The organism is Bradyrhizobium sp. BRP20 (genome assembly GCF_020194215.1).
Classification (GTDB): Bacteria; Pseudomonadota; Alphaproteobacteria; order Rhizobiales; family Xanthobacteraceae; genus Bradyrhizobium; species Bradyrhizobium yuanmingense.
In genome coordinates, this window is the sequence record NZ_JADYVY010000001.1 from 1 (window position 1) to 113,804 (window position 113,804).

General features: G+C 64.4%; 102 protein-coding genes and 1 pseudogene (1 of these 103 running past the window's edge). 50 read left to right on the forward strand and 53 right to left on the reverse strand.

Annotated elements, in window-relative coordinates; translation table 11 throughout:
* On the reverse strand, positions 1–1,321 hold a 1,321-nt coding region (locus I6F33_RS00005), incomplete at its 3' end, for a DUF2235 domain-containing protein (protein ID WP_225140577.1).
* A 161-nt stretch (positions 1,322–1,482) separates the two neighbouring features.
* Here I6F33_RS00005 and I6F33_RS00010 point away from each other — a divergent pair.
* The gene (locus I6F33_RS00010; protein ID WP_225140579.1) at positions 1,483–2,160 is read left to right on the forward strand and encodes a hypothetical protein; all 678 of its coding nucleotides are present in this window, start codon (positions 1,483–1,485) and stop codon (positions 2,158–2,160) included.
* Positions 2,161–2,344: 184 nt separating this feature from the next.
* On the opposite strand, the gene ftsZ is transcribed toward I6F33_RS00010, so the two are convergent.
* From ftsZ to rpmB, 7 genes are all read right to left on the reverse strand, one after another.
* Entirely contained in the window at positions 2,345–3,601 is a 1,257-nt protein-coding gene (ftsZ, locus tag I6F33_RS00015) for a cell division protein FtsZ (RefSeq protein WP_225140582.1), read from the reverse strand.
* A 148-nt stretch (positions 3,602–3,749) separates the two neighbouring features.
* Positions 3,750–4,265: a hypothetical protein gene (locus I6F33_RS00020; RefSeq protein WP_225140584.1), complete on the reverse strand. Its 516-nt coding sequence runs from the start codon at positions 4,263–4,265 to the stop codon at positions 3,750–3,752.
* A 361-nt stretch (positions 4,266–4,626) separates the two neighbouring features.
* A complete protein-coding gene (locus I6F33_RS00025) occupies positions 4,627–5,694 on the reverse strand; it encodes a UvrD-helicase domain-containing protein (protein WP_225140586.1) in 1,068 nt (355 codons plus the stop codon).
* Positions 5,687–7,282 carry an AAA family ATPase gene (locus tag I6F33_RS00030; RefSeq protein ID WP_225140588.1) on the reverse strand — a complete coding sequence of 532 codons (1,596 nt, stop codon included), beginning with the start codon at positions 7,280–7,282 and terminating at the stop codon, positions 5,687–5,689. Before I6F33_RS00030 ends, I6F33_RS00025 begins: the two co-directional genes overlap by 8 nt.
* Before the next feature lie 35 nt (positions 7,283–7,317).
* Entirely contained in the window at positions 7,318–7,833 is a 516-nt protein-coding gene (locus tag I6F33_RS00035) for a hypothetical protein (protein ID WP_225140590.1), read from the reverse strand.
* Positions 7,833–8,894 carry a YaaC family protein gene (locus I6F33_RS00040; RefSeq protein WP_225140601.1) on the reverse strand — a complete coding sequence of 354 codons (1,062 nt, stop codon included), beginning with the start codon at positions 8,892–8,894 and terminating at the stop codon, positions 7,833–7,835. Before I6F33_RS00040 ends, I6F33_RS00035 begins: the two co-directional genes overlap by 1 nt.
* A gap of 176 nt (positions 8,895–9,070) precedes the next feature.
* On the reverse strand, positions 9,071–9,379 hold the full coding sequence (gene rpmB, locus I6F33_RS00045) for a 50S ribosomal protein L28 (protein ID WP_225140603.1): 309 nt from the start codon (positions 9,377–9,379) through the stop codon (positions 9,071–9,073).
* Positions 9,380–9,974: 595 nt separating this feature from the next.
* On the opposite strand from rpmB, the gene I6F33_RS00050 reads away from it, so the two are divergent.
* From I6F33_RS00050 to I6F33_RS00070, 5 genes are all read left to right on the forward strand, one after another.
* On the forward strand, positions 9,975–10,793 hold the full coding sequence (locus I6F33_RS00050) for a DUF3108 domain-containing protein (RefSeq protein ID WP_225141271.1): 819 nt from the start codon (positions 9,975–9,977) through the stop codon (positions 10,791–10,793).
* Between the two features lie 704 nt (positions 10,794–11,497).
* Positions 11,498–14,929, forward strand: coding sequence for a helicase-related protein (locus I6F33_RS00055; protein ID WP_225140605.1), 3,432 nt, complete (start codon positions 11,498–11,500; stop codon positions 14,927–14,929).
* A 28-nt stretch (positions 14,930–14,957) separates the two neighbouring features.
* A complete protein-coding gene (locus I6F33_RS00060) occupies positions 14,958–15,209 on the forward strand; it encodes an RNA-binding S4 domain-containing protein (RefSeq protein ID WP_074447665.1) in 252 nt (83 codons plus the stop codon).
* Positions 15,210–15,341: 132 nt separating this feature from the next.
* Positions 15,342–15,680 (forward strand): ferredoxin FdxA, encoded by a 339-nt coding sequence (gene fdxA / locus I6F33_RS00065; protein ID WP_018643465.1) that lies wholly within the window; start codon positions 15,342–15,344, stop codon positions 15,678–15,680.
* Between the two features lie 344 nt (positions 15,681–16,024).
* Complete coding sequence (locus tag I6F33_RS00070; RefSeq protein WP_074447640.1) at positions 16,025–16,849, forward strand: CarD family transcriptional regulator; 825 nt, start codon at positions 16,025–16,027, stop codon at positions 16,847–16,849.
* Between the two features lie 84 nt (positions 16,850–16,933).
* Here I6F33_RS00070 and I6F33_RS00075 read toward each other — a convergent pair whose 3' ends face one another.
* Both I6F33_RS00075 and I6F33_RS00080 read right to left on the reverse strand, forming a co-directional pair.
* Complete coding sequence (locus I6F33_RS00075; RefSeq protein ID WP_225141272.1) at positions 16,934–18,322, reverse strand: adenylate/guanylate cyclase domain-containing protein; 1,389 nt, start codon at positions 18,320–18,322, stop codon at positions 16,934–16,936.
* 28 nt (positions 18,323–18,350) lie between these two features.
* Positions 18,351–18,728: a helix-turn-helix domain-containing protein gene (locus I6F33_RS00080; RefSeq protein WP_057028499.1), complete on the reverse strand. Its 378-nt coding sequence runs from the start codon at positions 18,726–18,728 to the stop codon at positions 18,351–18,353.
* 108 nt (positions 18,729–18,836) lie between these two features.
* Here I6F33_RS00080 and I6F33_RS00085 point away from each other — a divergent pair, with 108 nt between their 5' ends.
* The gene (locus tag I6F33_RS00085; protein WP_225141274.1) at positions 18,837–19,541 is read left to right on the forward strand and encodes a glutathione S-transferase family protein; all 705 of its coding nucleotides are present in this window, start codon (positions 18,837–18,839) and stop codon (positions 19,539–19,541) included.
* Between the two features lie 185 nt (positions 19,542–19,726).
* Here I6F33_RS00085 and I6F33_RS00090 read toward each other — a convergent pair whose 3' ends face one another.
* Genes I6F33_RS00090 through cyoA form a run of 7 tightly spaced genes read right to left on the reverse strand, consistent with a single transcriptional unit; the run spans position 19,727 to position 26,663 of the window.
* Positions 19,727–20,260 carry a response regulator transcription factor gene (locus tag I6F33_RS00090; protein WP_057028497.1) on the reverse strand — a complete coding sequence of 178 codons (534 nt, stop codon included), beginning with the start codon at positions 20,258–20,260 and terminating at the stop codon, positions 19,727–19,729.
* Positions 20,250–21,653 carry an ATP-binding protein gene (locus I6F33_RS00095; RefSeq protein ID WP_225140607.1) on the reverse strand — a complete coding sequence of 468 codons (1,404 nt, stop codon included), beginning with the start codon at positions 21,651–21,653 and terminating at the stop codon, positions 20,250–20,252. Before I6F33_RS00095 ends, I6F33_RS00090 begins: the two co-directional genes overlap by 11 nt.
* Complete coding sequence (locus tag I6F33_RS00100) at positions 21,625–22,476, reverse strand: SURF1 family protein (protein WP_225140609.1); 852 nt, start codon at positions 22,474–22,476, stop codon at positions 21,625–21,627. Before I6F33_RS00100 ends, I6F33_RS00095 begins: the two co-directional genes overlap by 29 nt.
* Entirely contained in the window at positions 22,473–22,853 is a 381-nt protein-coding gene (gene cyoD / locus I6F33_RS00105; protein ID WP_036001948.1) for a cytochrome o ubiquinol oxidase subunit IV, read from the reverse strand. Before cyoD ends, I6F33_RS00100 begins: the two co-directional genes overlap by 4 nt.
* The gene (gene cyoC, locus I6F33_RS00110; protein ID WP_225140611.1) at positions 22,850–23,479 is read right to left on the reverse strand and encodes a cytochrome o ubiquinol oxidase subunit III; all 630 of its coding nucleotides are present in this window, start codon (positions 23,477–23,479) and stop codon (positions 22,850–22,852) included. Before cyoC ends, cyoD begins: the two co-directional genes overlap by 4 nt.
* Positions 23,480–25,477 carry a cytochrome o ubiquinol oxidase subunit I gene (gene cyoB / locus I6F33_RS00115; RefSeq protein WP_225140613.1) on the reverse strand — a complete coding sequence of 666 codons (1,998 nt, stop codon included), beginning with the start codon at positions 25,475–25,477 and terminating at the stop codon, positions 23,480–23,482.
* Positions 25,478–25,502: 25 nt separating this feature from the next.
* The gene (gene cyoA / locus I6F33_RS00120; RefSeq protein WP_225140616.1) at positions 25,503–26,663 is read right to left on the reverse strand and encodes a ubiquinol oxidase subunit II; all 1,161 of its coding nucleotides are present in this window, start codon (positions 26,661–26,663) and stop codon (positions 25,503–25,505) included.
* Positions 26,664–26,845: 182 nt separating this feature from the next.
* Here cyoA and I6F33_RS00125 point away from each other — a divergent pair, with 182 nt between their 5' ends.
* A complete protein-coding gene (locus tag I6F33_RS00125) occupies positions 26,846–28,174 on the forward strand; it encodes an MFS transporter (protein ID WP_225140617.1) in 1,329 nt (442 codons plus the stop codon).
* A 51-nt stretch (positions 28,175–28,225) separates the two neighbouring features.
* Here I6F33_RS00125 and I6F33_RS00130 read toward each other — a convergent pair whose 3' ends face one another.
* Positions 28,226–28,720: a VOC family protein gene (locus I6F33_RS00130; protein WP_225140618.1), complete on the reverse strand. Its 495-nt coding sequence runs from the start codon at positions 28,718–28,720 to the stop codon at positions 28,226–28,228.
* 88 nt (positions 28,721–28,808) lie between these two features.
* Positions 28,809–29,354: a carboxymuconolactone decarboxylase family protein gene (locus I6F33_RS00135; protein WP_036001930.1), complete on the reverse strand. Its 546-nt coding sequence runs from the start codon at positions 29,352–29,354 to the stop codon at positions 28,809–28,811.
* Positions 29,355–29,481: 127 nt separating this feature from the next.
* Between I6F33_RS00135 and I6F33_RS00140 the strand changes: the two genes are divergently transcribed.
* The gene (locus tag I6F33_RS00140; RefSeq protein WP_225140619.1) at positions 29,482–30,696 is read left to right on the forward strand and encodes an acyl-CoA dehydrogenase family protein; all 1,215 of its coding nucleotides are present in this window, start codon (positions 29,482–29,484) and stop codon (positions 30,694–30,696) included.
* Positions 30,697–30,841: 145 nt separating this feature from the next.
* The gene (locus tag I6F33_RS00145; protein ID WP_225140620.1) at positions 30,842–31,981 is read left to right on the forward strand and encodes an acyl-CoA dehydrogenase family protein; all 1,140 of its coding nucleotides are present in this window, start codon (positions 30,842–30,844) and stop codon (positions 31,979–31,981) included.
* A 169-nt stretch (positions 31,982–32,150) separates the two neighbouring features.
* Here the strand turns inward: I6F33_RS00145 and I6F33_RS00150 are convergent, their stop codons facing one another.
* The 10 genes from I6F33_RS00150 to I6F33_RS00195 all read right to left on the reverse strand — a co-directional run bounded on the left by I6F33_RS00150 (position 32,151) and on the right by I6F33_RS00195 (position 43,721).
* Positions 32,151–33,188 (reverse strand): amino acid ABC transporter substrate-binding protein, encoded by a 1,038-nt coding sequence (locus I6F33_RS00150; protein ID WP_036001959.1) that lies wholly within the window; start codon positions 33,186–33,188, stop codon positions 32,151–32,153.
* 130 nt (positions 33,189–33,318) lie between these two features.
* A complete protein-coding gene (locus I6F33_RS00155; RefSeq protein WP_109142148.1) occupies positions 33,319–33,912 on the reverse strand; it encodes a L,D-transpeptidase in 594 nt (197 codons plus the stop codon).
* Between the two features lie 357 nt (positions 33,913–34,269).
* On the reverse strand, positions 34,270–35,241 hold the full coding sequence (locus I6F33_RS00160) for a hypothetical protein (protein WP_225141276.1): 972 nt from the start codon (positions 35,239–35,241) through the stop codon (positions 34,270–34,272).
* A gap of 99 nt (positions 35,242–35,340) precedes the next feature.
* Entirely contained in the window at positions 35,341–35,904 is a 564-nt protein-coding gene (locus I6F33_RS00165) for a thioredoxin family protein (protein ID WP_225114906.1), read from the reverse strand.
* Between the two features lie 32 nt (positions 35,905–35,936).
* Complete coding sequence (locus tag I6F33_RS00170) at positions 35,937–36,635, reverse strand: cytochrome c biogenesis CcdA family protein (protein ID WP_225140621.1); 699 nt, start codon at positions 36,633–36,635, stop codon at positions 35,937–35,939.
* Positions 36,636–37,119: 484 nt separating this feature from the next.
* A complete protein-coding gene (locus I6F33_RS00175; protein WP_036020284.1) occupies positions 37,120–37,731 on the reverse strand; it encodes a sigma-70 family RNA polymerase sigma factor in 612 nt (203 codons plus the stop codon).
* 408 nt (positions 37,732–38,139) lie between these two features.
* Entirely contained in the window at positions 38,140–38,871 is a 732-nt protein-coding gene (locus tag I6F33_RS00180) for a response regulator (protein ID WP_036001902.1), read from the reverse strand.
* A 39-nt stretch (positions 38,872–38,910) separates the two neighbouring features.
* Positions 38,911–40,656 carry a DUF3369 domain-containing protein gene (locus I6F33_RS00185; RefSeq protein WP_225140622.1) on the reverse strand — a complete coding sequence of 582 codons (1,746 nt, stop codon included), beginning with the start codon at positions 40,654–40,656 and terminating at the stop codon, positions 38,911–38,913.
* Complete coding sequence (locus I6F33_RS00190; RefSeq protein ID WP_225141278.1) at positions 40,626–42,656, reverse strand: ATP-binding protein; 2,031 nt, start codon at positions 42,654–42,656, stop codon at positions 40,626–40,628. Before I6F33_RS00190 ends, I6F33_RS00185 begins: the two co-directional genes overlap by 31 nt.
* Before the next feature lie 54 nt (positions 42,657–42,710).
* Positions 42,711–43,721: a TRAP transporter substrate-binding protein gene (locus I6F33_RS00195; protein WP_346657196.1), complete on the reverse strand. Its 1,011-nt coding sequence runs from the start codon at positions 43,719–43,721 to the stop codon at positions 42,711–42,713.
* A gap of 296 nt (positions 43,722–44,017) precedes the next feature.
* Between I6F33_RS00195 and ugpB the strand changes: the two genes are divergently transcribed.
* The 11 genes from ugpB to I6F33_RS00250 all read left to right on the forward strand — a co-directional run bounded on the left by ugpB (position 44,018) and on the right by I6F33_RS00250 (position 55,418).
* Positions 44,018–45,340 carry a sn-glycerol-3-phosphate ABC transporter substrate-binding protein UgpB gene (ugpB, locus tag I6F33_RS00200; protein WP_225140624.1) on the forward strand — a complete coding sequence of 441 codons (1,323 nt, stop codon included), beginning with the start codon at positions 44,018–44,020 and terminating at the stop codon, positions 45,338–45,340.
* 251 nt (positions 45,341–45,591) lie between these two features.
* Complete coding sequence (locus I6F33_RS00205) at positions 45,592–46,548, forward strand: phosphotransferase (RefSeq protein WP_225141280.1); 957 nt, start codon at positions 45,592–45,594, stop codon at positions 46,546–46,548.
* 354 nt (positions 46,549–46,902) lie between these two features.
* Complete coding sequence (locus I6F33_RS00210) at positions 46,903–48,522, forward strand: ABC transporter substrate-binding protein (RefSeq protein WP_225140625.1); 1,620 nt, start codon at positions 46,903–46,905, stop codon at positions 48,520–48,522.
* A 111-nt stretch (positions 48,523–48,633) separates the two neighbouring features.
* Entirely contained in the window at positions 48,634–49,647 is a 1,014-nt protein-coding gene (locus tag I6F33_RS00215; protein WP_036042816.1) for an ABC transporter permease, read from the forward strand.
* Positions 49,648–49,650: 3 nt separating this feature from the next.
* Positions 49,651–50,550, forward strand: a complete 900-nt coding sequence (locus tag I6F33_RS00220; RefSeq protein ID WP_036001868.1) for an ABC transporter permease — start codon at positions 49,651–49,653, stop codon at positions 50,548–50,550.
* A 94-nt stretch (positions 50,551–50,644) separates the two neighbouring features.
* Positions 50,645–52,381, forward strand: a complete 1,737-nt coding sequence (locus I6F33_RS00225; RefSeq protein ID WP_225140628.1) for an ABC transporter ATP-binding protein — start codon at positions 50,645–50,647, stop codon at positions 52,379–52,381.
* A 26-nt stretch (positions 52,382–52,407) separates the two neighbouring features.
* Positions 52,408–52,587 carry a DUF4089 domain-containing protein gene (locus I6F33_RS00230; RefSeq protein WP_036001861.1) on the forward strand — a complete coding sequence of 60 codons (180 nt, stop codon included), beginning with the start codon at positions 52,408–52,410 and terminating at the stop codon, positions 52,585–52,587.
* Between the two features lie 4 nt (positions 52,588–52,591).
* Positions 52,592–53,986, forward strand: a complete 1,395-nt coding sequence (locus I6F33_RS00235) for an AtzE family amidohydrolase (RefSeq protein ID WP_225140630.1) — start codon at positions 52,592–52,594, stop codon at positions 53,984–53,986.
* Between the two features lies 1 nt (position 53,987).
* Positions 53,988–54,383 (forward strand): oxalurate catabolism protein HpxZ, encoded by a 396-nt coding sequence (gene hpxZ, locus I6F33_RS00240; protein ID WP_225113423.1) that lies wholly within the window; start codon positions 53,988–53,990, stop codon positions 54,381–54,383.
* Positions 54,380–55,102 (forward strand): GntR family transcriptional regulator, encoded by a 723-nt coding sequence (locus I6F33_RS00245; protein WP_036042811.1) that lies wholly within the window; start codon positions 54,380–54,382, stop codon positions 55,100–55,102. Before hpxZ ends, I6F33_RS00245 begins: the two co-directional genes overlap by 4 nt.
* A gap of 100 nt (positions 55,103–55,202) precedes the next feature.
* On the forward strand, positions 55,203–55,418 hold the full coding sequence (locus I6F33_RS00250; protein ID WP_029673845.1) for a hypothetical protein: 216 nt from the start codon (positions 55,203–55,205) through the stop codon (positions 55,416–55,418).
* A gap of 15 nt (positions 55,419–55,433) precedes the next feature.
* Here the strand turns inward: I6F33_RS00250 and atzF are convergent, their stop codons facing one another.
* A complete protein-coding gene (atzF, locus tag I6F33_RS00255) occupies positions 55,434–57,242 on the reverse strand; it encodes an allophanate hydrolase (RefSeq protein ID WP_225140632.1) in 1,809 nt (602 codons plus the stop codon).
* Between the two features lie 185 nt (positions 57,243–57,427).
* Positions 57,428–57,934: a MarR family winged helix-turn-helix transcriptional regulator gene (locus I6F33_RS00260; RefSeq protein ID WP_225140634.1), complete on the reverse strand. Its 507-nt coding sequence runs from the start codon at positions 57,932–57,934 to the stop codon at positions 57,428–57,430.
* Between the two features lie 152 nt (positions 57,935–58,086).
* On the opposite strand from I6F33_RS00260, the gene I6F33_RS00265 reads away from it, so the two are divergent.
* A complete protein-coding gene (locus I6F33_RS00265; protein WP_225140637.1) occupies positions 58,087–59,934 on the forward strand; it encodes a feruloyl-CoA synthase in 1,848 nt (615 codons plus the stop codon).
* Positions 59,935–60,279: 345 nt separating this feature from the next.
* Here I6F33_RS00265 and I6F33_RS00270 read toward each other — a convergent pair whose 3' ends face one another.
* On the reverse strand, positions 60,280–60,786 hold the full coding sequence (locus I6F33_RS00270; protein WP_036001836.1) for a MarR family winged helix-turn-helix transcriptional regulator: 507 nt from the start codon (positions 60,784–60,786) through the stop codon (positions 60,280–60,282).
* 83 nt (positions 60,787–60,869) lie between these two features.
* On the opposite strand from I6F33_RS00270, the pseudogene I6F33_RS00275 reads away from it, so the two are divergent.
* The 3 genes and pseudogenes from I6F33_RS00275 (at position 60,870) to I6F33_RS00285 (ending at position 63,664) form a co-directional block, all read left to right on the forward strand.
* Positions 60,870–62,071, forward strand: a pseudogene (locus tag I6F33_RS00275) (cytochrome P450).
* Between the two features lie 11 nt (positions 62,072–62,082).
* Complete coding sequence (locus I6F33_RS00280) at positions 62,083–62,406, forward strand: 2Fe-2S iron-sulfur cluster-binding protein (RefSeq protein ID WP_057028474.1); 324 nt, start codon at positions 62,083–62,085, stop codon at positions 62,404–62,406.
* Between the two features lie 46 nt (positions 62,407–62,452).
* Positions 62,453–63,664 (forward strand): ABC transporter substrate-binding protein, encoded by a 1,212-nt coding sequence (locus I6F33_RS00285; RefSeq protein WP_225141282.1) that lies wholly within the window; start codon positions 62,453–62,455, stop codon positions 63,662–63,664.
* 216 nt (positions 63,665–63,880) lie between these two features.
* On the opposite strand, the gene I6F33_RS00290 is transcribed toward I6F33_RS00285, so the two are convergent.
* Complete coding sequence (locus I6F33_RS00290) at positions 63,881–65,143, reverse strand: NAD(P)/FAD-dependent oxidoreductase (RefSeq protein WP_036001827.1); 1,263 nt, start codon at positions 65,141–65,143, stop codon at positions 63,881–63,883.
* A 322-nt stretch (positions 65,144–65,465) separates the two neighbouring features.
* On the opposite strand from I6F33_RS00290, the gene I6F33_RS00295 reads away from it, so the two are divergent.
* Positions 65,466–66,638 carry an ABC transporter substrate-binding protein gene (locus I6F33_RS00295; protein WP_036001824.1) on the forward strand — a complete coding sequence of 391 codons (1,173 nt, stop codon included), beginning with the start codon at positions 65,466–65,468 and terminating at the stop codon, positions 66,636–66,638.
* A 173-nt stretch (positions 66,639–66,811) separates the two neighbouring features.
* On the opposite strand, the gene I6F33_RS00300 is transcribed toward I6F33_RS00295, so the two are convergent.
* The 10 genes from I6F33_RS00300 to I6F33_RS00345 form a co-directional block, all read right to left on the reverse strand.
* Complete coding sequence (locus I6F33_RS00300) at positions 66,812–68,683, reverse strand: bifunctional sugar phosphate isomerase/epimerase/4-hydroxyphenylpyruvate dioxygenase family protein (RefSeq protein WP_225140639.1); 1,872 nt, start codon at positions 68,681–68,683, stop codon at positions 66,812–66,814.
* On the reverse strand, positions 68,680–69,738 hold the full coding sequence (locus I6F33_RS00305; RefSeq protein ID WP_225140641.1) for a Gfo/Idh/MocA family protein: 1,059 nt from the start codon (positions 69,736–69,738) through the stop codon (positions 68,680–68,682). Before I6F33_RS00305 ends, I6F33_RS00300 begins: the two co-directional genes overlap by 4 nt.
* Positions 69,735–70,472, reverse strand: coding sequence for an ABC transporter ATP-binding protein (locus tag I6F33_RS00310; RefSeq protein WP_225140643.1), 738 nt, complete (start codon positions 70,470–70,472; stop codon positions 69,735–69,737). Before I6F33_RS00310 ends, I6F33_RS00305 begins: the two co-directional genes overlap by 4 nt.
* Before the next feature lie 9 nt (positions 70,473–70,481).
* Positions 70,482–71,225: an ABC transporter ATP-binding protein gene (locus I6F33_RS00315; protein WP_225140645.1), complete on the reverse strand. Its 744-nt coding sequence runs from the start codon at positions 71,223–71,225 to the stop codon at positions 70,482–70,484.
* A complete protein-coding gene (locus I6F33_RS00320) occupies positions 71,222–72,220 on the reverse strand; it encodes a branched-chain amino acid ABC transporter permease (protein WP_036020342.1) in 999 nt (332 codons plus the stop codon). Before I6F33_RS00320 ends, I6F33_RS00315 begins: the two co-directional genes overlap by 4 nt.
* Positions 72,217–73,092 carry a branched-chain amino acid ABC transporter permease gene (locus I6F33_RS00325; RefSeq protein WP_225140647.1) on the reverse strand — a complete coding sequence of 292 codons (876 nt, stop codon included), beginning with the start codon at positions 73,090–73,092 and terminating at the stop codon, positions 72,217–72,219. Before I6F33_RS00325 ends, I6F33_RS00320 begins: the two co-directional genes overlap by 4 nt.
* 218 nt (positions 73,093–73,310) lie before the next feature.
* The gene (locus I6F33_RS00330) at positions 73,311–74,441 is read right to left on the reverse strand and encodes an ABC transporter substrate-binding protein (RefSeq protein WP_036001805.1); all 1,131 of its coding nucleotides are present in this window, start codon (positions 74,439–74,441) and stop codon (positions 73,311–73,313) included.
* A 56-nt stretch (positions 74,442–74,497) separates the two neighbouring features.
* The gene (locus I6F33_RS00335) at positions 74,498–75,373 is read right to left on the reverse strand and encodes a shikimate dehydrogenase (RefSeq protein ID WP_225140649.1); all 876 of its coding nucleotides are present in this window, start codon (positions 75,371–75,373) and stop codon (positions 74,498–74,500) included.
* Positions 75,374–75,504: 131 nt separating this feature from the next.
* Positions 75,505–76,443, reverse strand: a complete 939-nt coding sequence (locus I6F33_RS00340) for a LysR family transcriptional regulator (RefSeq protein ID WP_225140651.1) — start codon at positions 76,441–76,443, stop codon at positions 75,505–75,507.
* Between the two features lie 367 nt (positions 76,444–76,810).
* Positions 76,811–76,987, reverse strand: a complete 177-nt coding sequence (locus I6F33_RS00345) for a hypothetical protein (protein ID WP_036001797.1) — start codon at positions 76,985–76,987, stop codon at positions 76,811–76,813.
* 165 nt (positions 76,988–77,152) lie between these two features.
* Here I6F33_RS00345 and I6F33_RS00350 point away from each other — a divergent pair, with 165 nt between their 5' ends.
* From I6F33_RS00350 to I6F33_RS00380, 7 genes are all read left to right on the forward strand, one after another.
* Positions 77,153–77,881 carry a LuxR family transcriptional regulator gene (locus tag I6F33_RS00350; protein ID WP_057028468.1) on the forward strand — a complete coding sequence of 243 codons (729 nt, stop codon included), beginning with the start codon at positions 77,153–77,155 and terminating at the stop codon, positions 77,879–77,881.
* A gap of 82 nt (positions 77,882–77,963) precedes the next feature.
* On the forward strand, positions 77,964–78,623 hold the full coding sequence (locus I6F33_RS00355) for an acyl-homoserine-lactone synthase (RefSeq protein ID WP_225140653.1): 660 nt from the start codon (positions 77,964–77,966) through the stop codon (positions 78,621–78,623).
* A 1-nt stretch (position 78,624) separates the two neighbouring features.
* The gene (locus I6F33_RS00360) at positions 78,625–78,843 is read left to right on the forward strand and encodes a hypothetical protein (protein WP_036001783.1); all 219 of its coding nucleotides are present in this window, start codon (positions 78,625–78,627) and stop codon (positions 78,841–78,843) included.
* Positions 78,844–79,146: 303 nt separating this feature from the next.
* Positions 79,147–80,064: a branched-chain amino acid ABC transporter permease gene (locus I6F33_RS00365; RefSeq protein ID WP_036001780.1), complete on the forward strand. Its 918-nt coding sequence runs from the start codon at positions 79,147–79,149 to the stop codon at positions 80,062–80,064.
* Positions 80,061–81,005 (forward strand): branched-chain amino acid ABC transporter permease, encoded by a 945-nt coding sequence (locus I6F33_RS00370; protein WP_225140656.1) that lies wholly within the window; start codon positions 80,061–80,063, stop codon positions 81,003–81,005. Before I6F33_RS00365 ends, I6F33_RS00370 begins: the two co-directional genes overlap by 4 nt.
* On the forward strand, positions 80,998–81,765 hold the full coding sequence (locus tag I6F33_RS00375) for an ABC transporter ATP-binding protein (RefSeq protein ID WP_036001772.1): 768 nt from the start codon (positions 80,998–81,000) through the stop codon (positions 81,763–81,765). The genes I6F33_RS00370 and I6F33_RS00375 overlap by 8 nt, the downstream gene beginning before the upstream one ends.
* A complete protein-coding gene (locus I6F33_RS00380) occupies positions 81,758–82,471 on the forward strand; it encodes an ABC transporter ATP-binding protein (protein ID WP_225140658.1) in 714 nt (237 codons plus the stop codon). The genes I6F33_RS00375 and I6F33_RS00380 overlap by 8 nt, the downstream gene beginning before the upstream one ends.
* A gap of 117 nt (positions 82,472–82,588) precedes the next feature.
* On the opposite strand, the gene I6F33_RS00385 is transcribed toward I6F33_RS00380, so the two are convergent.
* On the reverse strand, positions 82,589–82,939 hold the full coding sequence (locus I6F33_RS00385; protein WP_225140659.1) for a hypothetical protein: 351 nt from the start codon (positions 82,937–82,939) through the stop codon (positions 82,589–82,591).
* Positions 82,940–83,607: 668 nt separating this feature from the next.
* Between I6F33_RS00385 and I6F33_RS00390 the strand changes: the two genes are divergently transcribed.
* Positions 83,608–83,940 (forward strand): PRC-barrel domain-containing protein, encoded by a 333-nt coding sequence (locus I6F33_RS00390; RefSeq protein WP_036001758.1) that lies wholly within the window; start codon positions 83,608–83,610, stop codon positions 83,938–83,940.
* A 47-nt stretch (positions 83,941–83,987) separates the two neighbouring features.
* Here I6F33_RS00390 and I6F33_RS00395 read toward each other — a convergent pair whose 3' ends face one another.
* From I6F33_RS00395 to I6F33_RS00410, 4 genes are all read right to left on the reverse strand, one after another.
* Complete coding sequence (locus I6F33_RS00395; protein WP_225140660.1) at positions 83,988–84,422, reverse strand: VOC family protein; 435 nt, start codon at positions 84,420–84,422, stop codon at positions 83,988–83,990.
* Positions 84,423–84,541: 119 nt separating this feature from the next.
* On the reverse strand, positions 84,542–85,369 hold the full coding sequence (locus tag I6F33_RS00400) for an AraC family transcriptional regulator (RefSeq protein WP_225141284.1): 828 nt from the start codon (positions 85,367–85,369) through the stop codon (positions 84,542–84,544).
* A 151-nt stretch (positions 85,370–85,520) separates the two neighbouring features.
* Positions 85,521–85,916 (reverse strand): group II truncated hemoglobin, encoded by a 396-nt coding sequence (locus tag I6F33_RS00405; RefSeq protein ID WP_057028463.1) that lies wholly within the window; start codon positions 85,914–85,916, stop codon positions 85,521–85,523.
* A 2-nt stretch (positions 85,917–85,918) separates the two neighbouring features.
* Positions 85,919–86,827, reverse strand: coding sequence for a helix-turn-helix transcriptional regulator (locus tag I6F33_RS00410; protein WP_036001723.1), 909 nt, complete (start codon positions 86,825–86,827; stop codon positions 85,919–85,921).
* 121 nt (positions 86,828–86,948) lie between these two features.
* Here I6F33_RS00410 and I6F33_RS00415 point away from each other — a divergent pair, with 121 nt between their 5' ends.
* The 4 genes from I6F33_RS00415 (at position 86,949) to boxB (ending at position 92,945) form a co-directional block, all read left to right on the forward strand.
* Positions 86,949–88,490: a benzoate-CoA ligase family protein gene (locus I6F33_RS00415; RefSeq protein WP_225140662.1), complete on the forward strand. Its 1,542-nt coding sequence runs from the start codon at positions 86,949–86,951 to the stop codon at positions 88,488–88,490.
* Positions 88,491–88,724: 234 nt separating this feature from the next.
* Positions 88,725–89,537, forward strand: a complete 813-nt coding sequence (locus I6F33_RS00420; protein ID WP_225140664.1) for an alpha/beta fold hydrolase — start codon at positions 88,725–88,727, stop codon at positions 89,535–89,537.
* A gap of 123 nt (positions 89,538–89,660) precedes the next feature.
* The gene (gene boxC, locus I6F33_RS00425) at positions 89,661–91,349 is read left to right on the forward strand and encodes a 2,3-epoxybenzoyl-CoA dihydrolase (protein ID WP_225140666.1); all 1,689 of its coding nucleotides are present in this window, start codon (positions 89,661–89,663) and stop codon (positions 91,347–91,349) included.
* Positions 91,350–91,493: 144 nt separating this feature from the next.
* Complete coding sequence (boxB, locus tag I6F33_RS00430; protein WP_057028459.1) at positions 91,494–92,945, forward strand: benzoyl-CoA 2,3-epoxidase subunit BoxB; 1,452 nt, start codon at positions 91,494–91,496, stop codon at positions 92,943–92,945.
* A gap of 271 nt (positions 92,946–93,216) precedes the next feature.
* Here boxB and I6F33_RS00435 read toward each other — a convergent pair whose 3' ends face one another.
* The 4 genes from I6F33_RS00435 to I6F33_RS00450 all read right to left on the reverse strand — a co-directional run bounded on the left by I6F33_RS00435 (position 93,217) and on the right by I6F33_RS00450 (position 100,617).
* Positions 93,217–94,602: an FAD-binding oxidoreductase gene (locus tag I6F33_RS00435; RefSeq protein WP_057028606.1), complete on the reverse strand. Its 1,386-nt coding sequence runs from the start codon at positions 94,600–94,602 to the stop codon at positions 93,217–93,219.
* A gap of 160 nt (positions 94,603–94,762) precedes the next feature.
* A complete protein-coding gene (locus I6F33_RS00440) occupies positions 94,763–98,095 on the reverse strand; it encodes an adenylate/guanylate cyclase domain-containing protein (RefSeq protein ID WP_225140668.1) in 3,333 nt (1,110 codons plus the stop codon).
* Positions 98,096–98,654: 559 nt separating this feature from the next.
* Positions 98,655–99,467, reverse strand: coding sequence for an SDR family oxidoreductase (locus I6F33_RS00445; protein ID WP_225140670.1), 813 nt, complete (start codon positions 99,465–99,467; stop codon positions 98,655–98,657).
* A 91-nt stretch (positions 99,468–99,558) separates the two neighbouring features.
* Complete coding sequence (locus I6F33_RS00450; RefSeq protein WP_225140672.1) at positions 99,559–100,617, reverse strand: polysaccharide deacetylase family protein; 1,059 nt, start codon at positions 100,615–100,617, stop codon at positions 99,559–99,561.
* 164 nt (positions 100,618–100,781) lie between these two features.
* Here I6F33_RS00450 and I6F33_RS00455 point away from each other — a divergent pair, with 164 nt between their 5' ends.
* From I6F33_RS00455 to phoB, 10 genes are all read left to right on the forward strand, one after another.
* Positions 100,782–102,176 carry an OmpA family protein gene (locus I6F33_RS00455; RefSeq protein WP_225140674.1) on the forward strand — a complete coding sequence of 465 codons (1,395 nt, stop codon included), beginning with the start codon at positions 100,782–100,784 and terminating at the stop codon, positions 102,174–102,176.
* Positions 102,177–102,178: 2 nt separating this feature from the next.
* On the forward strand, positions 102,179–102,481 hold the full coding sequence (locus tag I6F33_RS00460) for a hypothetical protein (protein WP_036001688.1): 303 nt from the start codon (positions 102,179–102,181) through the stop codon (positions 102,479–102,481).
* Between the two features lie 448 nt (positions 102,482–102,929).
* Positions 102,930–103,985: a lysylphosphatidylglycerol synthase domain-containing protein gene (locus tag I6F33_RS00465; protein ID WP_036001683.1), complete on the forward strand. Its 1,056-nt coding sequence runs from the start codon at positions 102,930–102,932 to the stop codon at positions 103,983–103,985.
* A 47-nt stretch (positions 103,986–104,032) separates the two neighbouring features.
* A complete protein-coding gene (locus I6F33_RS00470) occupies positions 104,033–105,325 on the forward strand; it encodes an ATP-binding protein (RefSeq protein WP_036001680.1) in 1,293 nt (430 codons plus the stop codon).
* Between the two features lie 149 nt (positions 105,326–105,474).
* Positions 105,475–106,488, forward strand: a complete 1,014-nt coding sequence (pstS, locus tag I6F33_RS00475) for a phosphate ABC transporter substrate-binding protein PstS (RefSeq protein WP_036042759.1) — start codon at positions 105,475–105,477, stop codon at positions 106,486–106,488.
* A gap of 135 nt (positions 106,489–106,623) precedes the next feature.
* A complete protein-coding gene (gene pstC, locus I6F33_RS00480; RefSeq protein ID WP_036001678.1) occupies positions 106,624–107,613 on the forward strand; it encodes a phosphate ABC transporter permease subunit PstC in 990 nt (329 codons plus the stop codon).
* Positions 107,614–107,617: 4 nt separating this feature from the next.
* Entirely contained in the window at positions 107,618–108,463 is an 846-nt protein-coding gene (gene pstA / locus I6F33_RS00485) for a phosphate ABC transporter permease PstA (RefSeq protein WP_225140676.1), read from the forward strand.
* Positions 108,460–109,281, forward strand: coding sequence for a phosphate ABC transporter ATP-binding protein PstB (gene pstB / locus I6F33_RS00490; RefSeq protein ID WP_036001673.1), 822 nt, complete (start codon positions 108,460–108,462; stop codon positions 109,279–109,281). The genes pstA and pstB overlap by 4 nt, the downstream gene beginning before the upstream one ends.
* A gap of 11 nt (positions 109,282–109,292) precedes the next feature.
* Positions 109,293–110,009: a phosphate signaling complex protein PhoU gene (gene phoU, locus I6F33_RS00495; RefSeq protein WP_036001670.1), complete on the forward strand. Its 717-nt coding sequence runs from the start codon at positions 109,293–109,295 to the stop codon at positions 110,007–110,009.
* 22 nt (positions 110,010–110,031) lie between these two features.
* A complete protein-coding gene (phoB, locus tag I6F33_RS00500; RefSeq protein ID WP_008143479.1) occupies positions 110,032–110,739 on the forward strand; it encodes a phosphate regulon transcriptional regulator PhoB in 708 nt (235 codons plus the stop codon).
* A 299-nt stretch (positions 110,740–111,038) separates the two neighbouring features.
* Here the strand turns inward: phoB and I6F33_RS00505 are convergent, their stop codons facing one another.
* Positions 111,039–111,551 (reverse strand): GcrA family cell cycle regulator, encoded by a 513-nt coding sequence (locus I6F33_RS00505; RefSeq protein ID WP_036001664.1) that lies wholly within the window; start codon positions 111,549–111,551, stop codon positions 111,039–111,041.
* A gap of 459 nt (positions 111,552–112,010) precedes the next feature.
* On the opposite strand from I6F33_RS00505, the gene I6F33_RS00510 reads away from it, so the two are divergent.
* Both I6F33_RS00510 and argF read left to right on the forward strand, forming a co-directional pair.
* A complete protein-coding gene (locus I6F33_RS00510) occupies positions 112,011–113,219 on the forward strand; it encodes an aspartate aminotransferase family protein (RefSeq protein ID WP_057028453.1) in 1,209 nt (402 codons plus the stop codon).
* Positions 113,219–113,804, forward strand: partial view of an ornithine carbamoyltransferase gene (gene argF / locus I6F33_RS00515; protein WP_036042744.1) — the 5' portion only. Its footprint extends 350 nt past the window's final position; only the first 586 of its 936 coding nucleotides appear in the window; the start codon lies at positions 113,219–113,221; its stop codon lies off the right edge, out of view. Before I6F33_RS00510 ends, argF begins: the two co-directional genes overlap by 1 nt.

Consider the following 113,804-nt stretch of genomic DNA (forward strand, 5'->3'; position numbering starts at 1 on the left):
CCTCCACCTCCGCCCCCACATCCGCCCCCGGCGGCACCGGCATCGGCACGGTCACGTAATCCTTCGGCAGGTTCACCGGCCGGTAGCCCGGCTCCACCGCCATGCGCTTCAGCACGCTCTCGTGCACATGTGCGCCTTCGGGGATCAGGCGCGGCTCGCCATCGGGGATGTAGAAGCCGAAATAGACTTTCCGCGCCGGCCATTCCCGGTATTTCGCACTCTTCGGCAAGAACTCCAGCACGCGCCAGACCGCCGTCATGGAATCGTGCAACATGCCGGTCTTGCCGGTAAAAGCGGGCTCGACATATGTGAACGGCGAGTTCTTGCGCTGGACGCCCCAGGCGAGCTGGTTCACCGTGCGCGGGTTGAACTTCAGCCCGGCCTTCTCGGCCTCGTCGATCATCCAGAGCAGCGGATATTTGGACTGCCCGCTCTCGGCCTCCGGATAGCCGCCGCCGACGTCGCAATGCACGCCGGCGAACCACACCTGCATGATGTCCTGCGGCACCTTCTTCTCGTCGGGCACGTAGCGGTTGCTCCAGAACTCCTGCGGCTCCGCGTAGGGCTTCAGGCGGAACATGCGCCGCCGCTCGTCGATCGCGATCGCCTGCCGGAAGATCCTGATGCTGGGATCGCGCAGCGTGAAGGCGAGCTCCTCCAGGCTCGGCCAGTAGAAGCGATCGGCGCGCGGCACGATCACGCTCGCCACCGTGTCCCAGACGCCGACGAAATGGATGGTCGGCCAGCGCGTCGAGGTGATGCGCGCGAATTGCGCGGCGAGGTCGAATTCGTCCTTCGGCAGCGGCCCGCTCTCGTCGAACACGATGTTCTTGATGTCCTCGACGTCGTTGCCGCGCCCGCTGCCCGAATATTGCTTGTAGGCAATGAGGCCGCTGCCGGCGAGGTTCGCCTGCTCCGGCGAGATCAGACCGATCTTGTGGATCAGCCCCGCCAGCACGCGCACGGTGTAAGCCCCGCGCGAGAAACCGAACAGGTAGATCTTGTCGCCGGGCGCGTAATGCTGAACCAGGAAGCAATAGGACGACAGCACGTTGTCGTCGAGCCCGTAGCCGGTCGCGAGCCCCCACACCAGCTTGATGTTGGCCTTCCAGCGCCCCCAGGTCGACGGCTCCGTCATGGTGCCGACCCCGGGATCGTAAAACACCATCTGCCTGGGCTGCGTCTTGTCCGTCTTGCGCAGGCAGCGATAGAGCTTCAGGACGTTGGAGATGTTCTCGCTGATCTCGTTGCCGGTGCCGTCACAGCAGATGACGAGGTTCTTGCCGGCGGGCTTGTGGTCGGCGGGGTGGGCGGATTCCATGGGATGCGCCTCCGGGGGATGCTACCGGGGCGAGTATAGCGGAAAATGGATGGCAGAGAGGAGGCGACGTCGCCGGCACCCGGTCCCATGGCCGAAGGCTGTGTTGACATTAACCTCTTGTTAACCATGCGGTTGCCTAATGTTGACGATGGGGGATCACCATGTCGGCCCATGTGACGCGACGGAAGTTGATGCCTGTTTCGGCCGATCCGGCCATGCGGTCGATGGCGAGGCTGGCGGTTCGCGCCAAGGCCGTCCTACAGGGCAGAACGCCTGTCCTACGGAGCAAAGCCATGTTCGCAAGGGACGACTTAGTGGACAATCTCAGCCGCGATCTCGATCGCGCGCGTGGAAGACGTGATGCGCTCGCATCCGAAGCCACGACCCTGACGGCCCAGATCGCCGAAATTGAAGCCCGCCTTTCGGAGGAGAAGAAAAGGCGGGAGCGTGAGCGCGTCCTGAGCGAGATCGAACTGATCAAGACGCGAATCAAGCAAGCCGCCGGCGCGTTTGCACCTGTCGTCGACGGCCTCTCCAGGGCGGTCGAATCGGCTGCGGCCGTTGTGCCCGAGGCGCGCGAGCTCAATAGTTTCCTGGTGTCGGTGGCGACCGAGGTCGACAGCGTGCTCGATCCCCTGTTGCGTGAACTGGATCAGCGCGCGGATGCAGTGCGATCCGGCCACGCGGCGCTGGACTTGCCGAGTTCGGCCGTTGAAGCCCCGCCCATCGAGCTGCCGAAGGACACCAACGAACGCCTGCTTCGCTTTCCGGCCTGGCTGTCCCGCGACAAGGAAACGGACAAGGAAGCAGCGGAGAAGCCGCACAGCACGGCGGCCTGAAGCCTCGGCGGCTGCGCACGCTCTACGCCGTCATTCCGGGGCGCGCCTCTTGGCGCGAGCCCGGAATCCATACTCACGATGGTGGTTATGGATCCCGGGCTCGCGACTTCGTCGCGCCCCGGGATGACAAGTTGTCGTTGGGCTCGCTGGTTGCCGAGCAGGTAACTTCCCCGCTCGCCGCCGCTCAGTTCGCCGCGCGGCGCAAGAAGGCCGGAATATCGAGAACGGCCTCGTCGGGCGCATTGCGTGCAGGCGCGCGGCCGTAAGCATCGAGCGGCTGAAGCGCCGCCTGCCGCGCATGGTCCAGGCCCGGCCTTACCGGTGGTCCCACGGGGTGGTGCGGCTGCGGGCGCAGCGGCGGGCTTCCCACGTGCGGAAGGACGGCGCTGCGCTCGATGCGATCGGCGATGCGGCGGCCGTCGTTGCGCAGCCTGCCGGCGAGCTGGGTGAGGGCGGTTTCCACTGGTAGCGCCTGCGCCGGATCGAGATTATCGATCCCGGTCGCCACCACCGAGACGCGGACGATGCCCTCTAGGCTTTCGTCAAACGACGCACCGACGATGATGTTGGCGTCCGGGTCGGCCTCGTCGCGAATGCGGGTCGCCGCTTCGTCGACCTCGTACAGCATGAGATCCTTGCCGCCGGTGATGGAGATGATGAGGCCACTGGCGCGCTTGATCGAGGGATTCTCGATGAGCGGATTGGAAATAGCGGCCACGGCGGCGGCGAGCACGCGCTTCTCGCCGGAAGCCTCGCCCCGTCCCATCATGGCCTTGCCCTTCTCCTTCATGACGGAGAGGACGTCGGCGAAATCGAGATTGATCAGGCCTTCCTTGACGATGAGGTCGCTGATGCAGGCCACGCCCGAATAAAGCACCTGGTCGGCAAGGGCGAAGGCGTCGGCGAACGTGGTCTTCTCGCTGGCCACCCGGAACAGGTTCTGGTTCGGGATGATCAGGAGGGTGTCGACCGTCTTCAGCAGCTCCTCGATGCCGGCTTCGGCAAAGCGCATGCGGCGCTGGCCCTCGAAGTAGAACGGCTTGGTGACCACGCCGATGGTGAGAATGCCGAGCTCGCGCGCGATTCTGGCAACGACGGGTGCAGCCCCGGTGCCGGTGCCGCCGCCCATGCCGGCCGTCACGAACACCATGTGCGCGCCGGTCAATTGCTCGCGGATCGTGTCGATCGCCTCTTCGGCTGCGGCGCGTCCCAGTTCCGGCTGCGAGCCGGCGCCGAGCCCTGCGGTCACCTTCGTGCCGAGCTGGATGAGGCGCTTCGCCTTCGACATCGCCAGCGCCTGCGCGTCGGTGTTGGCGACCACGAACTCGACCCCCTGCAGCCCGGCCGCGATCATGTTGTTGACGGCATTGCCGCCGGCGCCGCCGACGCCGAACACGACGATGCGGGCCTTCATTTCATGGATATCGGTATTGCCAGTCATTCTTCCCTCGCGATTGCTCCGGCAAGCCGGGGATTAAAGAAAGTCTTGCGTGCTACCTGCAAGCATGATCCGGAAAAGTGCGAAGCGGTTTTCCGAAAAGATCATGCTCGAACAAAAACCTGGAGCGCGATGACGATTCGTCCCAATCTCATCGCGCTCTGGCCGCGCGGTCTGCTTGCACGATGAAGGCGGCCAGATGTCCCAACCGACGCGCCGCGTGTCCCGCGATCGAGCCGCCAGGGCGGCGATCGCTCCGCAGCGCCGTCACTTCGTCTTCCAGTCGTGCCGCCCATGCGTTGGCGGCCTTGGTCTCGGCGGCCGCCTGCGTCAGCTCGACGGCGAGGCGATCGGCGCGCTCGCGCTCGCGCTCGAACACGGCCCTGTAGGCGGTTGCGACGGATTCGAGCCGCGCGATCTCCGCCTTGAAGACCTCGGTCTTGACGGCCTCGATCCTGGCCAGGGAGGTCGCGATGGGATCTGCCCGGCGGGCTCGTCGCGGGCGCGGCGTGTAGCGGAGAGCGGCGAGATCGACGCTCACCACCGCCTTGCCGTCCCCCGACCGCGAGCGCGGCAGGCGGCGACGCCGCGCCAGTGCCCGCGCGGCCTCGCGCGAGACATTGAGGCGGGCACCGAGATCGGCATACGTCAACAACTCAACGCACATCGGCGCTTCTCCTGGAGCGAACCGGGAAGGCATTTCGAGCTAATGATGGCTGGACGATTACCGCAGGCTAGGGTGCGTTGGTTAATGGACGGTTAACGCGCGCGGGGGGTGTTTACGGGTGGCGCTGCGGTGCCGGCGGCCGGAGACGTAGGGCGCCATCTGCCGCGGCTGCGTCTTGCCGGCCTTGCGCAGGCGGCGATGTCCGGTGCCGTTGGAGCAGATCACGAGGTTTTCGGTGAGTGGTTGCGGTCGGTGTTGGCTGCGTGATGAACGGGATGCGCCTCCGGGTGACGCTACCGGCGGAACGTGGGGGAAAATTGGATAACAAATGCAACTGCGAGCTCGGTCGAGAACAATGAATCTAGACAACGTACCGCTCAATTCCAGTTACCCCTAGAGCACCATCATAGACGAACGCGACGCTGTGCCGGGCACGAGAAACCCCGACATACATTTTCGAAGCCGACTTTTCCACGTGTTTGATGTCGCCACTAGCTAGCCATGTTTTGGCGAGCTTGTGAGGAAATATCAGGACTCGTTCAAAGGTGAGTCCTTTTGATTCGCCAAAATTCATCGGCTCGTAGCCACGACAATCTGTCTTGACGTCTAGGCGGAGAACTTGCGGTCGGTATCTTTCAACGTAGGCTTCTATATCGCTGCTATTAACGGCAAAGACTCCGTCATGGCCGGTCAGCTCATCGTTGAGTGATTTTGTCTTGGGCTCTCGTGGAAAGAAACCATCCGCAATATTGGCAATGCGCTGATTGCAGCGATAGGTCTCAGCTTGGTAGATGGTCTTACATAGTTTGAGGTTTTCCCACTCTCGAATTTTCAAGATGACCTTGATGCCTGAATAGGCGCTGTTCCTGGCGGAGTTGTTTGTGCGAAATGTTGCTTGTCGGTGGTCGCCAACAAGGTTCACTTGTACGCGTGAGCGCAAAATCAACTCGATCAAATCGAGATCATAGCCGGCGAGGTCCTGAAATTCGTCGATGTAGATCAAATCAAAGCGCTCTTCGAGCCTGCGGATCACGGCGCCGGCGGACGCTTCGTTGCAGGCGAGTACAAACTGCGCAATTTTGTCGGAGTAGATAAAGCCTTGCTCTCCGAAGTAAAAACGTTTGATCTCAGTCTGCTTGGCGTACCTGTCAGATCGCCCTTGAGTCCAATGAATTCCTGGTATCCGAGAGCCGATTAGGGTTGACTGATAGGGTCGAGCAAGTTCGCGGAGCAGAAAAGAGTACCATGACCATACTTCTACGTGTACTGGGATGCAGCGGTTGATTTGGTAGATCTTCCCTTTGATCTCGGCGACATTATTCTGGGTATAAGTTACTAGAGCGCAGCGCTTTTTGGTCTCTCCAAGAGCTTCAGTGACAATTCTAGTGGTTTTTCCTCCGCCGGCAGCGGACACTACCACGTTATTCATAGACAACATTGTTGATGTACGTCGGAACGGTCCAAGAATGATCAGTCTCGAAGAATCTCAGAGCGCATTCAGTCTTGTTCTCGGCCATATAAGAGAGCAAATCCTCCGCAGTCTGAAATGACTTTCCAATAATGGAATTGACGATTTCCACGCCGTTGCTCTTGACCAATTGCGGCTCAAGCGTCTTCGCGGTCTCATCCTTGTCATATTCGAAGTCGACCGAAGGGAAATTGAAGTAGTCCTTGTACCTCGTTTCAAGTCTGCTGACGTCTCCGTCATTATCGGTCACTACATCTACGTCGATGGAGAGAAGCGCTGCGATATCTATGAAACGCTTAAAGGCGAGCGAGCTTACTGAGATCACGTCTATTCCCATCGCGAGAGGCATCTTGCCAAAGCGCATTAGAAATGCCTTTTGAACGATGAGTTCGTCGGAGGGGCCTTCAACTAAGATCGCTCGCTTTGCCAGGATGAGCCGAAGGGTGTCGTATCCTGGCAGTTTCATGAAGTAATTGTACGTGCCTTCGGGTAAATCCTTTAGGGGCCTTGCATTGCCTGCCCTGAACAGAAAGACAGAATCCATTCCAAGCTTGTTCAACACAAAGCTGCTGTGAGTTGTCAGTATTAGTTGCCGACCACTTAATCTGGTCGAGATGTGGCTGATAAGAATGTTTAAGTTCGAGAACGAGAGATGGTTTTCGGGTTCTTCAATCAGAAATACGTGCGACTGCGCTGAGGCTTCCATCGCGAGTTTGATTTTAACGCTGTTTTGTTCCCCCTTACCTACAAGTGGCATGGGAATGTCATCAAGGTGAGGAACAACGCTCAGCTCCCAGCTTGCTCGCGACGATGTATCCAAGGAAATCGAGAGTGTCTTCTGAGATACGATTCCTTTTTTTTGGTCGAGCGATCCATTTATTTCACGCACCCGCTCGTCTGCGAGAAATTCGTCCTTCATCAATCGATACGAGAGAGCGAGATCGACCTGCTCCTTTTTACTCAGGCCGTCTTTAACTAGATCAAGAACGTAGCGGCTTGCTGCAGCGTTGTTTCTGATCGTGCTGGCATCGATGAAGCTGGATTTGATCGGTATCGATCTCGCTGTAATGTCGTTGTCAGCAAAATCGCGCCATCGCACGATATAGTATTCGACAGGTATCGTTTTTATGATTGTCGGGTCTGCTACGTACTCGGCATATTCTTCCTGATACTCTTCGTTGAACTCGATCAATAACTTTACGCCGGCGGCGTCCTGCCGCACCGAATTGTTCTTTCCCTTAAATCTTGCGATCCCTGGGTCATCAGCAAAGTAGAGTTCGATTAGGATCGCCGGCGGAGCCTTGGGAAACATACTGCTAAGAGATCTGATATACTGCCTCACCGCTTCGGCGTTGAAGAGGTGTGGGTGGAGCTCGGCTTGAATAGGTCGACCGTTTAACTGTCCGGACAGTGCCAAGTGAATTGCTTCTAGGAACGTGGATTTCCCGCACTCGTTGTCGCCAACGATTATGTTCAGGTGCTCGTTCAGCCCCACTTGGCTATTGGATAAGCAGCGGTAGTTCTTGATGATGACCTTGGATATCTTCACGATGTCTGCCCTCAAAGTGGGCTTCGTCGAAACGACTATTGGCGCAAGGAATTCGTTGCCTCAACGATGCGCTCAATACCGTCGTTCTGCCCATAGTATTGAATAGTGCGAAAGATTGTTGGGATTCCCAAAGCCATCAACGTTACGAGACCTTGGCCGACCTGCAATTCGTGATGGCTGTGATCGGGATTCTCATAAGCGGCCGCTGCTACCTTGTTTGTTCCGATGTCGCGAAAGCAAAGGATAATTGGCGTTCCTTCGGACTCCGCCAACTGGAGTTCGATACCAAGGCCAGTGGAAGGAAAGCTGGCTTCAGCAATAACTAGATCAGCCTCCTCCACCATTGCTCGATCCCAAAGATAGCAAAGTCGGGCCCGCTCGGTTTCCGGCTTTGTGGCGAGCTGGGGGTCGCTGTTTACGAGAGCGTATTTGACCACTGCAGCCGGATCATTCTCCCGTAGGCTTTTAGCTAGTTCGTGAATGAAGGTGACATACTCGCCAAACAGAGAGCGCGGAACGTGGGTTAAAGCGCAGGCAATGTAGATATTCATCAGCTCGCTGCTCGAATATTTGGAACTAGGAATTGAACGCCTGTCAGCTCCGATGCAATCTCATCGATGAACTGTTCAGCGGACATCTGAATAAATTCACTTAGTAACCAGTTTTTCTGTCCTGCCAGAAGGGAGGCCATCTGCGGCGGATTATAGCGACTAATCTCGCTCAGCCGGTGCATTGCGCCTAAGATGAGCGTAGGCAGTTGGCGTTCGATTCGTTTTGGCCCGCGCGTTCGGGATCGTATGTACCAAAGTGGCTCGGTACCGTTTATGAAGAATAGCTCGCGGCGCAGTCGCCGGTTGAGGTCCGCGACGTTACCTAGAGCCGTCGAGCCCAACTTGCCAGGCCGTTGGCAGGTCACCGAGTCCACAGAACGAATAGCTCGAGGGCCAAACCGTTCGTCGGCGACAAAAAGAGCTGGGAGTCGCTTTACAGTAGTTCCGAAGGGAACATTCTTTGTAATGTCCGCACGGAAATACACTTGCTTCGTAGGTCTGTCCGCCACGAAGCCGCAGTTTGCGATCGGAATAAACATCTCGGATTGCGAGGTGTATGTTAGACAATAGGTGCGGTGTATGAACACCATATTGAAAAATAGCTCTTGAAGAGTGTGAGTCCTGTTGGCTTCGGTTTCTTGGTAGTAGCTTGATAAGCTTGGCAACACTCCGTGTTGCTGAATTCTAATGCCAAGATGATTGAGAGAAGAGCTGCCGCGTTGCGAGCCTGAAGTATGCTCTGAAACACCGTGGCGTTCGTTAAATACAATTGCTTTCGCTGATAGAAGCGCCTTCGTTGCGTTCAAGAAGGAATAATAAAGCAGCAGCGGCGCAGATTGAGGTGCGAGGCCAAGCGATACCTTGTGAAATTCTTGCGCTTGCTGCCAATAGAGTAGTGCCTTGTCCTTGCCTCCGCGCTTGAGCCACAAAGCGACATATGTCCAAGGACTGTTGGTCAGAACATTGGGGGCGCCAATGACCGGTGTGAGTATTGCCTTGTGAGGCGGAACTGCCCGCCCTCTAAACTTGACCTGAACTATATCCCTTGAAGTTGCTTCCATCGCTTTTTCTGATTCGAGGCGCAGCTAGCTTACGCCGCGCTCTATGGTTGTAGAAGAGCAAAGCCCGCACAAAACAAAAACGGCCGGATCTTCCGATCCGGCCGCTACTCGAACTCTACTCGGCTAAGCCTACGCCACGCGACGCAACTTAGCCCCCGCCCTAACGGTAAATCTTCTCAGCTCGCCTGCTTCGCCGGCTGGGCGTCGCCGACCTTCTTCTGGATGGCGCGCTTCAGCTCGACCGCGCGCGGGGAGAGCGCGTCGGTGTTGGCCTTGAGCAGGTAGGCGTCCAGGCCGCCATTGTGGTCGACGCTCTTGATCGCGTTGGTGGAGACGCGCAGGCGCACGTTGCGGCCCAAAGCTTCCGAGATGAACGTCACGTTGACGAGGTTCGGCAGGAAGCGGCGCTTGGTCTTGATGTTGGAGTGGCTGACCTTGTGGCCGACGAGGGGGCCCTTGGCCGTCAGTTCGCAGCGGCGAGACATGGCATAAATCCTTTAGTTCGAACCCCCAACGAGTGCGGCCGCCATTTCGGCGCCACGGGGGCAAATTCTTTCGTCCTTGCAGGGAGCGGGCGGACGTATAGGGGGGAAGGGGCCTTGCGTCAAGGCGACGGGCCGTTTTTGGCCCGTCGTCCCGGGGCGGGCAGAGCCCGAACCCGGGATCTCGTGCCCCGCGCTCGGTGTCATCGCCCGGCTTGACCGGGCGATCCAGTACGCCGCGGCGGCGCGGCTGACCAGAGGCGCTGCGGCGTACTGGATGCCCCGGTCAGGCCGGGGCATGACAGCGGAGGGTGGGGAGCGGTGGGAACGCCCCCCGTTACCGCTCGATCACCAAAACGGCAATGATTGTCGCGCCTTACCATCACATAAAGGGCGTATTCGCCGTCGAAGAGTCCGGTGGAGTTCCCGGGGCTGCACGCCCCGACACATTGTTTGTCGCCGGTTTTGGCTTAAGTAACAGCATATCGCGCTCTGATTGGATTGTTTCGTGCCGACAACGCTTCATTTCGCGCAAGTCCTGCGCTCAGCCTGTCTGTGTCGGGGCGTCCGCTTGGACGTCCCCTTGGCCGGCCGGCTGATGGCGCTTTGTGGCCTGGCGGTGGTGCTGGGCCTGGCGTCCGGCGCAGCGCCCGCGGCGGCGCAAGGCAAGCTCGAGGCGCAATATGAGGCGACGCTGGCGGGCATTCCCGTCGGCAAGGGCGCCTGGAACATTGATATCCAGGACGACGTGTTCTCGGCGGCGGCCGCCGGCGGCACCACCGGGCTTTTGAAGTCGTTCACGGGCGGGTCCGGCACCGGCGCCAGCCAGGGGCGCGTCGTTGGTGGCGCGCTGGTTGCGACCGGCTACCAGGCCTCCACCACCACCCAGAAAAAGACCGAAGAGATCCGCATCACCCTCGACAAGGGCAATGTGAAGGATTTTGCCATCCTGCCGGAGCCGCCGGTCGATCCCGATCGCATCGTCGTCACTGAGGCGCATCGCCGCGGCGTTTGGGACCCCATGACCGCTTCGCTCTTGCGCGTCCCGGGCACCGGTGATCCCGTCTCACAGGACGCCTGCCACAGCTCCGCGCCCGTGTTCGACGGCCGCATGCGCTACGAGCTCAAGCTCGATTTCAAGCGCATGGAGACCGTGAAGGCGGAGAAGGGCTACAAGGGCCCGGTCGTGGTCTGCGCGATCTATTTCGTGCCGATCGCCGGCTACATCCCCGACCGCCCGGTGATCAAATACCTCGCCGCCCAGCGCAACATGGAGATCGCGTTCGCCCCCATCGCCGGCACGCGCATCCTGGTCCCGTTCTGGCTGAAAGTGCCGACCCCGCTCGGCCCGGCCATGCTGGAAGCGACGAGCTTCATCACGTCGCCCCAGCCGCCACGGGTCGCCAAGACGCAGTAGGCAAGGAGACCGCGCCGCTCTCTCCGCCGTCATTCCGGGGCGCGCCACTTGGCGCGAACCCGGAATCCATCGGGCTCCAGGGATGGTTTCACGATGGATTCCGGGCTCGCGACTGCGTCGCGCCCCGGAATGACGAGCGTTCGGTGCAGGCTAAGCAAAATCAATCACTTACCTACTGTGCATGGGGTTGTTTTCGCACTCTTTGTTTGGCCAGCCCGCCTGCGCAGTAAATCCATTTGACTCCTCCCCGATTCTGATTCGACTCCACACCATCCCCAGCTTTAACCACCCCGGTCGCTTGTGCGCCCCCGCAAAACTCCATCTAGTGCGCAACCAAGACGAGTCCCGCGACATGTTGCGTGAACGGAACGGGACTCACAGGGGAGTCAGCGATTCGGCCGCGATTCGTTCTAGAGTCGTTCCGAAGCTTAAAGTGAACGGGAAAAGCGTCGCAAAGTGAGACAGTTGCGCGGGATTTGGGGCGGGCGTTTTCACGCCCGCGGTGTGCCCCTCACCCTGAGGAGGCCGCGCAAGCGGCCGTCTCGAAGGGCGAGGGGCTTGGCTTGCCCAGCAGCACCAGCCGGGCCTTCATCCTTCGAGACGCGCTGACGCGCTCCTCAGGATGAGGAACGAAGAGCCAGCCCCCTCACCGCCCCATCCAGCACTGACATTCGCCCAAATCGCCATTACCTAATCCGATAGACATGGCTTTTTCCTCCTCCCCCTTCGCCTCCGAGCGCGCCCCCGGCGCGGGCGTCACTGCGGTGCTCGGTCCGACCAACACCGGCAAGACCCATCTCGCCATCGAGCGGATGCTGGCGCATCCCTCGGGCATGATCGGCCTGCCGCTGCGCCTGCTCGCGCGCGAGGTCTACAACAAGATCGCCGCCAGAGCCGGCGAGGCCAGCGTCGCGCTCGTCACCGGCGAGGAGAAGATCAAGCCGAAGAATCCGCGCTATTGGGTCTCGACCGTCGAGGCGATGCCGCGCGATATCGACGTCTCCTTCCTGGCCGTCGACGAGGTCCAGATCGCCGCCGATCTCGAGCGCGGCCACGTCTTCACCGACCGCATCCTCAACCGCCGCGGCCGCGACGAGACGCTGCTGCTGGGCGCCGCCACCATGCGCCCGATCATCGAGCGCCTGTTGCCGGGCGTGTCCATGATCACGCGGCCCAGATTGTCGCAGCTCGAATTCGCCGGCGACCGCAAGATCACGCGCCAGCCGCGCCGCACCGCCATCGTCGCGTTCTCGGCCGATGAAGTCTATGCGATCGCCGAGCTGATCCGCCGCCAGCATGGCGGCGCCGCCGTGGTGCTGGGCTCGCTGTCGCCCCGCACACGAAACGCGCAAGTGGCGATGTTCCAGAACGGCGACGTCGATTATCTCGTCGCCACCGATGCCGTCGGCATGGGCCTCAATCTCGACGTCGACCACGTCGCTTTCGCCTCCGACCGCAAGTTCGACGGCTACCAGTTCCGCCGCCTCACGCCGTCCGAATTCGCGCAGATCGCAGGGCGCGCCGGCCGCGCCACCCGCAACGGCACCTTCGGCACCACGGGCCGCTGCGCGCCGTTCGAGCCCGAGCTCGTCAACGCGCTGCAGAACCACACCTTCGATGCCGTGAAGGTGCTGCAATGGCGCAATTCCAAGCTCGATTTCTCCTCGCTCGGCGCGCTCCAGGTCTCGCTGAACCTCGCCCCCGGCCACGAGACGCTGACGCGCGCGCCGATCGCCGAGGACATGCGCGTGCTCGATCACGCCGCCCGCGACGGCGAGGTGCGCGATATCGCGCATGGCAAGGCTGCCGTGGAGCGGCTCTGGGAAGCCTGCCAGGTCCCGGACTATAGAAAGCTGTCGCCGGCCGCCCATGCCGAGCTGGTGACGACGCTGTACGGCTTCCTCATGCGCAAGGGCTGCATTCCCGATGCCTGGTTCGAGTCCCAGGTCACCCAGGCCGACCGCATCGACGGCGACATCGACACGCTGTCGGCCCGAATCGCCCAGATCCGCACCTGGACCTTCGTCGCCAACCGCCCGGACTGGCTGAAAGACCCGGAACGCTGGCAGGGGATCGCGCGGGAGGTCGAAAATAAATTATCGGATGCGCTCCATGAACGCTTGACGGAGCGTTTCGTTGATCGCCGGACCAGTGTATTGATGCGCCGCCTGCGGGAGAACACGAGCTTGAATACTGAAATCGGCAAGACCGGCGAAGTCATCGTCGAAGGCCATGTCATCGGCCGCCTCGATGGCTTCACCTTTGCACCGGATGCGGCGGAAGCCGGCTCCGATGCGAAAGCCTTGCAGGCTGCAGCGCAAGCGGTGCTCGCCGGCGAGATCAACGCGCGCGCCGAAAAGCTGGGCAATGCGCCGGACGATCAGTTCGTGCTGACGTCCGAAGGCATCATCCGCTGGACCGGCGATGCCGTGGCCCGCCTTGCCGCCGCGGACGAGGCGCTGCATCCGCGCATCCGCATCATCTCCGACGAGCGCCTGACCGGCGCCCCCCGCGACAAGGTGCAGGCGCGGCTCGAGCTCTGGCTCAAGACGCACATCGAAAAGCTGCTCGGGCCGATGTTCGAGCTGTCGAAGGCCGAGGACGTCACCGGCATTGCCCGCGGCATCGCCTATCAGCTGGTCGAGGCGCTCGGCGTGCTCGAGCGTCCGAAGATCGCCAGCGAGCTGAAAGATCTCGACCAGCCCTCGCGCGCCGTGTTGCGCAAATACGGCGTCCGCTTCGGCGCCTATCACCTCTATTTCCCCGGCCTGCTCAAGCCCGCCGCGCGTGCGCTCGCCGCACTGCTCTGGGCGCTGAAGCAGGACAATGTCGATCTCTCCGCGCTGTCGGGCGCGCAGCATCTGGCCTCCTCGGGCCGTACCTCGTTCCCGGTCGACAAGGCGCTGCCGCGCGATGCCTATCGCGTGCTCGGCTACAAGCAGGCCGGCGAGCGCGCGGTGCGCGTCGACATCCTGGAACGCCTCGCCGACCTGATCCGCCCGGCGCTGGCCTGGCGCGAGAATTCGCCGGGCGAAAAGCCCGCCGGCGCGTTCGATGGCCGCAGCTTCGTGGTCACGCAGGCGATGACCTCGCTGACCGGATCTGCCGGCGAGGATTTTGCCTCCGTGCTGCGCGCGCTCGGCTATCGCATGGAGAAGCGCCCGCCGCTGCCGCCCAAGCCTGTGGTCGCCGAGCAGGTCGTGACCGAGCAGATCGTCACTGAGACCGTCGCGGCCGAGACGCCGCCCGCTGAAGGCAGCGCGGAGACCTCGACCGAGGCTGCAGCCGAGGCCGTTGCCGGCCTGCCGGCTGAGGCCACGGCCGCTGATGCTACGGCCGAATCCGTCACCGTCGAAGACGCCCCCGGCATGGAGCCGCACGACGAGCCCGCTCCTGAGGAGGCTCACAAGGAGCCGGCGCTGGAAGCCTCTCCGGAAGCGCCCGTCACGCCCGAGGACGCCCCCGGCATCGCTCCGCCCGCAGAAGAGGCTGCGACGCCCGCCGAGGCTGCCGGCCTCGAAGCCGCTGCGGCCGAGACCGCCGCGACGGAAGCTGCTGCATCCCCCGATGCTGCCGCGCCTGAGGCGGCAGTTGCACCGGTCGAGCCCGAGCTGGTCGAGGTCTGGCGCCCTGCCGGTCGTCACGAAGATCGCAAGCCGCGCCACGAGCGCCATCGCCATCAGCGTCACAACAACCAGCGTCCGCGGCCCGGCGCTGCACCCGATGCAGCGAGCGCCGCGCCCGGCGAAGCCGCCGACGGCGCGAAGCCGGGCCATCGTCATGGCGGCGGCCATCGCCGCGATGGCGGCCGCGACTTCCGCAAGCCGCGTGAAGGCGGCGAGGGCGGTGAACGTCGCGACGACCGCAATCGCAGCTTCCAGGGCAAGGGGGACCGCGACAAGGATCGCGATCGCAACCGCGACAACAAGAAGTTCGGCGGAGATCGCGACAAGGGCCGCGACAATCGCGGCCGCGACCGCGACAAGGGCCGCGACCGCCGTGATCGCGAGTCGGGTCCCTCGCTGCGTCCCTACGCCTCGAGCGCGAACCCGCGCGAGCGCGATCGTCCGATCGATCCGAACTCGCCCTTCGCCAAGCTCGCCGCGCTGAAAGAGCAGCTGGGGCGGAAGGAGTAATCCCACGACGACGACCGAGCGGCAGCGCATCGACAAATGGCTGTGGCACGCGCGCGTGGTGAAGGCGCGCACCTCCGCGGCCGAGCTCGTCGTCACCGGCCATGTCCGCGTCAACGGCGTGCGCGAGACATCGCCGGGCCATGCGATCAAGCTTGGCGACGTCCTCACCATCGCGCTCGATCGCACCGTGCGCGTGCTGAAGGTCACCGCCTTCAACGAGCGCCGTGGCGATGCCGCCTCGGCTCGCGTGCTCTATGAGGAGCTCGGGACGCGCAATTAATTGCGCTTTGCATTCATTTCTTGATCGATCAAACACACAAAGCCGTCATGATCGGGCTTTCCCGACCTTGCGGCGCCCGGCCATCCGCGCTAGGCAAGCCGCGACTTCTAAAAGAGCTTTTCGGAGCGTTGGATGACTTACGTCGTCACTGAAAACTGCATCAAGTGCAAGTACACCGACTGCGTCGAGGTCTGCCCGGTCGATTGCTTCTACGAGGGCGACAACATGCTCGTCATCCATCCCGACGAGTGCATCGATTGCGGCGTGTGCGAGCCGGAATGCCCCGCCGACGCCATCAAGCCGGACACGGAACCGGGCCTCGAAAAGTGGCTCCAGGTCAACGCCGACTACGCCAAGAGCTGGCCGAACATCACCCAGAAGAAAGAATCACCTGCCGACGCCAAGGAATTCGACGGCATGGAAGGCAAGTTCGAGAAATATTTTTCTCCGAACCCCGGCTCTGGGGACTAATTCGCGCCCAAACTTAACCCTAATAGCGGCGCTGCCGCCGAAAACCAGCCCTCAAGACCCCTAAATCATTGATTTTTGCGGGAAATGTGCTATATTGGGCACATTAAGCCGAACCCCGTCAGCCCCGTTGGCCCCTCTGGGTTCCCGTGAAACCAAATGTCGAACAGGGGCGTGGCAGTTTCCGCGCGCAGGCTGTGTCACAGAAAACGCGTAAAAAGAGTACTTCAGCGAGGGCTTCCCATAAGGAGGCCAAAAAAGTCGCCGCGGCCAGCCGTAGCGCATCCAAGGGTCGGACCGCGACGAAGGCGCCGGCTGCAAAGTCCTCGAAGAACAAAAGAAGCGCAATGCCTAACAAGACTGCCAAACCGGCCGCGAAAGCGACCGCTGCCAAGCCTGCTGCCGCCAAGCCTTTGAATGTCAAGCCTGTGACTGCCAAGGCCCCCGCTGCCAAGCCCGCCGCGACGAAGGCCCCTGTTGCCGTTGCGCCCGCCAAGGCTCCCGTCGCCGCCAAGCCGGCTGCCAAGCCCGCGGCTGCGCCGAAGGTCGAGGAAAAGAAGGTCGTGACCCAGCGTCAGGGCTTCAAGGCCAACGAGTTCGTGGTCTATCCCGCTCACGGCGTCGGCCAGATCCTGGCCATCGAGGAGCAGGAGATCGCCGGTGCGAAGCTCGAGCTGTTCGTCATCAACTTCATCAAGGACAAGATGACGCTGCGCGTGCCGACCGCCAAGGTCGCCAATGTCGGTATGCGCAAGCTGTCCGATCCGGCCCTGGTCAAGAAGGCGCTGGAGACGCTCAAGGGCCGCGCCCGCGTCAAGCGCACCATGTGGTCGCGCCGCGCCCAGGAATACGAAGCGAAGATCAATTCGGGCGATATCGTCGCGATCGCGGAAGTCGTGCGCGACCTCTATCGCTCGGAATCGCAGCCCGAGCAGTCCTACTCGGAACGCCAGCTCTATGAAGCGGCGCTCGACCGCCTGTCCCGCGAGATCGCGGTGGTGCAGCACTCGACCGAGACCGAAGCGGTCAAGGAGATCGAGGCGCAGCTCGCCAAGAGCCCGCGCCGCAATGCCAAGGCGGAAGCTGCCGAGGGCGAAGCTGACACGGATGCCGAGGGTGATACCGACGATACCGATGGCGACGACAGCACCGTCGCCGACGAGGCCGCGTAAGTCGGCACCGAACGCAAGCAATCAAAAGCCCGGCCGTTTGGCCGGGCTTTTTGTTTGGCTTCCTGAGGCCGCGGGAGCTCGGCTCTACGCGCCGCGCGGCTGGGTCCAGATCGCGATCGGCTGCTGAATGCCGCGGACCGCCCGCGCCTCTCGCGCTTCCAATGTCTGAAACGTTGTGGCTGCACCGCCCAGCTCGGCCTTCGCCTGGCTGACGAGATCGTCACTTGCCACTAGCGCGCAGCCCAAGGTGCGGGTCAAGGCCTCGAGACGGCTTGCCACGTTGACGGTCGCGCCGATCACGGCAAATTCCAGACAGGTCTGCCCGAGGTCGCCGAGCACCACCGGCCCATAATGCAAGCCAAAGCTCACATGCAGCTTTGGCTCGCCTGACGCTGCCCGCTGATCGTTCCAACTCTCCGCCGCCGCGATCATCGCCTGGGCACATCGCAACGCGTTGCTGGCGTCGTGCTCGCCGGCAAAGGGCGTTCCGAACGTTGCCATCAACCCGTCCCCGAGATATTTGTCGAGCGTGCCGCTATGGCGGAAAACCTCCTGCTCCATCAGTCCGTGGAATTCCCGCAACGTCCGCACAACCTCCTGCGGCGATCGTCCATCGGCAAAGGCCGTGAAGCCGACGATGTCGACGAACAGCACCGCGACGTGTTGCGTGCGCACCTGCTTCAACGGCTCGTCCTGTTTCGACAATTCCGCCACGACATTGGGCGAGAAGTAGCGCGCGAGGTTGCCGCGCTCGCGCTCCACCGCGGCATGCCGGATCAAGAGGACGTTGCTGCGGCGGACCGCGAGCGCCAAGGTCACGGCCACGATCATGAAGACGACGATCTCCTGGACGCGAACGTGGAACACGATCTCGCTCGGCGAGATCATCGCAAACAAGCGCTCATCGTTGCCTGTCGCGGCCGCGATGCGGGCCGTCAGCGCAGGATCGCGATCGGGTTGCCACCAGACCCAAGCGATGCCGATCAACCAGAGCGCAGCCGTCCACACGCCGACCGCAATCACGGTCCGCCAAGTATAGGCCAGTGTGGCGCCTGCAAGCAGGACGAAGAAATAGATGAAGTTGCCGGAATGGTAATGCATCGCGACCGGCCAGTGCGAGGCTCCGAACGGATTGGGAACCACGATGAGGCAGGTCAGCAGCGCCAGGTCGCAGAACAGGAGTGCCAATTCCGGCCGTGACAGGCCGACCCGCCCAACCCGGACCTGGGCCCAGCCGATCAGTGCGAACAAGCCGAGCAGCGCCACGTAGTAGAGCTGCTCCCAGGCCGGGTTGATCACCATGATCAGGCAGCCAATGACGACGAGGGCGACATAGCGCGCCCGCACCGCGAGTTGCAGGCCCTCCCGCTTGGCGGACGTCAGCGCGGCCTGTGCGAACTGAACTGTTTCGGCATCGCGCTCGCTCGGCGCGGGCGAATGCGCAGCCGGCAGGTTGAAGCGCTCGACGAGCATTGTCACGGCAGTCTCCTCGCTTGGGCCTTCAGCCGCTGGTTCGCTGCGCCCTTGCCGAGACGCTGATTTCGTTCCGGCGGCCTTCTCCGTCAGCCGCCGCCGCAACCGACGTCCACCAGTCCCCCAAGGCATCGATCAAGGGCACGAGCGCGTGACCGGCGGAGGTCAGATCGTACTCCACGCGCAGCGGATATCCGCCGAATTCGGTGCGGCTGACGATGCCGGCGTCCTCCAGCTTGCGAAGCTCGAGCGCGAGCATCCTGTGTGAGATGGTCGGATTATCGCGGCGCAGATCGCTGAAGCGCTTGGTGCCTTGCTTCAAATAATAGATCAGCAGAGTCGGCCAGCGACCGCTCAGAATCTGCATCACTTCCTCGATGGGACATCTCGACACGAGATCCTTCATCGGTGCCTCCAGGTTACAAAAAAGTTCGTAATTTACTTGATGCGGCGAGCGGCTAGGGTCGCATCACCGCTGCGCAGCGTGATCATCAGAAATCACGGAGAATGGATCATGGACCCAATTCTACTCTACGGCTTCCCGAAGGGAAGCTCCATGGGGCTCGTTGCGGCTCTCGAATGGCTGGGCAAGCCATATCGGCTGTGTCGGGTCGATATGTTGGGCGAGATGCGAAACCCGTCATACGCCCGTATCAATCCGCGACACGAGACGCCGGTCTTCATCACCGAGCAGGGCGAGGTGCTGACGGAAACGATGGCGATCGCGGCCTGGCTAGAGGCCAGGGATGTCGAACGGCGCATCAGCTTCGATCCGCTGTCACGGCAATCCGATCGCATGCATCAGCTCATGGCGTTCGTGAATACCGGTTTCACCGCCGCCTTCGCGCCGCTGTGGGCCGCATTGGAAGCCGAAGCCATGGAGCCTGCCGCGAAGTCGGTCCTGCGCGCCTTTGGTACAGCAAGGGTCATCGAGCGTCATGACAAGCTCGAAGCGATGATCGAAGCGCAACAATTCCTGCTCGGGGAGCGGCCGACCCTCGCCGACGCCGTGCTCGTCGGCGTCGCACGCTGGCTCGACTTCCACGCGGTCGCGGAGAGGAGCCGCTGGCCGAAGCTGGCGGCACTGCGCGCACGCCTCGAGTCCGATCCCGCGGTCCTCTACGCCACCGCTCTGGAGGACGGCGGGTCTGATCCGGGAACGGGATCGTGCACAGGCCACGTCGCGCTGGCCGAATTGATCGCGCAGTTCGGCAAATAGCGGCCGGTGCGCACGCCTCGTCCTTCGAGACGGCGTTGACGCGCCTCCTCAGGATGAGGCTCATCAGCATCAGTGCTCGTTGAAAACTGCTGCCGCGCACTCCGCACTCATCCTGAGGAGCCCGCTTAAAGCGGGCGTCTCGAAGGATGGGCCGCAGGGAATGCTCTCAAATGGCGATAGCGCTCCTACTTCACCGGCCGCTTCTCGAGCTTCCTCGCCAGCGTCCGCCGGTGCATGCCCAGCCGGCGGGCCGCTTCCGAGATGTTGAAGTCGGTCTCGATCAAGGTCTGGTGGATGCGTTCCCATTCCAACGTCTTGATCGAGGTCGGCCGCGAATCGAGCGCGACCTCGGCGTTGCCTTCGGCCTTGTGGAAGGCGGCCTCGATGTCGTCGGTGTTCGACGGCTTTGCCAGATAGTGGCAGGCCCCCAACTTGATCGCCTCGACCGCGGTGGAGATGCTGGCAAAGCCGGTCAGCACCACGATCAGCATGTCCGGGTCATGCGTGTGCAGGAGCTCGACGCAGGCAAGGCCCGAGGCGCCGCCGAGCTTGAGGTCGACCACGGCATGACCGAAAGAGCGTTCCTCCAGCACCTGGCGCACCTCCTCGATCGAGGCGGCGAGTACCACCTCGTAGCCGCGGCGCTCGAACGAGCGCTTCAGCGTGCGGGCAAAACCCGCATCGTCCTCGACGACGATCAGCGAACGGTCAGGCGTCAAAATTCCCTCCGATCGCCAATGTTGCGAGCGGCAGCGTGAGGCGCACCGTGGCGCCGCGCTTCCTGTGGTTCTTGGCGCTCACGGTGCCCCCCAATTTGCGCACGACGTTCACCACCAGGAACAGGCCGAGCCCGCCGCCGGCACGACCCTTGCTCGACTGGTAGGGCTTCCCCAGCTGCGCCAGCATCTCCGGCGCAAAGCCCGGGCCGCGGTCGGAGATCGACAGCACGAGATTGTCGCCTTCGCGCTCGGCGACGAGCTCGACCCACTCGCGCGAGACCTCATAGGCGTTGTCGAGCACGTTGAAGATCACCTGCTTCAGCGCGACGTCGGAGACGATTGCGACGTCCTCGCCGAAGGTGTTGACGAAGTAGAGCGTGCGGGCGGAGCGCGCATTGCGCCATTCGTCGACCAGCGCGGTGACGAAGGCCGTCACCGTCGTCGGTGAGGAGCCTTCACCGCGCGCTTCGCCCGCCGACACCAGGATGCCTGTCACGATCGACTTGCAGCGCTGCAACGAGGTTTCCATCTCCGCGAGGTCCTCGGCAAGCTCCTGATCGGCGGCAAGATCGGGCATGCGGCGCCAGTCGCTGAGGATTACCGAGAGCGAGGCGAGCGGCGTGCCGAGCTCATGCGCCGCACCGGAGGCGAGCAGGCCCATGCGCACGATATGGTCCTGTTCGGCGGCATGCTGGCGCAGCGCCGCCAGATGCGCGTCGCGCTCGCGCAAATTCCTGTTGATGCGGGTGACGAACACGACGAGCAGCACGGCGTTGAGCACGAAGCCCAGGAGCATGCCTGTTACGGTGAGCGTATAGGTCTCGCTCAACGGATTGGGCGGCAGATCGAGCGGCCGGTAGGCCAATGTCAGCCAGACGAAGCTGGCGCAGGTCAGCGCCACCAGCGACCAGGTCGATCGGGCATCGAGCAGCACCGCACCGAGCGTCACCTGGAGCAGGAACAGCGAGGTGAAGGGATTGGTGGCGCCGCCGGAGAGATAGAGCTGCGCGGTCAGCGCGGCGACGTCCAGTATCAAGGCGACCAACAGCTCGTTGTTGGTGATCGCAGCGCGATGGCGCACCCAGACCAGGCTGGAGACGTTGAGCAGCACCAGCGCGCCGATCACCGCGCCCATCCGCTCCAGCGGCAGGGGGATGCCGAGGCCGAAATGCACGGCACCGATGGTCACGATCTGGCCGACCACCGCGGTCCAGCGCAGCTGGATCAGCAGCGCCATGTTCTTGCGGTTGGTCTCGTCCTCGGTCGGCATGGTGCCGATCAGCTCGCTGCGCGCGTCGGCCTGCGATTGCAGCATGACGGCTTGCCCGTCACGCCCAAGCGTCTGGGAAAGCGTTTTCCCGTCGTCAGGTCGGCTCGACGATCGTTCCAGCATCTGATCCCGTCCTGCGGGCGTCGGCATCCGAGCCGCCGGCCTTGTCGTGGACGAAGCGCTTGCGACGGAACAGCCCGCCGCCGAATATGACGAAAAGTCTGCCGGCCAGCATGAAAACCAGGGCAAACCACGTCAGCGCGTAGATCAGGTGGTTATTGGGAAAGCGGATCACGGTCAATCCGCCGATTGGGCCGCCGGCGATTTGTGATCCGGCGTCGGCGTCCACGAAGAAGGGCGCGACCTCGCGAAGACCGCGCGCCGCCGCAATGGCGGCGACGTCCCGCGAGTACCAGCGGTTGTGCTGGGGCACGTTGGTCCGCAAGAAGCCGCCCTTCGGCTCGGTGATGCGCAGGAGGCCGGTGATCTCGACTCGACCTTGCGGATTGCCGTCCCGGCGCGTCGATGCGTCGCGGCGCTCGGACGGCACGAAGCCGCGATTGATCAGGACCAGCATGCCGTCGTCGCGCGCAAGCGGCGTCAGCACCCAATAGCCGGGGCCTTCCTCGGTGACGGCCTGAACCAGCGTCTCGCTCTCATGCAGGAAGCGCCCGCTGAGGCTGACGTGCCTGTATTCGTCATTTGCGGCGCTGACGGTGGACCACGCCGCGGGCGAGGGAATCGGCTGAGCCGGCGCGTGGACGCGCTGCTCGACCCGGTCGATCAGCGCCAGCTTCCAGGCGCGGCGCTCGATCTGCCAGACGCCGAGCGCGATCAGAAGCACGAAAGTAATGAGCGACAGGATCGTGAGCCACAAGGACGGCGACCGCGCAGCCTTGCTGCGCGCATCTCCGTCCTCACCCGTCACGGTCCCGGTTTCGCTCACTTCATGCCGCTCATCTGGTGCATCGGCATCATGTTGCTGTTGAGGTGGCTCATCACCCACAGCGAACCCGACAGTGCGATCACCACCATCACGATGGTGAAGATCAGCGCCATCATGGTCCAGCCGTTCTCGGAGGTCGTGTTCATGTGCAGGAAGTAGACCATGTGCACGACGATCTGCACGATTGCGAAGGCCATGATCACCAGCGCGGTGATCTGCTTGCTCGGCAGCGCGCCGCTCATCACCAGCCAGAACGGGATCGCGGTGAGCACGACCGAGAGCACGAAGCCGAGCATGTAGCCCGAGAACGTGCTGTGGGCGTGGCCGCCCTCGTGGTGATGGTCGTGCGCGCCGGCTGCGTGGGTATCGGTGCTCATCGCAGAACTCCCAGGAGATAGACGAAGGTGAAGACGCCGATCCAGACCAGGTCGAGGAAGTGCCAGAACATCGACAGACACATCAGGCGGCGGCGGTTGGCCTCGATCAGGCCGAACTTTCCGACCTGCACCATCAGCGTCACCAGCCAGATCAGGCCGCAGGTGACGTGCAGGCCGTGGGTGCCGACCAGGGTGAAGAAGGCGGAGAGGAAGGCGCTGCGCTGCGGCGTGGCGCCCTCGTGGATCATGTGGGCGAACTCGAAGAGCTCGATGCCGATGAAGGCGAGGCCGAACAGGCCGGTGATCGCGAGCCAGATTTGCGTCTGCGCGACCTTGTTCTGCTGCATCGTCAGCATCGCAAAGCCGTAGGTGATCGACGACAGCAGCAGCATCGAGGTGTTCACCGCGACCAGGGTGAGGTCGAACAGGTCCTTCGGCGCGGGGCCGGCGGCATAGTTGCCGCCGAGCACGCCGTAGGTGGCGAACAGGATCGCAAAGATGAGACAGTCGCTCATCAGATAGATCCAGAAGCCGAGCGAGGTGCTCCAGCCTTCCGGATGCGAATGCTCGTCGGCGAGGTAGAAGACCGGTTCGCCGGTCTGCGAGGGATGAACAGCGGCAGTCATTTACTTGGCTCCGGCGAGCAGCTTGGTGCGCGCGTCCTCGGTCCGGATGACGTCGTCAGCCGGAATGTCGAAGTCGCGGTGATAGTTGAAGGTGTGGCCGATCCCGACGGCGAGCATCGCGATGAAGCTCAGGGCGGCGAGCCACCACATGTACCAGACGAGAGCAAAGCCCATCGCGGTGGCGAAGCCGGCGAGGATGATGCCGGTGCCGGTGCTGCTGGGCATGTGGATCGGCTTGAACCCGGTGAGCGGACGCTGATAGCCGCGCCGCTTCATGTCCCACCACGCGTCATTGTCGTGAACGACCGGGGTGAAGGCGAAGTTGTAGTCCGGCGGCGGCGAGGACGTCGCCCATTCCAGCGTGCGCGCGTCCCAGGGATCGCCGGTGACGTCCTTGAGCTGCTCGCGCTTGAGCAGGCTGACCGCGAACTGCATCAGCATCGCGAGGATGCCGAGGAAGACGAACACGGCACCGATCGCGGCGATGATGAACCAGATCTGCAGGGACGGATCGTCGAACACGCGCAGGCGGCGGGTCACGCCCATCAGGCCGAGCACGTAGAGCGGCATGAAGGCCAGGTAGAAGCCCGTGACCCAGAACCAGAACGACATCTTGCCCCAGAACGGATCGAGCTTGAAGCCGAACGCCTTCGGAAACCAGTAGTTGATGCCGGCGAACGCGCCGAACACCACGCCGCCGATGATCACGTTGTGGAAGTGCGCGATCAGGAACAGGCTGTTGTGCAGTACGAAGTCGGCCGGCGGCACCGCGAGCAGCACGCCGGTCATGCCGCCGATCACGAAGGTCAGCATGAAGGCGATGGTCCACATCATCGGCAGCTCGTAGCGGATGCGGCCGCGATACATCGTGAACAGCCAGTTGAACATCTTCGCGCCCGTCGGGATCGAGATGATCATCGTGGTGATGCCGAAGAACGAGTTGACGCTGGCACCCGAGCCCATCGTGAAGAAGTGGTGCAGCCACACGAGGTAGGACAGGATGGTGATGACCACCGTGGCGTAGACCATCGAGGTGTAGCCGAACAGCCGCTTGCCCGAGAAGGTCGAGGTGACCTCGGAGAAGATGCCGAAGGCCGGGAGAACCAGGATGTAGACTTCGGGGTGGCCCCAGATCCAGATCAGGTTCACGTACATCATCGGGCTGCCGCCGAAATCGTTGGTGAAGAAGTTGGTGCCGACGTAGCGGTCGAGCGACAGCAGCGCGAGCACCACGGTCAGGACCGGGAAGGAGGCGACGATCAGCACGTTGGTGCAGAGCGAGGTCCAGGTGAACACCGGCATCTTCATCATGGTCATGCCGGGGCAGCGCAGCTTGACGATGGTGCAGATCAGGTTGATGCCGGATAGCGTCGTGCCGACGCCGGCGACCTGCAGCGCCCAGATGTAATAGTCGACGCCGACGTCGGGACTGTAGCCGATGTTCGACAGCGGCGGATAAGCCAGCCAGCCGGTGCGGGCGAATTCGCCGATGAACAGCGAGGCCATCACCAGCACCGCGCCGCCGACCGTCATCCAGAAGCTGAAATTGTTCAGGAACGGGAACGAGACGTCGCGCGCGCCGATCTGCAGCGGCACGACATAGTTCATCAGGCCGGTGACCAGCGGCATCGCCACGAAGAAGATCATGATCACGCCGTGGGCGGTGAAGATCTGGTCGTAGTGATGGGCGTTGAGATAGCCTTCGGAGCCGTTGAACGCGAGCATCTGCTGGCCGCGCATCATCAGCGCGTCGGCAAAGCCGCGCAGCAGCATCACGATGCCGAGGATCATGTACATGATGCCGATGCGCTTGTGGTCCACCGTGGTGAACCATTCGCGCCAGAGATAGCCCCAGAGGCGGAAATAGGTGAGGGCGCCGAGCAGCGCGGCGCCGCCGAGCGCGACCACCACGAACGTGCCGACGACGATCGGCTCGTGCAGCGGCAGCGATTCGAGGCCGAGCCGGCCGAAGATGAGCTTGAGAAGGTCAGGAGACATGCGCGTTCTCTTTAGGAATCTGACTTCAGGAATCGGACTTGGGACGCTGTCCGAGGAAGAAGGACGAGGACTTCAGCGGCGTGAACGACGGCCGCTTCAGGCCGGCACCCAGGAGCGGCGCGAAATCGGTCGGAGCCTTGATCGAGGCGGTGGTCTGCCCCTGCGGCGCATCCGGCGTGCAGGTGCCGGCGACGAAGGTCGGCTCGGGTCCGAGCACCGTGCCGCGGCGGGCATACTTGTCGTAGGCGAGCGGCAGGGTGTTGTTCAGGCCCTGATGGCCGTTGCCGCCCTTGGCGTCGATCGCCATCATCTCGCTTTGACACATCTTGCCGGTCTCGACGCACATGTTGAGGATCAGGCGGTAGAGATCGGCATCGACGGTGCCCCAGCGCCGCACCGGCTCGTTGTGGCTGGGCTTCTCCAGCTGGAGATATTCGGCGCGGCCGAGCGAGCCGCCGGCCGACTTGGCGCTGGCGATCCAGGCGTCAAAACCCTTGTCGTCGAGCCCCTTGAAGTTGAAGTGCATGCCGGAGAAGCCGGCGCCGCTATAGTTCGCCGAAAAACCCTTGTAGGTGCCGGCGTGGTTGACGACGGCGTGGAGCTTGGTCTCCATGCCCGGCATCGCATAGATCTGGCCGGCGAGCGCGGGGATGTAGAACGAGTTCATCACCGAGGACGCAGTGATGCGGAAGGTGATCGGGCGATCGACCGGAGCTGCGAGCTCGTTGACGGTGGCGATGCCGTAGTCCGGGTAGATGAAGAGCCACTTCCAGTCGAGCGCGACGACGTCGACCTCGAGCGGGGCCTTGGACTTGTCCACCGCGCGCTCGGCATGAATGCGGCCGAGGGTGCGATAGGGATCGAGCAGATGCGTGCCCATCCAGGTCAGCGCGCCCAGGCAAATGATGATGAGAAGCGGCGCCGACCAGATCACCAGCTCGAGCTTGGTCGAGTGATCCCAGTCCGGCTCGTAGCGGGCCTCGGTGTTGGACTGGCGGTAGCGCCAGGCGAACAGCACCGTCAGCGCCATCACGGGCACGACGATCAGCAGCATCAGGATGGTGGAGATGATGACGAGGTCGCGCTGTTGCGCTGCGATATCGCCGGCTGGCGCCAGCACGACATAGTCGCAGCCGCTGAGCGCAGCAGCCAGAGGTAGTAGCGCCAGGATCTTGAGACGAGACACGGGCCGAGCCTTATGAGAATGAGTTTCCTTTGCGGGGCCAAGCGGTAGCTGCGGCGCAACAATCCGGACATTGGACAATTTGTCCAATGTTGCAGTGCGGGAGCTTGCGCCAGACAGGGTCAGATTGCCTGGCGCCCCGCCGGGCGGTCAGCTTTGGTTTTCAGGACGTTAAGGGCGCACGAATGGCGACGGCACAGACCCCCGCAATGGCAAACCTCCACACGGGCGAGCACGGCCACGACCAGGCCAGTCCCGGCGAGATCGCCATCGGCGTCATCATCGGCCGTACCTCGGAATTCTTCGACTTCTTCGTCTTCGCGATCGCCTCGGTGATCGTGTTTCCGCGCCTGGTGTTTCCGTTCGCGAGCGAGCTGACCGGGACCCTCTATTCCTTCATGGTCTTCGCGCTGGCCTTCATGGCCCGTCCGATCGGCACCGTCATTTTCATGACGATCGACCGGGAATACGGCAAGACGGCCAAGCTGATCTCGGCGCTATTCCTGCTCGGCACCGCCACCGTCGCGCTCGCGTTCCTGCCCGGATATCAGGAGATCGGCGTCGCCGCGATCTGGCTGCTGGCGCTGGCGCGCATCGCGCAGGGTCTGGCCTGGGGCGGCGCCTGGGACGGCATGGCTTCGCTGCTGGCGCTGAATGCGCCGGCCTCGCAGCGCGGCTGGTACGCGATGGTGCCGCAGCTCGGCGCCCCGCTCGGGCTGATCGTGGCGAGCGCGCTGTTCGCCTATTTCGCCGGCCTCCTCTCGGCCGATGACTTCTTCGACTGGGGCTGGCGCTATCCGTTCTTCGTCGCCTTCGCCATCAATGTCGTCGCGCTGTTCGCGCGTCTGCGCATGGTGACGACGGAAGAATACGCTACGCTATTCGAGACCCGCGAACTCCAGCCGGCGCGGATCTCAGAGACGGTCGCGCGCGAAGGCCAGAACATCATGCTAGGGGCCTTCGCGCCGCTGGCGAGCTTCGCGCTGTTTCACATGGTCACGGTGTTCCCGCTGTCCTGGGTGTTCCTGTTCACCCACGAAAGCCCGGTGCGCTTTTTGATCATCGAGATCGTCGCCGCCGTGTTCGGCGTCGCCGCGATCGTGGCCTCCGGCATCATTGCCGACCGCGTCGGGCGCAAGTCGCTGCTGATGGGATCGGCGATCGCGATCGCAGTCTATAGCGGCTTCGCGCCGCAGCTGCTCGACGCCGGCGCGTTCGGCGAGACCATCTACATGGTGATCGGCTTCATCCTGCTCGGCCTGTCCTTCGGCCAATCCTCCGGTGCTATCGCCTCGAACTTCCGGCAGGCCTATCGCTATACGGCGTCGGCGCTGACCTCCGACATGGCCTGGCTGTTCGGCGCCGGCTTCGCCCCGCTGGTCGCACTGCTGCTCGCCACCAATCTTGGCGTCATCGCCTCGGGTGCGTATCTGCTGTCCGGCGCGTTCTGGACCCTGCTCGCGCTCTGGCTCAGCGGCCAGCGCGAGGCGGGGGACATGGACGCAGGGCGCTGATCACGCAGCGCATGCAGGGTGGGCAACGGCGCTGGTGGCGCCGGGCCCATCTCACCCCTGCCGCTGCCGCAACAGCGCTTCGACATCCAGCCGCTTGGTGAACATCGCGAGCTTCCCGTCAGGCCCGAACGGCCATTGCTCCCGCGGCTTGTCCCAATACAGCTCCACGCCGTTCTGGTCGGGATCACGCAGGTAAAGCGCCTCGCTGACGCCATGGTCGCTGGCGCCATCGAGCGCAATCCCGGCCGTGAGCACCCGATGCAGCGCATCCGCCAGCGCAGGGCGCGTCGGAAACAGGATCGCGGTGTGATAGAGCCCGGTCGCATCAGGCGGCGGCGGTGAGCCGCCCTTGCTCTCCCAAGTGTTGAGCCCGATGTGGTGGTGATAGCCGCCGGCCGCGATGAAGGCCGCCCCCGAGCCCATCCGCTGCATCAGCTCGAAGCCGAGCACGCCGCAATAGAAGCCGAGCGCACGATCGAGATCGGCGACCTTGAGGTGGACGTGGCCGATCCTGGTGCCGGCAGGAATGGTGGGGCTTTGCGACATGTGAATGCTCCCTCGAAAACATGCACGTAAGCCCCGCTGGAGCCAGTGCTACGGCCAAACTCGAAACCCATCGTTTCTGAATGGGAAACTAAGCCAGCTCCGACACCTCGCCCTCGGGCAGGCCGAACTCGAACGTGTTCAGCGTCATCGACACCAGCGTGTAGTAGCCGCACAGCCCGATGACCTCGACGACGCCGCGCTCGCCGAGCAGCTTGACCGCTTCGTCGTAGAGACCTTTCTCGACGCCGTGGCCCTCGTGCAGCGACTTCGCGAGATCGTAGATCATCTTCCCCATGGGATCGTCGAAATCGGGGGTGCGGCGGTCGCGGATCGCATCGATGATCTCGCCCTTCATGCCGCCGGCGAGCGCGAGGCGCTTGTGCGCGTACCATTCGTAATGCGCGGTCCAGTGCCGCGCCGTCACCAGGATCGCGATCTCCGACAGCTTGGCCGGGAAGATCGTGTCGAAGCGCATGACCTCGCCGAGCCGCGTGGCGTGCCGGGCCATCTCGGGACTATTGAGCCAAGCCATCATCGGAGGCGGCGGCTTGCCGCGCTTGCCGGCGATCGACTCGTCATAGGTCTGCCGCTGGCTCTCGTTCATTTCGCCAGGCGAAAGAAGTTTTAGGCGCATTGTCGTTTCCTCTTTGTTTTCAAAGCTCGCCGCAGCAATGACTATAACCGATAAGTGGTTGAATTCCGCGGGGGCTTGGCCCAGACTCGCTGGCAACAATTCGAATGTTGGGTGATGGAAACGACCAATGACCGATCTCAAAACCAGCGATTCCGAATCCGCCGATCTCGAAACATTCCGCAACGAGACCCGCGCCTGGCTAGAAGCCAATTGCCCGCCGGAGATGCGCAAGCCCGCAACGTCCGATGCCGACGTGTTCTGGGGCGGACGCAACGCGAAATTCTCGTCCGAGCCGCAGCGCATCTGGTTCGAGCGCATGCGCGACAAGGGCTGGACCGTGCCGGATTGGCCGCGGGAATATGGCGGTGGCGGCTTGAGCGCGGCCGAGCACAAGGTGCTGCGCGCCGAGATGGCGCGGATCGGCGCCCGGCCGCCGCTGTCGAGCTTCGGCATCTGGATGCTCGGGCCGGCGCTCTTGAAGTACGGCAACGAGGCTCAGAAGAAGGAGCATCTGCCGAAGATCGCCGCGGGCGAGATCCGTTGGTGCCAGGGCTATTCGGAGCCGAACGCCGGTTCCGACCTCGCTTCGCTCCAGACCCGCGCCGAGAGCGATGGCGACGACTTCATCATCAATGGCCAGAAGATATGGACGTCCTACGCCAATTACGCCGACTGGATCTTCTGCCTGGTCCGCACCGACCCGGCCGCGAAGAAGCATGACGGCATCAGCTTCATCCTGTTCGACATGGCCTCGAAGGGCGTCTCGACCAAGCCGATCCTGCTGATCTCGGGCTACTCGCCGTTCTGCGAGACCTTCTTCGACAATGTCCGCGTGCCGAAGTCGCATGTCGTCGGCACCATCAACCGCGGCTGGGACGTCGCGAAATATCTGCTCCAGCACGAGCGCGCGATGATCTCGGGGATGGGCGAGCGCGGCGTCGGCCGGCCGCTCGGCCAGATCGCGGCCGATTCAGTCGGCACCGATGGGCAGGGCAGGCTCGACGACGCCATGCTGCGCGGGAAGATCGCCAGCTTCGACGTCGATGAAGCCGCGCTGGCGGCCTGCGCCGAGCGCGCGGTCGATCTCGCCAAGGCCGGCCAGGCGCATCCGGCGTTCTCCTCGGCGATGAAATATTACGGCACCGAGCTCAACAAGCGCCGCCACGAGATCCTGATGTCGGCGGGCGGCGTCGATGCGCTGGAATGGGAGAGCGAGCGCTCCAGGCAGGGCGCCCGCCCGCGCGCCTGGCTGCGCACCAAGGCCAACTCGATCGAAGGCGGCACGTCCGAGGTCATGCTCGGCATCGTCGCCAAGCGCATCCTGGACCTGCCGGGGGCGTGAGGTTTCCGTCATTCCGGGGCGCGACGAAGTCGCGAGCCCGGAATCCATTCATCCTCCCCCTCTGCCGCCCGATGGATTCCGGGCCTGCGCCTGCGGCGCATCCCGGAATGACGAACCAGATAGATTTCGAATCGGAAACACGCACATGGCCCTCGTCCTCACCGAAGAACAATCCATGCTCCGCGACTCCGCGCGCGGGCTGATCAGCGACAAGGCGCCGGTGTCGCACCTGCGTCACTTGCGCGACAGCAAGGACCCCACCGGCTTCTCCAGGGAGCTCTGGCATGCCTTCGCCGAGCTGGGTTTTGCCGGCTTGCTCGTGCCGGAAGAGTTCGGCGGCAGCGGTCTCGGCTTTGTCGAGGCCGGAATCATCATGGAGGAGATCGGCCGCACCTTGATGCCATCGCCTTTCCTTGCGACGTCAGTGGTGGCGGCATCAGTGCTGACCCGTGCCGGCAATGCCGCGCAGAAATCGGAATATCTGTCGAAGATCGCAAACGGCTCGCTGCTCGCGACGCTCGCGATCGACGAGGGCGCCAAGCATCGCCCGCTGCAGACCAGCCTCAAGGCCGCGCGCGCCGGCAACGGCTTCAAGCTATCGGGCGCCAAGGCGTTGGTGGTCGACGGTCATGTCGCCGATCTCCTCATCGTCGCCGCGCGCACCGCGGGCTCTGCCGGCGAACGCGAGGGCCTGACGCTGTTCCTGGTCAACCCCAAGGCCAAGGGCATTGCGATCGAGCGGACCATCATGGTCGATGCGCACAATGCGGCGCGGATCGAGTTCGCCAATGTCGAGGTCACCGCCGACAGCGTGCTCGGCGAGGTCGACCAGGCGGCCGGCCTGCTCGATGGCGTGCTCGATATCGGCCGCGGCGCGGTCGCCGCCGAAATGGTCGGCCTCAGCGACGAGGTGTTTGGCCGCACCGTCGAGTATCTGAAGAGCCGCAAGCAATTCGGCAAGCTCATCGGCGAATTCCAGGCGCTGCAGCATCGCGCCGCCGAGCTCTACATCGACATCGAGATCACCCGTGCCGCCACCATGAAGGCGCTGCAGGCGCTCGATGCCGACCTTGCCAAGGCCGCACCCGCCGTCGCCGTCGCCAAGGCGCGCGCCGGCACCACCGCCACGCGGGCGGTGCAGGAAGGCGTGCAGATGCACGGCGGCATGGGCATGACCGACCAGTTCGACATCGGCTTCTTCATGAAGCGCGCCCGCGTCTGCGAGGAGCTGTTCGGCGATGCGAACTACCACACCGAGCAGCTGGCGCGCGCGCGGGGGTATTGAGATGCTCTCGTAGGGTGGGTTAGCACTGCAGAAGCGCGAAGCGCATCTGCAGTGCGTAACCCACCATCTTCGTCCGGCAAACGCGGAAGCATGGTGGGTTACGCCGAGCAATTGCGCTTAGCGCAATTGCAAGGCTAACCCACCCTACGACGTTCGCCGGAGACACCCCTTACCGCATCGGCGGTGCGTACTGCACGCCGCCTGCGTTCCACAGCTGGTTCATGCCGCGCGGGATCTTCAGCTTCGACTTCTCGCCGATGTTGCGATCGTACATCTCGCCGTAATTGCCGACGTGGCGGATGATGCGCGCGGCCCAGTCCTTGGTGAGGCCGAGCTGCTCGCCGTAGCGGCCTTCGGTGCCGACGAGGCGCATCACCTCCGGCTTCTTCGACTTCAAGGCCTCGTCGATGTTCTCCGAGGTCACGCCGAGCTCCTCGGCGTTGATCATCGCGTAAAGCGTCCACTTCACGATCATCATCCAGTCGTCGTCGCGCTGGCGCACCACGGGGGCGAGCGGCTCCTTGGAGATCATGTCCGGCAGGATCATGTGGTCGCCGGGCTTCGTCAGGTTCAGCCTGAGAGCATAGAGCTGAGAAACGTCGGCGGAGAACGTGTCGCACTTGCCGGTGTCGTACGCCTTCACCACGTCGTTGAGGTTATCGAACTTCACCTCTTCATACTTCATGTTGTTGATGCGGAAGTAATCGGCGACGTTGAGTGTCGTCGTGGTTCCGTTCTGCACGCAGACCTTGCTGTCTGCCAGGTCGAGCGAGGTCTCCTTGTTGCGCGTGCGCGGCACCATGAAGCCGACGCCGTCGTAATAGGCCACGGCCGGGAAATACAAATCGTAGTCGAGCTCGCGCGCCATGCTCCAGGTCGTGTTGCGCGAGAGGATGTCCACCTTGCGGCTCTGCAGCTCCTTGAAACGCTCGTTGGCGTCGAGCGGAACGAACTTCGCCTTGCCGGGGTCGTTGAAGATCGCAGCGGCCACCGCGCGGCAGAAATCGACGTCGAAGCCGGTCCAGTTGCCCTTGTCGTCGGGGATCGAGAAGCCCGGCAGGCCCTTGTTGACGCCGCACAGCACCTCGCCGCGGCGAACCGTGCGCCTCAGGGTGCGGGTGTCGTAAAACTCGTAAATGATCGCGCCGATGGCGACCAGCACGGCGATGGCGACCCCGATCAGCAGGCCGCCACGAAAAGTGCGCATCATGTTGCTCTCTCGAAAAATCGGGAAAAGGAATCAGGCGAGGACGGAGTGCATGATCCGGATCCGGACGACCGCGTTGGCGCAAGGCACGCTGCGGCCGTCCGAAGCAATCATGCCGGGATCATGAACCTTAGAGCTCGGGCTTCTGCCGGATGACCACCTTGGTGCCGACAGGGACGCGATCGTAGAGGTCGGCGACGTCGGCGTTGACCAGGCGGAAGCAGCCCGAGGACACCTTGGTGCCGATCGTGTCGGGTCGGTTGGTGCCGTGGATGCGGTAGACGGTGGTGCCGAGATACATGGCGCGGGCGCCCAGCGGATTGCCGGGTCCGCCGGCCATGAAGCGCGGCAGATAGGGCTGGCGCTGGATCATCTCCGGCGGCGGCGTCCAGTCCGGCCACTCCTTCTTGTTGGTGATGGTCACCAGCCCCTGCCACTGGAAACCGTCGCGGCCGACGCCGATGCCATAGCGGATGGCGCGCCCGCCGGGCTGCACCAAATAGAGGTGACGTTCGGCCGTCGAGACGATGATGGTGCCCGGCGGTTCGGTGGTGCGGAAGTAGACCACCTGCTTCTGCCATTCCGGCTCGAGCTGGTATCCGTCATCGGCGATCAGGCCCGGCTCGTCGCCGCGGTCCGGCTGCTGGGCGAAGGCGTGCGGTGTGGACAGCACCAGTCCCATCGCAGCCACGAAAATCCCGGTCAGGCGACGAAAATCCGTCATTCAAGCTCTCCCCGCTGCCACACAGCGCAAATCATTCGGAACCATCAAACCTGAGGGGCAAGTTCATGGCAAGTTGATGGCGCGCCCTCCTGGCATGTCACGAGAATGCTTTGGTTTTTTGACGGGCTCGGCGCAATGCCACGAACAGGGGATGGCGCGAAAAGCATAGGTGGTACCGCAGTGGTGGTCCGCTCCCTCCCCCGCTTGCGGGGGAGGGTTGGGGAGAGGGTGCTTCCGCAATGGGACACTCCCCCAGAGGATAGAACCCTCACCCGCCGCTACGCGGCGACCTCTCCCGCAAGCGGGAGAGGCTTAGATCGAACGCGTGGTGAGATCGAGGTCGACAATTTGCGCCAGCTAAATCTTGTCGCTCTCCGCCGGGATCCTGAGCCGCCGCACGATCTCCGCCGCGACGGCGCGGGCTTCGACGCGCGAGCCGATGCGGGGGCTGCGAAACCGCCGCCCCGAATGCAGCCGGATCACCACGATGCAATGCTCGTCCTCGGAGCGGCCGCGGCGCTCGACCGTGATCGTTTTCACGTCGGGTCCGGCGATGCGGTCGGCGCGCAGGCTGCCGTCGCCCCACAGGCGCTCGACGCGAATATCGTTCGGCCCGATGATCCAGAACGCGCCAGTCGCAAGGTTGGCATAGCGATAGACGGCGAATGCGGCGATCGCGCCCAGCGGCAGCAGCAGGATATCAACATGGCTCGGCGAGAGGCCGCGCCACAGCTTGTAAGCATAGGGGGCCGCGGACAAAGCCACCGCGATCAGTGCGACGATGCGGATCTCCCGTGCAGGAAACGCCTCGAGAGGCTCGCCGAGATGCATCTCGGGATTGCTGGCATCGAGCGGGTTCCTCGGCGCCTCGACATTGGGAACGTCGAAATGCGCCGCGATCCACTCCACGGTGTCGCGGACATGGGTGACATCGGAAATCGGCGGCGAGGTCAGCCGCTCGCCCGAGGCTAGGGTGAAGACGAGCTGGAAGCGGGCCTTCACCCGCTTGCTGCCGGGGACCTGTAGCGCGGCGATCTCGTCCTTGCCGACGAGGCGCGTCCGGAGCTTTCCGAACGGCCGCTGCCGGCCGATCAGGATCTCGTCCGGCGTGATGATCCACACCACCGCCGGCGCCATCATGATGCCGACGACGAACCCGGCCCCCACCAGCAGCGCCACGGACGATATCGCGATTTCCAGGACGTCCTTCGTGAACAGTCCCGGCGTGAAGCAGAGTGCGACGGCAGCCGCACAGCCGGCCACGACCAGCCGCTGCGCGATCGAGGAACCTTCACGAAGGCGGATGTCGGTGCTGGTGGTCGCGTCCATTGCGGGCGGCTGATTGCGTCGGTTGCGAAACTCCACGGACGGCTCCGTGGAGTCAAGCAACAAGGGCGACAACTGCCGCCGCGCGATGGCTGCGCGGCGTCAGCTGCTCGCGTTCAGCAGCTTGGCCACCGTGCGATCGATCTCGTCGTAGCTGCCTTCGCCGGCGTGCTGGAACACGATCTTGCCGCTCTGGTCGACGATGTATTGCGCCGGCCAATATTGATTGCGATAGGCGTTCCAGGTGTTGGACTCATTGTCCTGCGCCACCGGATAGGTGATGCCATGGCGCTTCAGCGCGGCCTGCACGTTGGCGGCGGAGCGCTCGAACGGGAATTCCGGCGTGTGCACGCCGACCACGACGAGGCCTCGATCCCGGTACTTGGCGTAGAGGCCGGTGACATGCGGCAACGTGTTGACGCAGTTGACGCAGCCATAGGTCCAGAAATTGACCAGCACGACCTTGCCGCGGAGATCGGCGATATGAAGCGGCTTCGAGTTGAACCAGTTGGTGATGCCGGTGAAGTCGGGCGCGGCCTGCTGGTTCGCGGCGGCGGTGACGACAGGCGCGGCGCGTGCGGCCTCGTCGCAGATGCCGGGGATGACGGCGCCGATCACTGTGATGCCGATCAGTGCAGCAGACATTGCGAGCAGCTTGAGAGTCATGGAAAGCGTCCTCCGGTGAAGATGAGGTGGGATCACAGGCCGATCTGGCCGGTGGGGTAGAAGCCGGTGAGCCACGCCACAATCAGCGTGTCGTATTGAAAATAGGCGGCGACCGCGAAGCCGATCACGACGACGCCAAAGCCCTGCTGCAGCCGCGGTGAGATCCGGGCCAGGCTGCGTACGCGCGTGGTCGCGGCCTGTCCGCCGTAGGCTATTCCCAGCATCGGGATCGCAGCGCCAATGGCATAGGCGACCAGCAGCGTGCCGGCCCAGGCAACGTTCTTCGACGTCGCCACCAGCGTCAGGATCGAGCCGAGCACGGGCCCTGCGCAGGGCGTCCAGACCAGTCCCAAGGTGGTGCCGAGGATCAGCCCACCGAGCGCGCCCTCGCGCTGCGTGGCGCCGATGTTGCCGAGATCGAGCCAGCCGTTGATCCGGAGCGACAGCCATTCGAACGGCGCCGGCCACAGCATCAACAGGCCGAAGCCGAGCAGCAGGACCGCTGCCGCCTCGCGCAGCACGTTCGGATCGAAATCGAAGGCCCGCGTGATCGCGCCGAGCGCCAGCGCGACCATCGAGAAGGAAAAGACGAAGCCGAGCGCGATCATCGCGGGTCGCAGATGCCCCGCGCGCCCGATCGAGGCGCCGAGCAGGATCGGCAACATTGGCAGCGTACAGGGCGCCGCGATGGTGAGGATGCCGGCGAGGAGAGCAAAGAGCAGGTCGAGCATGAGGCACTCGTGAGGGAGGTCACGAGGGCTGTTCGCGTGCGGTGGGACGGTCGTTACGCAGCGTCACGGCTTCGTGACGGGGGCTGTTGCTTTGCAGAGCACGGTGGCCGCGGGCTCCCGCCTCTCCCCCTTGCCGGAGAGGCCGGCGCACTCGCAGAGTGCGGCGGGTGAGGGTTCTTTCCTCTGGGGGGAGTGCCCCGTTGCGGAAACACCCTCTCCCCAGCCCTCCCCCGCAACCGGGGGAGGGAGCGCACCGACCGCGGAGCCGGCAACCACTCAGGCCCAAATAAAAACGACCCGGACGGGGCATCGTCCGGGTCGCTGGAGGTCTTGGGAGGTTTAACGAAACCGTATGGGAGCTTTATAGAAGGGAAGTTTTTCCGCCTGATGTTGTCGTTTGTTTCAATTGTTTCGTCGGTGGTAACGCTTCCGTGTCCGGGGAGAGGGCCAAAACGGAGGTCCTATCCCCTTGAAAAAATTGTTGTTAAGCGGCGAAACGGTCGACGCCGGCGCCCTTAAGCAAATCTGCGAGTTGCTTGCGCGCATAGAACATCCGCGTCTTCACCGTGCTCTGGGGGATGCCGATGATCTGGCCGACCTCCTCCACCGACTTCTCGTGGTAATAGACGAGGTTGATGATCTCCCGATGCGCCGGCGACAGCTTCTGCACGCAGGCGCGCAGGATGGCGCTGGTGTCGCTGCGGTCGAGCGAGGTCTCCGGCGTGTCGCAACCATCAGGGATCTGACGCACGTCCTCCTGATCGATGTCCTCGAAGCGGCGCTGGCGCATCGCGGTCAGCGCCTTGAAGCGGGCGATCGAGAGCAGCCAGGTGGACACCTGCGAGCGGCCCTGGAATTGGCCGGCGGTCCGCCACACGTCCAGAAACACCTGGCTGACCAGATCTTCCGCCGTGGTGGCGTCGCGCACGATGCGCAGGATGAATCGGTACACCCGCACATTGTGCCGGCAGTAAAGGATGTGCATGGCCGTCCGGTTGCCGTCGGCAATGCTTGCGAGGAGCATGTCGTCCGAGGTCGCCTGAGCGGCAATGATGCTCTGGCTGGCTTGGGCGTTGATGGCAATGACGTTCGGCATGGACTTGGCTCCCCGTAGCGCCGCAACCGAGCGGCGTTTCCTTGGGTCAAAGTGTTAATGAGCCAACGTTTCGGGACGTCTGCACGAAAAGCGGAAAATGGTTTCGTGCGCCGTCAAATTGTTTCGCCGGACAGGGTGCGACGAAACATTCGGGGCAAAAAACCTTGTGATTTCAACGTACGGAAAATACGGGGGTGGGGATTCGGGGCCGGACGGGCGCGCCGCGGAACGAATTTAGGAGGATTGCGTTTGGTCGCGCCGCACCTACCGCTGTCGTCCCGGGGGCGATAATCTCGTAGCCCGGATGAAGCGCAGCGAAATCCGGGGCAACTCCATCCGCGGCTACAGCACCCCCGGATTGCGCTGTGCTCCATCCGGGCTACGGCAGAGCGGGTTGTGCCGCTCGCCCTACGCCTTCTCGCCCTGCGGCGAGAACAGATAGCCGCCGCCGCGGATGGTGCGGATTACGGCAGGCTTGGCCGGGTCGGGCTCGATCTTGCGGCGGATGCGCATGATGCGCAGATCGACCGCGCGGTCGAAGGCTTCGGCGTCGCGGGCGTTGGCAAGCTCGAGCAGGCGCTCGCGCGACAGCACGCGCTTCGGATTGGCCGCGAACACCTTGAGCAGCCCGAACTCGGATGCGGTCAGCGGATGCTCGTTGCCCTCGTCGTCGCGCAAGGCCTGCGCTTCGAGGTCGAGCCATTTGGTGCCGAAGCGCACCAGCTGCTCCTTGTCCGACTTCGCCGCCGGCGCCTCTGCCGCCTTGGCCGGTCCGCTCCGCCGCAGCACCGAGCGGATGCGCGCCATCAGCTCGCGCAGCTCGCAGGGCTTCGCCACGTAATCGTCCGCGCCGAGCTCGAGGCCGACGACGCGGTCGATCGGGCTCGCGGTCGCCGTCAGCATGATGACGGGCACGTTGATGCGGCTCTTGAGGTCGCGGATGATCGAGAGCCCGTCTTCCTCGGGCATGTTGAGGTCGAGCACGACGAGATCGGGCATGCTGCCCTGGATCGCGGCGCGCAAGGACTTGCCGCCGTCGCACAGCGTCACGGTGAAGCCGTGCATCTTGAGGTAATCGCCGACCATCTCCCGGGCCGGAGCCTCATCGTCGACGATCATGATGTGCTGGCTTTGGGTCATGGGCTTTGCATCATGGGCTTTGCATCATGGGCTTTGACATCACGGCGCTTCAGTCGCAGGGAGGGTGATGGTGAAGGTCGAGCCCTTGCCGGGGCCCTCGCTCTCGGCGGTCACCTCGCCGCCGTGCATGTCGATGATACGCTTGACGATGGAGAGACCAAGTCCCGTCGAGCTCTCCCCGGCAGTCGGCTTGGCCGACAGCCGCTGGAACCGGCCGAACAGCCGGCCGAGGTCCTCCGGCGACAGCCCGGCGCCCTCGTCGCTGACGCTGACGATGGTGTCGCTGCCCTCGTGGACCACGGTGACGTCGATCTTGCCGCCGATCGGCGAGTATTTGATGGCGTTGCTGATGAGATTGTCGATCGCCTCGCGGATGCGGTCGGTGTCGCACATGGTGACGATGTTGGGCGGCGCGGTGACGCTGATCGCCTGCTGCTTGTTGACCGCGAGCGGCTGGTTGGCCTCGGCGACCTCCTTGACCAGGGCGGCGACGTCGACCGGCTCGCGGCGGATGGTGATGTCGAAGGCATCGGCCATCGCGTCCGAGATCAAATGATCGACCATCGTGGTCAGGCGCTTGGTGGCGTCGCGGATGTGGTCGACCTGGGCGACGATCCCGCTTTCCGAGGCGCCGGTCGAGATCAGCTCCTTGAGCATCTCGGTGCGGCCGAGAATGACGCCGAGCGGGTTCTTCAGGTCGTGCGCGACGGTGCCCAGGATCTCGTTCTTGAAGCCGTTGGCGCGCTGCAGCCGCAACCATTGCGCCGAGAGGCGGCGGTTGGCCTGCATCAGGGCGCGGGTGCGCTGGGCGACGCGGTCCTCCAGCTGGGTATTGGCGTCCTGCAGCTGCTGGTAGAGGATGACGTTGTCGAAGGCGATCGAGAGCCTGGAGGAGAAGATCTCGACCAGCGAACGGTCGGTCTCCGACAGCTCGCGCTCGGCCTGGAGGAGCACCACGACCTCGCGGCCCGATCCGGTGCGCAAATAGATCACGCTGCGATGGTCGGCGAACTCGTTCTTGCGGCGCTGGAACGCGGCCTCCACCATCTCGCGCAGCTCGGGGTCGAGCGCCTTCGACGAGGTGGTGCCGATGAAGCGGCTGTAGCAGCCGCTGCCGGCGAGCACCGAGAGCTCGGGATCGATGCCGCCATTGTCGCGCAGCACCAGGATGCCGGCGCAATCGACGTTGAGTAGCGAAGCGAGCTGGGTCAGGACGCCCTCGGCGAGCCGCTGCATCGACTTGAAGTCGTACAGCGTGGACGCCGCATCGATGATGATCTCCAGCCCGCGCCGCGTCTGCACCATGCGCTCGAGCTGCTGATAGGAGCGCAGCGCCGCGGTCAGCGAGGTGAACAGCTTGTCGGCGGTGAGCTCGGTCTTGGCCTTGTAGTCGTTGATGTCGTACTGAACGATGACGCGCCGCTCCGGCGCCTGGCCGGGCTGGCCGGTGCGCAGGATGATGCGCACGGTCTCGTTCCGGATCTCGTTGCGGATGAACTCGACCAGCTCGAGGCCGGCGACGTCGGTCTCCATGATGACGTCGAGCAGCACGGCGGCGACGTCGCGGTGCTCGGCCATCAGCTTGCGCCCTTCGGCCGCGGAATAGGCCGACAGGATCTCCAGGCTCTGGCCGTTCAGGCTGTAGTCCGACAGGGCGAAACGCGTGCCGTCATGCACGGCGGGATCGTCATCGATGACGGCGATCTTCCATTTCCGGGCGTTGCTGTCCTCCGACGCGGTACCGGTGTCGTCGATCAGGTGGAGGACATCGTCCTGTTCGGCCATTGCGAAGATCCGTCACTTTCTGTGCTTTGCGCGCCGCCCTTGGCGACGCGGGGCATGATAATGCGAAAAGTAGTGCCTTGTCCCAGCTTGGATTCCAGCATCATCCGGCCGCCGAGCTGCTGGGTGACGAGGTTATAGACGATATGAAGGCCAAGTCCCGTGCCGCCTTCATTGCGCCGGGTGGTAAAGAAAGGGTCAAAGGCCTGGCGCTGCACGTCCGGGGTCATGCCGGCCCCGTCGTCGGAGAAGCTGATCTCGATGTCCTCGGTGCCGCGCGGCCGCGCCGAAATCGCGATCCGGCCGGCGCGGCCGTCGGCGAAGGCGTGGTTGGCGGCGTTGAGGAAGAGGTTGGTCAGGATCTGGCCGTAGGAGCCGGGATAGCCGTCGAGCAGCAGCCCCTCGGGGACGTCGACCTCCAGCGTGATCGGCGAGCGCTTCAGCACGGGCTTGAGGCTGGCGATGATCTGGTCGGTGGCTTCGCTTAAGGAGAACTGCCGCCGCTCGGCATGGGAGCGGTCGACCGCGACCTGCTTGAACGACTGGATCAGCTCGCCGGCGCGCTGGAGATTGGCGACGAGCTGCTGCGAGGCGTCGCGCGAGGACTGCACGAATTCCTCCAGCTGTGAGCGGCGCAGGCCGCCCTCGCCCTTGAGCTGGGCTTCGAAAATCTCGGTGCGCCGGGCAAAGCTCGAAGCCACCGTCAGGCTGATGCCGATCGGGTTGTTGACCTCGTGCGCGACGCCGGCAACCAGGCCGCCGAGCGCGGCCAACCGCTCGGCGTCGATCAGGTTCTGCTGCGCGGTGTTGAGCTCGAGCAGGGCGCTCTCGGCCTTCTCCTTGGACGCGCGCAGCTCGTCCTCGGTCCGGCGCTTGGCGATCGCGTTCTCGCGGAATACCTCGACCGCGCGTGCCATGGCCCCGACCTCGTCGCGCGCTTTCGTGCCCTGCACCTCGCGGTCGAGGTCGCCGAGCGTGATCGCGCGCATCGCGGTCATGATTTGCTGCAGCGGCAGGCGGATCGACAGCGCGATCAGGACGCCCGCGGTGAGGATGATGCCGAGGAAGATCACCGCGATCGACAGCACCCGGCGTGAGATGTCCGCCAGCGTGCGGTCGAACACCTCCTGCGCCTTCTGCTCGCGCTGGCGCATCTTGGTCGAGAGGTCGTCGATGGCGCCGATCGCCTCGGCCTGGCTGGCGTCGATGGTGTTGCGGAGCAGCTCAGTGCGGCTCGCAAGCTGCTCGGAGAGTTTTGCAAAACCCTCGCGAAGTGCGGCGGTGCGGGCCGCGAGCCGCCGCAAGGCCATCTTCTGCAGGTCGTTGTCGGCGAGATCGATCATGACCGGGATGGTCCTCTCGATCGTCTCGGTATGGCGGCGCGCGTCGTCGGCGGCGCCCGACGACTGCGACAGGTAATAGGAATTGGCCGCGACCAGCATCGCGGTGAAGGCTTCGCGGGATTTGCCGAGCGAGGGCCAGATCAGCGCGTCGCGATGGCCGGTGGCACCCTCGATGATGGAGTAGAGGCCCGCCATGTCCCTGGCCGGGCCCTGCACCTGCTCCTCATAGGTCTTGGCGATGGTGGACTGCACGCTGCGCAGCTCGCCGAAGCCGTTGAGGAAGCGGTCGGTGGTGCGCTCCAGCTCCTCGACCGAGCCCGATAGCATCGGGTCCTTGGCGGCGCGATTGGTCAGCGTGCCCAGCACCGCCTCGCGCAGCAACAGGATCTCGGCGAACAGGTCCGGACTCGGCTGGTTGATGTAGCGGTGGATCAGGTTCTGCAGCCGCCCGGTCTCGCTTTCGAGCAGCGCCAGGATCCGGTCGGACTCGCGCACCTGGCGCACATCGTCCCAGGCCGAGCCAAGCACCTTGGCGCCGTTCCAGATCATCGCCACCAGCACCACGACCACGGCGGAGTTCAGCGCGGCAATCGACAGGATGCGCCAGCGGATCGGCACCGCCCGTAAGAGGCCGACGATGCGCGCGCGCAGCTGCCCGATCGGGCCGGGTGGCTTGTCCGCGTGATCGCTATGTCCAAGCGCAGCCAACAGGCCTCACTCCACCTTGCGAATCCGTTCGATCAGCGCGGCCGCCGCGGGGTCGCGCGCGGCCTTGGCGTAGATTGCGGCCATGGCGTCCTCGAACGGCTTGCGGTCGATGTCCCTGATGATGGTCACGCCGGCTTCCTGCGCCTTGCGCTGCGACTGTTCCTCGAGGTCGCGCCACTTCTCGCGCATGAACCGGCTGGAGCGCTGCGCGGCCTCCTTAAAGATCGTCTGCTCCTCCGCCGACAGGCTGTTCCAGGCCTTCAGAGAGATCACCAGCACCTCCGGGCTCATCGTGTGCTCGGTCAGCGTGTAATGGCCGGCATGCTTGTAATGGTTCGTGGTCACGAAGGATGGCCAGTTGTTTTCGGCGCCGTCGATCAGATGGTTGGCAAGCCCGGTGAGCACCTGCCCGTAGGGCAGCTCGACCGGTTCGGCGCCGAGCGCGCGCATCATCTGGCTCATCAACTCCGACTGCTGCACGCGGATCCGCAATCCCTTGAGGTCCGCGATGGTCTTCACCGGGCGGACCCCGTTATAGATCGAGCGCGCACCCGAATCGTAGAAGGCGAGCCCGACGAAGCCGTAGGGCTCGAAGCTACCGAGGATCTCGCTGCCGACAGGTCCGTCCAGCACCTTCTGCATGTGCTCGATGGACCGGAACAGGAACGGCATCGCCAGCACGTTCATCGCCGGGACGAAATTGCCGATCAGGGCGACATTGGTCCGGTTGAGGTCGATCGCACCGGCCCGGGTCTGCTCGATCGTCTCCTTTTCCTCCCCGAGCTGGCGGGAGTGGAACACCTTGATCTCGTGGCGGCCCTTGGTGCGCTCGGCGATCAGGGAGCCCATGTAGCGCAGCGCCTGGACGGTCGGGTAATCTTCGGCCTGGGTGTCGGCGGCGCGAAATTCGCGCGCAACCGCACTCGTCGCGCGCATGCTCGACGAGACCGCGGCAAGCAGAAGCGCGACGAAGATCACCCCGGTCCGCGAGAGTTCGGCACGGCTCAACACTGGCACACTCAACCCCTCAGTGGTGGAGTCTATGGCGGAAGGAAAAGGTTCAATGCAATCTAAAGCGTTTTCAAGCGAAGTGGATACCGGTTCGCGTAAAGAAAACCCGTCAAATTAATAATTTAGAACCCGTTCCGATCGGAACGGGGCTCCAGCAGAAGTTAAGGGAAGTCCCACCCCGCCCCCGGCCAGCGGGCTGATTGTGCGGCGCGGCCGGCGTTCATTCCCGGTTGAAACGGCCACTGCCGGGCCTTAAGCAGGACAGCCGCCACGTCGACCGCGGCCTGGGAAGAGCCATCCTGATGTCAGCCTTGCGCCTTTTGCAGCTCGTTGCCGCCTTTGCGGCCCTCGCATTGGCCGCCCCTGCGCGGGCTGCCACCGAGATCGCCTGGTGGCACGCCATGTCCGGCGAGCTCGGCCGGCAGCTGGAAAAGCTCGCCGCCGACTTCAATGCCTCGCAATCCGATTACCGCATCGTGCCCGTCTACAAGGGCAATTACACCGAGACGGTGACGGCGGCGATCTTCGCCTTCCGCTCGCGCACCCAGCCCGCCATCGTCCAGGTCAACGAGGTCGCCACCGCCACCATGACCGCGGCCAAGGGCGCGATCTATCCGGTGTTCAGCCTGATGCGGGACCAGGGCGAGCCGTTCTCGCTCAGTGATTATCTGCCCGCGGTCTCCGGCTATTACACCGATGCGGCCGGCAATCTGTTGTCCTTTCCGTTCAATTCCTCGACGCCGATCCTCTATTACAACAAGACCATGTTCCGCGACGCCGGCCTCGATCCGGAGGCGCCGCCGAAGACCTGGCCGGAACTGGGAGCGGTCGCCAAGCGCCTGCGCGACCGCGGCGCTGCTTGCGGCTTCACCACGTCCTGGCCGTCCTGGATCCATGTCGAGAATTTCGCCGCCTTCCACAATCTGCCGCTGGCCACCCGCACCAACGGCTTTGCAGGCCTCGATGCGGAATTGACCATCAACAATCCGATCGTGGTCAAGCACGTCGGCCAGCTTGCCGAGTGGCAAAAGACAAAACTGTTCGACTATAGCGGCCGCGGCCAGTCGGCCGAGCCGCGATTCCAGAAAGGCGAATGCGGCATCTTCATCGGCTCCTCGGCCACGCGGGCCGACATCAAGGCGAATTCGAAGTTCGAGATCGGCTACGGCATGATGCCCTATTGGCCCGACGTGAAGGGCGCGCCGCAGAACTCGATCATCGGCGGCGCCACGCTGTGGGTGCTGCGCGACCGTCCGCGCGAGGAATACAAGGGCGTGGCGCGCTTCTTCGCCTATCTGTCCCAGCCCGGCGTGCAGGCCGCCTGGCACCAGAACACCGGCTATCTCCCCGTGACCCGCGCCGCCTTCGAGCTGACGCGCTCGCAAGGCTTCTACGAGCGCAATCCGGGCTCGGCGATCTCGTTCGAGCAGATCACGCTCAATCCGCCGACCGAGAACTCCAAGGGCATCCGGCTCGGCTCCTTCATCCTGATCCGCGGCGTGATCGAGGACGAGCTCGAGCAGGCCTTCGCCGGCCACAAGAGCGCGCAATCAGCACTCGATTCCGCCGTCGAGCGCGGCAACAAGCTCTTGCGCCAGTTCGAGCGCGCCAGTCCCGAGCGGTAGGGTGTGTTGCGATTAGGTCTCGCCGCCGCTGCGAACGAGGTGCGCTCCCTCCCCCGCTTGCGGGGGAGGGTTGGGGAGAGGGCTCTCTCCACGTTGGGATTGTCTGAAGTCTGCGGAGAGTGTCCCCACGTGGAGAGAGCCCCCACCCGGCGCTTCGCGCCGACCTCCCCCGCAAGCGGGAGAGGTGCACCGTTTCCTTGGCTTGCACCGCGTCAACCAAAGTTGCCCCTGCATTCGATACGCGAGTGCAGATGACAATCACGCCGCAACAGCTGCCTCCCTTCACCGACGCCGCAAGCTTCTGCGCCTTCCGCTCCGCCTCCGCGCAATGGCTGCCGGTCGCTCTCGACATCGCACGCAGACATGGCCTCGATGCCGGCTCGCCGCATGTGTTTGCGACCGGCACCAATCTCGTGGTCGGCCTCGGCGACAGGCTGATCCTGAAAATCTTTCCGCCGCTGCTCGCAGCGCAGTTCGTCTCGGAGCGCGCCGCGCTGACGCAGCTCAAAGGCCGTCTGCACCTGCCGATCCCCGAGATCGTCGCGGAGGGGATGCGCGACGGCTGGCCCTATCTCGTCATCACGCGCCTCGCCGGCACGCTGGGTTCGGAGGTCTGGCCATCACTGCCGGAGCCGCAGAAGGAGCGCCTGCTGCTCCAGATCGGGGAGACCATCGCCGCCGTGCAGCGCGTTCCGCTCGGGGAGCTCGCGTCCATCGAGCCGCGCTGGGATGCGTTCATGCGCGCCCAGATGCAGGGCTGCCGCGCGCGGCACACGCGTCTCGGCCTCGCACCAAAATTCCTCGAAGGCCTCGACGATCTCCTACGTGACGCCCCGAAGCTGATCCCGATGGACGCGCCGCCCGTGATCCTGATCGGCGAATACATTCCCGAGAACTTCCTGCTCGCCTGCGATGACGGCCAATGGTCGCTCGCAGGTCTGTTCGATTTCGGCGACGTGCTCACAGGGTGGCGCGACTACGATCTGCTCGGCCCCAGCGCCTTCATGGCGGCGGGCCGTCCGGGCAGGGTGAAGAGCCTGCTCGAAGGCTTCGGCTATGCAAGGCTGGACGCGACGCTCAAGCGCCGCCTGATGGCCCTGATGCTGCTGCACCGCGCCAGTGACCTCAACGCGCACATCTGCATCGAGGGCTGGCAGGAGCGGGCGGATGATTTGATCGAGCTGCAGGAGTTGATCTGGCCCAACTGAGGGCCCCCTCCGTCATTCCGGGGCGCCGCGCAGCGGCGGGCCCGGAATCCATTGTGCCGCGCGTTCTGCCGCCCGATGGATTCCGGGTTCGATGCTGCGCATCGCCCCGGAATGACTCTGGGGGGCCGGGGCGAGCGCCGGCGGCTGCCTCCATAATGATCCCTCGAGTCGATCAGCCTAAGTTTTACGCAATTGTGCGTCTTTGTATGCAATTGCGCGTTGCGGTGCAGAGTGCTGAGAACAGGAATAATTTGTGATATTAGCGGCTTAGATGGACTTTAGTCCTCCGTTAAGCCTTGGCACAAACCTTGCGAATCCAGTTCCAGCCAAAAACCTTTGTGTTGGAGCGATTTCATGAAGCGCCGCGATTTCCTCAAATCCGTTTCCGGGTTGGCCGCTGGCGCGGCGCTTCCGGCCATGCCGTCCGTGATCTCCTCAGCCAAGGCCGATGCCCGCTCGGAGACCTTGCTGATCGTCTCGGAAGGCGGCCCCAACAATCTCGACATCCATGGCATCGGCACCAACGTGCCCGGCTATGAAGTCTCCTGGAATTGCTACGACCGCCTGATCAGCCATGAGATGAAGAGCGGTCCCGGCGGCGTGCCCTATTACGACCGTGACAAGTTCAAGGGCGAGCTCGCCGACGACATGAAGATCGACGACATGTCGGTCACCTTCAAGCTGAAGAAGAACGCCAAATTCCACGACGGCGCGCCTGTTACCGCGAAAGACGTGAAATGGTCGCTCGACCGCGCCGTCAGCGTCGGCGGCTTCCCGACCTTCCAGATGAGCGCGGGTTCGCTCACCAAGGCCGAGCAATTCGTCGTGGTCGACGATCACACTGTGCGCGTCGAGTTCCTGAAGAAGGACAAGCTGACGATCCCCGATCTAGCCGTGATCGTGCCCTGCATCGTCAATTCCGAGCTGGTGAAGAAGAATGCCAGCGAGAAGGATCCCTGGGGCCTCGAGTTTACAAAACAGCAGACCGCCGGCTCCGGCGCCTACAAGGTGACGAAGTGGACCGCGGGCACCGAGGTGATCATGGAGCGCAATGAGGATTGGGTCGGCGGTCCGCTTCCCAAGATCAAGCGCGTGATCTGGCGCATGGTGCCGCAGGCCGGCAACCGCCGTGCACTGCTCGAGCGCGGCGATGCCGACATCTCCTATGAACTGCCGTTCAAGGATTTCCAGGAGATGAAGGCGAACGGCAAGCTCAACGTGGTGTCGCTGCCGTTCTCCAACGGCATCCAGTATATCGGCATGAACGTCACCAAGCCGCCGTTCGATAACGTCAAGGTGCGACAGGCCATCGCCTATGCGCTGCCGTATCAGAAGATCATGGACGCCGTGCTGTTCGGCCTCGGCAATCCCATGTTCGGCGCAAAGGACAAGGCCACCGAAGTCGCCTGGCCGCAGCCGCACAAGTACAACACCGACATGGAGAAGGCGAAGGCGCTGCTGGCTGAGGCCGGTTACGCCAACGGCTTCGAGACTACGATCTCGTTCGATCTCAATTTCGCCGGCGTCAACGAGCCGCTCTGCGTGCTGGTGCAGGAGAGCCTCGCCCAGCTCGGCATCAAGACCACCATCAACAAGGTGCCCGGTGCCAACTGGCGCACCGAGCTCAACAAGAAGGAGATGCCGCTGTTCACCAACGTGTTCTCGGGCTGGCTCGATTACCCCGAATACTTCTTCTACTGGTGCTATCACGGCAACAATTCCGTCTTCAACACCATGAGCTACAAGTCGGCGGCGATGGACAAGTTCATCGACGGTGCGCGCACGGCGGCCGCCACCGGCGACAAGGCCGCTTACGATGCCGACGTGAAAGGCTTCGTCGATCTCGCCTTCGCCGACGTCCCGCGCATCCCGCTGTATCAGCCGTTCGTCAACGTCGCGATGCAGAAGAACATCAGCGGCTACCAATACTGGTTCCACCGCAGGCTCGATTATCGCGCGATGGCGAAGGGGTGAGGAAAGCGAATAGGGAGCGGCGAATAGCGAGTAGGGGGACGTGATGGTCGACAGGAGCGAATATCCATTCGCCACTCGCTATTCGCCATTCGCGCGAGCGGAGCGAGCACCATGCTGACCATGATCGGCAAGCGCCTGATGTTCGCGATCCCCTCGCTGATCGGCGTCGTCATCGTCACCTTCCTGCTGACGCGCGCGCTGCCGGGCGATCCCGCGGCCTACTTCGCCGGCCCTGCCGCGACCAAGGAAGCCGTCGAGCAGATCCGGAAAAAACTCGGCTTCGACAAGCCGCTGGTCGAACAGTTCTTCCGCTATGCCAACGATCTCGCGCATGGCGATTTCGGCAACTCGCTGACGACGGGCCAGCCGGTCGCGACCGAGATCCGCAACCGCCTGCCGGCCTCAGCCGAGCTGACGCTGCTCGGCCTCTTCGTGTCCGTTGCGATCGCCATTCCGCTCGGCGTGCTCGCGGCAACGCGGCCGGGATCATGGATCGACCATCTCTGTCGGATCACGACCACGGCCGGCGTGTCGCTGCCAGTGTTCTTCACCGGCCTCGTGCTGGTCTATGTCTTCTATTTCCGGCTCGGCTGGTCGCCGGCGCCGCTCGGCCGTCTCGACGTGTTCTACAGCGCGCCGCCGACGGTGACAGGCTTCTATCTGATCGACACCCTGATCGCGCGCGATCTCGAGGCGTTCCGTTCGGCGTTGAGCCAGCTCATTCTTCCCGCAACGACGCTCGCAATCTTCTCGCTGGCGCCGATCGCGCGCATGACCCGCGCCTCGATGCTCGCGGTGCTCGCGTCCGAATTCGTCCGCACCGCGCGCGCCAGCGGCCTGTCGCCGGCAACCGTGATCGTCACCTACGCGTTCCGCAACGCGATGCTGCCGGTCATCACCACGCTCAGCATGGTGTTCTCGTTCCTGCTGGGGGCCAACGTGCTGGTCGAGAAAGTGTTCGCATGGCCGGGCATCGGCTCCTACGCGGTGGAAGCGCTGATCTCCTCCGACTTCGCGCCGGTGCAGGGTTTCGTGCTGACCATGGCCGTCATGTACGTGCTGCTCAATCTGATCATCGACATTTTGTACGGCGTGATCGACCCGCGCGTCAGGCTGGAGGGGTAGGTTATGAGCTCCGTTGCGCCTGCTGTTGAACCTGTCGGTCCCGCCCGCACGTCAGGCCTCGTCGCGGTACTCGAGCAGACCCGCTATGTCCTCGGCGAGAACAAGGTCACGGGTTTTGCCTTTGCGCTGCTCCTGATCATCGTGTTCGCCGCGCTGTTCGGCCCTTACGTGGTGCCGTACGATCCGCTCGCCTCGGATACGGCCGCTGCGTTGAAACCGCCGTCGGCGGCGCACTGGTTCGGCACCGACCAGCTGGGCCGCGACATCTTCAGCCGTGTCATCGTCGCCACGCGCCTCGACTTCTTCATCGCGATCGCCTCGGTCGCGCTGGTGTTCCTGATGGGCGGCCTTGCCGGCATCGCGGCCGGCTATTTCGGCGGCTGGACCGACCGCATCGTCGGCCGCATCGCCGATACCATCATGGCCTTCCCGCTGTTCGTGCTGGCGATGGGCATCGTCGCCGCGCTCGGCAACACCGTGCAGAACATCATCCTGGCCACCGCGATCGTGAACTTCCCGCTCTATGCCCGCGTCGCGCGCGCGGAAGCCAATGTCCGCCGCAATGCCGGCTTCGTGCAGGCCGCGCGTCTGTCAGGCAACGGCGAGTTCCGCATCCTTCTGGTGCATATCCTGCCGAACATCATGCCGATCATGATCGTGCAGATGTCGCTGACCATGGGCTACGCCATCCTCAACGCCGCCGGCCTCTCCTTCATCGGCCTCGGCGTCCGTCCGCCGACCGCCGAATGGGGCATCATGGTCGCCGAAGGCGCGGGCTTCATGGTGTCGGGCGAATGGTGGATCGCGCTCTTCCCAGGCCTTGCCCTGATGATCGCCGTGTTCTGCTTCAACCTCCTCGGCGACGGCCTGCGCGATATCGTCGATCCCCAGCGGAGGACGTGATGGCAGACGTAGGTCAGAAATTCTCCAATGATTTCAGTCGCCATTCTACTGTGCATGGGGTTGTTTTCGACCGTTTAAGTGACGGGAGCCGTCCGTGACCGCCCAGCCGCTGCTCGACGTCCAGGATCTCACGGTCGAATTCACCACCCGACGCGGCATCGTCAAGGCGGTGCAGCACGTCAACATCTCCGTCGCCAAGGGCGAGACGCTCGCCATCGTCGGCGAATCCGGCTCCGGCAAGTCGGTGACCTCCTACGCGGTGATGCGCATCCTCGACCGCGCCGGCAAGATCGCCGAGGGCTCGGTGATGTTCTCCGGCATCGACGTCAAGGCGGCGACAGAAGACCAGATGCGGGACTTGCGCGGCCGCGAAGTCTCGATGATCTTCCAGAACCCGCGCGCCGCTCTGAACCCGATCCGCAAAGTCGGCGACCAGATCGAGGACGTGCTGCGCACCCATGTGCAGCAGGCCCAGGTCGCCGATCACGGCGAGAAGGCGATCGAGGCGCTGGAGCAGGTCAAGATCGCCCGCCCACGCGAGCGGTATCACGCCTATCCGTTCGAGCTCTCCGGCGGCATGTGCCAGCGCGTCGTCATTGCGCTGGCGCTCGCCTGCAATCCGCAGCTGCTCATCGCCGACGAGCCGACCACCGGATTGGACGTCACCACGCAGAAAGCGGTGATGGACCTGATCGTCGAGCTGACCAAACGCCGCGCGATGTCGACCATCCTGATCACGCACGATCTTGGCCTCGCTGCCGCCTATTGCGACCGCGTCGTCGTGATGGAGAAGGGCCGCGTCGTCGAGACCGCCACGGCTGCCGACATTTTTGCCAACCCTCAGCACCCCTACACCAAGAAGCTGATGCGCGCGACGCCGCGGCTCGGGGTGAGCTTGCGCGATCTGCTGCCGGACGAGGAGGGCGCAGCCACATCTGCATCCCTTGTCGCCGCGCCTGACCAGCACGCTTCTCAAAGCGAAGGGAAGAGCGATCAGCTCCTCCTCCGCGTTGAAAAGCTCGTCAAGGAATATCCCCGCCAGGGCGCGACCGCCGTGCTCGGCAAGCTGTTCGGCCGCAAGCCTCCCGTCGAGCCCGACGTGTTCCGCGCCGTCGACGGCATCAGCTTTGCGATCGGTCATGGCGAGAGCGTCGGTCTGGTCGGCGAATCCGGCTGCGGCAAATCGACCACGTCGATGATGGTGATGCGCCTGCTCGACCAGACCTCCGGCCTGATCCAGTTCGACGGCGAGGACATCGGCGGCATTCAGCCTGCCGCCTTCGCCCGGCTGCCGCAGCGCAGCCGCATCCAGATGGTGTTCCAGGACCCGACCGACAGCCTCAACCCGCGCTTCACCGCCGCGCGCGCGATCGCCGACCCGATCATGCAGCTTGGCGATATCAAGGGCCGCGACGCGCTCCGCGCCCGCTGCGAGGAACTCGCCACCATGGTCGGGCTGCCGCACAATCTGCTCGACCGCTTCCCGCATCAATTGTCCGGCGGCCAGAAGGCCCGCGTCGGTATCGCCCGGGCGATCGCGCTGCATCCCAAGCTCGTCATCCTCGACGAGCCGACCGCGGCGCTGGACGTCTCCGTGCAGGCTGTCGTCCTCAACCTGCTGCAGGACCTCAAGGCGAGGCTAGGTATGAGTTATCTGTTCGTCTCGCATGATTTGAACGTGGTGCGCTTGTTGTGCGATCGTGTCATTGTGATGCGGACCGGACGGATCGTCGAGGAGGGCTCTTCCGAGCAGGTTCTCGGCGATCCCAAGGACGACTACACCAAGGAGCTGCTGACGGCGATCCCGCATCCGCCGTTGCCGACACACTAAGACTGCACTGATTGCTTGAGAGCGTGATGGCCGAACCCCTGGACGACTATATCGACGCCGTATCGAAGGCGCTGGCGCTGCCGATCGAGGAGGCCTGGCGGCCTGCCGTGCGCGCCAACCTCGAGGTCTCGTTGCGGCTTGGCCGTCTGGTCGACGAATTCGCGCTGCCGGACGAGACCGAGCCGGCGCCGATCTTCACGGCCTGACGCCATGTCCGCCAAGCCAGAGATGACGGCCTCCGAGATCGCAAGTGCGGTTGCGGGGCGCAAGATGTCCGCGCTCGATGCCACTGAAGCTGCGCTCGCGCGCATCGAGCATCATGACGGCATCCTCAATTCCTTCACCGACGTCACCGCCGAACGAGCCCGGGCGAAAGCGCGCGCGATCGATGCCGACATCGCCGCGGGCAGGAAAGTCGGTCCGCTCGCCGGCGTCCCCTTCGCCGTCAAGAACCTGTTCGATGTCGCGGGCCTGCCAACGCGCGCCGGATCGAAGATCAACCGCGACCTCGCGCCCGCCAGACGCGATGCGATCTTGATCGAGCGGATGGAGGCGGCCGGCGCCGTTCTCGTCGGTGCGCTCAACATGGGCGAATACGCCTACGATTTCACGGGCGAGAACATCCACGACGGTCCCTCGCGCAATCCGCACGACACCACGCGGATGAGCGGCGGCTCCTCCGGCGGCTCGGGCAGCGCCGTCGGCGGCGCGCTGGTGCCGATCGCGCTCGGCTCCGACACCAACGGCTCGATACGCGTGCCGTCGTCCTTCTGCGGCATCTTCGGCCTGAAGCCGACCTATGGCCGGCTGTCACGTGCGCGCTCCTTCCCGTTCGTGGCGAGCCTCGATCATCTCGGCCCGTTCGCGCGCTCCGTCGCCGATCTCGCGCTCGCCTATGACGCGATGCAGGGTCCGGATGCCGACGACGGCGCCTGCACCACGCGCGGGTTGGAGCCCGTCACGCCGCGGCTCGATGAGTCCATCTCCGGCCTGCGCGTTGCGATCGCCGGCGGACACTTCCAGAAGAACGTGTTTCCGGAAGCGGTCGAAGCCGTCAGCCGCGTCGCCCAGGCGCTGGGCGCGACGCAAGTGGTGGATGTTCCCGAAGCATCGCGCGCCCGTGCGGCGGCTTACGTCATCACCACCACCGAAGGCGCTTCGCTCCATCTCGATCGCCTGCGCAAGCGCCCTGGCGATTTCGACCCGGCGGTGCGCGACCGGCTGATCGCGGGCGCCATGGTGCCGGCCTCGCTGGTCGACCGCGCGCAAAAATTCCGCCGCTGGTATCGCGCGCAGCTTGCCGAGATCTTTCGATCGGTCGACGTGCTGCTGGCGCCGGCGACGCCCTGCACCGCGCCGAAGCTCGGCCAGGTCAATTTCAATCTCGACGGCGTCGAGCTGCCGGTGCGCGCCAATATCGGCATCCACACCCAGCCGATCTCCTTCATCGGCCTGCCGGTGGTCGCGGTCCCCGTGCCGCTCGAGCCGCTGCCGATCGGCGTGCAGATCATTTGTGCGCCCTGGCGCGAGGACATCGCGCTGCGCGTCGCGCACGCATTGGAGAAGATGGGCGTCGTCGCTGCGCCCGCGCCGAGAGGGTTCTAAGATGCAGATCGATCTCCCCGAGGTGATCGCGGAAGTCAAAGCCGCGTTCGAGCGCTATGAGCAAGCCCTCGTCAGCAACGACGTCGCCGTGCTCGGCGAGCTCTTCCGCAACGATCCGCGCACCTTGCGCTACGGCATCGGCGAGAACCTCTATGGCTACGAGGCGATCAGCGGCTTCCGTGCCGCGCGCTCGCCGGCCGGGCTGAACCGCCGCACCGCCAAAACCGTGATCACCAGCTATGGCCGCGACACGGCCGTGGCGTCCACCTTGTTCTATCGCGATACGGCTCCCGGCAAGGTCGGCCGGCAGATGCAGACGTGGATACGTTTCCCGGAGGGCTGGCGCGTCGTCGCCGCTCATGTCAGCATCATCGACGAGCCGAAAGAGACCGTATGACGCTTGATGATCTTCCGCAGGGCGCATTGCCGGCCGAGCCGGTGGTGCCGCGCGTCGACCGTGCATCGCCGTCGCTGCTGAAGGTCACGCGCGCCGAGGAGCTGCGGCTGCAGCTTGCCGACGAGATCGTGCGGGGAACGCTGGCACCGGGCTCGCCGCTGGACGAGACCGACATCGCGCGGCGCTTCAACGTCTCGCGCACGCCGGTACGCGAGGCACTGCGCCAATTGGTGGCGAGCGGCCTCGTCGAGGCGCGGCCGCATCGCGGCGCCGTGGTGGCGCGGCCATCCGTCGAGCGGCTGAAAGGCATGTTCGAGGCGATGGCGGAGCTCGAGGCCTTGTGCGCCGGTCTTGCCGCCGAACGCATGTCGCCGGCGGAGCGTCACGGCCTGGAGGCCGTCCACGAGGAGCTGCGGGTGCTGAGCTACACCGGCAATCCCGAGCGCTTCCACGAGGTCAACGAGCGCTTCCACAACGCGATCTATGCCGGCTCGCAGAACGGTTACATCGCCGAGATCACGCTCGCGACCCGCGTGCGCGTGCAGCCGTTCCGCCGCGCCCAGTTCCGCAACCTCGGCCGCCTCGCCAAGTCGCAAGCCGAGCACGACCGCGTCGTCGTCGCCATCATGCGCGGCGACAAGCAGGGCGCCGCCGCCGCCATGCGCGCGCATATCGAGCTGGTGCGCGGGGAGTACGAGATCTACGCGGTGTCGGTGTGAGTTGCGTGTTCACCACGAGGTGAAGGAGAGGCGTCGGTTCTCAGGAACCCGGCTTTGCACCGATCGTTTCCTCCCATCGATCCGATAAGGAGAAAACACCATGGCCTCCTCCGAGAAAGATCCGCGCCATCACACCCAGAAGATGAAGCAGCGTCTACAGGAGACGGTGACGCATCTGCGCGAAGACATCCGCAAGGTCGACGAGCCCCAGCTCACCGCGATGTTCGAAACGTCCGCAGAGGTGCTGTCCGGCCTCGTCAAGGCGTTCGACGATTACGAGAAGAAGAACGAAGCCGCCTGGCGCAAGTCGGCGTGAGGCCGCGGTCGCTGTCTACGCCGTCGTAGCTTCAGCCATAAACTTGCGCCAGCCGCCATAGGCGGTGATGTCGCGAGCTTCGCCCAGCACTTCCGGCTCGACCAAAAATCCCTTCACGCTGCGGCCGTCGGCGAGCCTGATCGTGCCGATCGCCATGGGCGCGGGAATCGCGTTGACGAACTTGCCGAAGGCGGAGGACGACAGCGACCAGATCTCCAGCTCGATCGCAGCGCCTTGGCCGGCCTCGACGCGCAGCATGCCCGGCTTCGGCGGCGTGGTCTGGAGTGCATAGAGCTTGTAATCGGCGGCCGTCCTGGTGGCCTCGATCATGTGTGCGTTCAGCGCCGTCAGCTCGCCGTTCAGCGCCATGCCGGACAGATGTGCGCCGACCACCGCGATCGGAATCTCGTCGTCGCTGCTTGCGGGCAGGGGCGCGAGCGGGGCCTGCGCCACACCCTTCGCGCCGACCGTCAGTTTCGTGTCGCCATGGAACACCCGTCCGATGCTGGCCAGCAGCGCGTCGCGCCCTGCGGGCGCCAGCAGAGTGATGCCGAACGGAATTCCGTCGCTGCGCATCGCAGCCGGCACGGCGAGGCCGCAGAGGTCGAGCAGGTTGACGAAATTGGTGTAGGTGCCGAGCCGGCTGTTGAGCTCGATCGGATTGGCCAGCACCTGCGCGGTCGTATAGGCCGTCGGCGCCGTCGGCAGCACCAGCGCGTCGATGTTGGCGAACGTGCGCTCGGCGATCTTGCGCAGGCCCTGCAGGCGATAGAGCGCCGAGAAGGTTTCCGCCGCGGTCAGCCGCGCGCCGGCCGCGGTGATCTCCCGCGTGACGGGGTGGATCGTGTCTGGCGCGGACGCCAGCAGGTTCTTGATCACGAGGTAACGCTCGGCGACCCAGGGGCCCTCATAGAGCAGCCGCGCCGTCTCGTAGAACGGCTCGAGGTCGAACTCGACCAGCTTTGCCCCGAGCGCGGTCCATCGCTTCAGCGCATCGTTGTAGGCGGCTTCCGCTTTCTTGTCGCCGAAGAAGATCAGCTGGCCGTTGCGCGGCACACCCAAGCGCAGGTTTGCCGGCATCGGCGTGATCGCGCCGAACGGCCGGTCGCGCGAGAATGGATCGGCCTGGTCGGGGCCGGCCATCACCGACAGCGCGAGTGCGGCATCGTCCACGGTCAGTGCGAACACCGAGATGCAGTCGAGCGTGCGGCAGGCCGGCACCAGGCCTGCGGTCGAGATCATGCCGAGGCTCGGCTTCAACCCGACGATGTTATTGAGCATCGCCGGCACGCGGCCCGAGCCGGCGGTATCCGTGCCGAGCGACAACGGCACGAGCCCGGCGCCGACCGCGGTGGCCGAGCCCGAGCTCGAGCCGCCGGGAATCAGATCCTCGCGGATCGAATTCCGGGGAATGCCGTAGGGCGAGCGGACGCCGACGAGGCCGGTCGCGAACTGGTCGAGATTGGTCTTGCCGATGATGATCGCCCCCGCCCCGCGCAGCCGTTCCACCGCGGTCGAGTCGTGTGCCGGCGTGTAGGAGAAAGCCGGGCAGGCCGCGGTGGTAGGGAAGCCCAGCGCGTCGATATTGTCCTTCACCGCGACCGGCACGCCGTAAAGCGGCAGGCTGGCAGCATCCGCCTGGGCCGCGAGCTTCTCTGCTTCCGCGATCGCGTCCTTCTCGTCGCGCAGGCTGATGAACACGGCAGGATCGTCGTGATCGCGGATGCGCTGATAGGTCCGCGCGACCGTCTCTGCCGGCGTCAGCGTCCCCGCGCGGTGCGCGGCCACAATCGCGGCGATCGTTTCAGGCTGCTCGGCCCCCATGGCGGCAAAACTCCGGCAATTCGACTTCGCCCGGAGCGAAGCAAGCGATGTGCCATTGTGTACAGAATCGGGGCAGGATGATCGTGCCGGATCTTATCGTGCGATCAGTGGCTTGGGGGACATTTCGGCCGGCGCACGGCCAGTCGCCTCAGTGACCTATCTGCCCAAATCATAGGCAGCCGGGATCAGGTGAAGCCGGAGAGGATCCGGAGCAGCTGTGCCCGGTTCTCCTTGCCGATCTTCGCCTCGACGTGCCGCTCGTGCTCGGCCGCGAGCCGCTTGAATTTCGTCAGCGCCGTCTCGCCCTGCGCGGTGAGGTGCAGCGCATGCGAGCGCCGGTCCTGCTTCGACTTGATCCGCTTCACCAGCTTGCGCTGCTCGAGGCTGTCGAGCAGGTGCACCAGCCGGGCGCGCTCGATGCCGAGGCGTTTTGCCACCGCCATCTGCGACAGGCCCGGATTGGCGCCGATCACGGTCAGCACCGAATATTGCGTCGGCCTGATGTCGACCTCGCCGAGCGTCTTGATGAAGTCCTGAAAGATCCAGATCTGGAAGCGCCGCACTGCATAGCCGGCGTGGCCGGCCAGCGCGTCGAGGCCGACGTCGTCCGCACCATCGCGTGGTGCTGCGCCGTTGCCGGCGCGCTTGCGCGGGGCGTGGCGGCCGTCGGCCCGGGATGCTGTGGCTGTCACGTCGTGTCTCCTGTCGCGCAACCCTAGCGCCCTTGGACCCGGAGCGAAAGATTGTTGTTGACGACAACAATTGGCGTGCCCAACATTATAGGCCAAAGCAGCCCGGAACGAGGCCGCGGTCGATCCTGTAACCGGGATGGAGGAGGAAACACATGACAGTCGCCTCACATGGTGACGTTGCAGGCCTGTTCGCAACGCCAAGGACCGTCGCAGAGCATCGGCCCGACGGCAGCATCGTTCTGCGCTCGCCCGAGCCTCTCGGCGAGACTGCGCGCTGCACCGGCGATTGGCTGGAGCAATGGGCGCAGCAAAGGCCGGATGCGATCTTCCTGGCCGAGCGCGGCAACGTCGAAATGCCCTGGACCACCGTCACGTATGCGCAGGCGCTGCGGAAGGTGCGCGCCGCCGCGTCCTGGATCCTGGCGCAAGGGCTCAGCGCGGACCGCCCCGTCGCGATCCTCTCGGACAACAGCATCGATCATGCGCTGCTCGCGCTCGCCGCCCAGCATGTCGGCGTGCCCTTGGCGGCGATCTCGCCGGCCTATTCGCTGATGTCGAAAGATTTCGACAAGCTCAAGAGCATGATTGCGCTGCTCGATCCGGGCGCGATCTACGTCTCTGCGCTCCAGCCGTTCGCGCCAGCGCTGGCCGCCATCAAGCCGTTGCACAGCGCACACATCATCAGCGGCAATGCCGATGACGTCGACGCGCTCGCGTTCCACGCCATTGCGGCAACGCCCGAGACGCCTGACGTCGCAAGAGCCTTCGCCGCGGTGACGCCTGATACGATCGCAAAATTCCTGTTCACCTCGGGTTCGACCGGCACGCCGAAAGCCGTCATCAACACCCAGCGCATGCTGACGTCGAGCCAGCAGGCCAAGGCGCAGACCTGGACCTTCCTCGAACGGAGCCGCGATCTCGTCATTCTCGATTGGCTGCCCTGGAGCCACACCTTCGGCGCCAACCACAATTTCAACCTCGTGCTGCGCAACGGCGGCGCGCTCTACATCGACGGCGGCAAGCCCGCGCCCGGCCTGTTCGCGACCTCGCTCGCCAACCTTAGAAGCGTGATGCCGACGGTCTATTTCAACGTGCCGCGCGGCTTCGACATGCTGATCGCCGCGCTGCGCAGCGACGAGGAATTGCGCCGCCGCTTCTTCGGCGAGGTGAAATTCGCCTTCTATGCCGGGGCCGCGCTGCCGCAGAATCTGTGGGATGCTCTCGAAGAGCTCTCGCTCGAGACGGTCGGCCGCAAGCTGCCGATGGTCTCGGCCTGGGGCTCGACGGAAACCTCACCGCTCGCCACCGACTGTCATTTTCTCGCCGAGCGCTCCGGCAACATCGGCGTGCCCATTCCCGGCACCGAGCTGAAGCTCGTCACCTCCGGCGACAAGCTGGAGGTGCGGGTGCGTGGCCCCAACGTCACGCCCGGCTATTGGAAGGCACCCGAGCTGACCAGGCAAGCGTTCGACGAGGAGGGCTTTTACTTGATCGGAGATGCGGTGAAGCTTGCCGATAGCGCGCGCCCCGAGCGCGGCCTGTTCTTCGACGGCCGCGTTGCCGAAGACTTCAAGCTCAATTCCGGCACATGGGTCAGCGTCGGCGGCTTGCGCGTTGCCGGCATCGCCGCGCTGGCGCCGCTGGCTCAGGACATCGTCGTCGCCGGCCACGGCGGTGACGAGGTGCGTTTCCTCGTGTTTCCGAACATCGTGGCCTGCCGCGCCCATGCCGGTCTGCCCGAAACGGCGGCGGCCAGCGACGTGCTGGCACACGACAAGGTCCGCAGCGCCATCGCGCAGGGTCTGGCGAAGCTGAAACAGCAGAGCGCCAACTCGTCCGGACACGCCACCCGCGCGCTGCTGCTCGCCGAGCCACCGTCGGTCGACGGCGGCGAGATCACCGACAAGGGCTACATCAACCAGCGCGCCGTGCTGACGCGCCGCGCCGATGCGGTAGCGCGGCTGAACGATGATGCGTCGGGTGAGTGGATCGGATTGTAAAGGCCGAGTTAGCGACGCCACACTCCGCTGTCATTCCGGGGCGCGCCTCTTGGCGCGAGCCCGGAATCCATTTCACCGTAGGGGTGGTGCACGATGGATTCCGGGTTCGCGCTACGCGCGCCCCGGAATGACGAGTGGGATACGCCAACAACCCTGTCGCAATATCCTGCCGATTCTTTTGTTGCCTAAGCAACTAATCTGTGCGAACCGTTCCAGACAGAGATGACGGCGGGCGAACCGCCGCGTTCTTTTCTGGAGGAAGCAATGCGCGGCAGAAGGGGTGCCGTCGGCAAATGCCGGCGCATGATCGGGAGTGACGGGAGCTTGCGCGCCGCGCGCGACCCGTCAGGTGTCGACGCTGCCGGTGACTGCGCCGAGATTTTCGTGCAGCCGGCGCAAGAGATCGATCAGCACCTCGCGTTCGTCCTTGCTGAGGCAGGACAACAGCCGTCGCTCGCGTTCGAACGCAGCGACGATCACCTTGTCATGGGTGGCGCGGCCCCTTGCCGTCAACGAGATCGAGTGGGTGCGGCCGTCGTTCGGGTCGGTGCGGATCGACACCAGCCCGCGCTTTTCGAGGCCGGCAAGCGTCCGGCTCACCGGCCCCTTGTCGAAGCCGATGACGTGGCAGATGCGCGAGGCCGGGATGCCGGGTTCGATCGCCAACAGCGACATGATCCGCCATTCGGTGACGTTGACACCGAACTCGCGCTGATAGAACGCGGTCGCGCTGTTCGAGAGCTTGTTGGCGATGAAGGTGATGAACGCCGGGACGTAACGGTCGAGATCGAGCGTCGGCCCTGCATCATGGGGCGCGGGCTTGTGGCGGGCTTTGGTCGAGGACGGCGGCATATCGGGTTTCTGACTCGCGGCGGGCCCAAAGACCTAAGGGCATGCGTCGTCCTTTCACAAGATCAAAATGAGGGAGGTCTTCCATGACCGCATCCGGCTGCGCGGGATCGGGTGTCCCGCATCTCGACGTCGACCCCTTCGACATGAGCTTTTTTGCCGACCCCTATCCGGCGCATGAGCTGCTGCGGGAAGCCGGCCCCGTGGTCTATCTCGACAAGTGGAACGTCTATGGCGTGGCGCGCTATGCCGAGGTCCACGCTGTGCTGAACGATCCCGCAACCTTCTGCTCCAGCCGCGGCGTCGGCCTTTCCGACTTCAAGAAGGAGGCGCCGTGGCGACCGCCGAGCCTGATCCTCGAGGCCGATCCGCCGGCGCACACCCGCACCCGCGCCGTCCTGTCAAAAGTGTTGTCGCCGACCGTGATGAAGCAGGACGCTTTGCCGAGGCGGCCGAGGCGCGTGTCGATGCCCTGCTGCAGATGCGCAGCTTCGATGCGATCGCGGATCTCGCCGAGGCCTATCCTCTGTCGATCTTTCCGGATGCGCTGGGCCTGAAACCGGAAGGGCGCGAGCATCTGATTCCCTACGCAAGCGTGGTATTCAACGCGTTCGGCCCACCCAACCAGTTGCGCCAGCAGGCGATCGAACGATCGGCGCCGCATCAGGCCTATGTCGCCGAGCAGTGCCAGCGCGAGAATCTGGCGCCCGGCGGCTTCGGCGCCTGCATCCATGCACGGGTCGACGAGGGCGCCATCACGGCCGCCGAAGCGCCGCTGCTGGTGCGTTCGCTGCTGTCGGCCGGACTCGACACGACAGTCAACGGCATCGGCGCTGCGGTGTATTGCCTCGCGCGCTTTCCTGATCAATGGCAGCGGCTGCGCGACGACCTCACGCTCGCACGCGGTGCTTTCGAGGAGGCCGTGCGCTTCGAGAGCCCCGTGCAGACCTTCTTCCGCACCACCACCCGTGAGGTCGAGATCTCCGGTGCGCGAATCGGCGAGGGCGAGAAGGTGCTGATGTTCCTTGCCGCCGCCAACCGCGATCCGCGGCGCTGGGATGCCCCTGACAGGTACGACATCACCCGCCGCACCTCCGGCCATGTCGGCTTCGGCTCCGGCATCCACATGTGCGTCGGCCAGCTCGTCGCCCGCTTGGAAGGCGAAGTGATGCTGACCGCGCTGGCCCGGCGCATCGCAAGGCTCGAGATCACGGGCGAGCCGAAGCGCCGTTTCAACAACACGCTGCGCGGGCTCGACAGCCTGCCTGTGACGATCACCCCGGCCTGACGAGGAGCTTGATGCCTGCCATTACCTTCATCCATCCCGACGGCAAGTCCGATCGCGTCGAGACCGCAGGCGGCGAGAGCGCCATGCAGGCCGCGACCCGTCACGGCCTCGACGGCATTCTGGCCGAATGCGGCGGCAACGCGATGTGCGCGACCTGCCATGTCTATGTCGACGAGAGCTGGCTCGCGCGCCTGCCTGCGATGGCCGACGACGAGGATGCGCTGCTCGATGGCACCGCCGCTGAGCGGCGACCGACGAGCCGGCTGTCCTGCCAGATCACGATCACGCCCGATCTCGATGGGCTCGTCCTGAAGTTGCCAGAGCGGCAGGTCTGATCTGCCAAGCCGTCGGATCTTCAAAATATCAAACAGGGAGGGAATGATGAAACATCTGAAGTGGACGCTCGCGCTGGCTGCGAGCTTGGTGACCGGCGCGGCCAACGCCGAAATATCGGACAACGTCGTGCGCATCGGCGTGCTCAACGACATCTCCGGCATCTTCCAGGACACCAATGGCATGGGCTCGGTCGAGGCCGCGCGGATGGCGGCGGAGGATTTCAACGGCGGCGGCAAGGGCATCAAGGTCGAGATCGTCTATGCCGATCACCAGAACAAAGCCGATGTCGGCAACGCCATCGCGCGCAAATGGCTCGACGTCGAAGGCGTCGACGCCATCGTCGACGTGCCGAACTCGGCCGTCGGTCTTTCCATCAACGCGCTTCTGCGCGACAGCCGCATGACCTTCCTGGCATCATCGACGGCGAGCTCGGATCTGACCGGCAAGGCGTGCTCGCCCAACACCATCCAATGGGTCAACGATGCCTGGGCGACCGGCAACACCACCGCAGCCGCCATGGTGTCGCGCGGCGGCAAGGACTGGTATTTCCTCACGGTCGATTACGCGCTCGGCAAGGGCATCGAGGCGGAGGCGCAGAAATACATCGAGGGTCACGGCGGCAAGGTGCTCGGCTCGTCCAAGCATCCGCTCGGCACCTCCGATTTCGCGTCCTTCCTGCTGCAGGCGCAAAGCTCGAAGGCGCAGGTCATCGGGCTCGCCAATGCCGGCGGCGACACCATCAACGCGGTGAAACAGGCCGCCGAATTCGGCATCCAGCAGAGTGGGCAGAAGCTCGTCGCCTTCCTGCTCTTCATCAACGACGTTCACGGCATGGGCATCAAGGTCGCGCAGGGCCTCCAGCTCATGGAAGCCTTCTACTGGGACATGAACGATGATACCCGCGCGTTCGCCAAGCGTTTTGCTGCACGGCCCGGCATGAACGGCAAGATGCCGAGCGGCAATCAGGCCGGAGTCTATGCTTCCACGCTCGCTTATCTCAACGCCGTCGCCGCCACCGGCAGCGACAATGCCAAGCAGGTCGTGCCCGAGATGAAGAAGTTCAAGGGCAAGGACAAGCTGTTCGGCGACACCGCGATCCGTCAGGACGGTCGCGTCGTGCATCCGATGTACCTGTTTGAGGTGAAGAAGCCGGAGGAGTCGAAATATCCGTACGATTATTACAAGCTGGTCGCGACGATTCCCGCAGACCAGGCGTTCCGCCCGCTGGCGGAGGGCGGATGCGAGCTGGTGAAGTAGGAGCGGCGAGCGCGCAATTGCACCCTCTCCCCTTGTGGGAGAGGGTGGCTTCGCGAAGCGAAGCCGGGTGAGGGGTCTCTCTCCTCACGAACAATCGCGAGAGTTGAGAGAACCCCTCATCCGGCGCCGTAGCCGAAGCTCGCTTCGGCGTTCTTAAGAACGGCGGCCGAAGGCCGCCTATGCCACCTTCTCCCACAAGGGGAGAAGGAAGTAAGACTACACCACCTTGCTCGACCCCTGCGTGATCAACCGCGCTGCGCGCTGGTCTCGCGCGTAGATCCACAGCCAGCTCAGCGCGACGCTGAGGCGGTGGCGCAGGCCGATCAGGAAGTAGATGTGGGCGATGCCCCAGATCCACCACGCGATGGTGCCGCGCAGCTTGATCTTGCCGAAATCGATGATTGCGAGCCGCTTGCCGATCTGCGCGAGGTTACCGGAATGCTTATAGCGGAACGGACCCGCTGCAGCGCCGCGCAGGCGCGCTTTGATGGTCTCCGCGACGTGACGGCCCTGCTGCTTGGCGGCCGGCGCGATGCCGGGCACCGGCTTGCCGTCCCAGGCGTTGATGCTGACGGTATCCCCGATCGCGAAGATCTCGGGATGGCCTGATATGGTGAGGTCGGCCTCGACCAGCACGCGCCCGGCGCGATCGTGCGCTGCGCCGAGCCATTCGGCAGCGGGCGAGGCGCGCACGCCGGCGGCCCAGATCCGTGTCTTGGCCTCGAGCAGTTTGCCGCCGAACACGACGCCCTCGCGATTGATCTCGGTGACGGCCTGCCCGAGCACGACCTCGACGCCGATCTTTTCCAGCGAGGCCTGCGCATAGGCTGATAGCTCGTCGGGAAAGCCGGCGAGCACGCGCTGGCCGGCCTCGATCAGCACGACGCGGGCCTTGTGCGTGTCGATGTTGCGGAAATCGGCGGGCAGGGTGTGATGCGCCATCTCGGCGATGGTGCCGGCGAGCTCGACGCCGGTCGGGCCGGCGCCGACGATCACGAAGGTCAGCCGTGCTGCGCGCCGCTTCGGATCGATCTCGCGCTCGGCGCGCTCGAACGCCACCAGGATGTGCCGGCGCAAGGTGGTCGCATCCTCCAGCGTCTTCAGGCCGGGCGCGAACTGCTCCCATTCATCGTGGCCGAAATAGGCGTGCCGCGCGCCCGTGGCCAGCACCAGCGTGTCGTAGGGCACCTCGCTGCCGTCGTCGATCAGCACGCAGCGTCGTTCGGCATCGACGCCGCTCACGGTGGCGAACAGCGTCGTCACCTCGCGCCGGTCGCGCATGAGATGACGGATCGGCCAGGCGATCTCGCTGGTTGCGAGCGAGGCGGTCGCGACCTGGTAAAGCAGGGGCTGGAACAGATGATGATTGCGGCGGTCGATCAGCGTGATCTCGACGGGAGCGCCCGCAAGCCGGTAAGTCGCCTCCAGCCCGCCGAAGCCGGCGCCGACGATGACGACGCGATGGGGATTTGCGGCCATGATTTAACCCTCGAATCTCGCTGCTGCTCGCCTTCATTTAAGTGCGGATTGGGCGCCGCGGTCCAATAGAGGTCATCAATCGTCGCATAGGCCCGATGTATCGATCCGGCTCGAAAAAGCGCCGCGGCCTCCCGGACCGGCCCTGGGCCGGCCTCGGCCGAGGTGAGTAGAATTATAATTCTTGCCATCTCCGATCGGGGCGAAATATGGTGCAGGGCGGGCGCTGAGCCATTGGCGGCGCGACAGATTTTGCGTTCAATAGAGACAGGCCTGGAGCGGCGATCACCCCTCTTCCAGGACCGATAATTAAGGAGGGAGTGTTATGAGGACGGCATTCTGGCTGGCGGGCGCAGCGGCGCTGGTGCTGGCAAATCAGGCATTCGCCGGAGACACCATCAAGATCGGTTTCGTCTCGACCTTCAGCGGCCCGACCGCCGTGATCGGCAACGACATGCGCAATTCCTTCGAGCTCGCGCTCGATCATCTCGGCCGCAAGATGGCCGGCAAGCCGGTCGAGGTGCTCTACGAGGACGACGGGCAGAAGCCCGACGTCGGCAAGCAGAAGACCGAGAAGCTGGTGCAGTCCGACAAGGTCGACTTCATCGTCGGCTATATCTGGTCGAACGTGCTGCTCGCCTCGCTCAAGACCGCGGTCGATTCGAAGACCTTCCTGATCTCGGCCAATGCCGGGCCGTCGCAGCTCGCGGGCGAGCTGTGCTCGCCTTACGTGTTCTCGACCTCCTGGCAGAACGACCAGACCCCGCAGGCGGTCGGCACCTATATGAACCAGAAGGGTGTCAAGTCGGTGTTCCTGATCGGCCCGAACTATGCCGCCGGCAAGGACATGCTGGCCGGCGTCAAGAGCACCTTCAAGGGTCAGGTCGTGGGTGAGGAATATACGGTGTGGCCGAGCCAGCTCGACTTCTCCGCCGAGCTCTCCAAGGCGCGTGCCTCCGGCGCCGAGTCGATCTTCGTGTTCTACCCGGGTGCTGCTGGCGTGCAATTTCTGAATCAATATGCACAGGCCGGGCTGAAGAGCACGATGCCGCTCTACACCGCCTTCACCATCGACGAGCTCTCGCTGCCGCTCCAGAAGGAGAATGCGCTCGGGGTGCCCGGCGCGCAGCAATGGGTCAACGACCTCCCCAACGAGCAGAACAAGCGCTTCGTCGCCGACTACCGCAAGAAGTACCCCGGCCTGCGCCCGACCTTCTACGGCGCACAGTCCTATGACGCCGCGAACCTGATCAACAGCGCCGTCGTCGCCGTGAAGGGAGACACCTCCAAGAAGGACGAGATGAAGGCCGAGATGGAGAAGGCCAACTTCAAGTCGGTGCGCGGCGCGTTCAAGTTCGGCAACAACCACATCCCGATCCAGAACTTCTATCTGCAGGACGTGGTCAAGGATTCCGAAGGCCAGCTCGCCTTGAAGACCGTCGCCACCATCGTCGAGAACGATCAGGATCGCTTCCACGAGAAGTGCAAGATGAAGTGAGCCACAAGCGACGTAGCCCCCTTCTCCCCTTGTGGGAGAAGGTGGCGCGAAGCGCCGGATGAGGGGTTCTCTCCCCTTGCAAGATTGTCCGTGAGGAGAGAGACCCCTCACCCGTCTCGCCGCTTTGCGGCGAGCCACCCTCTCCCGCAAGGGGAGAGGGGAAGCAGAATTGCCTACACCCTCGGCATGCTTGCCGGGCGCACCTCGCGCGCTTGCGCTGCGAGCCTGATGCCGGCGTTGGCGGCGCCAAAACCCTGATAATTCCTGCGTTCGACGATCTCGAAGAAGAAGCGCTCGTCGAAGATGTGGGTGTAGACCTGGAAGAACTCGCCGTCGCCCTCGCGGTCGTAGAGGATGTGGTTGGCGCGCAGCTGCGCCATCAGTTCGGGCGAAAGATCGTATTTGGCTTCGATGTCGTCGTAGTAATTGTCGGGGATGTCCAGGAAGCCCGCGCCGCGCTGGCGCATCGCGGCGACGGTCGCAAAAATATCCTGACACGCGAAGGCGACATGCTGCACGCCCGAGCCGAAGAACTCCGAGATGAAGCGTGCCGGCAGGGTGCGGTTGGCGGAGGAGCCGTTGAGCACGAAGCGCAGGCTCTGGTCGGCGTTGATGACGGCCTGGCTCTGCACGAGGCCTCTGGGGTCGGCGATCTCCATCTGCGGCAGGCGTTTCAGATCGAGAATGCCGGTGTAGAACAACAGCCAGGTCAGCATCTCGTCATAGGGCATCGACTGCGCGATGTGGTCGACCGCGACCAGCGCATCGGCGCTTGAATCGCTTGCAAGAGGCTCGAAATCGGTGTCCCAGTTCTTGCCGGCCTGGTCGAGAAAATAGAGCAGGCTGCCGCCGACGCCATGGATCGCGGGAATCTCGAGTTCACCCGGTCCGACCGGCTGGTAGAAGGTGCGCGCTTTCAGCGTCTCGGCACGCTGCATGGCGCGGTCGGCGTCGTCGACGTCGAGCGCGATGGCGCAGACGCCGGGCCCGTGGGTGACATAGTGCGAATGCGCAAAGCCGTCGGTCTCGCAATTGATGACGAGCTCGACCTTGCCCTGCGACCAGCGCTCCACCGCCTTGCTGCGGTGCTGGCCGCTCTTGCGGAAGCCGAGCTGTGAGAACAGGCGGCCAAGCTCGGCGGCCTTGCTCTCGTTGACGGCAAATTCGATGAAGCCGGTGCCGCGGCTCTTCGCCTTCGGGGCCAGCGCCTTGCCGGCGAAATTCTGCCAGTCCGGTGCGAGCTGGTCCTCCAGCAGAATCAGCGAGCGCAGGCCGTCGACGGCGGTCTGTGCGGCTGAGCCGGCGCGGAACTGGTCGTTGAAGATTTCCAGCGACAGCGGTCCGGCATAGCCGGTCGCTGCGATCGCCGCCATGAACGCGCCGACCGGCAGGTCGCCCTGGCCGGGGAAAGAGCGGAAGTGCCGGCTCAATGACAGGATGTCGAGCTCGAGCCTTGGCGCGTCGGAGAGCTGCACCAGAAAGATCTTGTCGCCGGGGATCGAGGCCATGGCGCGGGTCGGAAAGCCAGGTGCCAGCGCATGGAAGCTGTCGAGGATGACGCCAATCGCGGGATGATCGGCGCGGCGCACGATCTCCCAGGCGTCGCGGTAATCGTTGACGTGGCGGCCCCAGGCCAGCGCCTCATAGCCGACGCGCAAACGACGTTTCGCGGCGCGATCGCCAAGCTCGCGAAAATCGTCAGCCGCGCGGTCGATGCCGCCGAGCGCGGCGGGTGAGACGTTGGAGCAGATCAGCAACAGATCGGTGCCGAGCTCCTGCATCAGATCGAACTTCCGCTCCGCGCGGGCGAAGTTGCGCGCACGCTGCGGCTCCGGCATGCCCTCGAAATCGCGGAACGGCTGGAACGCACAGATCTCGAGATTGAGGTCCGTGCACATCTTCGCGATATCGCGTGGGCCGGCGCCGAACGACAGCAGGTCGTTCTCGAAGATTTCGACCGCATCGAAGCCCGCGGCGGCGATGGCGCGGAGCTTTTCGTCGAGGCTGCCTGAGAGGGAGACGGTGGCGATCGAGCGCTTGTTCATGCGGCCTGCTCCATGATCTGCCCCGGCGAGATCGTTTGCCCGGTACGCGCGGCCGCGCTGACGGCTTCGACGACGGCGAGCGTTCCCATCGCGTCCTCGACCGACATCAGCGGCTGTTCACGGCCGGCAATCATTGCGCAGAAATGCCGGAGCTGCTCGACCAGCGGATCGAACGCGGGCGGCGCGATGGTCGCGCGCGACAGCGGCGCGTACCAGCCGGGCTGCTCTGTGTATGACCACAGCTCCATGTTCGGCACGGAGAGCGAACCCGCCGTCCCTGCGAAGATGTAGCAGGGCTGGTCCTGCCTGGGATAGGCCGGGTTCTCGCCTGAGGAGAGCTCCCAGCTCCACGGCGCCGGCGTCGCATCCGACACGGTTACCGTGCCCAGCGCGCCGTTGGCGAAGCGCAGCAGCAGCGCGGCGGTGTCCTCGACCGCGAAGTCGCGCACCTTGTTCGAGGTCAGCGCCTGCACCTCGACGATCTCGCCGCAGATGAAGCGGAGATTGTCGATGTCGTGGATGAGATTGATCAGCAGTGGCCCGCCGCCTGCCTCACGCCGCCAGGCGACCTCGAAATAATCGTCGGGCTTCTTGAGGAGCCACAGCCCGACCACGGCCGTGAGCTGGCCGAGCTTTCCGTTCGTCACGGCCTCGCGGGCCGACTTGATGATGGGATTGTGCCGCCGATGATGGCCGACCAGCATCGGCACGCCGGTGCGTCTCACCGCCGCGCACAGGCGCTGCGCGGTGGCAACCGTCTCGGTCACCGGCTTCTCGATCAATGCCGGCACGCCGGCTTCGGCGCAGTCGAGCGCCATCGGCAAGTGCAGCGTGTTGGGCGACGCAATGATGAGGCCGTCGGGCTTCTCTTCTGCGAGCAGGGCACGATGGTCCGCAAAGCAGGGCACGCCATGCGCCAGCGCATATTCCTTCGCGGCGGGCGAGGGGTCCGCGATGCCGGCGAGCACGCAATCCCGGGAGGACTCGATCAACTCGATATGGCGACGGCCGATCAGGCCGGCGCCGGCCACGGCGATCCGCATCTTCGCGCTCATGCCGCGCTCTCCTCCATGGCGCCGCCGAGGAAGAGCTGCCCGATGCGCGGATCGTTCAGAATGCGCCTGGCGTCATCGACCATGCGGGTCTGGCCAAGCTCGAGCACGATGCCGATGTCGGAGATCTCGAGCGCCGAGCGCGCGTTCTGCTCGATCATCAGGATGGTGACGCCGCGATCGCGCAAGCTCTTGAGGATGTCGAAGGTCTGCTGCACCATCAGCGGCGACAGACCGATCGAGGGCTCGTCGACCAGCACCAGCTTCGGCTCGAGCAGCAGCGAGCGGGCGATCTCGAGCTGCTTCTGCTCGCCGCCGGACAGCGTCGAGGCCTGCTGCGCGGACTTGCGCCGCAATGCGGGAAACAGGTCGAGCGCCGCCTCGATCCGCTTGGGCAGGTCGAGGCCCTTGTCGGCGGCGACGCCGCCGAGCTCGATATTGTGGCGCACCGACAGCTCGGGAAAGATGTTGCGGCCCTGCGGCACGTAGCAGATGCCGGCGTTGAGCAGCGCGCGCTGGCTCAAATTGGTGACGTCGCGGCCGGCGAAGCTGATCTTGCCTTCGCGCAGCTTGAGCAGGCCGAAGATGGCCTTGAACACCGTCGATTTGCCGGCGCCGTTCGGACCGATGATCGTCGTGATCGTGGCTGGAGGAACGGCAAACGTCGTGCCGTTCAAGATCGTCATCTTGCCGTAGCCGCCGACGAGATTGTGGACCGAGAGAATGGGATCGCTCATTAGGCGCTCCTAATGTCCGAGATAGGCTTCGATCACGGCGGGGTTCTTGCGGACCTCGTCGGGCCGGCCCATCGCCAGCACCTTGCCTTCCGCCATCACCATCACGCGCGAGCACAGCGACATCACGAACTCCATGTTGTGCTCGATCACGACGAAGGTGGCGTTCTTCTCGCGGTTGATCGCGACCAGGCGCTCCTTGAGGTCCGCCAGCATCGACGGGTTGACGCCGCCGGCTGGCTCGTCGAGCAGCACCAGGCGCGAGCCCCCCATGAAGGCCATGGCGGCATCGAGCAGTTTTTGCTGACCATAAGAGAGACCCCCAGCCGGCTCGTCGGCGAGATGGTCGAGCTTGAAGAAGCCGATCATCTGGTTCGCGGCCTCCGTCAGCCCGGCATCGGAGCGGCCGACCAGGCGCGAGGCCATGTTGCCCTGGTGCTCCTGTCCGGCGAGGATCAGGTTCTCGCGCACCGAGAGCTTTGGGAACACCTGCAACAGCTGGAAGGTGCGGCTGACCCCGAGCTTGTTGAGCTCGGAGGGACGCAGGCCCGTGACGACCTGTCCGTCGAGCTTGACTTCGCCGCCGGTCGGCGTGAGCTGGCCGAGGATGCAGTTGAACAGCGTGGACTTGCCGGAGCCGTTCGGCCCGATCAGGCCGAGGATCTCGCCCTCGCGCACGTCGAACGAGACCCCGTTGACGGCGTGGATGCCGCCAAAGCTCTTCTTGATGTCGGTGACTTCGAGGACCGCGCTCATTGCGCCGTCTCCAGGCGCGACTTTGCGACGGCGCGCAGCGCGGACGCCGCCTTGGTGCGGCGCTCGGCGAGATATCGGTCGAGGATTCCGAGAATCCCGGTCGGCGACCAGATCAGCAGCAGCATCACGGCGACGGCGTAGAGCATCAGGTAGTAGCCTTCCGTGAAGCGCAGCCATTCCGGCAGCAGCACCGCGATCATCGCTCCCAGGAACGGACCGAAATAGAAGCCGGCGCCGCCGACGATCACCATCAGCAGGAGGTCGAGCGAGAGCGACAGGTTGAACGGCACGGGATCGATATATTGCGTCAGCGGCGCATAGAGCGCTCCGGCGACGCCGCCGAGTGCCGAGCCGATCGCGAAGGCCATCAGCGTGTAGCGGCGGGTATCGACGCCGAGGGATTGCGCGCGCAACGGATTCTCGCGCAGCGCCATGAAGGCACGGCCCCAGGGCGAACGGATCAGCCACCACACCGCAAGCGAGACGATCGCGAGCGAGCCGAGGCAGACATAGTAGAACGGCAGCGGCTTGTTGGTCGCGATGCCGAAGATGTGCGGACGTGGGATGTTGGAGATGCCGTAGATGCCGCCGGTCAGCCAGCTCTCGTTGCGGAACACCAGGAAGGCCAGCGTGGAGAAGGCCAGCGTGACGAAGGCGAGGTAATGGTGCTGCACGCGCAGTGCGGGATAGCCGAGCACCCAGCCGATCGCAAAGCTCAAGACGATCGCCACCAGGATCGCCGCCGGCAGCGGCCAGCCATGTGTGGTCATGATCGCGGCGGCATAGGCGCCGATGCCGACGAAGGCGCCTTGCGCCAGCGAGACCTGGCCGGCATAGCCGAGCGTGAGATTGAGCCCCATGGCCGCGATGCTCATCACTGCCCATTGGCTCAGGATGAACAGGCCGTAGCGGTTGAAGTTCATGGGGACGATGATCAGCGCGGCGATGATGGCAAGGCCGAGCGCGATCTTCAGGGGTTTGGCGATGCCGCTCATACGGTGCGCTCCTCGGCACGGCCGAGCAAGCCCTGCGGCCGGAACAGGATGACGGCGATCAGGAACATCATCGGCACGGCGGCGCGATACTGCGTCGAGACATAGGCCGCCGCGAGATTGTCGAGTACGCCGATCAGCAGGCCGCCGGCGATGGCGCCGCGCACCTGGTTGAAGCCGCCGACGATCGCGGCGATGAAGGCGGCCTGGCCCAGCACCTCGCCGGACGAGAATTTTGCGAGGTAGATCGGTGTGATCAGCAGCGAGGCCAGCGCCACCAGGAAGGCGTTGATCAGGAAGGTCAGCAGGATCATGCGCTCGACCGGGACGCCGATGATGCGGGCCACCGTCGGGTTCTGCGCCGCCGCCTGCATCTGGTGGCCGAGCGAGGTACGGCTCAGCAGCGTGGTCAGGCCGAGAACGGCGAGGATGGCAACAGTGAGCACGCCGATGCTCTGCAGCGACACCGCATGGCCGAGGACGGAGATGTCGCCGGTCGGCATGATCGAGGGGAAGGGCGAAGCCTCCGCGCTGTAGAACTGCTTGACCGATTCCTTGATGCCGATCGCGAGCGCCATGGTCGCGATCGCCAGCGGTAGCACACCGTGACGCATCATCGGGTCCACCAGCAGCATCTTGAAGGCGAGCCCGAGCAGGATCAGCGAGAGCAGGATGCCGACGATGATCGCGAGCCAGAACGGCGCGCCCACATGCATCGCGGCCAGCATCAGGAACGCCGGCAGCATCACGAACTCGCCTTGCGCGAAATTGATAGTCTGCGAGGTCTGCCACAGCAGCGTGAAGCCGACCGCGACCAGCGCGTAGATGGCGCCGGTGGCGAGCCCCGCGACCAGTAGATCGAATAGGTTGGACATGTTCCCCTCTTTCCTCTCCCTCTCCCCGCTCTCTTTCTTCTCCCTCTCCCCGTACTTACGGGGAGAGGGTTGGGGTGAGGGGCTGTCTCCGCGTACTCGATTGTCACCGTCGTCGCGGAAGCAGCCCCTCACCCCGCCCTCTCCCCGCGAAGGGGCGGGGAGAGGGAGACGAAAGATCTCTCCCCGCGTAGAGCGGGGCGAGGGAGAAGGGCCACGCTTCACTTCACCTTGGGCAGCACCTGCTTCACCACCTGCTTGCCTTCGACCACCTCGACCAGGAAGCTCTGGCGGTCGATGTCGCCGGTGTCGCTGAAGGTGACGTCCATCAAAATGCCCGGCTCGTCCGCGGCCTTGATGGTGAGGCCGTGCAGCGTGTCGGCGAACTTCTTCGGGTCGACCTTGCCCATCTTTTCCGTGGTCGCCTTCACCATGTAGACGGCGAGGTAGCCCTTCAGGCCGTTATGATCGGGGACGTAATTGTACTTCTTGGAGAACTTCTCGCGGAACGCCTTGACCAGATCGACCGGCGCGTCGGTGGTGAGGCCGACATGGCCGCGCGCGCCGTTGGCGGCATCGCCCGCGAGCTCGATCACCTTCTGGCCGATCAGCGTGGTCTCGCCCATCAGCGGCGCGGTGACGCCCTGGCGCTTCAGCTCCTTCAGGATGCGCGCGCTCTCTTCCTCGTTCAGGTAGACGAACACGGCGTCGGGATTGGCGGCCTTGATCTTGCCGACGTCGGCGGCGAAGTCGGCCTGGCCCGCTTCGGTGGAGAGATCGGCGACGACCTTGGAGCCGAGCCGGTCGAGCTCCTTGACCACGACGTCGCGGCCACCGCGGCCGAAATCGTTGTTGACCCAGACCACCGCAACGGTCTTCGCCTTCATCTCGTCGTGGATGTACTTTGCGACCTTCGGCATTGAGGATTGCTGGCCGAAGGAGGTGCGGAACAGGAACTTGTTTCCTGTCTGCGTCAGCTCGGCGGCTTCGCCGCCCATGATCTGCGCGATGCCGGCTTCGGCCGCGAGCGGCGCGGTCACCTTCACCGAGCCGGAATAACCGGGCCCGAGCAGCACATAGGGCTCGGCGTCGAGCGCCTTCTGCACCTGGGCGCGCGCCACCCCGGGGTTGGACTGCGAGTCGGCGTGGCTGACCTCGAGCTTGCGGCCGAGCACGCCGCCCTTGGCGTTGATCTCCTCGATCGCGAGGTCGATGCCGTTCTTCCAGTTCGTGCCGACGGTGGCACCGCCGCCCGAGAGCTCCGCGACGTTGGCGAGCTTGATCGCCTGGGCAAAGGCGCCCGTTGCGGTCATGACGGTGAGCAATGCGCCCACCACTAGCGTTGATTTCATCGTCCTCTCCTCCCGTTTCAAATCTTGCAAGCGGCCTTGTATCCGGCCGCTTCGCCTCAAGCTGCCTGATAGGCGGCGCTGCGCGCTGCCATCACGGCGTCGAAAGCCTCTCCCATGATCTCGGTGGATGGGGCAAGGCCTGTGAACAATTCGAAGGCGTCGGCGGCCTGGTAGATCGCGAGGTCGCGGCCGGTCATGATCTTCGCGCCTTTCTCTCGCGCTGCGGCCAGCAGCGGCGTGATCAGCGGCGAATAGACGGCGTCGGCGACCCATAGGTCCGCCCTGAGCAGTCTCGCCGGCACCGGCGTGTCACGGTTCGGCAGCATGCCGACCGGCGTGCCGTTGACGAGACCGGTCGCACCCTCGAGCGCATCCTCGACGCTGGCGGCAACGCGGGCGCCGCGCGGGGCGAGCATGGCGGCCAGTTTCTCGGCGCGCGCCGGCTCGCTGTCGAAAATGCGGATGTCGGCCACGTTCAGGCTCGCCAGCGCAAACGCGATGGCCTTGCCGACGCCGCCGGCGCCGATCAGGGCGATGGCGTTGCCGGAGGGCGCCAGCAATGGCGTCACCGCCCGCGCAAAACCCGTGGTGTCGGTGTTGTGGCCGGTCAGCCGGCCATCCCTGACCACGACGGTGTTGACCGCGCCCATGCTGGCTGCGCCCGGCGCCAGCGCGTCGAGCAGCGGCACCACCGCTTCCTTGTAGGGGTAGGTGACATTGACGCCGGCAAAGCCGAGCCGCCGGACGCCCTCGAGCATCATGCGCAGCCCGGCCGCATCGGCCCCGGCGACCTCGACAAGCTGGTAATGGCCGCGCAGGCCGAGCGCTTCGGCGGCGCGCTCATGCATGGCGGGCGAGGCGGAATGCGCGATCGGGGTGCCGATCAGGCCGGTGAGGAGCTTCTTGCTGGCGGCGTATCCGCGTTTCGACATGGTTCGCTATCGTCTCAAGGGAGCGTCCGGCCCCGGCCATTAGCGGGGAAATCCGTGCAATTCCAGCTGCGACGATAGCCTTTCCCCCGCCTAACACAATTACCCTTTTATCTGGCAAACCTAACATCATGTTATTTCCTCCGCCCGCGGGCAGGGGCGGTCTTGCCACTGCCGCGGGAGGGCTCGACCGCGCGCATCTCGGCGCGCAGGGCCTCGATGAAATACTCGGCATGCAGCGACAGCGGCGTGCCGCGCTTGACTGCGATGTAGGTCTCGAACCGCGTCGGCTCGGCGATCTTCAGAAGCTCGATCCCGGGATAGCCGCCATGGGCGACGGTGAACTGGTCGATGATGGCGATGCCGAGTCCCGCCTTCACCAGCGCGCAGACGGTGGTGCCGAAGCGCGCGCGGATCGTGATGTTGTAGTCGAGCCGGTGGCGCGCGAAGATCCCGGCCATGATCCGGCCGTAGGGGTCGTTGGGATCGATGCCGATCAGCGGATAGCGCGTGATCTCGGCGGCGGAGACCTGCTTGCGGCCGGAGAGCTCGTGGCCGGGCGGCACGATGCAATAGAGCTCGCCCGAAGCGAGCGGCATGAAGTCGAGCCCGGAATGCTCGAGCCGATAGCTCATCGCCACGCATTCGCCGCGGCCGAGCATCAGGTAGTCGATGGCCTCCTCGAGCTTGAGGATGTTGATGTCGATGCCGAGATCGGGATAGCGGCGGCGGACGCGCTCGATCGCACGCGGCACCATCACCTGCGAGATGCTCGGCACCGAGCCGATGCGCAGCTCCGACAGGCCGCCGCGGCCGATCTTGGAGATGATCTCGGAGAGGTCGTCGACCTTCTTGTAGACGCCGTTGATCTGCTCGAAGATGTTCTCCGCTTCCGGCGTCGGGAAGTAGCGCCCGTTCTGGCGCTGGAAGAAGCGGATGCCGAGCGAGCGCTCGGTGTATTTGACGAGGCGGCTGATCCCCGGCGCCGAGACGTTGAGCAGCTTCGCCGCACCGCCGATGGTGCCCGTCACCATCACGGCACGGATCACTTCGACCTGGCGCAGCGTCATCATGGCCTTGAACCGTCCCTGGCATCGACAAGAGATCGCGGCGATCATCTCACGAGAGATGCGCTGTCATCCAGCGGCAAGTGTGCGCCGATGTGGTCGGAGGCTGGCGCTTTCCCTCTCCCCTTGTGGGAGAGGGTGGATCGCCGCAGAGCGGCGAGACGGGTGAGGGGTCTCTCTCCGCGACTTCAAATGGGAGTTGGATTCGCGGAGAGAGACCCTCATCCGGCGCTTCGCGCCACCTTCTCCCACAAGGGGAGAAGGGAAGCCAAAATTCGCGGTCAGAGTGTTTCGACTAAAACCCGCGCGGTCAGATGGAGAGGCGTCCTCGTGACGCGATCTGTTGCTCCGGCGTCGTCTTTGCAACGGCGTTCTAGCTCGCCGGCCCTTCCGGCGACACGCTCTCGGCCAGCTCCGCGCGCTCGCTCTGCAGCACCTCGCGCGCAAACTCGATGATCTTCTGCTTGTTCGCCGTTTCGCGGACGGCAAAAAACACGCGGTTCAATTCCAGGCCGAGCACGCTGTTGAGGGCGATGTCCTCGTCTTCCATCGTTGGCTTCCCGCTTCGGATGTTCTCAGGTGTATCGTGGCGTCAATTCTGCCACAAGTAGTTAAATCCTCAGAGCGCATGAGCACCGGGAAACTACGGCCACAGCGAATTGAGGCGGTCTGTGAATACGTGCTATACGGAAGCGCGAGGGTCAGGAAACGTACGATGTCCGCCGTAGACTATGGCCGGGAGGCGCTCGACTTCATCGAAGGCCTGCAGACCTACCGCAAGGTACCAGAGGCCATGAACGCGCTCGAAGCGGCGTTCGGTCGCTTCGGCTTCGAAACCATCATCGTGACGGGGTTGCCCAATCCCGATCAGCAGTTTGCGCAGATGGTGCTCGCCAAACGCTGGCCTGCGGGATGGTTCAGCCTCTACACCGAGAAAAACTACGATCGTTTCGATCCCGTGGTGCGGTTGTGCCGGCAGTCGGTCAATCCGTTCGAGTGGTCGGAAGCGCCCTATGATGCGGAACTCGAGCCGAATGCGGCCGAGGTGATGAACCGTGCCAGCGAGTTCCGCATGTCGCGCGGCTTCATCGTGCCGATCCACGGGCTCACCGGCTACGAGGCTGCGGTCTCGCTCGGCGGCGTCCATCTCGACCTCAATGCGCGCAGCAAGCCGGCGCTGCACCTGATGGCGATGTATGGCTTCGACCATATTCGCCGCCTGCTAGAGCCGATGCCGCATTTGTCGACGCGCCTCACCCCGCGCGAGCGCGAGGTGATCGCCTGGGCTTCGCAGGGGAAGTCGGCCTGGGAAATCGGCGAGATCCTGCACATCACCCAGCGCACCGCCGAAGAGCATCTTGCAACTGCTGCGCGCAAGCTCGGCGCGGTCAACCGTACGCATGCGGTCGCGCTGGCGATTCGGAACAAGATCATCAATCCTTAAGCCGCCTTACTGGGAAATTTCCCAATACCGAAGCTGCGTCTTTTCGCAGAATCTCCCCCCATGAGGATGAATGGGGGGTTTCATGATTCACGCAGTTTCCGCGGTAAATCGTCACCTTTATGAAGATATAATCGAGCAGCATTTCCGGCTGCGTCACGACATCTTTGTCGAGGAGCGGCGCTGGGAGACGCTGCGCAGGCCGGATGGCCGTGAGATCGATTCCTACGACGACGAGGACACCGTCTACCTGCTGGCGCTGGAAGGCCGCCGCGTCGTGGGCGGTCATCGGCTCTATCCGACCACCAAGCCCTCGATGATGAGTGAGGTGTTTCCGCATCTGGCGGCGGTTCGCGGCTGGCCCGCCGATCCGCTAGTGTGGGAATGGTCGCGCTACTTCGTCGTGCGCGATCGCCGCGACGGCGCGCTCAACCTGCAACTGATGGCTGCGGTGCAGGAGTTCTGCCTCGACCAGGGAATCGCGCAGGTCAGCGCGATCATGGAGACCTGGTGGCTGCCGCGCTTCCACGAAGCCGGCTTCGTCGTGACGCCGCTCGGCCTACCGGCTCTGGTCGAGAACGCATGGACCATGGCGGCGACCATCGACATTCGTCGGGAGACGCTCGATGCCCTGCATCATCGGATCGGCACGGCTTCGGTCGTGCAGCAGGACGGCCCTCGTCTCGATGCCATCGCCCGTGCCAACCTCTGCGGTCATGTTGCCGCGCAACGAAAGAGCGCCTGAGATGTCGAACGTGATGCGGGACAGCCAGATCATGGCGCAAATGAAAGACGAGGATCTCGGCTACATGTCCGACATGGCGCTCGAACTGGCGCAAATGGCGGAGGACACCGGATTGACGACGCTCGCTTATCTGTTTCGGATGGCGGCCCTGGAGGCGTCGACGGCCAACAGCGTTCTCGCCGAGCCGGACGAGCTCCCCCGGCAGATGACGTCGCACTAGACGCAGCCCTGCTCGATTTTACGACGATCGTACCCTCTCACCGCCAGCCGGTGAGAGGGTGATGCCGTTTCGCTGCGGCAGGTTGCCTCATGCCGCGCGGCAGCTTTTTTGCATTGCGGGGCGCGTCCCGGCCGCACGTGCCGAGATGCAACAAAGTGCATGTTTGATGTCGAATCGCTCTTGCCTCGGAACGATACTGCCATTACCCATTTTTCGGCCTTGAAGAGGCAGGGGGAGCTCTTTCACTGATGGCGACAGTGTTCGAACATCGGCGCGCGTCTGTATGCGCCTGAAAGAGTCCTGATGCTGCTCGTCGTCGAACAATTCTTGAATGGGTTGCAGTTCGGTCTGCTGCTGTTCCTGCTCGCCGCGGGCCTGACGCTGGTGTTCGGGATCATGGATCTCGTCAACCTCGCGCACGGCTCGCTCTATATGATGGGCGCCTATTTCGCCGCCACCTTCGCGGCGTGGACCGGCAGCTTCCTGCTCGGCGCGCTGATGGCGTTGGGCGCGACGCTCGTGCTCGGCATCGTGCTGGAGGTGAGCGCGCTGCGGCATCTCTATGGCCGCGACCATCTCGACCACGTGCTCGCGACCTTCGGCCTGATCCTGTTCTTCAACGAAGCCGTGCGGCTGATCTGGGGCCCGGCGGGCCTGGCGCTGCCGCTGCCGGCCTGGCTCACCGTGCCGGTGCCGATCCTGCCCGGCATTCACTATCCCGCCTATCGCCTCGCCATCATTGGGGTAGCGCTGCTGGTCGCGCTGCTGCTCTATCTCGGCGTAATGCGCACCCGCATCGGCATGCTGATCCGCGCCGGCGCCTCCAACCGCGAGATGATCGGCGCACTCGGCATCAACATCAAGCTGCTCTACACGCTGGTGTTCGGCCTGGGCGCCGCACTCGCCGGCCTTGCCGGGCTGATGCAGGCGCCGATCCTGACCGTGCAGATCGGCATGGGCGAGAACATCCTGATCCTCGCTTTCGTCATCATCGTGATCGGCGGCATCGGTTCGATCCGCGGCGCTTTCCTCGCTGCGATCTTCGTCGGCATGATCGACACGCTCGGCCGCGCCTTTCTTCCGAACCTGCTCCGCCAGGTGCTGAGCGGCGCCGCCGCATCCACCGCCGCGCCCGCGCTGTCCTCCATGCTGATCTATCTGCTGATGGCGATCGTGCTGGTAGTGCGGCCGGAGGGGCTGTTTCCGGCCAATCGTCGATGAAGGGTTTGAGCGTGAGCAAGGCCGTCACGGCCCTGATGCTGGCGGGCCTCGTGCTGCTGCCGCTCTATTCGCAGCTGACCGGCAACGTCTTCATCCTGACGCTGTTCACCCGCATCATCATCCTGGCGCTGGCGGCTGCGAGCCTCAACCTCATCATGGGATTTGCGGGCCTGATGAGCTTTGGCCATGCCGCGTATCTCGGCATCGGCGGCTATGCCGTCGGCATGCTCGCGCAGGAAGGCGTTGGGTCCGGCTTCATCCAGTTTCCGGTCGCGATTGCGGCGTCGGCGATCTATGCGCTGGTGATCGGCGCGCTGTCGCTGCGCACCCGTGGCGTCTACTTCATCATGATCACGCTGGCCTTCGCCCAGATGGCCTACTATGTCGCCTCGGGCCTGGCCCGTTACGGCGGCGACGACGGCCTGACCATCTACACGCGCAGCGACTTCTCGGGCCTGATCGATCTCGGCAACCGCACGCAGTTCTATTATCTCTGCCTCGCCTGCCTTTTCGGCGTCATGCTCCTGATATGGCGCATCGTCAACTCGCGCTTCGGTCTTGTCGTGCAGGGCCTGCGTTCCAACGAGCAGCGCATGCAGGCCATCGGCTTCCCGGCCAAGCGTTACCAACTGGTCTGCTTCGTCATATCAGGCACGATGTGCGGCCTTGCCGGCGCGCTGCTCGCCAACAACACCGATTTCGTAAGCCCGGCCGTGATGTACTGGACCCGTTCCGGCGACCTCATGGTGATGGTGATCCTGGGCGGCATGGGCACGCTGTTCGGCCCGGTCATGGGTGCGATGGTGTTCCTGCTGCTGGAAGAACTGCTGTCGCAGATCACCGAATATTGGGCGCTGATCCTGGGCCCGCTGCTGCTGCTCATCGTCCTGTTCGGCCGCGGCGGCATCATGGGCGCACTCGGGAGGGCTGGCCGTGGCTGAACCCTTGCTCCGCGTCGAAAAGCTGGTGCGCCGCTTCGGCGGAATCATCGCGACCGACAACGTCTCGCTCGACGTCGCATCCGGCGAGCTGCACGCCATCATCGGCCCGAACGGCGCCGGCAAGACCACGCTGATTAGCCAGCTCACCGGGCATCTCGAACCGCATTCCGGCAGCGTCTCGCTGGCGGGGCGCGACATCACCTATCTGCCGGCCTATCGCCGCTGCGCGTTGGGCCTGGCGCGTTCGTTCCAGATCACCTCGCTGCTGCTCGACTTCACCGCCGCGGACAATGTCGCGCTGGCGGCGCAGGCGCATGCCGGCACCTCGTTCCGATTCTTCGCCAATGCGCGGAAAGAGAAGGGTCTGCGCGATGCCGCCCAGGCGGCGCTCGATCGCGTCGGCCTCGGCCATCGCGCCGATATCGTGGTCTCCAGGCTCAGCCACGGCGAACGCCGCGAGCTGGAGCTTGCAGTCGCGCTCGCAAGTAAGCCGAAGCTGTTGCTACTCGACGAGCCGATGGCCGGCCTCGGCGTGACCGAATCCCAGCGCATGGTGAAGCTGCTCCAGGAGCTGCGGAAAGAGGTCTCGATCGTGCTGGTCGAGCACGACATGCCGGCGGTGTTCGCGCTGGCCGACCGCATCACGGTGCTGGTCTATGGCCGCGTCATCGCCTCCGGCGACCCGGCCGCGATCCGGGCCAATGAGGACGTCAAGCGCGCCTATCTCGGCGATCAGCATGTGGTGACGCATCATGGCTGACACACTGCTCGAGGTCGACGGCATCGAGACCTGCTACGGCCTGTCCCAGGTGCTGTTCGGCCTGTCGCTGTCGATCAAGCCGGGCGAGATGGTCTCGCTGATGGGCCGCAACGGCATGGGCAAGACCACCACCATCCGCTCCATCATGGGCCTGACGCCGGCGCGCGCGGGCACCATTCGCTTCGCGGGCGCGGAGGTGCGGCAGCTTCCGTCCTACCGGATTGCGAAACTCGGTGTTGGTCTCGTGCCCGAGGGCCGGCAGATCTTTCCGAACCTCACCGTGCGCGAAAACCTGGTCGCGGCCGCGGCGGATCGCTTCAACAGCGATAATCCCTGGACGCTCGCCGCGATCTACGTGATGTTTCCGCGCCTCGCCGAACGCGCGTCCAACATGGGCAACCAGCTTTCCGGCGGCGAGCAGCAGATGCTCGCGATCGGCCGCGCGCTGATTACGAATCCAAAGCTCCTGATCCTGGACGAGGCGACCGAGGGCCTCGCGCCGCTGATCCGGCAGGAGATCTGGAATTGCCTGTCGCTACTCAAGAGCCGCGGACAGTCGATCCTGGTCGTCGACAAGAACGTCGACCATCTCGCCCGCATCTGCGACCGCCATTACATCATCGAGCGCGGCAAGACGGTGTGGAGCGGCACCTCCGACGAGCTGATGGCCGCGCCGGACCTGCAGCACAAATATCTGGGAATCTGAGCCCCGCTCCAGCCGCGTCGTCGTTGCGAGCACAGCAAAGCAATCCAGACTGCCGCTGCGGAAAGATCCTGGATTGCTTCGCTGCGCTCGCAATGACGGAAGGGATAACGTGAGCTCTCACCAATAAATTCCGTGCCGATGCAGCTCGCGGATCACGCGCGCCTCGGTGGACGGCTGCCGGCGCTTCGGCTTGGCGGTTGCGGCCCTCGACGCCGTTGCGGACCGGGCCGACGTTGTGGCGGCCGGAATTGCCGAGGCAGGCGCCGTCGATGCAGCTGGTGCGGTCGCCGTCGGCACATTCGTTGTTGCCGGGGCTTGAGGCGTCTGCGCCGGAACTGGCGTCGCGGTGGCCGGCTGTTCCGCCTGCTGGCTTGCATTGCTGGCCGCCAGGCTGAGGCTCCGCGAGCCTCCGGCATTGGCCTGGCTTGCGAGCAGCGACATCGCGGCGATCAGGATCAGCTTGCTCATGGCAATCCCCGTCATCTGGTCAATCGATCTTACCCAATTCCCTTGGGCTTCATGGACCTAACGCGCGAGGCGGTGCGTGCCGATCTCGATCAGGGTGGTCCGGCAGGACAGGCGATAGATCAGGCTGAAAAGTTGACCCCACATGACCGAACTCCGTTGTTGATCAATGCAGAGAATTCTAGACCGCCTGCCTTTCCGGCGTTTTTCGCCGGGTGAGGAAAATGGCTTCGTCCGGGGGCGGCGCGATGTCGTCGCAACAGTCCGGAAGAAGTCGCCTCACGCGGGCGTGAAGCAGCGCGCCGAGCGGGGCCGATCGGATTCCGATCAAGGCCGGTAGTTCTCCCGGGATGAAGCGCCCGCAGCGCGGCAGTAACGTGCGGGCGCCTCAGCCCCGGTTATTGTATGAGTTCCGATCGCCAAGACGATCCGCCGATCCTCATCTGCTCAAAATGCAGGCGGCCAATGAAGTTCCTGGCGACACTACCTGGAATAGTCACGCTGCCTGCGGAGCACGTTTATCATTGCGTCCAGTGCCGTCGCGTCGACACGATTCGGCTGAAGTGACGCTCTGGTGGCCGGGGCGGGCCGCTTACAGCAGTTGTAGCTGCTCCCGCCGCCGCGAAACCGGTGCTATAATATCGTGAACAGACGAGAACAGGGAGGACACCATGAACCACACCATGGTTCCCAGTGATCGCGTGGAGCACGTCGCCGTCTACGGACGCGACGGCACGAAGCTCGGCACGATCGAGCGGTTGATGCTCGACAAGATGAGCGGAACGGTCGCCTATGCCGTGATCAAGACCGGCGGGCTGCTCGGTACGCGTCACCATTATCCGCTGCAGTGGAGCGCGCTGAAATACGATCCAGCACGGCAGGCGTTCCAGACCGAGCAGACGCTGGACGAACTCAGCAGCGGCCCGTGCGAGTTCGATGGCGACGCGTTCGACTGGGGCGACCGCTCGCGGCCCTACCCGCATCCGCATTACTGGTCGGTCTAGCGAGCAAGACGGTTCGGCCGCGGAGCAGTATTTGACGCGAGCGCCCGCTATCCCGCGAGCGGCGGCTCGCCGACCTTGGGCCAATAGGTGCCGAAGCTCCAGAGCCCGCCCTCCGGATCGCGTGCGGCGAAATCGCGGCTGCCATAATCGGTCGTGTAGGGCTCCATCTCGATCTCTGCACCAGCGGATTTCACCTTCGCATAGAGCGCGTCGGGATCATCGACAGCCAGATAGACGGCATCCGTCCGCCGGCCGCCGATGTCGCCAACCAATTTGCCGTAGGCGTCGTCGCGATGCGCGCCCAGCATGAGGATCGACGATCCGAACGCCAGCTCGGCGTGAACGACCGTGCCCTCCTTGCGGTACACCACCCGTTCGGTGAAGCCGAGAACGTTCTTCAGCCAGGCGATCATCGCCTCGGCATCCCTACAGCGCATGGTGTGGTAGAGGCGCGGCGCTTCGTAGCCGTTCGGCTGGTTCATGACACTCTCCAGGTTCGGTGCAAGCTTGTTGCGAAGCCGACCCTAGTTCGGATCATGGCGGCCGGCTTGAACAAATGGGACCTGACCGTGCCTCGCGCCGTCTTGCCGCTGTTTTGGCGCTAGCCCCCGCCGTCCCGCATCAGGCGTGAATCGACGACATCGAGCCGCGCGGCCCATCCGGTCGGCGTCTCTCCGCTGAACATCCGGAAATCGCGAGCAAGATGTGCCTGGTCGGCATAGCCGGCGTCCGCGGCAATGGCCGCCCAGCCGCCTGCGCCATCCGTCCGGGCCAGGACGCAAGCGCGATGAAAGCGCAGCATCTGGGCCAGCGTCTTTGGCGGAGCGCCGATCTCGCGGTGGAAGCGGCGTGTGAGATGCTTGCGGCTCCAGCCGATGTCGGAGGCAATGTCGGCGATCCTGACCGCGCCCGCGCCTCGCCACAGCGTCTCCAGCGCGAAGGCGACCTCAGGCGAGGGCTCGTGTACGGCGCGGCGAAGCACGAAGTCTTCGACGATCTCGAATCGTCCCTGCCAGCCGGCCGCCTCGGCCACCCTGGCGCGGAGCTCCCTGCCGTGCCGTCCCAGAATGTCGTCGAGCCCGACGATCCGCGCGGTCAGATCGGGCACGGCGCCTCCGAAGAAGCGATACGCCCCGAGCGGCGTGAAATCGACCTGAACGCATTCGGCGCGCCCGTCGGATTCGATCACGACCGGCCCAGGAAACAGACCCGCTGCGAAACTCGGCCGCGCATCGGCGGTGTCCGGTCGGTGTCCGAGCGCAATGCGGAAGGGCGTTCCCAAATTCACCAGCAGAGGCAGTGCAAGCGGCGCGGCGTGGCGGAAGGCGGCCAAGCCGATCCCGCGCTCGCGGTAGAAGGAAATGCTGGAGATCAGCCGCGCAAGACGCGGCGAGGGCGGTCGACGGATGACATCGGGAGGTGCGTCCATCACGCGCTAACGCTCCGTCACTTCGCGCTCCACGCGTATGGTGTCGCAGAGCATGTCGGTCATGCCTGGAGCTTAGCAGGCGATCGCAGCGGAACTCAAATGACCCGGTGCGTGGCACGCCGTCGAATTGCGCCGAAGCGCTGCCGCCCCGTCACGGCCGGTTGCGCATCCAGTCGGCCAGGCCCGCTATCGCCTTGTCGAGATCCTGGCGCGCGGCGGCGTCCGTGATCGTCTCCTCCAGCGCGCCGCGCATGCAGAGCATCCAGGCGTCGCGCTCGGCGTCCCCAATGGCGAAGCCGAAATGGCGCTGGCGCAGCCGCGGATGACCTTTCTCGGGTGTATAGAGCCGCGGGCCACCGGTCCATTCGGTGAGATAGCGCTTCAGCACGTCCCTGATCAGGCCGAGGTCGTCCGCATGCATGGCGCGGATGATCTTCGCCTCCGGCAGCGTGTCCATGCGGTCGTAGAAGCGGTCGACGAGGGCGTCGATCGTGGCGCTGCCGCCGATCCGCTCGAACATGGAGGTGGCGACGTCGGTGGACGTCATCGCTACAGCGCCACGCTGCGCAGGCCGAAGCTGCGGGCTTCGTTCTGCAGCACCGGCCGCACCGCATCGATCAGGCGTGCGGCGGCGGCATCGACGGAAAGGCCCGCGGTATCCACCACCGCGGTCGCGCGCGAATAGAGCGGCTCGCGGCTGAGCAGGATGTTGCGCAGCTCCGTCATCGCCGAGCGATCATCAGCCATCGGGCGTAGATCGCCCTGGCGACGCACGCGCGCCATGTGCTCCTCGGGCTCGGCCTTCAGCCAGATCGTGTAGAACGAGGAGAGGACCTGATCGAAGGTCAGGGGCTCGGAGACGATGCCGCCGCCGGTTGCCAGCACCATCAGCTCGTTGCGCGCGAGCAGCTGTTGCAGTGCCGCCTGCTCCATGCGGCGAAAGCCTTCCTGGCCGTACAGCGCGATGATCTCGGCGACCGAGAGCCCGTTCTGCTGCTCGACCTCCTTGTTGAGCTCGACGAAACTCCAGCCGATCCTCTTCGCCAGCATCCGCCCAAGTGTGGACTTGCCGGCGCCGCGCAGGCCGATCAGCGCGATCCCGCAGAACGGCGCGCGCCGGGGCGCGGTTGCGCTGCCGCCGGCGAGCAGATCCTTGGCCTGAGCAATCTGCGCGGGCGTCGCCTTGCGCAGGAGGTCGCGAAACACCTGCCAGTCCGGGGTCGGATCGGCGCTGGGCAGCAAATCTTCGAGATGGGCGCCCATCGCGTCGGAGACGCGGCGCAGCAGCACGATCGAGACATTGCCCTTGCCGCTCTCGAGCTGCGCGATGTAGCGCTCCGAAATTCCCGACACCTTGGCGAGTACTTTGCGCGACATGCCGCGCAGCGCGCGCATGGTGCGCACACGCTGGCCGAGTTGTTCGAGGAAGCGGGATTCGGCGTCGGGACTTTCGGTCATGAGTCTTCTTTACAGGGGTCCTGCGGCGCGTTTTAATGAAACATAGTGCCTGCTGGCATTGACAGCAAGCCGCCGTGGTGTCTTTCTATGAATTATAATTCTAAATTCTGGGGAGATGTCCGTGAGCGAGGGATCCTATAACGCGGTGACCTGGCTGCTCGACCGTAACGTCGACGAAGGCAGGGGCAGCAAGCTCGCCTTCGACGATACCGTCTCGCGACTCACCTATGGCGAGCTCCAGCAACAGACCCGGCGCGCCGCCAACATGCTGCGCCGGCTCGGCGTCCGCCGCGAGGAGCGCGTGGCGATGATCATGCAGGATACGGTCGATTTCCCGATCGTGTTCCTGGGCGCGATCCGCGCCGGCATCGTGCCGGTGCCGCTCAACACGCTGCTGACCGCGGACCAATACGCCTACATCCTCGCCGACTGCCGCGCGCGCGTGCTGTTCGTGTCCGAAGCGCTCTATCCCGTCATCAAGGACGTTGTCGGCCGCATGCCGGATCTCGAGCATGTCGTGGTCTCCGGCGCCAAGCAGAACGGCCACAAGCAGCTTGCCGAAGAGCTCGCTGGCGAGAACGATCAGTTCACCACCGCCGTGACGCATCCGGACGAGCCGGCGTTCTGGCTGTACTCGTCGGGCTCGACGGGCATGCCGAAGGGCGTGCGCCATTTGCATTCCAATTTGCAGGCCACTGCCGACACCTATGCCAAGCAGGTGCTCGGCATCCGTGAGAGCGATGTGTGTCTCTCCGCGGCGAAATTGTTTTTCGCCTATGGCCTCGGCAATGCGCTGACCTTCCCGATGTCGGTCGGCGCCAGCGTGATCCTCAACAGCGAGCGGCCGACGCCGGCGCGCATGTTCGACCTGATGAATCGCTACAATCCCTCGATCTTCTATGGCGTGCCGACCTTGTTCGCCGCGATGCTCAACGACGAGACCATGAAGAGCGAGCGCGGCGGCAAGGCTTTGCGCATCTGCACCTCCGCCGGCGAGGCGCTGCCGGAATCCGTCGGCCACAGCTGGAAGGCACGGTTCGGTGTCGACATTCTCGACGGCGTCGGCTCGACCGAGCTGTTGCACATTTTTCTGTCGAACGCGCCCGGCGACATCAAATACGGCTCGTCCGGCAAGCCGGTGCCCGGCTATGCGGTGCGGCTCGTCAACGAGGCCGGGCAGGACGTCGCCGACGGCGAGGTCGGCGAGCTCCTGGTCGATGCGCCCTCGGCCGGCGAGGGCTACTGGAACCAGCGCCACAAGAGCCGCCGCACCTTCGAGGGGCCGTGGACCCGCACCGGCGACAAATACATTCGTGACGCCGAGGGCCGCTATACCTTCTGCGGCCGCGCCGACGACATGTTCAAGGTCTCCGGCATCTGGGTCTCGCCGTTCGAGGTCGAAAGCGCGCTGATCACGCATCCGGCCGTGCTGGAAGCTGCCGTCGTGCCCGAGGCCGATCCAGAAGGCCTCCTGAAGCCGAAAGCCTTCGTCGTGTTGCGCCCAGGCGCAAAGACGACGGACTTGCAGGAGATGCTCAAGGAGCACGTCAAGCAGAAGATCGGCCCCTGGAAATATCCGCGCTGGATCGATGTGGTGGAGTCCTTGCCGAAGACGGCGACGGGCAAGATCCAGCGGTTCAAGTTGCGCGAGGGCGCGCATTGATGGTGCAGGCGGCGAACGCGCTCGCTTACCCTCCCCTGGAGGGGGAGAGTCGGCACGCGATCGAGCGTAGCGAGACGCGTGGCGGGGTGGGGTGATCTCTCCACACGGGCACTGCCTCTCCGGAGAGCCTGTCACCCCGCCCCGATTCACATCTCGCTGCGCTCGCTGTGAATCGACCCTCCCCCTCCAGGGAGGGTGGGCATCTCGGCATTGGCTAGGAATGGGAATTCGACCATGACCAATCTCACCCCCACCGGCTTCCTCGACATTGGTACCGCCAGCCTCGAATACAGATGGTTCGCGCCGCTAGTCCCCGACGCGCCCACCATCGTGATGCTGCACGAAGGCCTCGGCTCCGTCGGCCTCTGGGGTGATTTCCCAGAGAAGCTGCAGCAGGCCACGGGCGCGGGCATCTTCGCCTATTCGCGCGCAGGCTACGGCCAGTCCAGCCCGGTCGCACTGCCGCGGCCGCTCGACTACATGCATCGCGAGGCGCTGGACGTGCTGCCGAAGCTGCTCGACATGATCGGCTTCAAGCGCGGCCTCCTGCTCGGCCATTCCGACGGTGCCTCGATCGCCACCATCTATGCCGGGGCGCATCAGGATCATCGCCTCAATGGGCTCGTGCTGATCGCGCCGCATTTTGTCGTCGAGGACATCTCGATCGAATCCATCGCCGCGATCAAGACGACGTTCGAGACCACGGACCTCAAGACAAAGCTGGCGCGCTGGCACAAGGACGTCGACAACGCCTTCCACGGCTGGAACGGCGCCTGGCTCGATCCAAAGTTCCGCGATTGGGATATCTCCGAATACCTCGCATACATCCGCGTGCCCGTCATGATCGTGCAGGGCACAGATGATCAATACGGCACGCTGCGCCAGGCCGAGATCGCACAGGAGGAATGTTACTGCCCGGTCGACCTGAAAATCATTGCCGGCGCGGCGCATTCCCCGCATCGCGAGGCCGCGGGGCCGACCCTCGATGCCATCATGCAGTTCGCAAAGGCCGCCTTGCGGGATGATCCAGGGCTTCAGGCTGCATGAAACCCACGCGCGCCTAGATGAAGCAAAGTGCATATGAGGTCGCGATTCGGGCTAGACTAACCCAGTAAGATGCACTATTGTGCATCTAACGCTCCAGATGCATAACCAAGCTTAGGGTGGCTCATGGCCGGGGAAGATCGGCGCCTCGCAGGCGGCGCGACATTCATCGATTTCCAGACCGAACCGTCCCGCTACAAGCATTGGAAGCTCGCGGTCGACGGCGACGTCGCCACGTTGACGATGGACGTCGACGAGAATGGCGGCCTGTTCGAGGGCTACCAGCTCAAGCTCAATTCCTACGACCTCGGCGTCGACATCGAGCTGGCCGATGCGATCCAGCGCCTGCGCTTCGAGCATCCGCAGGTGAAGGTCGTGGTGCTGCGCTCGGCCAAGAACCGCGTGTTCTGCGCCGGCGCCAACATCCGCATGCTCGCGGGCTCGACCCATGCCCACAAGGTGAATTTCTGCAAGTTCACCAACGAGACCCGCAACGGCATGGAAGATTCGTCGGAGAATTCCGGCCAGCGCTTCATCACCGTGGTGAACGGTTCGGCCGCCGGCGGCGGCTATGAGCTCGCGCTCGCGACCGATCACATCATCCTCGCCGACGACGGCTCGTCCGCCGTCGCGCTGCCCGAAGTGCCGCTGCTCGCGGTGCTGCCGGGCACCGGCGGTCTCACGCGGGTCGTCGACAAGCGCAAGGTGCGGCGCGACCACGCCGATGTCTTCTGCACCATCGAGGAAGGCGTGAAGGGCAAGCGCGCCGTGCAATGGCGCCTCGTCGACGAGATCGCGCCGAACTCCAAGCTCGAGGCCAAGATCGCCGAGCGCGCCAAGGAATTCGCAGGCCAATCGAAGCGCAAGGGCAGCGGCAAGGGCATCGCGCTGACGCCGCTCAGGCGCCTGATCGACGAGAACAGCATCCGCTACGGCTTCGTCACCGTCGATATCGATCGCACCGCGCGCATCGCCACCATCTCGATCAAGGCGCCGGAGACCGCGCCGCCCGCCGACATCGACGGCATGATGGCGCAAGGCGCCTCGTTCTGGCCGCTGCAAGTGGCGCGCGAGCTCGACGACGCCATCCTTCACTTACGCATCAACGAGCTCGAGATCGCGATGCTCGTCTTCAAGAGCCACGGCGACCGCGCCCATGTGCTCGCCTGCGATGCGTTCCTCGAAGCCAACAAGGCGCATTGGCTGGTCAACGAGATCAGGCATTACTGGAAGCGCGTGCTCAAGCGCGTCGACGTCACTTCGCGCACGCTGGTGACGCTGGTCGAGCCCGGCTCCTGCTTTGCCGGCACGCTCGCCGAGCTCGTCTTTGCCGCCGACCGCTCCTACATGCTGATCGGCACCCGCCAAGGCGACAATCGTCCGCCGCCGTCGATCGAGCTGTCCGCCATGAATTTCGGCCCGTACCCGATGAGCCACGGCCTGACGCGGCTGGAATCGCGCTTCCAGGCCGATCCGTCCGACCTGGAGCGCGCCGAAGCAACGCTCGGCACCAGCCTCGACGCCGAGCAGGCCGAGGAGCTCGGCCTCGTCACCTTCGCGCTCGACGATATCGACTGGGACGACGAGGTCCGCGTGTTCCTCGAGGAGCGCGCCAGCTTCTCGCCCGACAGCCTTACCGGCATGGAAGCGAGCCTGCGCTTCGTCGGCCCCGAGACGATGGAATCAAAGATCTTCGCGCGCCTCACCGCGTGGCAGAACTGGATCTTCCAGCGCCCGAACGCGGTCGGCGAGGAAGGCGCGCTGCGCCGCTACGGCAGCGGCCAGAAACCGAAATTCGATATGACGCGGGTTTGATGATTTTCGTGTCCCGGGCGCGCTGCGGCACGAAGTGTCGCTGCGCAGAACCGGGACCCAGCAAGACGAGACAATGGGTCCCGGCTCAGCAGCGCACCGCTTCGCGCTGCGCAGCGTCCGGGACAAGAAACAAGGAGCACGGCCATGAACATGAACATCATGAACGTCGACTACTCGACCAAGATTCCCAACAACGTGAACCTCGCCGAAGATCGCCAAGTGCTGAAAGCGCTCGAAGGCTGGCACCCCGGCTACATGGACTGGTGGAGCGACATGGGCCCCGAGGGCTTCCAGGAATCGCTGGTCTATTTGCGCACCGCTTACTCCGTCGATCCGCGCGGCTGGGCCAAGTTCGACTATGTCCGCATGCCCGAATATCGCTGGGGCATCCTGCTGGCGCCGCAGGAAGAGAACCGCGTCGTGCCGTTCGGCGAGCATTATGGCGAGCCGGCCTGGCAGGAAGTGCCCGGCGAGCATCGCGCCATGCTGCGCCGCCTGATCGTGATCCAGGGCGACACCGAGCCGGCCTCGGTCGAGCAGCAGCGCCATCTCGGCAAGACCGCGCCCTCGCTGTACGACATGCGCAATCTGTTCCAGGTCAACGTCGAGGAAGGCCGTCACCTCTGGGCGATGGTCTACCTGCTGCAAAAATATTTCGGCCGCGACGGACGTGAAGAAGCCGATGATTTGCTGCGCCGCCGCTCCGGCGATGCCGACGCGCCGCGCATGCTGGGCGCGTTCAACGAGGCGACGCCCGACTGGCTGTCCTTCTTCATGTTCACCTATTTCACCGACCGCGACGGCAAGATGCAGCTGCACTCACTCGCGCAGTCCGGCTTCGATCCCTTGTCGCGCACCTGCCGCTTCATGCTGACGGAGGAAGCGCACCACATGTTCGTCGGCGAGACCGGGATCACCCGCGTCGTGCAGCGCACCTGCGATGCGATGCGCGCGGCCGGCATCACCGACCCCACCGACATCGCGAAGGTCCGCGCGCTCGGCGTGATCGATCTTCCGACCATCCAGAAGAAGCTGAACCTGCACTACACGCTGTCGCTCGACCTGTTCGGCTCGGAAGTCTCGACCAACGCGGCCAACGCGTTCAACGCGGGCATCAAGGGCCGCTATCACGAGACCCAGATCGACGACGATCACCAGCTCAAGAATTCGACCTATCCGGTGCTCAAGCTGATCAACGGCGAAGTCAAGCTGGTCGACGAGCCGGCGCTGACCGCACTCAACATGCGCCTGCGCGACGATTACAGCCAGGATTGCGTCAAGGGCATGCTGCGCTGGAACAAGGTAATCTCGACCGCCGGCTACGACTTCAAGCTGACGCTGCCCAACGTCGCCTTCCACCGCCATATCGGCGAGTTCAAGGACGTGCACGCGACGCCCGACGGCATCCTGATCGACGATGCCACCTGGGCCAGGCGCAAGGACGAATGGCTGCCGTCGGCCAGCGACGGCGACTTCATCACCTCCCTGATGCAGCCCGTCACCGAGCAAGGCAAGTTCGCCTCCTGGATCTCGCCGCCCAAGGTCGGGATCGACAACAAGCCCGGCGATTTCGAGTACGTGAAGATCGAGTCGTAACGGCTGCTAGCTACGCACGCCCGGCCTTGCCGCCTTCGCTGAAGCTTCGGCGTGCCAAGCGTCCGTGCAGGCCTCGGCGTAGCCTTGGCGGAGCCGGGACCGGGCGACCTAGTATTCCAGAGGCCGTCGTGATGGAATCGAGGCGCCGCGGCGTACCGGATGCCCTGGTCCCGGCTCCGCCAAGGCGACGCCGGGGCCATTAGGGTGCTCGGCCGCCGAAGCCTTCAGCGAAGGGGGCAAGCCGGGGCATGACGGCGCGCGCCGCCACCCTCTACAAGTGCAGCGGTCTGATGTTCTGATTCACGCGAAAAAAATTCGTTGGGTCGTATTTGGCTTTCAAGGCGACGAGACGATCGTAATTGTCCCCGTAGGTGGCCCTGAGTCTGTTGTCATCTCCATCCTCCATCATGAAGTTCACGTAGCAACCGTTAGCCGAGTAGGGATGCACGGCCTCCCAGTATCCCTTAGTCCAGCGGGTGATCTCGCCCGCCTTTTGCGGATTGGGATCGATCCCGGCGATAACCATCGACCAGGTCGCATCGCGCGTGCTCCAGGCGGTGTCGCTCTTGCCGACACGGCGGACTGCACCGTCGATCGGGTAAAGATGCATGAGTGAGAGCGGACTGGGTAGTTTGTGTGCCTGGGCGATATGGGCGTCAATCGCTTCGTCAGTCAGTTCTTTCACGAAATCGCCGCGCCAGTACCATTGCAGGCCCTTCGGCAAGAACGGATCGAACATGGACTGGAGGGCCGGATAGGACATCTCGCCCATCCAGTTGAAGAGCGGCGGGGGGAGTTCAGAGAGCAATTTAGCCATGACAATCTGGCCGTCTGCTGTCGCGCCGTTGTAACAGGCGATGATCGCGCAGGCGCGCTTGCCCTGATGTTCCGCCGGAAACGGCTCCATCGGCGGAACGGTCTTTAACCCGACAAAGACCGCAAGCTCTTCAGGCGCCCCAGGCAGGAAATGCCGGTACGTCTGCATGACGGTCCGGGCATCCTTGAGATCCCAGAAGATTGGGCCGGCGTAGACCATGCTCACCGGATGAGCCTGGAACAGGAAGCTCGTAACAATACCGAAATTGCCGCCGCCTCCGCGCAGGCCCCAGTGGAGGTCAGCGTTCTCTGATTTGTTCGCGGTGACAATACGGCCGTCGGCAAGCACGACATCCGCCTCAAGCAGATTGTCTATGGTCAGGCCATACTTTCGGGTGAGGTATCCGGTGCCGCCCCCGAGCGTAAGGCCGGCGATACCCGTGGTAGAGACGATGCCGGCCGGCACAGCGAGCCCGTAAATATGCGTGGCGTGATCCACGTCGCCCTGCGTGCAGCCGGGACCGACGCGGACGGTGCGTGCAGTGGGATCGACCCGCACGCCTTTCATCATCGACATGTCGATCATCAGCCCGTCATCGACACTGCCAAGGCCTGGCCCGTTGTGGCCGCCTCCGCGGATCGCGACCCCGAGATCGTTCTGCCTCGCAAAATTGACCGCAGTGACGACATCAGCGACGTCGGTGCATCGCGCAATCATCACGGGTCTCTTATCGATCATCCCGTTGTAGAGGCTTCGCACACCGTCATAATCGGCATCCGTTTGCCTGATGACGGGGCCGCGCATGTTGCCGATAAACGTTTCGGTGGCAATGGCATGCATGATCTCCTCCTCTTGCACACAGCGATCGTCAATAAGTCTGAGGTCGCTCCTATCGTGGGGGCTTCCGAAGTTCGTTAGCAAACCAATGATCGCGGACGTCATCGCTCAAATGACGTCTCATGATGCGCCTTGGACCTCCGCCAGCCAGCTCTGTCTACAGTCACGTCAGACTGTTTTGCTGGGGCCGTTCGACCAAAGCTAGCGGCCCAAGCGCAGGACCAATGCCTAGGCGCTCGGCTTCTACCAACAGGTCCCGAAGTTGGCATGTCGCTGCCTGTTCGGAACGACCCCGACCAAGTGCACAAACGGTGCGTCCATATCGAACAAAGAAATTGGCCCAGGGTAGCGGCTCTGTCCGGGTAAAATCCTCCAGGGCAGCACTATAGCGCTCCGCGCCCTTCCAATCCTGAGACTGCAGTGATGCTTCAACCGCGTATCGGAAGAACCACAGATGATTGTGGGCGACAGCGCCTTTGCGGAGAATATCCTCGCCTTCTGCCAGCGCTGTTTGAAGTTCAACGGAATCGTCGGTTGTGACCGCGAGATGGCCCAGGATCCACGGACCCACAAAGGTCATTCCGGTCTCCCGGCCGATCATCAAGGCGCGGTGCAGCAGATCCATCGCCTCCGCCTTGTTCGCCTCTGAGCGGGCGACCATGGCCAGATCGTTGAGGCTGACAGCCTCAAACCGTTTGGCGCCAAGACGTTGAGCGAGGAGCAGCGCCCGCTCGGCATGAATCTTCGCACGCGCAAACTCGCCTGTCGTGCGAAACACGTTGCACGCCGCGTTATGGGCGATGATTTCCGCACGGTGATGTCCGACCCGCGCCGCCAGCTCGATTGCCATATGGCTCGTCGCGAGTGCTTCGGAGAAATCGTTGAGGTACACCTGGGTATGCGCGACCATACTGAGGTTAGCGACTTCGATGCGCCCGCGGCCAGACCCGCGCGACAGCTCCACGCATCCGCTGAAGTGCCGATGAGCGCTGGCCATTCGGCCGCGCGCGTATTCAGCATCGCCCAACCCGCCAAGCGCGCGCGCCTCCAGCTCTGGCGAACTGGCTATACGGGCGCAGTCGAGAGCGAGCTCATGTTGATGTAGGCACTCGACGAGCCTTCCGAGGGGGAAGCAGAGATTGCCACGCAGATGGTGGATCCGCGCGCGCTCCGCCGCCGAAAGATCGTCCATAGCCGCGCTCGCGGCCTTGTCCAGCATCGCAAAAGCCTCGTCAAAACGATCGGTCACGCGCAGGCCGGCAGCGAGCCCGAGCCAAGCTTGACACCTCTCGATGTCAGCATCGGCCACTGCCAGGGCCTGCTCAAAAGCAGCAATCGATTCTGGGATTAGACCGAGGTCATGCAGGATTTCGCCCCGAAGCAGATGCAGCGCGCTTAGATCGGCCCGGTTGTTAGCCAAGGCTACTCCGCGCTCGACGAGACGTAGGGCCCGTTCGGTCCGGTACTCCGCAGCCTGCGCTCGTGCTGCCTCCAGGAAGGCACGGGGAGCGCCATCGTCGTCCCCTCGATCGAGATGCTGTGCGCACAACATCAGGTCACGGCTCCTGAACCAATCTGCCGCCTTGCGGTGCAACTCGCGGCGCCGGCTCCTGAGCAGCGTATCGTAGACTCCTTCCTGAATCAGCGCGTGGGCGAAAAGAAAGTGATCGCCCTGCGAGCGCACCAGGAGATGCCGCATCAGGCCGGCGCAACTCCAGCCAGGCTGGTCGAGCAGGGCCGCCAACGCTTCCGCAGTAAAGCGCTGGCCGAGAACTGAGGCTGCTTGCAGCGCCCGCTTGTCGGAGAGTGCAAGCCGATCTAAGCGCGCCTGTACCAGACTCCGGATCGACCCCGGGACGTTGCCCTCGGCGCTTTCCTCGGCGTGCCGCAACAGTTGCTCCAAGAACAGCGGATTCCCGTCGGCCCGTTCGACACAACGCTGGGCGAGCTCGCCTACCGCGCCGAAATAGGCCTCGGCGAGCCGGTTGGCTTCGGTTGGCTGAAGCGGGCCGAGGTCGATCGTCACCATTGGCAGGCCGGCAATCGTCGGTGCCCAAGCCTCCTGAAGCAGGTCGCGCTCGAGCCGCGAGGTCATGATCAGAAGCGCCGGACATCCAGCGACGGTCTCAGCGAGGTTCGACAGATGAGCGAGGGTCATCTGATCAGCCCAGTGCACGTCCTCAATTGCCAGCAGCAGAGGACGATGGCCGCTTGCGTTGGTGATGAGTTCGGCGACGGTCGCCCGCTTACCGCGGTTGCGGGCGGGATTATCCATGGCGTCATATAGCGTACGTAGTCCAGTCGGCTGCGGTAGGTTGAGGAGGTCATTCAGGTACACTCGTCGCTCGTTAGCCAGCATGCCATGCGCAATGGTCTTCTCAGCAGCAACAGAGATCTCTTCCTCGCTGCTCTCGCCCGACAAACCGAGCAGGCTGCGGACGAGAGAGCGGATTGCGTCCTGGCCGGAGCCCATTCCGAAGTCGAGCACCAGCCCGCTGTGACAGGCGAAGTTCTGCCTCTCGGCGGTCGTCCGAAACTGCTCGAGCAAGCGGGTCTTGCCGATGCCAGCCTCACCGCGGATGTAGATGGTCCGGCCCCGTAGCGTGTTCCGGCACCGGACGAGCGCCGCTTCGAGTTCCCTTAGTTCGCGGTGCCGTCCAACAAAGGCTTGGCGGCTGGAGCGGGCCGGTTTGCGAAGCGCGCGCAGTCGCCACACTCTTACCGGCCTTGCGAGCCCTTTGATGGTGAGCTCACCGACGTCGGAGCACTCGACCCGTTCGGCCAGGGCACGGTAGAGCGAATCTGAAATGAAGATTTCGCCCGGGGGCGCCATATCCTTCAGTCGTGAGGCGAGGTTTACGGATTCGCCGGTGACAGTGTATTCAACATGGCGTGTGCTGCCGGTACCGCTGGCCATGACTTCGCCACTGGCAATGCCGATGTGCACGCTAATAGGGCGGGCAAGATCGGCCGCGACCACCGGCATGCGGCTTCCGATATCGAGGGCGGCCTGGACGCATCGCTCAGGATCGTTGCCATATGCTACCGGGGCACCGAAGACAGCCATCACGCAATCACCGATGTGCTTGTCAACAGTACCACCGTGATCGACGATGCTTGCGTCGGCCAGATCGAAGAAGCTTTCAAGGAGGGTGTGGACTTCCTCAGCGTCGAGTTCGTCGGCGAGCTTGGTGTAGCCGGCGATGTCAGCGAATAGCACTGTGACCTGCCGCCGCTCAGCATCCGGAAGCTGCGAAGCCAACCTCGATGTCGAGGCGGGTGCCCTCGGGACAGGGAGTGGCGTCGGCGTCGGTCCGTCACGCAACTCCGCGATAGCGGTAAGCAGTTTGCGGCGGTGACCGACTGAGGCGACGCCAATCCCGATTAGATCGTCGCCCGTGAGGCGGGGAAGGACCGAAGCGTCAATGTCGTTCTCCCGGAACGCCTGTTCGTATCGCCCCAGCCCTAGACCGTGCAGCCAAGCTGCAACATTCATGGGCGCCTCCTGGTCGCATCCCCCCGAAGAGCACCCCAACCAGTCTACCCCAGGATTTCGCGACCGGTGCTGGGAATTTCAGCGCGCCGTGAACGTGCCCAGGCGTCTAGACGCGATAGCGCCTGCGCTGAATCTGCGCAATACCGTCAGGTTCTCTGACACAAAGGCCCTTCAGTTGGGCCTTTTGCTCTAAGCAACAACAGTATGTCGCCGGCTGGGCCCGTTCGAGACATGCCGATTGGGCGCGACGGTGTTCGCCTTTGGAGAACGGAAGTCGTCGCCAGAGAGCCGAACCCACGCGGTTCGGACCTTAGCGGACACGCACATCCGGGGCAGCCAATGCACGTCTTCGAACGGAAAGCGGACGTCGCCGTGCCTGCATCGATACTGATGGATTCTGAGTACACTCCCCAGCTCGGCACGTGTTTTGCCCGACGTGTCAACCGCATCGCAGCTGCAATCATCGTCTCCGTGCCGCTCGAAAAACCCCTTATCGATCAAAGCGCATTCTACTGTGCATGGGGTTGTTTTCGACATTTTGGTTCGGGGCCCCGCCGGATCAATCGCTGTCCCACCCGCTGCCCTTGATCCCCGGGTTCGCATAGACGATGCCGCCATCCACCGCGATGGTCGCTCCCACCACGTAATCGCCGGCGCGGGAGGCGAGGTAGATCGCAGCGCCCGCCATGTCCTCGTCGGTGCCGATGCGGCCCACGGGGACGCGCGTTGCAACCTCGTCAGCGTGGTCGCGCGCGGCGCGGTTCATGTCTGACTTGAACGGGCCCGGCGCGATTGCGGTGACCACGATGTGGTCCGGGATGAGCTTCACCGCCATGCGCCGCGTCAGATGAATCAGCCCGGCCTTGCTCGCGGCATAGGAATAGGTCTCGCCGGGATTGACGAAGATGCCGTCGATCGAGGCGATGTTGATCACCTTCGCCGGCCGTTCCGCGCTCGCTGACGTGCGCAGCGTCGGCGCCAACGCCTTGGTCAGGAAGAACGGCGCCTTGACGTTGAGGTTCATCACCTTGTCCCAGCCGTTCTCCGGAAATTCGTCGAACTCCGCGCCCCAGGCGGCGCCCGCATTGTTGACGAGGATGTCGAGCCGGGACTCGCGTTTCCCGAACTCGCTGGCCAGCAGCTCGGCGCCGGCAACGGTCGAGATGTCGATCGGCAGCGCGATGCATTCCCCGTCATATTGCGCGCTGAGCTCCTTCGCGGTGGCCTCGCACGGTCCGGCCTTGCGCGCGGTGATGTAGACCTTTGCCGCGCCGGCGCTGAGAAATCCCGCCGCGATCATCTTGCCGATGCCGCGCGAGCCGCCGGTTACCAGCGCGATGCGGCCTTTGAGCGAGAACAGATCGTCGAACATGCGTCCCTCCCTTGGTTGCCGCCGGTTGTGGGCGGAGCGGGGAGGGGTGTCAAGGAAGGCACGCTTGTCCTCGACCAGTGCAGATTGAGGCCTACGCCGCCGCGATGCGGCGGAAGCCGTTCCACATCGCGGTCGCGGCACCCGAGGTCAGCACCGGCAGGATCCGCGCGTCCTGATAATTGCCATTGAGCGAGACGCGGGGCAGCGCGGTCATGTGGCCGGCGTTCTCCGCGAACAGCATGCCGGGCCGCGTCGTCACCGCGGTCTTGAAACCGGCGGATGCGGCAAGGGCGAATTCGCGCGCGCCCGCGGCGTCGCGGTCGCCATAGGGATAGGCGAGGTGCAGCACGGGGCGCTCCAGCACCTGCTCGATCCGCGCGCGGCTTGCGGCCATCTCCTGCGCGGCGATGTCTTCCGTCTGCTTGGCGAGATTGCAATGGCTGATGCTGTGCGCGCCGATCGTGACCAGCGGATCGGCGGCAAAGGACTTGATCTCGGCCCAGGACAGGCAGAGGCCGCGGCACTGCGCTTCCATGTCGACGCCGTGAGTCCTGCACAGCGCCCCGATCTCGCGCGCAAGATCCTGCTCGCCCGGCAGCGCGCGCAGCCAGTCGTGCAGGCGGTCGAATGCCGCTTGCTTCGCCGCGACACTGGTCGCATCGAGCCGCAGGGCGGAATTGCCGATCTGAATGTCGATCTGCTCGGCCTTGGCGATCACGGCCTCCAGCGCCGTCCACCACAATCGCCCGGTGCCGTCGGCAAAATCGCTCGTGACATAGACCGCCAGCGGCGCGTCAAATTCGCGCAGCACCGGCAGCGCGTAATCCAGATTGTCGCGGTAACCGTCGTCGAGGGTGAAGGCGGCGAAGCGACGGTCGAACCGGCCCTGCACCAGCCGCTCATGCAGCTCGTCCATGCTGACGATGTCGATGTCGCGCGAGCGCAAATGGCACAGCGTGGCGCGCAGGAAGTCGGGGGTGACCTCGAGATGCCGGTTCGGCTGGAACGCGGCCTCGCGCGCCGGCCGCACATGGTGCAGCATGAAAATGGCGCCGACGCCCGACAAGAGCGGGCGCAACAGGTGGTGCGCCCCGCTGAGATAGAGTGCTCCCAGCCCGGCGCGGATGACGTTGTTACGCAGTTGTTTCATGACCGGGTGGGGGACTTTGGCATTCCGGCCTCAACTTACGGAAGAACCCTTGAAGAAAAAGTTATTCCGATTGTCCCACCCGGGCCTTGGGACCAGGGCCATTTCCGGTTTGACAGCCTGCCAAGGGTTTGTTTTGTCTCCGTTTCCAGAGGTCGGGTCGTCGAATGCAGAAGCTTTTCTCGTGGGCCAGCAAATGGTGGCCGGGGTTGATCCCCCTTGCCGTCATGTGGGGATTTGCGGCCTGGAATAATACCTTACCGGTCGAGGCTGATCTGTCGGCCCGCAGCTCGGCTGCGCTCAAGGACACCGTTCTGGACAAGACCCGGATCGCGGTCGACGGCCGCGACGTCAGCCTGGCCGCGGACGCCTTCTCCGAGGAGGGGCGCCGCGACGCAGTGATGGCGGTCGAAACCGTGCCCGGCGTGCGGCTGGTCGACGACCGGACCCGCCTCGTTCCCGAGGCCAAGCCCTTCGTCTGGAATGCCGAGCGCGACGTGGTGCGGGTGACGCTGTCGGGCTCCGCGCCGCTGCCATCGATGAGGGCCCGGCTGACCGAGGCGGCCCGCAAGGAAGTCGGCGGCGTCGAGGTCGCCGACCAGATGGGACTGGCGCGCGGGGCGCCGCCTCGGTTCGAAGCCGCCGCGATGCTGCTGCTGGATCAGATCGGCAAGCTGAAGGACGGCAAGATCACGATCACCGACACCAAGGTCAATCTGTCGGGCATGGCGCGCGAGCTCGGCGGTCGTGAGGCGATCGCGGCTGCGCTGAAGAACCTGCCCGAGGGTTTTTCGATTGCGGCCAACGAGATCAAGGCGCCGCCCTACATCTTCCAGGCCTACAAGGATCCGGTGGCTGCGACGGTGACGCTGACCGGCTATGTTCCGGACAACAACGTCCACGCCGCGATCGGCACCAGCGCCTCGCGAAAGTTTTTCACCGAAAAGGTCGTCGACAATCTCAAGGCCAGCATCGGCGCCCCCGGCTCCTTCAGCTCGGCTGTTATCGCCGCGCTCGGCGCGCTGTCGCGGCTGTCGACCGGCACGCTGGTCGTCTCCGACCGCGAGGTGAAGCTCTCGGGCGATGCGCTCTACGAGGGCGCCGCCAACGAGATCCGCGCAGGCCTCGGCAAGGACTTCCCGAAGAACTGGCAGTACAAGCCGGAGATCACGGTGAAGCCCGCCGCAGGCCCGGTCGACGGCACCGTGTGCCAGCAATTGTTCTCGGAGCTTCTGACCAAGGGCAAGATCCGTTTCGCGAACAGGCGCGCGGACATCGATCCTGACTCGGCCGGCATTCTCGATCGCCTCATCGAGACTGCGCTGCGCTGCCCCACCACCAATATCGAGGTCGTCGGACATACCGACGCCGATGGCGAGGATGCCTTCAACCAGGCCCTTTCGGAAAAGCGCGCGCAGGCGGTGATCGACTATCTGGTCAAGGCGGGCCTTCCTGCCAGCCGCTTCACCGCGGTCGGCCATGGCAGCACGCAGCCCGTCGCCGGCAACGACACCGATGAAGGCAAGGCGCAGAACCGCCGCATCGAATTTCTGGTGAGGTGACGATGCCTTATCTCGTCTCGTTCCATCTGGGCTGGCTGATCGGCTCGCTGCTGCTGGGCTTCTGCATGGGCTGGATCTCGGTGGTCCAGCGCGGCAACGGCACCTCGAAGGTGATTGCGCGGTGGCTCGCAGTGCTTGCCGCCGCCCTGGTCGCGGCCTCTCTCACCCATGTGGTCCCCGGTCGCTTCGGCTACTGGCTCGACCTCGGCCTGATCATGTTCGCCTGCTATCTCGTCGGCGGCACGATCGGAGCGTGGCTGCGCGATCGGGTGGTCTCGCGTACCGCGCCGCCAGCCGCTGTGTGATGTTGCTATGCACCCTCACGCGCGGGGCGGGGTGTGCTCCGCCGCGGCCTTTCGGCGCATTGGAAAACCGGGATTTGGCCGCTCCAGTCACCCCTCTTTCAACAGGCAGGCCGGCTCCATAGATTGACGTTGGCTTAAGGCGTGACGGAACATTGTGCGGCCGAAATCATCAAAACTTCATGGCCCCTGCGCAGGATCGCCTGGAGATTCGCGCCAAGGCTTGCCGACGAAAGCGCCAAATTCTGCACTGGGAGCTGCGACCCTGCCTAAAATATTGAAGGCACGTGTTTTTGTTCGAATTGGCGAATTCCACTTCGGCCGAAAACGCGCTAGTGGAGGGGCAGGGGGCATGCGCGATTCCGGCGCCGGCGGCGAGGGTTCGTTGAATGCCTGCGCGTCCGCCTGTCCGCCGGCCACCCTGGCCGCTGAAGCGTTGTTCGAGGTCTAGATGCTGGAAGCCATACGCAGGGCGACGACGTTTCTGCGCCAGAAGCAAGTCCTGCATAAGCTTGGAGTCGTGATCAGCATCGCGGTCATCGGCATCGCTTGCTACGTGCTCTACCACATGCTGCGCGGCATCGATTTCAACGAGGTCCTCGAAGCGATCAAGAGCACTGAGCCGAGCCAGATTGCGATGGCGGCGCTATTCGTCACTGCGGGCTATTTCACGCTGACCTTCTACGACCTCTTCGCCACGCGCGCGATCGGCCATGCCCATGTGCCCTATCGCATCAACGCGCTCGCGGCCTTCACCAGCTATTCGATCGGCCACAATGTCGGCGCCTCCGTCTTCACCGGCGGGGCGGTGCGCTACCGCATCTATTCGGCCTATGGGCTCAACGCGATCGACGTCGCAAAAATCTGCTTTCTCGCCGGCCTGACCTTCTGGCTGGGCAATGCCGCGGTGCTCGGCCTCGGCATCGCCTACCATCCGGAGGCGGCAGCCTCGATCGACCAGCTGCCGGTCTGGCTGAACCGGACACTGGCGCTGATGATCATCGTGGCGCTGATCGGTTACGTGATCTGGGTCTGGAGCCAGCCGCGGGTAGTCGGCCGCGGCCCTTGGACGGTGGTGCTGCCGGGCGGCCCGCTGACGCTGCTCCAGATCGCGATCGGCATCGTCGATCTCGGTTTCTGCGCGCTGGCGATGTATGTGCTGGTCCCCGACGAGCCCAATCTCGGCTTCGTGATGGTCGCGGTGATCTTCGTCTCGGCGACCCTGCTCGGCTTCGCCAGCCATTCGCCCGGAGGCCTGGGGGTGTTCGATGCCGCCATGCTGGTCGGGCTCTGGCAGATGGACCGCGAGGAGCTGCTGGGCGGCATGCTCCTGTTCCGCGTCCTCTATTATCTGTCTCCGTTCGTCTTATCTGTAATCTTGCTGACGTTTCGAGAGGTTATAATCGGCGCCCGATCGAAGCGCTTGCAACAGGCGGCGCTCAAGCTGGACCCCGGCCCGGCGCCTGAAGCCGCCTATGTGAGAGAGCGCAGCGACAGCGGCGCCTGACCGGTGTCAGGTCCTTAAAGGACAGTCCCCAGGAGAAGTCCGCCCCGATGGCGATCGACGCCCCCTCTTCTCCCTCCGCCCAGCCCTGGTCCGATCGGCTGCGGCACTCGACCATCATCCTGATCGCCGCGGCGCTGGCGCTGTCCGTCGTGGTCTCGCTCGGCGAATTGTCGGCGCTGCACGCTGCAATCGTGTTCCTCTGCATCGCGGCGGCTGCCTTGATCCCGTGGCGGCTGCACGATCCCGCCACCTCCCGCGACGACGTCAGACGCATCAACCCGGTCGAGAGCGCGGCGGTGGCCGCGGTGGTCGCCGGCATGCCGGATCCGGCGGTGCTGCTCGACCGGGCCGGCCGCGTCATCCACCTCAACGCCGCCGCCGCCCAGCTCGCGCCGGCGCTGCGCAAGAACGAGCTCGCCCAGTTCGCGCTGCGCTCGCCGGAGATCATCACCGCGCTGCGCGAGGCCATCGCGACCACCGAGCCGCGGCGCGCGACCTATCTCGATCATGTTCCGGTCGATCGCTGGATGGAGCTGATCATCACGCCGGTACCGGTGCCGACCAGCTTCGGCGGCGCCGACAAATGCATGCTGATGACCTTCCACGACCAGACGCCGCTGCGCCGGGTCGAGGAGATGCGCGCCGACTTCGTCGCCAATGCCAGCCACGAGCTGCGCACGCCGCTGGCGGCGCTGTCGGGCTTCATCGATACGCTCCAGGGCCAGGCCAAGGACGATCCCAAGGCGCGCGAGCGCTTCCTCGGCATCATGCACAACCAGGCCACGCGCATGGCGCGCCTGATCGACGATCTCTTGTCGCTGTCGCGGGTCGAGCTGTCGGCCCATGTCCGGCCCGACACCCTGGTCGATCTCGTCCCGATCATCCGTCAGGTCGCCGACGGGCTCGAGCCGCTGGCGCGCGAGCGTCAGGTCGAGGTGGACATCCACCTGCCGGAGCCGCCGGTGATGATCGCGGGGGACCGCGAGGAGCTGCTCCGCCTGTTCGAGAACCTGATCGAGAACGCGCTCAAATACGGCGCCTCCGGCGGGCGCGTCATCGTGTCGCTGACCTCGAGCGCCGCCGCTGACGGAACTCAGGAAATCCGGGTCATGGTCCGCGATTTCGGCCCGGGCATCGCGCCGGAGCACCTGCCGCGTCTGACGGAGCGCTTCTACCGGGTCGACGTCGGCGACAGCCGCTCGCAAGGCGGCACCGGGCTCGGGTTATCGTTGGTGAAACATATCCTTAACCGTCATCGCGGCCGCCTTTTGATCGAAAGCGTGCCCAGGCAGGGCGCCACTTTCACCGCCTGTTTTCCCCAGATCAAGACTCCGGCTTGATCGGAAGCGCAAGCAATTTCAATTGCTTGGTGTCGTCATCCAACTGTCACGAAACCTTCGTAAAAGCACAGCCGACCGCCCCTAAAGCGGCGGCGCGGGGAGCGCGATCGGGCGCGGATGGCGCTTCGCTCCCCTGTATGGAGACCAGCATGAATTTCCTCAAAACCATGGTCGCTGCCGGCTTGGTCGCCGCATCGACGACGGTAGCCTTTGCGGCCGACATCACCGGTGCCGGCGCGACGTTCCCGTTCCCGATCTATTCGAAGTGGGCTGACGCCTACAAAAAGGAGACCGGCAACGGTCTGAACTACCAGTCGATCGGCTCGGGCGGCGGCATCAAGCAGATCCAGGCCAAGACCGTGACCTTCGGCGCCACCGACGCGCCGCTCAAGGCCGAGCAGCTCGAGAAGGACGGCCTCGTCCAGTGGCCGATGGTGATGGGTGCCATCGTCCCCGTCGTTAACATCGAGGGCGTGAAGCCGGGCGAGCTGGTGTTCGACGGCGAGACCCTGGCCAACATCTATCTCGGCAAGATCACCAAGTGGGACGATGCCGCGATCAAGAAGCTCAATCCCAGCGCGAAGCTGCCGTCAGAAGCCATCACCGTTGTCCGTCGTTCGGACGGCTCGGGCACCACCTTCAACTTCACCAACTATCTCTCCAAGGCCAGCGCGGACTGGAAGAGCAAGGTCGGCGAGGGCACCGCGGTCGAGTGGCCGGTCGGCGTCGGCGCCAAGGGCAACGAGGGTGTGTCGGGCAACATCAGCCAGACCAAGAACTCGATCGGCTATGTCGAATACGCCTATGCCAAGCAGAACAAGCTCACCCACACCGGTCTCGTCAACAAGGCCGGCAAGCCGGTGCAGCCGACCGTCGAGGCCTTCCAGGCGGCCGCCTCCAACGCCGATTGGTCCAAGGCTCCCGGCTATTACGTCATCCTGACCGAGCAGCCCGGCGAGAAGTCCTGGCCGATCACGGCGGCGACCTTCATCCTGATGCACAAGTCCGCCACCGACAAGGCGGCCGCGCAGGAAGCGATCAAGTTCTTCCGCTGGGCCTTCAAGAACGGCGGCAAGATGGCCGAGGAGCTCGACTACATTCCGATGCCGGACAGCGTCGTCCAGCAGATCGAGAAGACCTGGGCTGCCGAGATCAAGAGCTAAGGCGCTATATGTGTCCCGGACACGGTTCCGGGGCGCTGCAAGATCTCCGCTCCGGATCGGCCTCCTGCCGCATCCGGAGCGCGCCACCAACAACAAGCGTACATAAAACGGGTATAGGGGATCGGCGTGGCTGAGATGGCTGTTGAGAGCAATGTGATTGATGCTGCCGGTCCATATGATCGCGCCAAGGCCTTGAGCGCGTTCAAGCTCGGCGACGTCACCTTCTACTGGATCACGCGGTTGTCCGCGATCTCGGTGCTGCTGATCCTCGGCGGCATCATCATCTCGCTGATCGTCGGCGCCTTCCCGGCGATCCAGGAGTTCGGCATCTCCTTCCTGTGGACGCAGCGCTGGGCGCCCTCGGCCGATCCGCCGGTGCTCGGCGCGCTCGGGCCGATCTACGGCACGCTCGTCACCTCCTTCATCGCGATGCTGATCGCCATTCCCGTCGGTCTCGGCATTGCGATCTTCCTCACCGAGCTCTGCCCGCAATGGCTGCGGCGCCCGATCGGCATGGCGGTTGAGCTGCTCGCCGGCATCCCCTCGATCATCTACGGCATGTGGGGCTTCTTCGTGCTCGGCCCGTTCCTGGCCAACACCTTCCAGCCTTTCATGATCAGGGTGTTCGACGGCGTCCCCGTGCTGGGTGCGATCTTCGCAGGGCCCCCGTCCTATCTCAGCCTGTTCAACGCCGCGCTGATCCTCGCCATCATGGTGCTGCCCTTCATCACCTCGATTTCGGTCGACGTGTTCAAGACGGTGCCGCCGGTGCTGAAGGAAGCCGCCTACGGCGTCGGCTGCACCACCTGGGAGGTCGTCCGCAGCGTGGTGATCCCCTACACCCGCGTCGGCATCATCGGCGGCGTCATGCTGGCGCTGGGCCGGGCGCTCGGCGAGACCATGGCGGTGACCTTCATCATCGGCAACTCGTTCCGGATCTCCTCGTCGATCTTCGCGCCGGGCACGACGATTTCGGCGGCGATCGCCTCCGAATTTGCCGAGAGCGACGGCCTGCACCAGTCCGGCCTGATCCTGCTCGGCCTCCTGCTGTTCGTGCTGACGTTCTTCGTGCTCGCTGCCGCCCGTTTGATGCTGCTGCGCCTCGAAACCAAGGCCGGGAAGTGAAGCCATGAACCCGATCTATTCGCGCCGCCGCCGCTGGGACATCATCATTCGCGGCCTCTGCATCGCAGCCGCCGCCTTCGGCGTCACCTGGCTCGCGCTGATCCTGGTCACGCTGCTCTACAACGGCCTGGCCGGGCTCAACCTCCAGGTCTTCACAGCTGACACGCCGCCGCCCGGATCGACCGAGGGCGGCCTGCGCAACGCCATCGTCGGCTCGTTGATCATGACCGTGATCGGCGTCGGCATCGGCGCGCCGCTCGGCCTGTTCGCCGGCACCTATCTCGCCGAGTACGGCCGCAACGACAAGCTGACCTCGGTGATCCGCTTCATCAACGACATTCTCCTGTCGGCACCCTCGATCATCATCGGCCTCTTCATCTATGGCGCGGTGGTGGTGCCGATGCGCGGCTTCTCGGCGATTGCGGGCGCGCTGGCGCTTGCCGTCATCGTGATCCCGGTCGTCGTGCGCACCACCGAAGACATGCTACTGCTGGTGCCGAATCCGTTGCGCGAAGCTGCCAGCGCGCTCGGCCTGCCGCGCTCGCTGGTGATCAAGCGTATCGCCTATCGTGCCGCGCGCTCCGGCCTCATCACCGGCGTGCTGCTGGCGACCGCCCGAGTCGCCGGCGAGACCGCGCCGCTGTTGTTCACGGCACTATCGAACCAGTTCTTCAGCCTCGGCCTGAACAAGACGATGGCGAACCTGCCTGTCACCATCAACAACTTCGTGCAGAGCCCCTACGAGTATTGGAAGCAACTCGCCTGGAGCGGCGCGCTGTTGATCACCCTGACCGTGCTTGCCCTTAACATTGGCGCGCGCATCCTTGGCGCCGAGAGGACTGCAAAATGAGTGAAATGTCTGTTTCCGTCAGCGCACCGACCGTTCATCCCGGCTCGCAGCCCCTGCCCGAGGCGCCCGCCAAGGTCACGGCGCGCAACCTCAACTTCTACTACGGCGACCACCACGCGTTGAAGAACATCAACCTGGCGCTCGGCACCAACCGCGTCACGGCGTTCATCGGCCCGTCCGGCTGCGGCAAGTCCACCCTGCTGCGCATCTTCAACCGGATGTACGACCTCTATCCGGGCCAGCGCGCCGACGGTCAGCTGTTGCTCGACCATACCAACATCCTCGACCCCAAGCTCGACCTCAACCTGCTCCGCGCCCGGGTCGGCATGGTGTTCCAGAAGCCGACGCCGTTCCCGATGACGATCTACGAGAACATCGCCTTCGGCATTCGTCTCTATGAGAAGATCTCCAAGTCCGAGATGGACGACCGCGTCGAGAAGGCGCTGCGCGGTGGCGCGCTGTGGAACGAGGTCAAGGACAAGCTCAATGCCTCCGGCCTGTCGCTCTCCGGCGGCCAGCAGCAGCGCCTCTGCATCGCCCGCACCGTCGCGGTGCGGCCCGAGGTGATCCTGTTTGACGAGCCCTGCTCGGCGCTCGACCCGATCTCGACCGCCAAGGTCGAGGAGCTGATCCAGGAATTGTCCGAGAACTACACGATCGCGATCGTCACCCACAACATGCAGCAGGCGGCGCGCGTTTCCGACAAGACCGCCTTCATGTATCTCGGCGAGTTGATCGAGTTCGACGACACCAGCAAGATCTTCACGTCGCCGAGCGATCGGCGCACGCAGGATTACATCACCGGCCGGTTCGGCTGAGGAGACGGAACATGGGTTCTGAACATACCGTAAAGGCTTTCGACAGCGACCTTCAGGAGCTCACCCGCCTGGTCGCCGAGATGGGCGGCATCGCCGAGCGCATGATCGTCGATTCCGTCGACGCGCTGATCCGCCGCGACGTCGCGCTCGGCCAGCGCGTCGTCGCCACCGACGTCGAGCTCGACGCGCTGCAGAAGCGCATCGAGGAGCGCGCCGTGCTCACCATCGCCCGCCGCCAGCCGATGGCCGTCGACCTGCGCGAGATCGTCGGCGCGATGCGCGTTGCGACCGATCTCGAGCGCATCGGCGATCTCGCCAAGAACATGGGCAAGCGCGTCGCGGCGCTGGAGACGGATTTCCATCCGCTCAAGCTGTTCCGCGGCCTGGAGCACATGACCGACCTCGTGCAGCAGCAGGTCAAGTCGGTGCTGGACGCCTATGCCGCGCACGACCTGCCGGCGGCGATGGCGGTGTGGAAGGGCGACGAAGAAGTCGACGCCATCTGCACCTCGCTGTTCCGCGAGCTCCTCACCTACATGATGGAGGATCCGCGCAACATCTCGTTCTGCATCCACCTGATGTTCTGTGCCAAGAACATCGAGCGGATCGGCGACCACGCCACCAACATCGCCGAGACCGTGTTCTACATGATCGAGGGCCAGGCGATCACCGACAAGCGGCCGAAGGGCGACATGACGACCTTCGCCACGACGGTGCCGAACACCTGACGACTTAAGGAGCTACGACCACATGGGCGCACGCATTATGGTGGTTGAGGACGAGGAAGCTCTCACCGAGCTTCTTCGCTACAACCTCGAAGGCGACGGCTATGACGTCGAGACGGTGATGCGCGGCGATGACGCCGACACCCGCCTCAAGGAGCACATTCCCGATCTGATCGTGCTCGACTGGATGCTGCCGGGCCTGTCAGGCATCGAGCTGTGCCGGCGGCTTCGGACCCGCCCCGAGACCAAGCAGCTGCCGATCATCATGCTCACCGCGCGCGGCGAGGAGAGCGAACGGGTGCGCGGGCTCGCGACCGGCGCGGATGATTATATCGTCAAGCCGTTCTCGGTGCCGGAGCTGCTTGCGCGCGTGAAGGGCTTGCTCAGGCGCGCGAGCCCCGAGCGCCTCGCCACCGTGCTCGCCTATGGCGATATCGAGCTCGACCGCGACAAGCGCCGCGTGGCGCGCTCGGGCCGGCCGATCGATCTCGGTCCGACCGAATATCGCCTGCTGGAGTTCTTCCTGGAGCATCCCGGCCGCGTGTTCTCGCGCGAGCAGCTGCTCGACAGCGTCTGGGGCCGCGACATCTACATCGACGAGCGCACCGTCGACGTGCATATCGGCCGCCTGCGCAAGCTGCTCAATCTCGGCCGCGAGCAGGACCCGATCCGCACCGTCCGCGGCGCCGGCTACGCGCTGGACGATCGCTTCGCGAAGGCTGAGCAGACATAAAGCGCCAGCGACAGCTGGTTTGGCGAACTGCGGCGCCGATCTCGACCGTCATCCCGGGGCGCGCGCAGCGCCAGCCCGGGATCTCAGCGCGAGCGCTTGCGCTGTTCGCGATTAGCCACAGGACGTGGTTTGGCGAAGACTCGGAGTGACCATCTCGCGCAACGATTGCGCCCCGCGGTTACGGATCCCGCATTCGCGGGGATGACACCGAGCGATTGGGAGCCGTCATCGTGTGACGGCTGCAGTCTTGGCGATCAAGCTTGGCGATCAAAGCTTGGCGATCAGGGAATTCCGCAAGCTCACCGCGTGCCCGGTTTCGGTGCTGCGCGACGGCGGTCCGCTGCGGGCTGATAGGCCACGCGCGAATGCTGGGCGCAGTAGGGCAGGCCGGAGAGCGCCTTGCCGCCGCAGAAGAAGAAATCCGGGCTCGAGGGATCGCCGACCGGCCAGTGGCAGGTCGCCTCGTTCAATTCCAGCAGCGACAGCCGCTGGCTCATCGGCACAACGTTGTCGTAGGTAACCGGCTCGGCTTCCAACTCGACCTCGAAGGCCTGCGCCAACGCGGTGTTGCCGCGCGCGACGGGGCGGGTCACCCGCATCATATGCTGCGCGGGCCGTGCCTTGCGCGGCCGCGGCGCTGCCGATGAAGGGCTCTTGGCGCGGCCGGACAGGCCGAGCCGGTGCACCTTGCCGATCACGGCATTGCGGGTCACATTGCCGAGCTCCGCCGCGATCTGGCTGGCCGAAAGTCCGGCCTCCCAGAGCTTCTTCAGCTGCTCGACGCGATCATCGGACCAGGTCAAAACCGTCATTGCACCCTTTCCCTCGCTGCGCGCCTGCCATCCTGGGGCCTTCGCAGCGAATGCTTTAGCCTTGAAAAACCCGTGCCGTCAGAATCCCTTAAGGCTCGCCGGGCGCGCTCAAGACGCCCGAACGTTTACGCCGGTACATGAGGACTTCTGGGATCAGAACTGCTGCACGAGATGTCGTATCTGACAGTCCAAACGCTACAATATGGCGTGACTCCCGCGCAAGAGTCCGCCGACTCGCTTCCACATGTTCCGTGGTGAAAAACCCGCAAAATCGGCACCGCAAGACTACGGAATCAGCGTTTCGCGAGGCTTTCCGGGCGGCATTGACACCCGTCTTGCCAGGCATAAGATAGTGCCACGTGCCGCCCTTAAAAGGCGGCACGTTTCGTTTTCCGGGGCCGGTCGATGGTGCGTCGCGCAATGCATGCCTCACACCGTCCGCAACATTCAAGTGACGTCATGACTAACAGCGCAGCGCCGCATTTGCTCCCCGTTTTCGCCAGGGCCGACCTCGGTTTCGAGCGCGGCGAAGGCTGCTGGCTGATCGCGACCAACGGCGATCGCTATCTCGATTTCACCTCGGGTGTCGCGGTGAATGCGCTCGGCCATGTCCATCCCGCGCTGGTCAAGGCGTTGCAGGAGCAGGCGACCAAGCTCTGGCACATGTCGAACCTGTTCCAGAGCCCTGACGGCGAGAAGCTCGCAAGCCGCCTCTGCAATGAGAGCTTTGCGGACTTCGTGTTCTTCTGCAATTCCGGCGCCGAGGCGCTGGAAGGCGTGATCAAGCTGGTGCGCCACCATCACTTCTCCAAGGGGCATCCGGAGCGTTACCGCATGATCACCTTCGAGGGTGCCTTCCATGGCCGCACGCTGGCGACGCTCGCCGCCACCGGCTCTGCGAAATATCTCGAGGGCTTCGGTCCGCCGATGGACGGCTTCGATCAGGTGCCGCACGGCGACCTCGACGCCGTGAAGAAGGCGATTGGTCCGCACACCGCCGGCATTCTCATCGAGCCGATCCAGGGCGAGGGTGGCGTTCGTTCTGCACCTCACGCCTTCCTGAGGGCGCTGCGCGAACTCTGTAACGAGCGCGGCCTGTTGCTCGCCTTCGACGAGGTGCAGACCGGCATGGGCCGCACCGGCGAGCTCTTTGCCTACAAGCGCACCGGCGTCACACCGGATGTGATGTCGCTCGCCAAGGCGCTCGGCGGCGGCTTTCCGATCGGCGCGGTGCTGGCGACCGCGGACGCGGCGGCCGGCATGGGGCCCGGCTCGCACGGCTCCACCTTCGGCGGCAATCCGCTCGCGATCTCGGCTGCCAACGCCGTGCTCGATGTCATGCTCAAGCCCGGCTTCTTCGACCACGTGCAGAAGATGTCGCTGCTGCTCAAGCAGAAGCTCGCCTCCGTGATCGATCGTCATCCCGAAATCGTCAGCGAGGTGCGCGGCGAGGGCCTGCTGATCGGTATCAAGGCGGTGGTGCCCTCGGGCGATCTCGTCGCGGCGCTGCGCGCCGAAAAGCTGCTCACCGTCGGGGCCGGCGACAATGTCGTGCGCTTCCTGCCGCCCCTGATCGTCACGGAAGCGGAGATCGAGGACAGCGTCGGCCGGTTAGAGCGCGCCTGCGCTGCGATCTCCTCCAGCCAGACCAAGCGGGCGGCAAGCTGATGAGCACGACGCCCAACAAAGCTCCCAAGCACTTCCTGGACATCAACGAGCTGCCGCTCTCGGAGCTCAAGAGCATGCTCGCCGCCTCTTCCGCCATGAAGGCGAAGCAGAAGGCGCAGCAGCCGGTCAGGCCGCTCGAGGGCAAGACGCTGGCGATGATCTTCGAGCGTCCCTCGACCCGCACCCGCGTCTCGTTCGACGTCGGCATGCGCCAGCTCGGCGGCGAGGCGATCATGCTCACCGGCGCCGAGATGCAGCTCGGCCGCGGCGAGACCATCGCCGACACCGCGCGGGTTCTGTCGCGCTATGTCGACGCCATCATGATCCGCATCCTCAACCATGATGCGCTGCTGGAGCTTGCGGCCAACGCCACCGTGCCCGTCATCAACGGCCTGACGCGGCGTTCGCATCCCTGCCAGGTGATGGCCGACCTCATGACCTATGAGGAACATCGCGGCCCGATCGAGGGCAAGACGGTGGCCTGGACCGGCGACGACAACAACGTGCTGGCGTCCTGGGCCCATGCCGCCGAGCGCTTCAAATTCCAGCTCAATGTCGCAACGCCGCCGGAGCTCGCACCGAAAA

What these genes read in the sequence shown, in the direction of transcription:
- I6F33_RS00010 (WP_225140579.1), top strand. Translation starts at nt 1,483, where the DNA reads ATGTCGGCCCATGTGACGCGACGGAAGTTGATGCCTGTTTCGGCCGAT.
- ftsZ (WP_225140582.1), bottom strand. Translation starts at nt 3,601, where the DNA reads ATGACTGGCAATACCGATATCCATGAAATGAAGGCCCGCATCGTCGTG.
- I6F33_RS00020 (WP_225140584.1), bottom strand. Translation starts at nt 4,265, where the DNA reads ATGTGCGTTGAGTTGTTGACGTATGCCGATCTCGGTGCCCGCCTCAAT.
- I6F33_RS00025 (WP_225140586.1), bottom strand. Translation starts at nt 5,694, where the DNA reads ATGAATAACGTGGTAGTGTCCGCTGCCGGCGGAGGAAAAACCACTAGA.
- I6F33_RS00035 (WP_225140590.1), bottom strand. Translation starts at nt 7,833, where the DNA reads ATGAATATCTACATTGCCTGCGCTTTAACCCACGTTCCGCGCTCTCTG.
- I6F33_RS00040 (WP_225140601.1), bottom strand. Translation starts at nt 8,894, where the DNA reads ATGGAAGCAACTTCAAGGGATATAGTTCAGGTCAAGTTTAGAGGGCGG.
- rpmB (WP_225140603.1), bottom strand. Translation starts at nt 9,379, where the DNA reads ATGTCTCGCCGCTGCGAACTGACGGCCAAGGGCCCCCTCGTCGGCCAC.
- I6F33_RS00050 (WP_225141271.1), top strand. Translation starts at nt 9,975, where the DNA reads ATGGCGCTTTGTGGCCTGGCGGTGGTGCTGGGCCTGGCGTCCGGCGCA.
- I6F33_RS00055 (WP_225140605.1), top strand. Translation starts at nt 11,498, where the DNA reads ATGGCTTTTTCCTCCTCCCCCTTCGCCTCCGAGCGCGCCCCCGGCGCG.
- fdxA (WP_018643465.1), top strand. Translation starts at nt 15,342, where the DNA reads ATGACTTACGTCGTCACTGAAAACTGCATCAAGTGCAAGTACACCGAC.
- I6F33_RS00070 (WP_074447640.1), top strand. Translation starts at nt 16,025, where the DNA reads ATGCCTAACAAGACTGCCAAACCGGCCGCGAAAGCGACCGCTGCCAAG.
- I6F33_RS00075 (WP_225141272.1), bottom strand. Translation starts at nt 18,322, where the DNA reads ATGCTCGTCGAGCGCTTCAACCTGCCGGCTGCGCATTCGCCCGCGCCG.
- I6F33_RS00080 (WP_057028499.1), bottom strand. Translation starts at nt 18,728, where the DNA reads ATGAAGGATCTCGTGTCGAGATGTCCCATCGAGGAAGTGATGCAGATT.
- I6F33_RS00085 (WP_225141274.1), top strand. Translation starts at nt 18,837, where the DNA reads ATGGACCCAATTCTACTCTACGGCTTCCCGAAGGGAAGCTCCATGGGG.
- I6F33_RS00095 (WP_225140607.1), bottom strand. Translation starts at nt 21,653, where the DNA reads ATGCTGGAACGATCGTCGAGCCGACCTGACGACGGGAAAACGCTTTCC.
- cyoD (WP_036001948.1), bottom strand. Translation starts at nt 22,853, where the DNA reads ATGAGCACCGATACCCACGCAGCCGGCGCGCACGACCATCACCACGAG.
- cyoC (WP_225140611.1), bottom strand. Translation starts at nt 23,479, where the DNA reads ATGACTGCCGCTGTTCATCCCTCGCAGACCGGCGAACCGGTCTTCTAC.
- cyoB (WP_225140613.1), bottom strand. Translation starts at nt 25,477, where the DNA reads ATGTCTCCTGACCTTCTCAAGCTCATCTTCGGCCGGCTCGGCCTCGAA.
- I6F33_RS00125 (WP_225140617.1), top strand. Translation starts at nt 26,846, where the DNA reads ATGGCGACGGCACAGACCCCCGCAATGGCAAACCTCCACACGGGCGAG.
- I6F33_RS00130 (WP_225140618.1), bottom strand. Translation starts at nt 28,720, where the DNA reads ATGTCGCAAAGCCCCACCATTCCTGCCGGCACCAGGATCGGCCACGTC.
- I6F33_RS00135 (WP_036001930.1), bottom strand. Translation starts at nt 29,354, where the DNA reads ATGCGCCTAAAACTTCTTTCGCCTGGCGAAATGAACGAGAGCCAGCGG.
- I6F33_RS00140 (WP_225140619.1), top strand. Translation starts at nt 29,482, where the DNA reads ATGACCGATCTCAAAACCAGCGATTCCGAATCCGCCGATCTCGAAACA.
- I6F33_RS00145 (WP_225140620.1), top strand. Translation starts at nt 30,842, where the DNA reads ATGGCCCTCGTCCTCACCGAAGAACAATCCATGCTCCGCGACTCCGCG.
- I6F33_RS00150 (WP_036001959.1), bottom strand. Translation starts at nt 33,188, where the DNA reads ATGCGCACTTTTCGTGGCGGCCTGCTGATCGGGGTCGCCATCGCCGTG.
- I6F33_RS00155 (WP_109142148.1), bottom strand. Translation starts at nt 33,912, where the DNA reads ATGACGGATTTTCGTCGCCTGACCGGGATTTTCGTGGCTGCGATGGGA.
- I6F33_RS00160 (WP_225141276.1), bottom strand. Translation starts at nt 35,241, where the DNA reads ATGGACGCGACCACCAGCACCGACATCCGCCTTCGTGAAGGTTCCTCG.
- I6F33_RS00165 (WP_225114906.1), bottom strand. Translation starts at nt 35,904, where the DNA reads ATGACTCTCAAGCTGCTCGCAATGTCTGCTGCACTGATCGGCATCACA.
- I6F33_RS00170 (WP_225140621.1), bottom strand. Translation starts at nt 36,635, where the DNA reads ATGCTCGACCTGCTCTTTGCTCTCCTCGCCGGCATCCTCACCATCGCG.
- I6F33_RS00175 (WP_036020284.1), bottom strand. Translation starts at nt 37,731, where the DNA reads ATGCCGAACGTCATTGCCATCAACGCCCAAGCCAGCCAGAGCATCATT.
- I6F33_RS00180 (WP_036001902.1), bottom strand. Translation starts at nt 38,871, where the DNA reads ATGACCCAAAGCCAGCACATCATGATCGTCGACGATGAGGCTCCGGCC.
- I6F33_RS00185 (WP_225140622.1), bottom strand. Translation starts at nt 40,656, where the DNA reads ATGGCCGAACAGGACGATGTCCTCCACCTGATCGACGACACCGGTACC.
- ugpB (WP_225140624.1), top strand. Translation starts at nt 44,018, where the DNA reads ATGTCAGCCTTGCGCCTTTTGCAGCTCGTTGCCGCCTTTGCGGCCCTC.
- I6F33_RS00205 (WP_225141280.1), top strand. Translation starts at nt 45,592, where the DNA reads ATGACAATCACGCCGCAACAGCTGCCTCCCTTCACCGACGCCGCAAGC.
- I6F33_RS00210 (WP_225140625.1), top strand. Translation starts at nt 46,903, where the DNA reads ATGAAGCGCCGCGATTTCCTCAAATCCGTTTCCGGGTTGGCCGCTGGC.
- I6F33_RS00215 (WP_036042816.1), top strand. Translation starts at nt 48,634, where the DNA reads ATGCTGACCATGATCGGCAAGCGCCTGATGTTCGCGATCCCCTCGCTG.
- I6F33_RS00220 (WP_036001868.1), top strand. Translation starts at nt 49,651, where the DNA reads ATGAGCTCCGTTGCGCCTGCTGTTGAACCTGTCGGTCCCGCCCGCACG.
- I6F33_RS00230 (WP_036001861.1), top strand. Translation starts at nt 52,408, where the DNA reads ATGGCCGAACCCCTGGACGACTATATCGACGCCGTATCGAAGGCGCTG.
- I6F33_RS00235 (WP_225140630.1), top strand. Translation starts at nt 52,592, where the DNA reads ATGTCCGCCAAGCCAGAGATGACGGCCTCCGAGATCGCAAGTGCGGTT.
- hpxZ (WP_225113423.1), top strand. Translation starts at nt 53,988, where the DNA reads ATGCAGATCGATCTCCCCGAGGTGATCGCGGAAGTCAAAGCCGCGTTC.
- I6F33_RS00245 (WP_036042811.1), top strand. Translation starts at nt 54,380, where the DNA reads ATGACGCTTGATGATCTTCCGCAGGGCGCATTGCCGGCCGAGCCGGTG.
- I6F33_RS00250 (WP_029673845.1), top strand. Translation starts at nt 55,203, where the DNA reads ATGGCCTCCTCCGAGAAAGATCCGCGCCATCACACCCAGAAGATGAAG.
- atzF (WP_225140632.1), bottom strand. Translation starts at nt 57,242, where the DNA reads ATGGGGGCCGAGCAGCCTGAAACGATCGCCGCGATTGTGGCCGCGCAC.
- I6F33_RS00265 (WP_225140637.1), top strand. Translation starts at nt 58,087, where the DNA reads ATGACAGTCGCCTCACATGGTGACGTTGCAGGCCTGTTCGCAACGCCA.
- I6F33_RS00270 (WP_036001836.1), bottom strand. Translation starts at nt 60,786, where the DNA reads ATGCCGCCGTCCTCGACCAAAGCCCGCCACAAGCCCGCGCCCCATGAT.
- I6F33_RS00280 (WP_057028474.1), top strand. Translation starts at nt 62,083, where the DNA reads ATGCCTGCCATTACCTTCATCCATCCCGACGGCAAGTCCGATCGCGTC.
- I6F33_RS00285 (WP_225141282.1), top strand. Translation starts at nt 62,453, where the DNA reads ATGAAACATCTGAAGTGGACGCTCGCGCTGGCTGCGAGCTTGGTGACC.
- I6F33_RS00290 (WP_036001827.1), bottom strand. Translation starts at nt 65,143, where the DNA reads ATGGCCGCAAATCCCCATCGCGTCGTCATCGTCGGCGCCGGCTTCGGC.
- I6F33_RS00295 (WP_036001824.1), top strand. Translation starts at nt 65,466, where the DNA reads ATGAGGACGGCATTCTGGCTGGCGGGCGCAGCGGCGCTGGTGCTGGCA.
- I6F33_RS00300 (WP_225140639.1), bottom strand. Translation starts at nt 68,683, where the DNA reads ATGAACAAGCGCTCGATCGCCACCGTCTCCCTCTCAGGCAGCCTCGAC.
- I6F33_RS00305 (WP_225140641.1), bottom strand. Translation starts at nt 69,738, where the DNA reads ATGAGCGCGAAGATGCGGATCGCCGTGGCCGGCGCCGGCCTGATCGGC.
- I6F33_RS00310 (WP_225140643.1), bottom strand. Translation starts at nt 70,472, where the DNA reads ATGAGCGATCCCATTCTCTCGGTCCACAATCTCGTCGGCGGCTACGGC.
- I6F33_RS00315 (WP_225140645.1), bottom strand. Translation starts at nt 71,225, where the DNA reads ATGAGCGCGGTCCTCGAAGTCACCGACATCAAGAAGAGCTTTGGCGGC.
- I6F33_RS00320 (WP_036020342.1), bottom strand. Translation starts at nt 72,220, where the DNA reads ATGAGCGGCATCGCCAAACCCCTGAAGATCGCGCTCGGCCTTGCCATC.
- I6F33_RS00325 (WP_225140647.1), bottom strand. Translation starts at nt 73,092, where the DNA reads ATGTCCAACCTATTCGATCTACTGGTCGCGGGGCTCGCCACCGGCGCC.
- I6F33_RS00330 (WP_036001805.1), bottom strand. Translation starts at nt 74,441, where the DNA reads ATGAAATCAACGCTAGTGGTGGGCGCATTGCTCACCGTCATGACCGCA.
- I6F33_RS00335 (WP_225140649.1), bottom strand. Translation starts at nt 75,373, where the DNA reads ATGTCGAAACGCGGATACGCCGCCAGCAAGAAGCTCCTCACCGGCCTG.
- I6F33_RS00340 (WP_225140651.1), bottom strand. Translation starts at nt 76,443, where the DNA reads ATGATGACGCTGCGCCAGGTCGAAGTGATCCGTGCCGTGATGGTGACG.
- I6F33_RS00345 (WP_036001797.1), bottom strand. Translation starts at nt 76,987, where the DNA reads ATGGAAGACGAGGACATCGCCCTCAACAGCGTGCTCGGCCTGGAATTG.
- I6F33_RS00350 (WP_057028468.1), top strand. Translation starts at nt 77,153, where the DNA reads ATGTCCGCCGTAGACTATGGCCGGGAGGCGCTCGACTTCATCGAAGGC.
- I6F33_RS00355 (WP_225140653.1), top strand. Translation starts at nt 77,964, where the DNA reads ATGATTCACGCAGTTTCCGCGGTAAATCGTCACCTTTATGAAGATATA.
- I6F33_RS00360 (WP_036001783.1), top strand. Translation starts at nt 78,625, where the DNA reads ATGTCGAACGTGATGCGGGACAGCCAGATCATGGCGCAAATGAAAGAC.
- I6F33_RS00365 (WP_036001780.1), top strand. Translation starts at nt 79,147, where the DNA reads ATGCTGCTCGTCGTCGAACAATTCTTGAATGGGTTGCAGTTCGGTCTG.
- I6F33_RS00370 (WP_225140656.1), top strand. Translation starts at nt 80,061, where the DNA reads ATGAAGGGTTTGAGCGTGAGCAAGGCCGTCACGGCCCTGATGCTGGCG.
- I6F33_RS00380 (WP_225140658.1), top strand. Translation starts at nt 81,758, where the DNA reads ATGGCTGACACACTGCTCGAGGTCGACGGCATCGAGACCTGCTACGGC.
- I6F33_RS00385 (WP_225140659.1), bottom strand. Translation starts at nt 82,939, where the DNA reads ATGAGCAAGCTGATCCTGATCGCCGCGATGTCGCTGCTCGCAAGCCAG.
- I6F33_RS00390 (WP_036001758.1), top strand. Translation starts at nt 83,608, where the DNA reads ATGAACCACACCATGGTTCCCAGTGATCGCGTGGAGCACGTCGCCGTC.
- I6F33_RS00395 (WP_225140660.1), bottom strand. Translation starts at nt 84,422, where the DNA reads ATGAACCAGCCGAACGGCTACGAAGCGCCGCGCCTCTACCACACCATG.
- I6F33_RS00400 (WP_225141284.1), bottom strand. Translation starts at nt 85,369, where the DNA reads ATGGACGCACCTCCCGATGTCATCCGTCGACCGCCCTCGCCGCGTCTT.
- I6F33_RS00405 (WP_057028463.1), bottom strand. Translation starts at nt 85,916, where the DNA reads ATGACGTCCACCGACGTCGCCACCTCCATGTTCGAGCGGATCGGCGGC.
- I6F33_RS00410 (WP_036001723.1), bottom strand. Translation starts at nt 86,827, where the DNA reads ATGACCGAAAGTCCCGACGCCGAATCCCGCTTCCTCGAACAACTCGGC.
- I6F33_RS00420 (WP_225140664.1), top strand. Translation starts at nt 88,725, where the DNA reads ATGACCAATCTCACCCCCACCGGCTTCCTCGACATTGGTACCGCCAGC.
- boxC (WP_225140666.1), top strand. Translation starts at nt 89,661, where the DNA reads ATGGCCGGGGAAGATCGGCGCCTCGCAGGCGGCGCGACATTCATCGAT.
- boxB (WP_057028459.1), top strand. Translation starts at nt 91,494, where the DNA reads ATGAACATGAACATCATGAACGTCGACTACTCGACCAAGATTCCCAAC.
- I6F33_RS00435 (WP_057028606.1), bottom strand. Translation starts at nt 94,602, where the DNA reads ATGCATGCCATTGCCACCGAAACGTTTATCGGCAACATGCGCGGCCCC.
- I6F33_RS00440 (WP_225140668.1), bottom strand. Translation starts at nt 98,095, where the DNA reads ATGAATGTTGCAGCTTGGCTGCACGGTCTAGGGCTGGGGCGATACGAA.
- I6F33_RS00445 (WP_225140670.1), bottom strand. Translation starts at nt 99,467, where the DNA reads ATGTTCGACGATCTGTTCTCGCTCAAAGGCCGCATCGCGCTGGTAACC.
- I6F33_RS00450 (WP_225140672.1), bottom strand. Translation starts at nt 100,617, where the DNA reads ATGAAACAACTGCGTAACAACGTCATCCGCGCCGGGCTGGGAGCACTC.
- I6F33_RS00455 (WP_225140674.1), top strand. Translation starts at nt 100,782, where the DNA reads ATGCAGAAGCTTTTCTCGTGGGCCAGCAAATGGTGGCCGGGGTTGATC.
- I6F33_RS00460 (WP_036001688.1), top strand. Translation starts at nt 102,179, where the DNA reads ATGCCTTATCTCGTCTCGTTCCATCTGGGCTGGCTGATCGGCTCGCTG.
- I6F33_RS00465 (WP_036001683.1), top strand. Translation starts at nt 102,930, where the DNA reads ATGCTGGAAGCCATACGCAGGGCGACGACGTTTCTGCGCCAGAAGCAA.
- I6F33_RS00470 (WP_036001680.1), top strand. Translation starts at nt 104,033, where the DNA reads ATGGCGATCGACGCCCCCTCTTCTCCCTCCGCCCAGCCCTGGTCCGAT.
- pstS (WP_036042759.1), top strand. Translation starts at nt 105,475, where the DNA reads ATGAATTTCCTCAAAACCATGGTCGCTGCCGGCTTGGTCGCCGCATCG.
- pstC (WP_036001678.1), top strand. Translation starts at nt 106,624, where the DNA reads ATGGCTGTTGAGAGCAATGTGATTGATGCTGCCGGTCCATATGATCGC.
- pstA (WP_225140676.1), top strand. Translation starts at nt 107,618, where the DNA reads ATGAACCCGATCTATTCGCGCCGCCGCCGCTGGGACATCATCATTCGC.
- pstB (WP_036001673.1), top strand. Translation starts at nt 108,460, where the DNA reads ATGAGTGAAATGTCTGTTTCCGTCAGCGCACCGACCGTTCATCCCGGC.
- phoU (WP_036001670.1), top strand. Translation starts at nt 109,293, where the DNA reads ATGGGTTCTGAACATACCGTAAAGGCTTTCGACAGCGACCTTCAGGAG.
- phoB (WP_008143479.1), top strand. Translation starts at nt 110,032, where the DNA reads ATGGGCGCACGCATTATGGTGGTTGAGGACGAGGAAGCTCTCACCGAG.
- I6F33_RS00505 (WP_036001664.1), bottom strand. Translation starts at nt 111,551, where the DNA reads ATGACGGTTTTGACCTGGTCCGATGATCGCGTCGAGCAGCTGAAGAAG.
- I6F33_RS00510 (WP_057028453.1), top strand. Translation starts at nt 112,011, where the DNA reads ATGACTAACAGCGCAGCGCCGCATTTGCTCCCCGTTTTCGCCAGGGCC.